The sequence below is a fragment of the Sphingomonas sp. JUb134 genome, assembly GCF_004341505.2.
Taxonomy (GTDB): domain Bacteria; phylum Pseudomonadota; class Alphaproteobacteria; order Sphingomonadales; family Sphingomonadaceae; genus Sphingomonas.
Genome location: NZ_SLYP02000001.1, coordinates 57672 through 147500 on the forward strand (window position 1 = coordinate 57672; position 89829 = coordinate 147500).

Annotated in this window: 74 protein-coding genes, 1 tRNA gene, 2 rRNA genes and 4 pseudogenes (2 of these 81 running past the window's edge); 37 read left to right on the plus strand and 44 right to left on the minus strand. The window is 68.1% G+C overall.

Annotated elements, in window-relative coordinates; translation table 11 throughout:
- The 3 genes in view from EDF69_RS00240 to EDF69_RS00250 are tightly spaced (each overlapping or abutting the next) and all read right to left on the minus strand, a layout consistent with a single transcriptional unit that may run on beyond the window.
- A protein-coding gene (locus EDF69_RS00240) for a general secretion pathway protein GspK (protein WP_132883453.1) crosses the window boundary here: on the minus strand, nucleotides 1–748 show its 5' portion. Its footprint begins 140 nt before the window's first position; 748 of the gene's 888 nt are visible here — the first part of the coding sequence; it begins with the start codon at nucleotides 746–748; the stop codon falls past the left edge of the window.
- A complete protein-coding gene (locus tag EDF69_RS00245) occupies nucleotides 745–1290 on the minus strand; it encodes a type II secretion system protein GspJ (RefSeq protein ID WP_339537417.1) in 546 nt (181 codons plus the stop codon). The genes EDF69_RS00240 and EDF69_RS00245 overlap by 4 nt, the downstream gene beginning before the upstream one ends.
- Nucleotides 1287–2231: an ABC transporter substrate-binding protein gene (locus EDF69_RS00250; RefSeq protein WP_339537419.1), complete on the minus strand. Its 945-nt coding sequence runs from the start codon at nucleotides 2229–2231 to the stop codon at nucleotides 1287–1289. The genes EDF69_RS00245 and EDF69_RS00250 overlap by 4 nt, the downstream gene beginning before the upstream one ends.
- Nucleotides 2232–2416: 185 nt before the next feature.
- Here EDF69_RS00250 and gspN point away from each other — a divergent pair, with 185 nt between their 5' ends.
- On the plus strand, nucleotides 2417–3049 hold the full coding sequence (gene gspN, locus EDF69_RS00255) for a type II secretion system protein N (protein ID WP_132883451.1): 633 nt from the start codon (nucleotides 2417–2419) through the stop codon (nucleotides 3047–3049).
- A 9-nt stretch (nucleotides 3050–3058) separates the two neighbouring features.
- Here the strand turns inward: gspN and EDF69_RS00260 are convergent, their stop codons facing one another.
- On the minus strand, nucleotides 3059–4285 hold the full coding sequence (locus tag EDF69_RS00260) for a type II secretion system F family protein (protein WP_125960688.1): 1227 nt from the start codon (nucleotides 4283–4285) through the stop codon (nucleotides 3059–3061).
- A 223-nt stretch (nucleotides 4286–4508) separates the two neighbouring features.
- Here EDF69_RS00260 and EDF69_RS00265 point away from each other — a divergent pair, with 223 nt between their 5' ends.
- The gene (locus EDF69_RS00265; RefSeq protein ID WP_132883450.1) at nucleotides 4509–5525 is read left to right on the plus strand and encodes a glycoside hydrolase family 43 protein; all 1017 of its coding nucleotides are present in this window, start codon (nucleotides 4509–4511) and stop codon (nucleotides 5523–5525) included.
- A 177-nt stretch (nucleotides 5526–5702) separates the two neighbouring features.
- On the opposite strand, the gene gspE is transcribed toward EDF69_RS00265, so the two are convergent.
- From gspE to gspL, 3 genes are read right to left on the minus strand one after another with little or no spacing between them, the layout of a single operon-like run.
- Nucleotides 5703–7196, minus strand: coding sequence for a type II secretion system ATPase GspE (gspE, locus tag EDF69_RS00270; RefSeq protein ID WP_132883449.1), 1494 nt, complete (start codon nucleotides 7194–7196; stop codon nucleotides 5703–5705).
- Nucleotides 7193–7690, minus strand: coding sequence for a type II secretion system protein GspM (gene gspM, locus EDF69_RS00275; RefSeq protein WP_132883448.1), 498 nt, complete (start codon nucleotides 7688–7690; stop codon nucleotides 7193–7195). Before gspM ends, gspE begins: the two co-directional genes overlap by 4 nt.
- Nucleotides 7687–8754, minus strand: a complete 1068-nt coding sequence (gspL, locus tag EDF69_RS00280) for a type II secretion system protein GspL (protein ID WP_239555194.1) — start codon at nucleotides 8752–8754, stop codon at nucleotides 7687–7689. Before gspL ends, gspM begins: the two co-directional genes overlap by 4 nt.
- A gap of 33 nt (nucleotides 8755–8787) precedes the next feature.
- On the opposite strand from gspL, the gene gspG reads away from it, so the two are divergent.
- From gspG to gspD, 5 genes are read left to right on the plus strand one after another with little or no spacing between them, the layout of a single operon-like run.
- A complete protein-coding gene (gspG, locus tag EDF69_RS00285) occupies nucleotides 8788–9297 on the plus strand; it encodes a type II secretion system major pseudopilin GspG (protein WP_132883447.1) in 510 nt (169 codons plus the stop codon).
- A 1-nt stretch (nucleotide 9298) separates the two neighbouring features.
- Nucleotides 9299–9865: a prepilin-type N-terminal cleavage/methylation domain-containing protein gene (locus EDF69_RS00290; RefSeq protein WP_239555196.1), complete on the plus strand. Its 567-nt coding sequence runs from the start codon at nucleotides 9299–9301 to the stop codon at nucleotides 9863–9865.
- The gene (gene gspI, locus EDF69_RS00295; protein ID WP_132883445.1) at nucleotides 9862–10227 is read left to right on the plus strand and encodes a type II secretion system minor pseudopilin GspI; all 366 of its coding nucleotides are present in this window, start codon (nucleotides 9862–9864) and stop codon (nucleotides 10225–10227) included. The genes EDF69_RS00290 and gspI overlap by 4 nt, the downstream gene beginning before the upstream one ends.
- Entirely contained in the window at nucleotides 10224–11027 is an 804-nt protein-coding gene (locus EDF69_RS00300; protein ID WP_239555198.1) for a type II secretion system protein N, read from the plus strand. The genes gspI and EDF69_RS00300 overlap by 4 nt, the downstream gene beginning before the upstream one ends.
- Before the next feature lie 11 nt (nucleotides 11028–11038).
- A complete protein-coding gene (gspD, locus tag EDF69_RS00305; RefSeq protein ID WP_339537423.1) occupies nucleotides 11039–13099 on the plus strand; it encodes a type II secretion system secretin GspD in 2061 nt (686 codons plus the stop codon).
- Here gspD and EDF69_RS00310 read toward each other — a convergent pair.
- The 7 genes from EDF69_RS00310 to EDF69_RS00340 all read right to left on the minus strand — a co-directional run bounded on the left by EDF69_RS00310 (nucleotide 13093) and on the right by EDF69_RS00340 (nucleotide 18665).
- Nucleotides 13093–13512 (minus strand): hypothetical protein, encoded by a 420-nt coding sequence (locus EDF69_RS00310; protein WP_132883444.1) that lies wholly within the window; start codon nucleotides 13510–13512, stop codon nucleotides 13093–13095. The two genes, gspD and EDF69_RS00310, sit on opposite strands and share 7 nt — an antisense overlap.
- Nucleotides 13500–13967 (minus strand): hypothetical protein, encoded by a 468-nt coding sequence (locus tag EDF69_RS00315; RefSeq protein ID WP_132883443.1) that lies wholly within the window; start codon nucleotides 13965–13967, stop codon nucleotides 13500–13502. The genes EDF69_RS00310 and EDF69_RS00315 overlap by 13 nt, the downstream gene beginning before the upstream one ends.
- A complete protein-coding gene (locus tag EDF69_RS00320) occupies nucleotides 13964–14440 on the minus strand; it encodes a hypothetical protein (RefSeq protein WP_132883442.1) in 477 nt (158 codons plus the stop codon). The genes EDF69_RS00315 and EDF69_RS00320 overlap by 4 nt, the downstream gene beginning before the upstream one ends.
- A 172-nt stretch (nucleotides 14441–14612) precedes the next feature.
- Nucleotides 14613–14951, minus strand: coding sequence for a hypothetical protein (locus EDF69_RS00325; RefSeq protein WP_132883441.1), 339 nt, complete (start codon nucleotides 14949–14951; stop codon nucleotides 14613–14615).
- A gap of 89 nt (nucleotides 14952–15040) precedes the next feature.
- Nucleotides 15041–16354, minus strand: a complete 1314-nt coding sequence (locus EDF69_RS00330) for an amidohydrolase family protein (protein ID WP_132883440.1) — start codon at nucleotides 16352–16354, stop codon at nucleotides 15041–15043.
- The gene (locus tag EDF69_RS00335; RefSeq protein WP_132883507.1) at nucleotides 16351–17772 is read right to left on the minus strand and encodes an amidohydrolase; all 1422 of its coding nucleotides are present in this window, start codon (nucleotides 17770–17772) and stop codon (nucleotides 16351–16353) included. Before EDF69_RS00335 ends, EDF69_RS00330 begins: the two co-directional genes overlap by 4 nt.
- A gap of 50 nt (nucleotides 17773–17822) precedes the next feature.
- Nucleotides 17823–18665 (minus strand): hypothetical protein, encoded by an 843-nt coding sequence (locus EDF69_RS00340; protein WP_132883439.1) that lies wholly within the window; start codon nucleotides 18663–18665, stop codon nucleotides 17823–17825.
- Nucleotides 18666–18755: 90 nt separating this feature from the next.
- On the opposite strand from EDF69_RS00340, the gene EDF69_RS00345 reads away from it, so the two are divergent.
- The 10 genes from EDF69_RS00345 (at nucleotide 18756) to tal (ending at nucleotide 28994) form a co-directional block, all read left to right on the plus strand.
- Nucleotides 18756–19418 (plus strand): DUF4129 domain-containing protein, encoded by a 663-nt coding sequence (locus tag EDF69_RS00345; RefSeq protein WP_239555200.1) that lies wholly within the window; start codon nucleotides 18756–18758, stop codon nucleotides 19416–19418.
- Nucleotides 19415–20647 carry a hypothetical protein gene (locus EDF69_RS00350; RefSeq protein ID WP_132883438.1) on the plus strand — a complete coding sequence of 411 codons (1233 nt, stop codon included), beginning with the start codon at nucleotides 19415–19417 and terminating at the stop codon, nucleotides 20645–20647. Before EDF69_RS00345 ends, EDF69_RS00350 begins: the two co-directional genes overlap by 4 nt.
- Nucleotides 20644–21600: an AAA family ATPase gene (locus EDF69_RS00355; RefSeq protein WP_132883437.1), complete on the plus strand. Its 957-nt coding sequence runs from the start codon at nucleotides 20644–20646 to the stop codon at nucleotides 21598–21600. The genes EDF69_RS00350 and EDF69_RS00355 overlap by 4 nt, the downstream gene beginning before the upstream one ends.
- Nucleotides 21597–22868, plus strand: coding sequence for a DUF58 domain-containing protein (locus EDF69_RS00360; RefSeq protein ID WP_132883436.1), 1272 nt, complete (start codon nucleotides 21597–21599; stop codon nucleotides 22866–22868). Before EDF69_RS00355 ends, EDF69_RS00360 begins: the two co-directional genes overlap by 4 nt.
- Nucleotides 22865–23860: a stage II sporulation protein M gene (locus EDF69_RS00365; RefSeq protein WP_132883435.1), complete on the plus strand. Its 996-nt coding sequence runs from the start codon at nucleotides 22865–22867 to the stop codon at nucleotides 23858–23860. The genes EDF69_RS00360 and EDF69_RS00365 overlap by 4 nt, the downstream gene beginning before the upstream one ends.
- Nucleotides 23853–24734 carry an RDD family protein gene (locus EDF69_RS00370; RefSeq protein ID WP_132883434.1) on the plus strand — a complete coding sequence of 294 codons (882 nt, stop codon included), beginning with the start codon at nucleotides 23853–23855 and terminating at the stop codon, nucleotides 24732–24734. The genes EDF69_RS00365 and EDF69_RS00370 overlap by 8 nt, the downstream gene beginning before the upstream one ends.
- A 14-nt stretch (nucleotides 24735–24748) precedes the next feature.
- Nucleotides 24749–25309: a GNAT family N-acetyltransferase gene (locus EDF69_RS00375; RefSeq protein ID WP_132883433.1), complete on the plus strand. Its 561-nt coding sequence runs from the start codon at nucleotides 24749–24751 to the stop codon at nucleotides 25307–25309.
- Between the two features lie 209 nt (nucleotides 25310–25518).
- Complete coding sequence (gene dinB, locus EDF69_RS00380) at nucleotides 25519–26598, plus strand: DNA polymerase IV (RefSeq protein ID WP_132883432.1); 1080 nt, start codon at nucleotides 25519–25521, stop codon at nucleotides 26596–26598.
- Nucleotides 26595–27794, plus strand: coding sequence for an FAD-dependent oxidoreductase (locus EDF69_RS00385; RefSeq protein ID WP_132883431.1), 1200 nt, complete (start codon nucleotides 26595–26597; stop codon nucleotides 27792–27794). Before dinB ends, EDF69_RS00385 begins: the two co-directional genes overlap by 4 nt.
- 78 nt (nucleotides 27795–27872) lie before the next feature.
- A complete protein-coding gene (gene tal, locus EDF69_RS00390; protein WP_132883505.1) occupies nucleotides 27873–28994 on the plus strand; it encodes a transaldolase in 1122 nt (373 codons plus the stop codon).
- 95 nt (nucleotides 28995–29089) lie between these two features.
- Here tal and EDF69_RS00395 read toward each other — a convergent pair whose 3' ends face one another.
- From EDF69_RS00395 to EDF69_RS00410, 4 genes are all read right to left on the minus strand, one after another.
- Nucleotides 29090–30511, minus strand: coding sequence for an amino acid permease (locus tag EDF69_RS00395; RefSeq protein WP_132883430.1), 1422 nt, complete (start codon nucleotides 30509–30511; stop codon nucleotides 29090–29092).
- A 26-nt stretch (nucleotides 30512–30537) separates the two neighbouring features.
- Nucleotides 30538–31194, minus strand: a complete 657-nt coding sequence (locus EDF69_RS00400) for a GntR family transcriptional regulator (RefSeq protein ID WP_125960666.1) — start codon at nucleotides 31192–31194, stop codon at nucleotides 30538–30540.
- Nucleotides 31195–31255: 61 nt separating this feature from the next.
- Nucleotides 31256–32254 (minus strand): 4-hydroxyproline epimerase, encoded by a 999-nt coding sequence (locus tag EDF69_RS00405; RefSeq protein ID WP_132883429.1) that lies wholly within the window; start codon nucleotides 32252–32254, stop codon nucleotides 31256–31258.
- Nucleotides 32255–32266: 12 nt separating this feature from the next.
- The gene (locus tag EDF69_RS00410) at nucleotides 32267–33181 is read right to left on the minus strand and encodes a dihydrodipicolinate synthase family protein (RefSeq protein ID WP_132883504.1); all 915 of its coding nucleotides are present in this window, start codon (nucleotides 33179–33181) and stop codon (nucleotides 32267–32269) included.
- 75 nt (nucleotides 33182–33256) lie between these two features.
- Between EDF69_RS00410 and EDF69_RS00415 the strand changes: the two genes are divergently transcribed.
- Entirely contained in the window at nucleotides 33257–34474 is a 1218-nt protein-coding gene (locus EDF69_RS00415; protein ID WP_132883428.1) for an FAD-dependent oxidoreductase, read from the plus strand.
- Nucleotides 34475–34490: 16 nt separating this feature from the next.
- Nucleotides 34491–35687, plus strand: a complete 1197-nt coding sequence (locus EDF69_RS00420) for a M24 family metallopeptidase (protein WP_132883427.1) — start codon at nucleotides 34491–34493, stop codon at nucleotides 35685–35687.
- 161 nt (nucleotides 35688–35848) lie between these two features.
- Here EDF69_RS00420 and EDF69_RS00425 read toward each other — a convergent pair whose 3' ends face one another.
- Together EDF69_RS00425 and EDF69_RS00430 are read right to left on the minus strand one after the other, a co-directional pair.
- Nucleotides 35849–37141 carry a homoserine dehydrogenase gene (locus EDF69_RS00425; protein WP_125960662.1) on the minus strand — a complete coding sequence of 431 codons (1293 nt, stop codon included), beginning with the start codon at nucleotides 37139–37141 and terminating at the stop codon, nucleotides 35849–35851.
- Between the two features lie 176 nt (nucleotides 37142–37317).
- Entirely contained in the window at nucleotides 37318–38265 is a 948-nt protein-coding gene (locus EDF69_RS00430) for an isopenicillin N synthase family dioxygenase (RefSeq protein WP_125960661.1), read from the minus strand.
- A 211-nt stretch (nucleotides 38266–38476) separates the two neighbouring features.
- On the opposite strand from EDF69_RS00430, the gene EDF69_RS00435 reads away from it, so the two are divergent.
- Nucleotides 38477–38812, plus strand: a complete 336-nt coding sequence (locus tag EDF69_RS00435; RefSeq protein ID WP_132883503.1) for a DNA primase — start codon at nucleotides 38477–38479, stop codon at nucleotides 38810–38812.
- Entirely contained in the window at nucleotides 38809–39675 is an 867-nt protein-coding gene (locus tag EDF69_RS19850; protein ID WP_132883426.1) for an MliC family protein, read from the plus strand. Before EDF69_RS00435 ends, EDF69_RS19850 begins: the two co-directional genes overlap by 4 nt.
- 71 nt (nucleotides 39676–39746) lie before the next feature.
- Here EDF69_RS19850 and EDF69_RS00445 read toward each other — a convergent pair whose 3' ends face one another.
- From EDF69_RS00445 to EDF69_RS00485, 9 genes are all read right to left on the minus strand, one after another.
- Nucleotides 39747–42572, minus strand: a complete 2826-nt coding sequence (locus EDF69_RS00445; RefSeq protein ID WP_132883425.1) for a TonB-dependent receptor — start codon at nucleotides 42570–42572, stop codon at nucleotides 39747–39749.
- 218 nt (nucleotides 42573–42790) lie between these two features.
- On the minus strand, nucleotides 42791–44236 hold the full coding sequence (locus tag EDF69_RS00450) for a family 43 glycosylhydrolase (protein ID WP_132883424.1): 1446 nt from the start codon (nucleotides 44234–44236) through the stop codon (nucleotides 42791–42793).
- A 29-nt stretch (nucleotides 44237–44265) separates the two neighbouring features.
- Nucleotides 44266–45279, minus strand: coding sequence for an arabinan endo-1,5-alpha-L-arabinosidase (locus EDF69_RS00455; protein ID WP_132883423.1), 1014 nt, complete (start codon nucleotides 45277–45279; stop codon nucleotides 44266–44268).
- Between the two features lie 103 nt (nucleotides 45280–45382).
- Nucleotides 45383–46975: an alpha-N-arabinofuranosidase gene (locus tag EDF69_RS00460; RefSeq protein WP_132883422.1), complete on the minus strand. Its 1593-nt coding sequence runs from the start codon at nucleotides 46973–46975 to the stop codon at nucleotides 45383–45385.
- A gap of 214 nt (nucleotides 46976–47189) precedes the next feature.
- Entirely contained in the window at nucleotides 47190–47615 is a 426-nt protein-coding gene (locus EDF69_RS00465; RefSeq protein ID WP_132883421.1) for an organic hydroperoxide resistance protein, read from the minus strand.
- 150 nt (nucleotides 47616–47765) lie between these two features.
- The gene (locus tag EDF69_RS00470; RefSeq protein WP_132883420.1) at nucleotides 47766–49319 is read right to left on the minus strand and encodes a family 43 glycosylhydrolase; all 1554 of its coding nucleotides are present in this window, start codon (nucleotides 49317–49319) and stop codon (nucleotides 47766–47768) included.
- A 1-nt stretch (nucleotide 49320) separates the two neighbouring features.
- Entirely contained in the window at nucleotides 49321–51105 is a 1785-nt protein-coding gene (locus EDF69_RS00475; protein WP_425336567.1) for a DUF885 domain-containing protein, read from the minus strand.
- A gap of 2 nt (nucleotides 51106–51107) precedes the next feature.
- Entirely contained in the window at nucleotides 51108–52115 is a 1008-nt protein-coding gene (locus EDF69_RS00480; RefSeq protein ID WP_132883501.1) for an Ldh family oxidoreductase, read from the minus strand.
- Nucleotides 52116–52144: 29 nt separating this feature from the next.
- Nucleotides 52145–54454, minus strand: a complete 2310-nt coding sequence (locus EDF69_RS00485) for a beta-L-arabinofuranosidase domain-containing protein (protein ID WP_132883419.1) — start codon at nucleotides 54452–54454, stop codon at nucleotides 52145–52147.
- A gap of 261 nt (nucleotides 54455–54715) precedes the next feature.
- Between EDF69_RS00485 and EDF69_RS00490 the strand changes: the two genes are divergently transcribed.
- Complete coding sequence (locus EDF69_RS00490) at nucleotides 54716–57460, plus strand: DUF5695 domain-containing protein (protein WP_132883418.1); 2745 nt, start codon at nucleotides 54716–54718, stop codon at nucleotides 57458–57460.
- Nucleotides 57461–57500: 40 nt separating this feature from the next.
- Here the strand turns inward: EDF69_RS00490 and EDF69_RS00495 are convergent, their stop codons facing one another.
- The 3 genes from EDF69_RS00495 to treF form a co-directional block, all read right to left on the minus strand.
- Complete coding sequence (locus EDF69_RS00495; protein WP_132883417.1) at nucleotides 57501–58376, minus strand: manganese catalase family protein; 876 nt, start codon at nucleotides 58374–58376, stop codon at nucleotides 57501–57503.
- A gap of 143 nt (nucleotides 58377–58519) precedes the next feature.
- Nucleotides 58520–58984, minus strand: coding sequence for a MaoC family dehydratase (locus EDF69_RS00500; RefSeq protein WP_132883416.1), 465 nt, complete (start codon nucleotides 58982–58984; stop codon nucleotides 58520–58522).
- A 10-nt stretch (nucleotides 58985–58994) separates the two neighbouring features.
- Nucleotides 58995–60572: an alpha,alpha-trehalase TreF gene (gene treF, locus EDF69_RS00505; RefSeq protein ID WP_132883415.1), complete on the minus strand. Its 1578-nt coding sequence runs from the start codon at nucleotides 60570–60572 to the stop codon at nucleotides 58995–58997.
- A 379-nt stretch (nucleotides 60573–60951) separates the two neighbouring features.
- On the opposite strand from treF, the gene EDF69_RS00510 reads away from it, so the two are divergent.
- A complete protein-coding gene (locus EDF69_RS00510; RefSeq protein ID WP_204991277.1) occupies nucleotides 60952–63405 on the plus strand; it encodes a TonB-dependent receptor in 2454 nt (817 codons plus the stop codon).
- 242 nt (nucleotides 63406–63647) lie between these two features.
- Nucleotides 63648–65549: a glycoside hydrolase domain-containing protein gene (locus EDF69_RS00515; RefSeq protein ID WP_132883413.1), complete on the plus strand. Its 1902-nt coding sequence runs from the start codon at nucleotides 63648–63650 to the stop codon at nucleotides 65547–65549.
- Between the two features lie 97 nt (nucleotides 65550–65646).
- Here the strand turns inward: EDF69_RS00515 and EDF69_RS00520 are convergent, their stop codons facing one another.
- Complete coding sequence (locus tag EDF69_RS00520; protein WP_132883412.1) at nucleotides 65647–65958, minus strand: hypothetical protein; 312 nt, start codon at nucleotides 65956–65958, stop codon at nucleotides 65647–65649.
- A gap of 59 nt (nucleotides 65959–66017) precedes the next feature.
- Nucleotides 66018–66169: pseudogene (locus tag EDF69_RS00525) on the minus strand (transposase domain-containing protein); the annotation flags it as partial.
- 341 nt (nucleotides 66170–66510) lie between these two features.
- On the opposite strand from EDF69_RS00525, the gene EDF69_RS00530 reads away from it, so the two are divergent.
- The 3 genes from EDF69_RS00530 to EDF69_RS00540 all read left to right on the plus strand — a co-directional run bounded on the left by EDF69_RS00530 (nucleotide 66511) and on the right by EDF69_RS00540 (nucleotide 69237).
- The gene (locus EDF69_RS00530; RefSeq protein ID WP_132883411.1) at nucleotides 66511–66798 is read left to right on the plus strand and encodes a hypothetical protein; all 288 of its coding nucleotides are present in this window, start codon (nucleotides 66511–66513) and stop codon (nucleotides 66796–66798) included.
- 247 nt (nucleotides 66799–67045) lie between these two features.
- Nucleotides 67046–67234, plus strand: coding sequence for a hypothetical protein (locus tag EDF69_RS00535; RefSeq protein WP_239555203.1), 189 nt, complete (start codon nucleotides 67046–67048; stop codon nucleotides 67232–67234).
- A gap of 899 nt (nucleotides 67235–68133) precedes the next feature.
- Nucleotides 68134–69237, plus strand: coding sequence for an IS630 family transposase (locus EDF69_RS00540; protein ID WP_132884640.1), 1104 nt, complete (start codon nucleotides 68134–68136; stop codon nucleotides 69235–69237).
- Nucleotides 69238–69267: 30 nt separating this feature from the next.
- On the opposite strand, the pseudogene EDF69_RS00545 reads toward EDF69_RS00540, so the two are convergent.
- Nucleotides 69268–69723 (minus strand): annotated as a pseudogene (locus tag EDF69_RS00545) (IS5 family transposase); the annotation flags it as partial.
- Nucleotides 69724–69773: 50 nt separating this feature from the next.
- On the opposite strand from EDF69_RS00545, the gene EDF69_RS00550 reads away from it, so the two are divergent.
- Complete coding sequence (locus EDF69_RS00550; protein WP_132884636.1) at nucleotides 69774–70799, plus strand: IS110 family transposase; 1026 nt, start codon at nucleotides 69774–69776, stop codon at nucleotides 70797–70799.
- Nucleotides 70800–71039: 240 nt separating this feature from the next.
- Here EDF69_RS00550 and EDF69_RS00555 read toward each other — a convergent pair.
- Nucleotides 71040–71378: pseudogene (locus EDF69_RS00555) on the minus strand (transposase); the annotation flags it as partial.
- 384 nt (nucleotides 71379–71762) lie between these two features.
- On the opposite strand from EDF69_RS00555, the gene EDF69_RS00560 reads away from it, so the two are divergent.
- From EDF69_RS00560 to EDF69_RS00575, 4 genes are all read left to right on the plus strand, one after another.
- Nucleotides 71763–71978: a hypothetical protein gene (locus tag EDF69_RS00560; RefSeq protein ID WP_204991278.1), complete on the plus strand. Its 216-nt coding sequence runs from the start codon at nucleotides 71763–71765 to the stop codon at nucleotides 71976–71978.
- A gap of 127 nt (nucleotides 71979–72105) precedes the next feature.
- The gene (locus EDF69_RS00565; RefSeq protein ID WP_425336568.1) at nucleotides 72106–74568 is read left to right on the plus strand and encodes a membrane-bound PQQ-dependent dehydrogenase, glucose/quinate/shikimate family; all 2463 of its coding nucleotides are present in this window, start codon (nucleotides 72106–72108) and stop codon (nucleotides 74566–74568) included.
- A 191-nt stretch (nucleotides 74569–74759) separates the two neighbouring features.
- A complete protein-coding gene (locus EDF69_RS00570) occupies nucleotides 74760–75197 on the plus strand; it encodes a hypothetical protein (protein ID WP_125960852.1) in 438 nt (145 codons plus the stop codon).
- Nucleotides 75194–76150: a cation transporter gene (locus EDF69_RS00575; protein ID WP_204991279.1), complete on the plus strand. Its 957-nt coding sequence runs from the start codon at nucleotides 75194–75196 to the stop codon at nucleotides 76148–76150. The genes EDF69_RS00570 and EDF69_RS00575 overlap by 4 nt, the downstream gene beginning before the upstream one ends.
- Nucleotides 76151–76189: 39 nt before the next feature.
- On the opposite strand, the gene EDF69_RS00580 is transcribed toward EDF69_RS00575, so the two are convergent.
- From EDF69_RS00580 to EDF69_RS00595, 4 genes are all read right to left on the minus strand, one after another.
- Nucleotides 76190–77128: an NADP-dependent oxidoreductase gene (locus tag EDF69_RS00580; protein ID WP_125960850.1), complete on the minus strand. Its 939-nt coding sequence runs from the start codon at nucleotides 77126–77128 to the stop codon at nucleotides 76190–76192.
- 45 nt (nucleotides 77129–77173) lie between these two features.
- Nucleotides 77174–79165 (minus strand): protein-L-isoaspartate(D-aspartate) O-methyltransferase, encoded by a 1992-nt coding sequence (locus EDF69_RS00585; RefSeq protein WP_204991280.1) that lies wholly within the window; start codon nucleotides 79163–79165, stop codon nucleotides 77174–77176.
- 3 nt (nucleotides 79166–79168) lie between these two features.
- The gene (locus EDF69_RS00590) at nucleotides 79169–79357 is read right to left on the minus strand and encodes a DUF3008 family protein (protein ID WP_125960848.1); all 189 of its coding nucleotides are present in this window, start codon (nucleotides 79355–79357) and stop codon (nucleotides 79169–79171) included.
- Nucleotides 79358–79435: 78 nt separating this feature from the next.
- Nucleotides 79436–81244: an AsmA family protein gene (locus EDF69_RS00595; RefSeq protein ID WP_239555205.1), complete on the minus strand. Its 1809-nt coding sequence runs from the start codon at nucleotides 81242–81244 to the stop codon at nucleotides 79436–79438.
- A 187-nt stretch (nucleotides 81245–81431) separates the two neighbouring features.
- Between EDF69_RS00595 and EDF69_RS00600 the strand changes: the two genes are divergently transcribed.
- A complete protein-coding gene (locus EDF69_RS00600; protein ID WP_132884613.1) occupies nucleotides 81432–82463 on the plus strand; it encodes a sodium:calcium antiporter in 1032 nt (343 codons plus the stop codon).
- 529 nt (nucleotides 82464–82992) lie between these two features.
- Here EDF69_RS00600 and EDF69_RS00605 read toward each other — a convergent pair.
- The gene (locus EDF69_RS00605) at nucleotides 82993–83382 is read right to left on the minus strand and encodes a four-helix bundle copper-binding protein (RefSeq protein WP_132884612.1); all 390 of its coding nucleotides are present in this window, start codon (nucleotides 83380–83382) and stop codon (nucleotides 82993–82995) included.
- A gap of 239 nt (nucleotides 83383–83621) precedes the next feature.
- Between EDF69_RS00605 and EDF69_RS00610 the strand changes: the two genes are divergently transcribed.
- The 4 genes and pseudogenes from EDF69_RS00610 (at nucleotide 83622) to istB (ending at nucleotide 87765) form a co-directional block, all read left to right on the plus strand.
- Complete coding sequence (locus EDF69_RS00610) at nucleotides 83622–84740, plus strand: NAD(P)-dependent alcohol dehydrogenase (protein ID WP_125960844.1); 1119 nt, start codon at nucleotides 83622–83624, stop codon at nucleotides 84738–84740.
- Between the two features lie 155 nt (nucleotides 84741–84895).
- Nucleotides 84896–85320 (plus strand): annotated as a pseudogene (locus tag EDF69_RS00615) (transposase); the annotation flags it as partial.
- A 109-nt stretch (nucleotides 85321–85429) separates the two neighbouring features.
- Nucleotides 85430–86917 (plus strand): IS21 family transposase, encoded by a 1488-nt coding sequence (istA, locus tag EDF69_RS00620; RefSeq protein WP_132884630.1) that lies wholly within the window; start codon nucleotides 85430–85432, stop codon nucleotides 86915–86917.
- A 14-nt stretch (nucleotides 86918–86931) separates the two neighbouring features.
- Nucleotides 86932–87765: an IS21-like element helper ATPase IstB gene (istB, locus tag EDF69_RS00625; protein WP_204991410.1), complete on the plus strand. Its 834-nt coding sequence runs from the start codon at nucleotides 86932–86934 to the stop codon at nucleotides 87763–87765.
- A gap of 632 nt (nucleotides 87766–88397) precedes the next feature.
- Here the strand turns inward: istB and EDF69_RS00630 are convergent.
- The 3 genes from EDF69_RS00630 to EDF69_RS00640 form a co-directional block, all read right to left on the minus strand.
- Nucleotides 88398–88474 (minus strand) — tRNA-Met (locus EDF69_RS00630).
- Nucleotides 88475–88522: 48 nt separating this feature from the next.
- Nucleotides 88523–88637, minus strand: a 5S ribosomal RNA gene (gene rrf, locus EDF69_RS00635).
- 97 nt (nucleotides 88638–88734) lie between these two features.
- Nucleotides 88735–89829, minus strand: a 23S ribosomal RNA gene (locus tag EDF69_RS00640); it runs 1699 nt beyond the window's last position.

Here is an 89829-nt window from a genome sequence, read left to right on the forward strand (position 1 = left end):
TGCCGCCCACCGTGGCACGGGTTCGCACCCAGAAGGTGTTGGAGCGAAGGCTGGCGCCCGGCGGCATGGTCACGCCTTCGTCGGCCAAGTCCTGGAGCGACAGGAAGCCCTGGCGGGTGCGGGTCGCCACCAGCCGCTCGGCCACGACGGGATCGTCGAACAGCACCGTCATCAGTTCGGGCGAGGCGGCGTTCAAATTTATCGTCGTGCTGCCCGGCAATGCCGTCGCCAGCCGCTCGAGCCGGTCGGCGAGTTCGGACGGTACCCCGGAGTAGCGCAGGGGACGCAGGTCGCTGATCGGGCCGTATTCGCGGATCAACCCGACCGCGACGGCGAGCTGGTTGTCGTCGAAGCCGGCCGCGCGGCCGATCTTTGCGAACAGCAGCTGGGCGGAGAGGTCATCCTTGCGCACGGCGTTGACGTTGAAGCGCCCTTCGGCATCCGCGATCGCGAGGTCGAAGCGGCCGCCCTCGATCGGCACGTCGCTATCGGCGATCGCCCCCCAGGGCTCGCTCGCATAGTCTGCATCCGGCGCGTCGCGCGCATCCCGGCGGAGCGCCACCAGCGCCGAAGTCTCGCCGCCGCGCACGATCGCGAGCGCGCGCGCGGCTTCCCGGGAGCGGATCGCGCGATCGAGCGCGATTTCCTCCCGGCTGATGAGCAGCAGCACGATGCCGCTGGCGATGGCCACGAACATGAGCACGTTGACGAGGATCATGCCCTCGTCGCCAGGGGTGCGTCGGCTCATTTCGGCTCGGCCGCGGGAATCGGCAGCGTGACGACGCGGCGGACCGTGCCTGCCATGCCGCTGGGGGCGGAGACTGCAAGCTCCACGGCCACGGCACGCGGCCAGGCGTCGACCCGCTCCTCGTCGGGAGGCCAGGAGTCGAGCCAGCCGCCGTCGAAATAGCGCCAGCGGGCCGACTGGACGCCGCCGAGCACCCGCTGCGCCCGGCCGTCCACCGTGCGGACGAACACGCCGTTGGCGAGGGTGTAGGTAACGGCGAGCGCAGGGCCGCCAAAGCCGCCGGCGGCACGCGAGAAGGCGACCCGGCCGCCGTCCCCCTGCACGCGCCCGCGCGCGAGCTGGTCGAAGTCGCTAGCAACGACGAACATCGCGCGCTGAACCTCGGCAATACGGTCGAGCCGCTTCTCGGTGCGGCCCTGGACCGAGAGGATGCTGTCGACCAGCGTGACGCCCGCGACCGCGATCAGCGCGAACAGGCCGAGCGAGATCATCAGCTCGATGAGGGTGAAGCCGCCCTCCCCGTGCCGGACGGGCTGAGTCACGCGCCCTGGCTCACCGCCACCTTGGAGTAGCCGTCGCGCCCGGCGAGCAGGATCGCGAAGCTGCGCGCGCAGCTGCCATCGGTGCGGAAGCGGACGGCGCCCGTCGCGCACTGGAAGCCGCTTTCGGCGAGCAGCCCCTCGCGGTTGAGGCTGTTGGCGGCGCGCAGCTGGCGAGCGATGCCGGCCGCGTCATAGGCGAGCGCGGCGATGGTCCCCGGGCGGCCGCCGTTGCGCGCCGCATAGGCCCCGGCAAAGCCCTCGAACGCCTCCGGATCGGGGCTGGCGATCCACGCGCCTTCGAGCGCGGTGAGCGCTTCGGGGCGATAGTCCACGCCCTGGAAGGTCGCGAGCAGCTGCACGCTGGCATCGCGCAACGCGCGGGCCGCGGCGAGGAGCGTCGCACCGCCACCCGGCACTAAGACGGCATCGGGCGCATCGCCGACCGCAGGCAGGGGCGTGCCGGGAGCGACCGTCACCGTCCGGACGGTCATGCCGAGCTCCGCCTCCATCGCCTTGGCCGCATCGACCGAGGCGACGGACCAGGCGCCGCCGTCGCCGATCACCAGCACCGTCCGCACGCCACGGGAGCGGGCATATCGCAGGATCGCCTGGGTGCTCTGCGACGCGGTGATGCCGAACAGGAAGGCGCCGCTGTTGCGCAGCGCCAAGTCGTTGGAAAAGGCGAGCACCGGCACCTTGCCGCCGGCCGCCTGCACCACCGCCGGCACCTCGGCCGCGGTGAGCGGCCCGAGCAGCATGCCGGCCTTCGCCTTCAACGCCAGCCGGACGGCAGCGGCAGCCCCCGCCGGGGTGCCCGCGGTGTCGAACACGCGCAGCATTCCCGTTTCGGCGGGTGCGCCGGATTGCGGAAGCATCGCCGCCTGCTGCATGCTAAGGCCCAGCGCCGCATGGCTGCCGGTCAACGGCACCAGCAGCGCCACGGGCCGGGTTTCCTTCCGCGCCGCCAGCAAGGGAGCAGCGGCCCATGCCGCAGACGATAGCACTAGGGTCGACCGCAGCAGGCGAAGCGTCTGCCGCCGCGATACTTCCGGAAGGGGCGCGAGCTCAGGCACGGCGGCGCTCTATCGCGTTCGCGGGGTTGGGCATAGCCTCGTTCGCCGTCGCCATGATCGCAACGCTGCCGGCCAGCGCAGTGCTGTCCGACCGTCCGTGGCGCAGCGGCGTCGCGGGCACGATCTGGAACGGCGAAGTGGGCGTCGCCGGCGGCAGCAAGGTCGAATGGCAGTGGGCGCCGCTGCGCTCGCTCACCTCGTTGGGCTTTGCCGTCGACTGGCGGGCGACGGGGCCCGACACCGATCTTGGCGGCCAGGCGCTGTTTCGCCTGGGGGGCACCGTGCGCCTAGACCGGGTGAGCGGGTCCGCCGACGCGAGCCTGCTCCAGGCGGTGGCGCCGGACCTGCCCTTCACCTGCGACATGACCATGCAGGTCGAGCTTCCGCGACTGGTGGCCGGCGGCAGCGACCAGCAGGCGCAGGCGACGATCCTGTCCGACGCCGGCAGCTGCATGGCAAAGCCGGCGGGCGCCGGAAGCACGGTGCCGGCGATGATCCTGACCGCCGAGCACGTCGGCAGCGAGACGCGCGTCCGCCTGGCGCCGCAGACCCAGCGCCGCCAGACGCTGGTGGAGGCCGTGCTGGCCGAAGACGGCGCATACCGGGTGACGCTCACCAGCGACGGCGCGGCGGTGCTGCCGTTCACCGGCTTGCCACCGGGCGTGACGATCGAGAGCCGGCTGTAGGGCGGCGCATCAGATCGTCACCAGATTGTTGAGGTTGATGATCGGCAGCAGGATCGCGAGCACCATCAACAGCACCAGCCCGCCCATCAGCAGCAGCACCAGCGGCTCGACCAGGGCGACCAGCGTGGCGGTGAGTGCGTCGAGTTCACGCTCCAGCTCGGTCGCGGCGCGGTCGAGTGCCGGGGCAAGCCGGCCGCTCGATTCGCCGGAGGCGACGATCGCGACCAGCATCGACGGGAACGCCTCCGCCTCCGCCATGGCGGCGCGCAGGCTGAGTCCTTCGCGGACGCGGTGGGCGACGCCGAGCGCCTTGTCGCGCACCCAGCGGTTGGGCGTGACGGCGGCGGCGGCGTGGAGCGCCTCCACCAGCGGCACCGCGCTGCCGACCAGGGTCGCGAGGCTGCCGGCGAAGCGTGCGGCATTGTGCTGGCGGCTGAAGCGGCGGAAGGGCCGCCGTTCGGACAGGAAACGATCGACGCGAAGCCGGTTGGCGGGCACCTTTGCCCAGCGGCCGGCGACGAGCCCCAGTACCAGGGCCGCGACGGCGACATAGAGGCCGTAGTTCTGGATGAAGGCGGACAGTGCGATGAGCGCGCGCGTCAGGAACGGCAGCTCGGCGCCGCGCGACACGAACACGCGCACGATGTCCGGCACGACATAGACCATCAGCAGCACCATCATCCCGAAGGAGACGGCGGCGAGCAGCGCGGGATAGAGCAGCGCGAGCTGGAGCTTCTGCCCGTTGGCGTGGCGCGTCTCGACGAAGGCGGCGAGGTGGTTGAGCACGTCCGTCAACCGTCCGGACTGTTCGCCGGCCGCGACGGAAGCGGTGTAGAAACCGGGAAAGGCGCGCGGGTGCTTGGAGAGAGCCGCGGCGAAGCTGCGGCCGTCGAGGATCGCCGAGCGCACGTCGAGCAACAGCGCGCTCACCGCCGCCTGTTCGGCCTGCCCGGCTACCAGGCGCAGCGACTCCTCGATCGAGACATCGGAGCCGACCAGGGTCGCGATCTGGCGGGTGATGGTGGCGAGCTGGCGCGGGGTAATGCCGCGCCGACGGAGCGAGGGCAGCCGCAGCGTTCCGAGCGAGGCGCGCTTCTCCCCCGCGACCTCCACCGACAGCGGCAACAGGGACTGGTCGCGCAGCATCGCGCGGGCCGCAGCGGGGCTCGACGCCTCGATGATCCCCTTGCGGGTGGCGCCGCCACGATCGGCGGCGCGATAGGCATAGGCAGTCATGCGAGGCCTTCGGGAGCGCGGAAGTTGAGGAAGTTGAGGCTCAAACGCACTTCTGCCTCAACCATGTCAGTACCGTGACACAAGGCGTGGACCAGCAAGGCGGCAAAGCGAGACATCGCCGACGACGAAAGCACAAGCGCGCCGCGTAGGACAGGGGCAAGCCGGCCTCTTGAGCATCGAGCCAGAGTGACGTCATATAGCAGATAAATAAGAGGAGAGGTTGATGCGCGCTTCACGGTGGATCCTGCCCGCCTTGGCTTCGGCCACCCTGGTGCCGGAAGCGGGGGTGGTTCGCGCCACGGCAGGCGGCGTCGCGGCGCAGGTCGCCACGAACCCGCTGCTCCCGGGGGGACCGGACCCCTGGATCGTCCGGCAGGGCGACACCTATTACTATATGGCGACGCTGGGCGACCGGCTGGCGATCCGGGCGACGCGCGACCTTTCCCGGCTGGCTGAGGCGAAGGAAACGGTGGTGTGGCGGCCGCCGGTTTCGGGGCCGAATGCGCGGTCGATCTGGGCGCCCGAACTGCACCGCATCGATGGCAAATGGTACATCTATTATACCGCAGCAGCAGCCGGGCATGACGACGATGCGCATCGCGGCGTGTTCGTGCTGGAGAATGCGAGTGCCGACCCGCTGACGGGCACGTGGATCGACCGCGGCCGCGTCGCGACCGCGCGGCCGGGGATCGACGGCACCACCTTCGAGCACCGCGGCAAGCGCTACTTCGTCTATTCGCCTTATGTCGGGAGCGAGAGCGACCTGGCGATCGTCGCCATGACGAACCCGTGGACGGTGACAGGGCCGGAGACGATCCTCGCGCGGCCGGATCGGGATTGGGAGCGCCAGGGCGGGCGGCAGATCCTGGAGGGGCCGGCGTTCGTGAAGGGGCCGAAGGGCGACCTGTTCCTGAGCTATTCGGGCAGCGCCTGCTGGTCGGACGGCTATGCGGTGGGGCTGCTGCGTGCGGCTGCGGGTGCGGATCCGCTGAAGGCGTCGTCCTGGATCAAGGCACCGGAGCCGATCCTGAAGACCACGCCCCCGGCCGGGGTGTACGCGCCCGGGCACAACGGCTTCTTCACGGGCAAGGATGGGTCGACCTGGATGGTCTACCACGCCAACACCGCTGCCGAGATGGGCTGCACCGGCAAGCGTGCACCGCACATCCAGCGGGTGACGTTCGATGCGCGCGGCGTGCCGACGCTGCCGAAGCTGGAGCGGGAGGCGGTGGTGCCGTGACGCAGGACGATTTGGAACCGATACCGTTCGTGCTGAGTAGGGGCTGAGCCTGCCGAAGAACCGTATCGAAGCACCGCCGACGGTCCTTCGATACGCCATTTCGACTTCGCTCAATGGCTACTCAGGACGAACGGGTCCGGCGCACCCTCTGGGACACCGCTCCTCAGCGGGAGCGGCTCACCCCTCGTCGCGGACGACGCGGGCGACTTCCTCGACCGTGGTGATGCCGGCGCGGACCTTGGCGGCGCCGTCGTCGAGCATGGAGGGGTTGTCGCGGCGGGCGGCGCGCTCGAGTTCGGCCTCCGATGCACCGTCGTGGATCAGCGCCTGGAAGGCGTCGTCCACCGCGACCACTTCGTAGAGGCCGGCGCGGCCGGTGTAGCCGTCGCCGTGACAGGCGTCGCAGCCGTTCGCGCGCCACAGCGGCTCGCCCGCCTGGATTGCACCGCCCATCAGCAGCACGTCGCCCTCTCCCGCCACGTCCTCGCGCCGACACTCGGGACAGAGCTTGCGGACGAGCCGCTGCGCGACCAGGCCCACGACCATCGGCGCCAGCAGATAGCGCTCAACCCCCATGTCGATCAGGCGCGTCACCGAGCCGACCGCGGAGTTGGTGTGCAGCGTCGACAGCACGAAGTGGCCGGTCATCGACGAGCGCACGGCCACCTGGGCGGTCTCCTGGTCGCGGATCTCGCCGACCATGATAACGTCGGGATCCTGGCGCAGGATGGCGCGCAGGCCGCGCGCAAAGGTCAGGTCGGTGCGCGGATTGACCTGGGTCTGGCCGATGCCGGGCAGCTCATATTCGATCGGATCCTCGACCGTCATGATGTTGCGGCGGCGGTCGTTGAGGCGGGTGAGCGCGGTGTAGAGCGTGGTCGTCTTGCCCGAGCCGGTCGGGCCGGTGACGAGCAGCATGCCGTGCGGGCGCTCCAGCAGGCGGGTGAAGACGGTGACGTCGCGGTCCGACATGCCGAGGCTCGGCAGGTCGAGCCGCAGGCCGCCGCGTTCGAGCAGGCGCAGCACCACGCGCTCGCCGTGCTGGGTGGGGATAGTCGAGACGCGGGCGTCGACGTCGTGGCCGCCGATGCGCAGCGTCACGCGGCCGTCCTGCGGCACGCGCTTCTCGGCGATGTCGAGCTTGGCCATCACCTTGATGCGGCTGACCAGCAGCGGGGCGAGCGCGCGTTGCGGCTCGACGATGTCACGCAGCACGCCGTCGATGCGGAAGCGGACAACGAGGCGCTTTTCCTGCGTCTCGACATGCACGTCCGACGCGCGTTCCTTCACCGCCTCCAGCAGCAGCGCGTTGATGAGGCGGATGACCGGCGAATCGTCGCGGCTGTCGAGGAGGTCGTCGACCGAGGCGGCGCTGTCGGCGAGGGCGGCCAGGTCCTGCTCCGCAAGCTCGATGTCGGCCGCGGTCGTGGCACTGCTGCCGCCATAGGCCTGGGCGAGCGCGGTCTCGAACGCGTCGTCGGCGACGGGCACGAACGGGACGCCGGGGGCGATGCGCTGGACCTCCAGCAGCGCATCGAGCGGCGCGCTGGTGCGGTGGAGGCATTCGACGCCCGTGCTTCCCGGCCGCAGCAGCACCCCGGCGCGGCGGGCATAGCCATAGGGGAGCCGCTCGGCAGGCGCGTCGTCGATCAGGAGCAGCGTGTCGGTCATGCGCCGAACTCCACGGTGGCCGAGACATGGCCGGGGGCGGTGCCGCGCACGATCGACACCTGGCGAATGCCGAGCGTGGTGGTGCGGGCGACCTCGTCGATCCAGCGGATCACGCCGTCATAGGCGCCGTCGGCGACGGTGACGCGATAGCCGCCGGTGACCATCGGCACCGTCTGGACGGTGAGCCCGGCGCGACCGGCGGCGGCGGCGATCGCGGCATCGGGCGGGCCGGCGGCGAGCGGCTGCACCGGCGGCAGCGTGCCGGCCGCATGGATGCGGGCGTTCAGCGTCTCGAACTGGCGGATGTCGGCGCGGGCATCGGCGCGCGCAGCCTGGATCGGCTTCACCACGCCATAGACGGCGACGAGCAGCACCAGCAGCGCGGCGAGGCTGCCGACCAGCTTCCGTTCCCGCTGACTGAGGTTGCTCCACCACGCGTCGAAGCGGGCAAGCCCCGCCTCCAGTCGCGAGCGTCCGGGCAGCCGCACGATCATGCGCCGGCCGCCGTCACGCGGATGCCGCCCGCGGGATCGGGGGTGACCGTCGCGTCGATCCGGGCACCGCTGAGCGCCGCACGAAGCCGGTCGGCGGCGCCCACCTCGCCCGCGTCGAGATCCACCACCAGCTGGTTGCCGCTCCACTGCATCGAGCGCACGACGATGGCGGGCCCCATGGGGGCGAGCGCGGCCGAGACTCGGGCGAGTGCGGGAACGAATCGGTTGTCGCCGGTGGCGCGCGGGAGCCGATCGGTGATGCTGCCGGGCAGGTCCTCCGCCTGGGCGAGATCGGGTGCGGCGGTGGCGAGCAGGGTCCGCGTCTCCGCCTCGCGCCGGTCGGCGATCGCGCGGAGCATCAGCGTGTCGGCGGCGGCGATGACGCCGTGCGCGACCAGCGCGGCGAGCCCGACCATCGCGAGCTTGCGCACGAACGCCGATCCGGTGCGGCGACGTGCGTAGCGGCCCTGGCGCAGATCGAGGGCGGGCACCGCGAGCGTCATGCCGAGCGGCTGCGGCACCGCCGCCTGCGCGACGATCGGCTGGGCGAGCGGATCGCGGAACGTGGTGACCTCGGGCCGGGCGGCGGCTTGCCAGGCGGCGGGCAGCAGCGCGGCGGGCACCGCAAAGCCGGTGCCGTCCCCTGCCCGCACGACCGCGCGGCCTTCGCGCTGCGCGACGTTCCACGCGCCCTCGACCGGGCGCGGCAGCGACAGCGCATCGGGCACCAGCGCCGCATCGCCGAGGCCGTTCACGTCCGCCAGCGTGACCCACTCGGCCATGACGCTGTGCCGCACGACCGCGACCAGATAGCGCTGCGGCGCCAGCATCTCCCCGATTGCCAGGTGCACCGAATCGAGCGGGTCGGCGATGCGATCCTCGACCGCGAAGGGCAGTGCTTCCAACCGCTGGGCGCGCGTGGCGAGCGGCAGGTCGACGGCGAGCAGCAGCAGACGCTCGGAAGGCACCAGCAAGGTTGCGGGCCCCTCCGCATCGGCTATGATCGGGCGTTCGCCCTCAAGCGTCCACACGCCGGCAGCGGGGCCGGCCGGAGGGACAGTCATATTTGAGTCATCAGGCGAACGCATGGGGCCGGGATGCGCATCTTTTCACAACAGTTTCATGACAGCGTGACGGGCACCGTGGCAGCCCGGACGAAAAGCCGCAAGCCGCGCGTGCGCGCCGTGCCCGCGTCGCAGGCGGGCCTGACGCTGGTCGAAATGATCGTGGTGCTAGCGATCATCGCGATCGTCGCCGCCCTGATCGTCCCCAACGTCATCAGCCGCCCGGACCAGGCGCGTGTCACCACCGCCAATACCGACATCAAGAGCATCTCCGCGGCGCTCAAGATGTATCGGCTCGACAATGGCGACTATCCGACGACGCAGCAGGGGCTGAAGGCGCTGGTCGAGCGGCCGAGCACCCCGCCCGTCCCGAGCAGCTGGGCGCCGGGCGGCTATCTCTCCGACATGCCGGTGGATCCGTGGGGCAACCCCTATGCCTATAGCTCGGCCGGCAACGGCAGCTTCGAGCTGAAGTCGCTCGGCAAGGACGGAAAGCCCGGCGGCGAGGATCTGGACGCCGACATCGACGGCAAGCGTCCCTGACATGATGCCGCCCGCCCGGGTTGCGGGCACCATTCCGGCCGTCCCATCGCGCGGATGCGCGCGGAATCCTGCGCCTGCGCAGGCAGGCAAGCGGCGCGCGGGCGAGGCTGGCATGACGCTGGTCGAGATGCTGGTGGTGCTCGCGATCCTGGGGGTGGCGGCGGGCGCCGTCACGCTCGGCATCGGGGCTGCCACGCGTGCGCCCACCGTCGAGACCGAAGCGCGGCGCCTGGCGACGCAGCTGCAGGCGGCGGCCGACGACGCGATGCTGGGGGATCGTGCGATCGCCTTCACCGCAGGCGAGCATGGCTATGGCTTTGCGACCCTGAACGCGAAGGGTGGTTGGACGCCGCGCGCGGGCGCCGGCATGGCATTCCATCCGCTGCCGGGCGGCATGGTAATGGCGCTGTCGGCGCGGCCGCCGGTGCTGCTGGGCGTCGACGGCACCGGCCAGCCGCTGACCGCCGAGATCAGCGCGGGCGGGGATCGCTGGATCGTCACCTATGACGGGATGACGGCAGAGGCCGTGCACGCGCCCGCCCACCCCGAAAAGGCGGCGGCAGCATGACGGCGCACCCGGCCGAGGCAGGATTTTCGCTGATCGAGGCGCTCGTCGCGCTCGCGGTGCTCGCGATCGCGACCGTCGGGCTGATCGGCGCCGTCGAACAGCACATCGATTCGACCCGCGGCATTGAGCGGCGCACCATCGCCATGCTGATCGCCGAGAACCGGCTGGCGGAGCTGGAGGTCGGCGCGCCCGAGGCGGATGCGCGCGACGTGGAGATGCTGGGCCGCCGCTGGCAGGTGGCAGTCGCGCGGCGCGGCACCGACGATCCCGCGCTCGACCGGGTGCGCATCGCCGTCTCGGCAGCGGACGAGGAAAGGCCGCTTGCGCAGCTCGACGGCTTCCTGGAAGGACGCGGATCATGAGGATGCCGCCCGCGCTGACGCCGCGCCAGAAACGCCGGACGCTCGACCTGGCGATCGCGCTGGCGATCATATCCGTGGCGTTCGCGCTGGCCGGCCTGGTGTGGCGCATGGCAGGGCATGCTGGCACCGGCGCGGTGACGGTGCCGAGCGAAGGGCGCGCGCGCCCGGCCGCCGTCAGCGACCTCGGGCCGCTGCTCGGCTGGGCTCCGTTCGGCCAGGCGACGGTGGGCGAGCCCACGCAGAAGACGGGCATCCAGGCCGAGCTGAAGGGGCTGATTTTCACCGTCCCGGCCGAGCAGGCGGTGGCGTTCGTGGCCACCGGCTCCGAGCCGGCACGCGCCTATCACGTCGGCGACACGCTGGCGGGCTTGAGGATCGAGGGCATCCAGCGCGATCGCATCCTGCTGAACAACGGCGGCCGCATCGAATATCTGGGCTTCCCCGATCCTTCGGTGCTGACGGGTGCGGCTGCGCAACCGGGCGGCGGCACCGCCGCTGCCGCTCCCGGCTCCGCGCCAATGTCCGCAGCGCCGCAGGCCGCGCCTCCCGCGGCGCCGCTGCCCGCAGCCTCCGCGCTGATCGACCGGCTGGGCGCGACCCAGGTCCCCGGCGGCTATGCGATTGGCGCGAACGCGCCGCCGGGCATGCGGGCGGGCGACGTCGTGCAGTCGATCAACGGCGTCGCGCTCAGCGACCCGGCAGCGGCCGACGCCGCGCTTGCCGGTGCCGGCACCGGCCCGGCCCAGGTTACCATCCTTCGCGACGGCAAGCCGATTACCGTCACCATACCGATCCGTTAGGTCAAAGCATCGTGCCGCATCCGATCCGCATTCCTCTCCTTGCGCTCTGCCTCGCCGCGACCGCGCTCCAACCGCTCGCCGCGCAGACTGCGCCCGCGGGCGACATCGTCGTCAACATGCGCGGCGTGGAAATCGCCGACGTCGCCGAGCAGATCAGCCGGCTGACCGGGCGCACGCTGATCCTAGACCCGACCGTGAAGGGCCAGGTCACCGTCACGTCGGCGGAGCCGCTGTCCCCGGCGGGCGTGTGGGAGCTGTTCCAGTCGGTGCTGCGCGCCAACGGCTTTGCCGCGGTGCGATCGGGCGGCGCGTGGCGGATCGTACCGGCGGCCAATGCGGTGCGCGACGGCGGGGTGCGCGGCGGCGGCGGCCAGGCGCTGGTGACGCGCATGGTCCGGCTGGCGAACGTTCCGTCGGCGGACGCCGCCCGCATCGTCCGTCCGCTGGTCGCGAGCTTCGGCAGCGTGGAGCCGCTGTCGGCGCCGAATGCGATCGTCGTCACCGACTATGCCGACAATGTCGCGCGGATCGAGGCGCTGGCACGCTCGCTGGACGGCGGCGGCGGTTCGAGCTTTGCGACCATCCCCTTGCAGAACGGCAATGCCAGCGATGTCGCGCAGGCGATGCAGGGCGTGCTGGGCGATGCCGCCGGCGGCACCGGCGCGCGTGTGGCGGCCGATCCGCGGAGCAACACCATCGTGGTGCGCGGCACCCCGGCGGCCGTGGCGGAGGCGCGGCGGATCGCACAGGCGCTCGATGCACCGGGCGGCGCCACGCCGGTCACGCGCGTCTTCCGGCTGAACCACGCCGATGCCGAGGCGGTGACCGAGGTGCTGCGCGGCATCCTTGGCCAGGAAGCCAGCGCGTCCAATCCGGTCGCGCGCAGCCTCTCCTCCCGCCCGCGCGCCGGCAGCGGTGCGCAGAGCCCAACGGCGGCGCTGTCGAGCCTGATCAGCGGCAACGCCGCCGCACAGGCAGCAGCGGCAGGGAGCACCACGGCCGGCCTGTCCGGCGGCAGCAGCGGCGGCGCGATGGGTGAGCAGGCGCCGACCCCGCAGGGCTTTTCGACACCCGACCTGACGGTGCAGCCGGCCCCGGACATCAACGCGCTGGTGGTGCGCGGCACGCCGACGGCGGTGGCGCAGATCGACCGGCTGATCCCCGACCTGGACGTGCGGCGGCCTCAGGTGCTGATCGAGGCGGCGATCGCCGAGATCGTCGGCGATGACGCCGAACGTCTGGCGGTCCAGTTGGGCACCAGCGGCGCGGCGCTGACGTCGGTGACGGGCGCCGGCACGTCCTTCAGCACGCCCACGGGCGTGACGCCGCTCTCGGCGATCCTGCAGACGCTGGGCGTGCCGGCCGGAAAGCTGCTGGGCGAGGGCCTGACGGCCAACATTGGCATCGGCAACGACTTCTCGATCCTGGTGCAAGCGCTGGGCACGTCGTCCAAGGCGAACCTGCTCTCCACCCCGCAGATTACCACGCTCGACAACAAGATGGGCGAGATCGTGGTGGCGCAGGAAGTGCCGTTCATCACCGGATCAATCCTGACGGACACGACCAACGCCAACCCCTATACGTCGATCGAGCGCCGCGACGTGGGTATCACGCTGCGGGTGCTGCCGCGGATCAATGCCGGCGACACGATCCGGCTGGAGGTGGCGCAGGAAGCCTCCTCGATCTCGCCCACGCAGCTGCAGGCCGCGTCCGACATCATCACCAACAAGCGCATGATCAACACGACCGTGCTGGCGGAGAATGGCCAGACCATCGTGCTGGGGGGTCTGACCGCCGACGACTACAACCGGCTGAAGAGCCAGGTGCCGATCCTGGGCGACATCCCGGTGTTGGGCGAGCTGTTCAAGAGCCGCCAGGAACAGCGCACCAAGCGCACGCTGTTCATCTTCCTGAAACCGACGATCCTGCGCGATGGCGCGACGGCGGCGGCGGAGACGCAGGCGCGCTACGACCGGCTGCGCGGCGACGAGGCGCAGCTGGGCGAGAAGCGCAGCCTGTTGCTCGATCCGCCGCGGCCGCGGCTGTCGGTGGAGATCGACGGGATCTACTGAGGCGGGTCTTCGCCCGGCATCGGCACCCGCGCGCGCTGGCCGCCGCGGGTGAAATAGGCGGCGTCCGCGGCGAGCGATTCGAGCCGCCAGCCGTCGACGCTCTCGCCCGGCGCGAGCGTGCGCGTGCTGCCGTCGGCGGTGCGGACGAGCGCGACCGCGTCGTGCATCAACCGCCCGACCACGCCCACGAGTGCGGGCGCATCCTCGGCAGCCGGCGCCTCTAGCCCGCCGGCCGCGAACAGCGGGCGGGTGAAGGCGGCGGCGAGCGGCGGCGCTTCCGGCGGCGCAGCAAGCGGCGTCAAGGCGCCCGGCTGCGCCTCCGATGCGCGGGGCGGCGTCAGCAGCAGCGCCGGCATCGCGCCGGCAAGCAGCGCGGCCGGCAGCAGCAGCCAGCGGGGGCTCAGCCGCGCCATGGCATCATCAATTGGGCGTCGAGACGGATGCTGCCGCCCTCCCCGGCCTCCACGCGCCAGCGGGCGAAGCGGGCGAGCGGACGGCCGCGTTCGGCGCGGTCGGCAAAGGCGAGTACCGCTTTCTCCGGGCCCGAGAGGCGCAGGTCGAGCAGGACCAGGCCGGGCGGCGGGGCAGCGGCAGGGGCGATCCCCTCGACCAGCAGGCCGGCGGCGGTGGCAGCGGCGCGCAGCTGGCCGGCGGCGCGACGCGTGGCGGTCGCACGATCGGACGCGGCGAGCGCCAACTCGGGCGCGATCGGCGCCGGGGGCGGCGGTGCGTGGAGCGCGACGGCCAAGCGGCTGCGGGTCTCTCGCGCATCCGCCAGGCGATCGAGCGTCGCCGCCATCGGGATGCAGAACGCCGCCGCCATCAGGAGCCCTGCCACGACCGCCGCTGCCCAGAGCCGCGTGGTCATTGCGGACGCCCCCGCAGGGTCACGCGCATGACCGCCTCGTCGCGCTGCTGCCCTGCCTCCCGCAGTTGCGCCAGCACCGGCTCCCGGCGCAGGGCGTCGCGAAGCGCGTCGGGATCGGCGGTGAGGATCGCGACCTCCAGCGTACCGTCGGGGTCGCTGGATACCCGTGCCAGGCGGTCCTCGGCAGGAAGCGTCGTTGCCAGACGCTCCAGGGTGCTGCCCAGCGCCGGCCGGTCGAGCAGTGGCGCCCAGGCGGCGCGAGTCCCGGCAGCGGCGCGGGCGCGCGCGAGCAACGGCTCGGCGGCGGGTGCGAGCGCTGCGACATCGGCGCGGGCGCGGTGTTCCAGGACGACGGCACAGGCCCAGGTCAGCGCGGGGCCGAGCGCCAGCAGCAGCGCCAGGGCACCCGGCCAGCGAAGATCCTTGGCAACGACGCCATCCGAGGATGCGGGCCCCGTGGCCCGGGACCGCACACGCGGGGCTTCGGCAGCGGGAGGGGGCTCGCGGCGGGGCGCAGTCGCCTTCGCCCGCGCTGCCGAGAGCGCCCGCGCCATGAGACTCGGCGGATTTCCGGGACGAGAGGGCGGCGCGGCCATGGGATCGCCCCTAGCCGCGCCGCACCGGTAAGTCACCCGTTGGGCACGCTCACTTGCGCGTCATGCTGGTGACCTTGGCCATCCCGTCGGGGGTGAAGGCGATGATGTGCTTGGAGCCGTCGGTGCAGGTGGCGGTCCAGGTCGCCTGTGCATCGCCGGAGCGTTCGGAGGCGGTGACGCCCTGGCACGGCAGCCCTGCGTCACGGATCGCGCGGATGAACACGCCGTTGCGCTGCCCTTCCGAAAGCGCGGCGACCTTGGCGTCCAGCTGCTGGGTGGCCTCGGCCGTAGCGCCATTGTCGGCAGCGGTCGGCTGAGGCTCGCTGTTGCCGCCGCATGCGGCGAGCGCCAGGGCGAGCGCGGGAACGATCAGGGTCGGAAAGCGCATCGGAATAGACCTCCTCTGGTGCCGCGGGCGGCGGCTCTCCTGACAAAGCGCGTGCCGCCCGCGCGGTTCCCGCGGGCGGCACGAAGCGATCAGTATTGATAGGCCTTGGGCAACGCGCCCTCGGTCGGATCGAGGTAGCGGTCCCGCAACCGCTGCTGGCGGTGGACGAGCGGTTGCTCGACCCCGTCGACGAACACCTGGGTCGGCATCGAGCCGATCTCCAGCGGATCGCCATCCCAGATCACCACGTCGCCGCGGCGGCCGGGTTGGAGCGAGCCGAACTCGCCGCCCATGCCGAGCGCCTCGGCAGGACGCGAGCTGATCGCCGCAAAGGCGCTGCCCCAGTCGAGCCCGGCGGCACCGGGAATGCGGCTGAGCGCCACGAGGTTGCCGGCGTACTGCTTCACCAGCCGCGCCTGGCGCGCCTCGTCGTTGTTGATCATGCCGATCGCGACGGGGACGCCCGCCGCCTTCAGCCGGCCGATGTTCGACTGGGTGGCGGCGAGCTGCTCGAACGAGGACGGCAGGTCGGCGAGCGCGCTGGCGATCACCGGCACGCCGGCCGCCGCGATGTCGGCGGCGACGGTCCAGCCTTCGGTGGCGCCGACCAGCACGAGCTTGACGGTGCCGAGCTCGCGCTTGAGGTCGAGCAGTGCGCGGATGTCCGACGCGCGCTCGACATGGGCGAGCAGCGGCATGCGCCCTTCGATCACCGGCACCAGCGCCTGCGCGTCGAGGCGGGTGAGCAGCGCGTCCTTGCCGCGATCGGCGAAGCTCGCGGGGCTGCGGGCATATTCGCGCGCCTCGAACAGCGCGTTGCGCAGCATCGCGAAGGCGGCCGGACGGCTGCCGCCGGCGGCACGCGCGCCGCTTTCGCCCCACTCCATGAACTGGAAGGCGCGCGGGCGGGTGACCGCGTCCATGTCCGCGGCGAGATCGATGACGGCGCCCTGGCCGGCAAAGATCGAGCCGCCATTCTCGGGCGCGACGACGGCGCGGGTGACGCCCTCAGCCCGGTTGAGGGCGATGGCGGAGGTGCGCGGGTTCACGGCAGGGGCGATGTCGAGCGCGGCGTTGAACACCGTCTCGTCGGCGCTGGCATCGTTGGTGCCGCGCACCGCATCGACCTCGACGATGCCCATGCGCGTGAAGCCGGCGAAGATGCCGGGCGTCACCCATTTGCCGCCAGCATCGACGGTGCGCATGCCGGCGGGCACCGCCACGCCGGGACCGGCAGCGACGACGCGGCCGTCGCGCACCACCACCGTGCCGCCGTCGACCGGGCCTGCGCCGGTGCCGACCACCAGCTTGGCGTTGGTGATCGCGACGGTCTGCGCGGAGGCGGGCAGCGCCGCGGCTGTGCCGAGCAGCGCGGCCGCCGTGGAAAGGATCAGGCGCTTCACTTCACATCCCCCTCGCCCGGCTGGCCGAGCTCGAAATCGGAAACTGGCCGCAGCCGCTTGTCATTGGCGTCGAACAGCAGCGCGCCATCGACCCACACCTTTTCGGGGCGGGTGTAGACGCTGAACGGATCGCCGTTCCACAGCACGACGTCGGCCATCTTGCCGGGCTTCAAGCTGCCGGTGACCTGGTCGATGCCGAGCGCGCGCGCAGGCGCGATGGCGAGCCAGGTCCAGGCATGTTCGGGGGTGACCGCGATGCCGGCGCGGCGCGCCGAGCCCATCACCTTGGCGACTTCCTGGTTGAGCCGCTGGATGCCGTTCTCGTCGTCCGAATGGATCATCGCGCAGGCACCGGCGCGGTCGAGGATGGCGAGGTTCTCGCCGACCGCGTCATAGGCTTCCATCTTGAAGCCCCACCAGTCGGCCCAGACCGCCGCACAGGTGCCGTTTGCCTTCAGCAGATCGGCGATCTTGTAGGCCTCCACCGCGTGGTGGAAGGCGGTGACCTTGTAGCCGAACTCCTTGGCCATATCGAGGACGACGGCCATTTCGTCGGCGCGGTAGCAGTGGTTGTGGACGAGAATCTCGCCGTCCAGGACGCCGCGCAGCGTGTCCATGGCGAGGTCGCGATCGGGCGCGTCGCCGCCGTCCTCCTCATACTTGTCCCACTTGCGATCATAGGCGCGGGCCTTCGCCCAGGTGGCGCGATCGACCGCGACATTGCCCATGCGGGTCGTCGGCATCCGGCCCTTGCTGCCATAGACGCGCTTGGGGTTTTCTCCGCAGGCCATCTTGAGGCCATAGGGAGCGCCAGGGAACTTCATCCCCTGCATGGTGCGCGCGTAGACGTTCTTCACCGTCACCGAGCGGCCGCCGAACAGGTTGGCGGAGCCAGGCAGGATCTGCAGCGTGGTGACCCCGCCGTTCGCGAGCGCGCGGCCGAAGCCGGGGTCCTGCGGCCAGACGCTGTGCTCGGCCCAGACCTCTGCGGTCACCGGCGCCGACATCTCGTTGCCGTCGGACAGCGCCTCGACGCCGGGCGAGGGATAGTCGCCGAGGTGGCTGTGGACGTCGATCACGCCCGGCGTCACCCACTTGCCGGTGCCGTCGATCACGGTCACGCCCGCAGCAGGCGCGATCGACTGGGCGACTTCGACGATCTTGCCGTCGCGGAACAGCACGGCGCCGCCGTCGATGCGGCCACCCTCGCCATCATAGATGGTAACGTTGGTGAGGAGCGTCGGCCGGCCGGGATAGGCGCGGTAGGTGGAGGGATAGGGATCGTGGTTATACCCCTTGCCCGCGCCGGGCGCCTCGTCGCCCTTGTCCTTCTTGGCGCTGGCCGAACGATCGCCGGCGGTATGCGCCCGCGTCCCATCGGCCGCGCAGGCGGCGAGCCCGCCGGCCGCGGCGAGCATCAGCAACGTTCGTAGCAAGCCTGTTCTCCGTTCCTGTCGATGTCGGGCGGTCATGCGAACACCGCCTCCAGATCCTCGCCCACCAGCCCTTCGCGTTCGGACTTGAGCTGGTGGTAGATGGTCGAAAGTCCGGCCGCGCCCATCGCGCCGGTAAGCGTGGCGACCAGCGTCTGGATGACGATGCTGCCGATCCGGGCGCTGCTGGTCTGGCTGGCGAGCGCGAAGCCCTGGCCCATGCCGCCGAACAGCGACCAGGCCACGAACACGATCGCGAAGAGCAGCAGCAGCCGCCAGCGGGCGCCGCGCAGGAGCTCCCCGCTGCGCGCGAAGCTGGCAAAGATGCCGGGACGCTCGGCGACCAGGACCGGGAGCACGATCGCCCAGGTCAGCATCAGCACCAGTCCCGGGATGATGAAGAGCATCAACCCAAGGGCGACGCCCACCCACAGCAGCAGCCGGACGAGAATGGCGGGCAGCAGCAGCCGCAGTCCCTGCGCCAGCGCCGGCCCGAACTGCACCGGCCGCCCGGCAAGCACGTCGAGCGCGATCGCGATCATCACGACTTCGCCCAGCGTGCCCACCAGCAGGCTGACCAGCCAGCCGATGCCGAGGGCGGTCAGCACCTGCTCGTCCGGCATGGTGAACATCCGGGCCGTCGCGTCGAACCCGAGTGCCGTCTGGAGGGCGGTGGCTGGCAGCGCGATCGTCACCAGGCTGGTCGCCAGCATCGGCAGGCGCGCACGGCCGATCGTCGAGAAGCTCTGCGAGACCACGTCGGTGATGCGGAAGCGCCAGGGATGTCGTCGCGCCTCGGTACGCGCCGCGAAGATCAGGGCGGCGATGAACAGGAACGGCAGCGCAAGCAGCACCACCAACATCAATATGACTGCCATGGATCCCCGCCCCCCGCCGGTTCGCCAAGCCTAGGCGAAAAGCGTTGCGTGTAAATCGGCGATTTGCTCCAACGGCGCGCAGGGGGACGAATGACGGCACGCGCATCCATGGAAGCCGCATCGGCGGCAGCGCCGCCCGACCCCGCGCGTGTGGCGGAGGCGCATCGCGCGATTCTGGCCGACAAGAGCATCCAGTTCGACTTGCCGATGCGGCACATCGAGGCGCGCGAGACGCCCGAGTGGCTGAAGGCGCTGGGCAGAGCGATCGCGCGCTTCGTCGCCTGGGTCGGAGACGGTTGGACCGTGATCGGCTGGATCGCGGCGGCGGTGGTGGTCGCGGTGTTGCTGTTCGCGCTGGTGCCGGGACTGCGCGAGTGGGTGCTCTCGCTCGCCCGCCGCGGCCGCGGTGCTGCGCCCGAGGCGCCGCACTGGGCGCCGACCGAAGGCCAGGCACGCGCGCTGCTGGAAGAGGCGGACGCGCTGGCGGCTGGCGGCCGCTATGACGAGGCGGTGCACCTGATCCTGTTCCGCAGCATCGACGACATTGCCGCCTGGCGTGGCGAGCTGGTGCGTCCCTCCTCCACCAGCCGCGACATCGCGCGGGCCGAGGGGCTGCCGGGGGAAGCGCGCGGGGTGTTCGCGCGGATCGTGGCCGCGGTGGAGCGCAGCTGGTTCGGCGGGCGTGCGCTGGAGGCGGGCGACTGGGAAGCGGCCCGTGCGGATTACGCTCGGTTCGCACTGAAGACCGCATGAGCGCGACACCCGAGCCCTTTGCGCGGCGCACCGCGATCGTGCTGGTGGTGGTCGGCACGCTGCTGGCGCTGGCGGCGATCCTGCTCAACGGCTTTTCGGACGTGCTGTCGCGCCAGCTGGGCTCGCTTCCGGCGGCCGACGAGAAGCATGGCGCCGGCTATTACGCGCTGCGCCAGCTGGTCGATCGTACCGGCGGTGGCGGCTCGCTGGTGGTCGATCCGGACGATCTGGCCGCGATGCCCGAATTGGCGGTGCTGACGCCGGCGATCGACACCCAGCCCGAGCAGGTGGCCAGGCTGGTGCACGCGCGCGAGGCACATGCGGCCGCGGCGGAGGAGGAAGACGCAGAGGAGAGCGGCGACTTTCCGACGCTGATCGTGCTGCCCAAGTGGCACGTGGCGGCGCTGCCGTTGCAGCCCAATCGGGTGCAGCGCGTGGGGCTGCTGAGTTCCGAGAAGGTCGCAGCGCTGGTGCCCGCCAAGGCTGTCGACACGACCTATGGCGCGACGCAGGAGATGCGCAGCGCCCCGGGCTGGAAGCTCCGCCCCTTCCTGGCGCCCCGGTATCTGAGCGCCGTAACAGGCAAGACACTGGTCCCGGTCCTGCGGGACCAGGACGGGGCGGCGGTGCTGGCGCGAATCGGGCGGACGAACACCTATGTGCTCTCCGACCCGGACCTCCTCAACAATGCCGCGCTCAAGCACCCGCAGAATGCGCAGGCGGCGATCGCGCTGCTCGCGGCCCTCGACCCGAAATATCCGGGTGCGGCCGTGTTCGACGCCTCGCTGCATTATGGCCCAGGCGATCGCAACCTGGTGAAGCTGCTGTTCACGCCGCCGTTCCTGGCCGCGACCCTGGCGATGATCGCGGCCGCGGTGTTGGCCGGCCTCGCGACCGCAGTGCGGTTCGGCCCCGTGCTGCGCGAGCGGCGAGCGGTGGCGCTGGGCAAGGCGGCGCTGATTGACAACATCGCCGCCCTCACCCGCTTGTCCGGCAGAACGCTCTCGGCCGGGGCGCGCTACGCCGACATCACGCGCGAGGGGCTGGTTCGCACCATGGACCTGCCGCGCGACCTGGACGAGGCGGGCGTGCTGGAGCGCCTCGACCGGCTGGGCGACCGCCCCGCCCCCTATTCGCAAATCGACCATCGCTTGCGCACCGCCCGCACAGAAGCGGAGCTGGTGGCGGCGGCCCGACAACTGCACGCATGGAAGGACGCATTGGCATGACGCTCGAAGAGGTCCGGTCGCTCGGACAGGCGATCGACCGCGAGATCGCAAAGGCCGTGGTGGACCAGGGACCGGTGGTGCGCTTCCTGGCGATCGCGCTGTTTTCCGCTGGCCATGTGCTGCTGGAGGGGCCACCGGGCACCGCCAAGACGCTGCTGGCGCAGAGCTTCGCGCGCTCGCTGAGCCTCGACTTCGGCCGCATCCAGTTCACGCCCGACCTGATGCCGGGCGACATCATCGGCGCGAACCTGTTCAACTTCCAGACGTCTAGCTTCGCGCTCACCAAGGGGCCGGTGTTCTGCGAGCTTCTGCTGGCCGACGAGATCAACCGCACTCCGCCGAAGACCCAGGCGGCCTTGCTGGAGGCGATGCAGGAGCGCGCGATCACCACCGACGGGCGCACCGAGCGGCTGTCGGACCGCTTCACCGTGGTCGCAACCCAGAACCCGATCGAGCAGCAGGGCGTCTATCCGCTGCCCGAGGCGCAGCTCGACCGCTTCTTGTTCAAGCTGTCGATCGGCTGGCCGTCCGAGGAATCGGAGCGCGCGATCGTCGCGCAGTACGGCAACCGCACCGGTACGCCGCGCCCCGAGGATTCGGGCGTGCAGCCGGTCGCGGGTGCCGCGGAGATTGCAGCCGCCATTGCTGCGGTGTCGGAGGTACGACTGGTCGATCCGGTGATCGACTATATCGTGCGGCTGGTGCGGGCGACCCGCGAGCACCCCGACATCGCGAGCGGCGCCTCCCCGCGCGCCGCATCGGCCATGGCCGCGGCAGCGCGGGCCGCAGCGGCGCTGGAGGGGCGTGACTATGTCATCCCCGATGACGTGAAGCTGCTTGCCCCGGCGCTGCTGCGCCACCGGCTGATCCTGTCGCCTGCGGCCGAGATCGACGGGCGGCGGATCGACGATGTCGTGACCGGCCTGATCGACGCGACCGAGGCGCCGCGTTGATCTATCCCACCCAGCGCGCGGTGTGGCTGGTCGCCGCGGCGGCCCCGGTGGCGCTCGCCGTCGGCATCGTCGCGCCCGGCGCCTGGGTGGCAGCCCTCGCCTGGGTGGTCTTGATGGTGGTGCTGGTCGTCGTCGATGCGCTGCTGGCGCCGCCGCTCGGCAGCGCCCGGCTGTCGATCGCGACCCCGGCGGCGATCCATGTCGGCGAGACGTTCGACCTGGCACCCCGACTGGAGCAGGACACGCGCGTGCTGCCTGCCGCCTTCGCCGCGGAGATTTCCGGCCCGCTGGAGCGCGAGGGGCCGCGCACCAGCACGCGATTTCGTGCCGTCCGGCGCGGGCGCGCGGTGGTCGAGGCGCTGTGGGCGCGCCATGCCGGGCCGATGGGGCTCGCCTGGCGGCAGACGCGTCGGCCGGGCGGTCAGGCGATCGCCGTCATGCCCGACATCCGTCCCGTCCGCGACGAGGGGATGCGGCAGTATCTCAACAGCCAGCACACCGGCCTGCGCATGCGGCGCGACAGCGGCGAGGGGCAGGAATTCCAGGTACTCACCGATTTCCAGCCCGGCATGGAACGGCGCACCATCGACTGGAAGGCGTCGGCCAAGCACGCATCGCTGCTTGCCCGTGAATATCAGACCGAGCGCGACAATGCGGTGGTGTTCGCGGTCGATGCCGGGCGCGCGATGAGCGACCCGGTCGGCGGCGTGCCGCGGGTCGACCGCGCGGTTTCGGCAGCGCTGCTCGCGGCATTCGTGGCGCTGAAATCGGGCGACCGGGTGCGGCTCTATTCCTTTGCCGCCCGGCCTCAGGTGGATTCGGGCACGCTGTCGGGCACGCGCGGCTTTGCGCGGCTGCACCACGCCGCCGCCGACATCGACTATGGCACCGACGAGAGCAACTACACCCTGTCGCTGGTGACGCTGGACGGCCGTCTGGAGCGGCGATCGCTGGTGGTGCTGTTCACCGAGTTCACCGATCCCACCAGCGCGGAACTGATGCTCGCCGCCGCCCAGCGCATGCTCAAGCGCCACCGGCTGCTGTTCGTGCTGTTCCGCGACGACGAGCTGGAGGGGATCCAGGATGCCGAGCCGAAGGACGCCGACGATGTGGTGCGCGCGACCGTCGCCCATGCGCTGCTGCGCGAGCGGCGGATCGTCATCGAACGGCTGCGACGGATGGGCGTGGACGTGATCGAGGCGCCGGCCGAGGCGATGGCGCTCCGGCTGGTCGAGCGGTATCTCCGCCACCGGGAGCGGGTGGCATGAACGCGCCGCTGTTCGCCAGCCGCCACTTCCGTGCCGAACGCGAGGCCGACTGGGCGCGGCTGGAGGCGCTGCTCGACGTCGTCGAGAGCAAGAGCCCGCGCCGCCTGTCCGAAGAGGATCTGTTCGAGCTGCCGCGGCTGTACCGCGCGACCTTGTCGGCGCTGTCGGTGGCGCGCGAGACGTCGCTGGATGCGTCGCTGGTCGACTATCTCGAGCGGCTGTCGACCCGCGCCTATTTCGTGCTCTACGGCTGCCGCGCGCCGTGGGGGCGGCAGATCGTCGATTTCTTCGGGCGCGGGCTGCCGCAGGCGGTGCGCACGCTCTGGCCCGAGATCCTGGTCGCGACGCTGCTCACCATCTTGAGCGCCGTTGCCGCCTATGCCTTGATCCGCGCCGAACCCGCGTGGTTCGGCGCGATCATGCCTCCCGAGATGGCGAGCGGACGCGACATGAGCGCCTCCACCGAGTTCCTGCGCAAGTCGCTCTACGACAAGCCCGAGGACGGCGGGCTGGAGGTGTTCGCGGCGTTTCTGTTCACGCACAATGCGCAGGTCTCGTTCCTGTGCTTTGCGCTGGGCTTTGCGCTCGGCATTCCGACGCTGATCCTGCTGGTGCAGAACGGCGCAATGCTGGGTGCGATCTTCGCGGTCTATACGCCGCATGGCCTCGCGCCCGGGCTGTTCGGCTGGCTGATGATCCACGGATCGACCGAGCTGAGCGCGATCGTCCTGGCGGCCGCCGCAGGGCTGCGGATCGGACGCACCATCGCCTTTCCGGGCGAGCGCGGACGCGTCGCTGCCGCAGGGGCGGCCGGCAGGACCGCCGCCACCGTGATGCTGGGCGTCATCCTGATGCTGCTGGTGGCCGGCCTGCTGGAGGGGTTCGCGCGCCAGCTGGTGACCAGCGACAGCGCACGGTACGCCATCGCCGGCGCAATGTTCGCCCTGTGGGTGGGCTATTTCGGTCTCGCCGGACGACCTCGCCGTGGCTAGGCGCCCGCGCAAGCCGCGCCCGCCGCTGTCGCTCGACCGCGCGCTGGTGACGCCCGAGGGAGTGACCCTTCACGTGCGCCTGGGCAGCGGTGGCGCGCGCGCGGGCGCGCTGGTGCTGGACCTGCTGGTCATGCTGGCCATCCTGATCGGCTTCACCCTGCTGGTGGTGCTGCTCGCCCAAGCGGGAGGAACCGCGACCGGCCCGCTGCTGATGGTCGTCTGGCTGCTCGGCTTCTTCCTGCTGCGCAACTTCTACTTCGTGGCGTTCGAGGCGGGCGGGCGCGCGGCGACGCCGGGCAAGCGGATGCAGAAGCTGCGGGTGGTGGCGCGCGACGGGGGGCGGCTGACCCCGACGGCCGTGCTGGCGCGCAACCTGATGAGGGAGGTCGAGCTGTTCCTGCCGCTGAGCTTCCTCCCCTTTGCCTTTGCGGAAGGGACGATCGACGGCTGGGTCGGCTTCCTGGCGCTCGGCTGGGCGTGCCTGTTTCTGTTCTTCCTGCTGTTCAACCGCGACCGGATGCGCGCAGGCGACCTGGTGGCGGGCACCTGGGTGGTGGAGAACGAGCGCGGGCAGATCGGCGCGGAACTGCTCGATCCGGCCGCGCTGGAGGGCGACCGCTATCGCTTCGCGCCGCACGAACTCGCCGCCTATGGCGCGTTCGAGTTGCACAAGCTGGAGGACGTGCTGCGCCGGAACGACCGGCACGACCAGTTCATGGTGGCGCGCACCATCCGCACCAAGCTCGGCCGCAACCCCGACGAGGGCTATGACCGCGAGTTCCTGGAGGCCTATTACGCAGCGCTGCGGCTGGAGCTCGAACGCAAGCTGCTGTTCGGGAAGCGCAAGAAGGACAAGCACGACCAGCAGGGTTGAGGGGAGACGGTTCGATGGAAGGCACCCACGCGCGCGGCGAACCGGTACTCGAGACCGAGCGCCTGACCCTTGCCCGCCCTACGCTCGCGGACCTGGACGAGAGCCACGCGATGCTGAGCGATGCGGGCGTGATGGCCTTCATCGGCGGGCAGCCGATCCGCCGCGAGGATGCGTGGAACAAGCTGCTGCGCAACATCGGCCACTGGACGGCCTTTGGCTATGGCATCTTCACCGTGCGCGAGAAGGACGGCGGGCGCTTCCTGGGCGAAGTCGGAATCGCCCATTTCGCGCGCGGGTTCGGCGCCGCCTTTGATCCCTTTCCGGAAGCCGCATGGATCCTGGCGGCGCAAGGCCATGGCAAGGGCTATGCCACGGAAGCGGTGCAGGCAGCGCATGGGTGGATGGCCGAGGTGCAGGGCGCCGAACGCACGGTGTGCCTCATCCACCCCGACAATCAGCCGTCGCGGCGGGTGGCGGAGAAGCTCGGCTACCGGCGCTTCGGCGAGGTCCGCTATCGCGACGCGCCGGGCATTCTGTTCGACCGGGGCGGGCTCGGCGCTGAGGTGACACCGTAGCAAGAGCTTATCCGTACCCCGGCGGAGGCCGGGGTCCAGTTGCGGTGCAATCGCGATGTGCCACGCGCCTCAACCGTCCCCCAGCTGGGCCCCGGCCTTCGCCGGGGTACGGGCTCACCGCGGCTCTGATGCCGGCACCGTGATAGCGAAGAGCCACCAAGGTTGGCGGGTGACAGCGAGGACGTTTGTTCCTATCCTGTTCGCGTGCCATGACCCGCAAGATCATCCATGTCGACATGGACGCCTTTTTCGCGTCGGTGGAGCAGCGCGACGCGCCGGAGCTGCGCGGGCGGCCCGTGGCGGTGGGCGGCTCGAGCGGGCGCGGGGTAGTCGCGGCGGCGAGCTACGAGGCGCGGCGCTTCGGGGTACGCTCGGCGATGCCCTCGGCGCGGGCCATCCGGCAGTGCCCGGAACTGGTGTTCGTGCGGCCGCGCTTCGATGTCTATCGGGCGGTGTCGCAGCAGATCCGGGCGATCTTCCACAGCTATACGCCGCTGGTCGAGCCGCTGTCGCTGGACGAGGCGTACCTCGACGTGACCGAAAACCTCGCCGGGCTGCCGTCCGCGACCGAGACCGCGCTGGAGATCCGGCGCCGCATCCGCGAGGAAACCGGCCTCACCGCGTCGGCCGGCATCTCCTACAACAAGTTCCTGGCGAAGCTCGCCTCCGACGCCAACAAGCCCGACGGGCAGTGCGTCATCCCGCCGGGTGCGGGCGAGGCGTTCGTTGCCAAGCTGGAGGTGGGGCGCTTTCACGGTATCGGCCCGCGCACGGTCGAGAAGATGGCCGGGCTCGGCATCCACACCGGCGCCGACTTGCGCGCAAAGGAGCTGCCATGGCTGCGCGCGCACTTCGGCAAGTCGGGCGAATGGTATCACCGCGTCGCCCGTGGCGAGGACCACCGCGCCGTGACGCCGGACCGGGTGCGCAAGTCGTCCGGATCGGAAACCACCTACGCCACCAACCTCACCACGCCCGATGCGGTGGAGGACGGCATCCGCGCCATGGCCGATGATGTCTGGGCATGGTGCGAACGCATGCGCAGTTCCGGTCGCACCGTGACGACCAAGATCCGCTTCGCCGACTTCCGCACCCTGACGCGCAGCCGCAGCCTGGCCGAGCCGGTCGGCGACCGGGAAACGCTGCACGCGATCGCGGTGGAGCTGGTGCGCGGACTGTACCCGCTGCCGATGGGGGTGCGGCTGCTGGGCGTCACCCTCTCCAACCTCGGCCCCCTGCCCGATCCGGCGACACCGGGCGTGCAGATGGCGCTGGACCTGGCGCGATGACGGCGCGGACGATCGCGGTAGCGGGCTGCGGCCCAGCCGGCTTGGCAGCTGCGCTGCTGCTCGCGAGGGATGGCCACCGCGTCACCTTGTTCGAGCGGTTCGCGACGCCGCAGCCGATCGGGTCGGGGCTGATGCTGCAGCCAACCGGGCTTGCCGTGATGCGGGAGCTCGAACTGACGGACGCGGTATTGGCGCAGGGTGCGCGGGTCGACCGCCTGCTCGGGTGCACGGCGGAAGGCAGCGTCGTGCTGGACGTCGCCTATCGGGCTCTCAAGGGCGAGCGCTTCGGGCTCGGCATTCACCGGGCGAGCCTGTTCGCGGTGTTGTTCGATGCTGCGGTCGCAGCCGCTATCCCGATCGAGACGGGTCGGACGGTGATCGGCAGCGAGCCGGTGAGCGACGACGGTCGCCGCCTGCTCTTCGAAGGCGGCACCCGCAGCGTGCGGTTCGACCTGGTGGTCGACGCGCTGGGCAGCCGCACGCCGCTGGCACCGCCCACGGGCCGCGAACTCGCCTATGGCGCGCTGTGGACGAGCCTCGCCTGGCCCGAAGAGAGCGCGCTGTCGCCGAGTACGCTGGAGCAGCGCTATCACCGGGCGAGCCAAATGGTCGGCGTGCTGCCGACGGGCAAGCGCGCCGGTGGCGGTGGCGCCGAAGCCTCGCTGTTCTGGTCGCTGCGGCTCGACCGGCTGGAAGCGTGGCGGGCGGCCGGGCTGGCGGCGTGGAAGGCAGAGGTGCTGGCGCTGTGGCCGGCAACCGAGCCGCTGCTCGCCCGGATCGATCATCCCGACCAGCTCGTTGCCGCGCGTTATGCGCATCGCACGCTCTCGAAGCCGGCCGCCGCGGGCCTGATCCACATCGGCGACGCCTGGCATTCCGCGAGCCCGCAGCTGGGCCAGGGGGCGAACATGGCGCTCCTGGATGCCTATGCGCTGCGGCAGGGGCTGCGCGGTGCCGCGACGATGGAGGCAGGGTTGGCGCGCACGGTGGCGCTGCGGCGGCGGCACGTCGCGCTGTACCAGGCACTGACGGCGCTGCTGACGCCGGTCTATCAGTCCGACAGCCGGGTCATTCCGGCACTGCGGGACCGGCTGGTGGCGCCGCTCTCTCGCCTGCCGCTGGTGGAGCGGATCCAGGCCGCGCTGGTGGCCGGGCTGGTCGGGCGGCCACTCGCGAGATTGGGACTGCACGCGTGAGTCGATTTTTGCTGCGGCTGGCGGCATAGCGCTCCCAAAGCCGGGTTTTGGGTCCGGCGCATGCTGAAAGGACTGGAAATGGGGCTGCTCAACGATCTCGGCGCCAAGGGCACCGCACCGTGGCTCGACTTCGTCGACCGCAAGTTCCTGGAAGCGGGCGGGCTGGAAAAGCTCGTCGCCGAGGACGGGCTGACCGGCGTCACCTCCAACCCCGCCATCTTCGAGAAGGCGATGGGCTATGGCGACGCCTATGACGCGACGCTGGCCGCCTATGATGCCGCCCATCCGGGTGCGGCGACGATCGACCGCTACGAGCATCTGGCGATTCAGGACATCAAGGCCGCGGCCGACACGCTGCGCCCGGTCTATGACCGTACCGATGCGAAGGACGGCTATGTCAGCCTGGAAGTGTCGCCGTATATCGCCGACGACACCGACGCGACCATTGCCGAGGCGCAGAAGCTGTGGGCCGCGGTCGACCGCCCGAACCTGATGATCAAGATCCCGGGTACGCCGGCAGGTGCGCCCGCGATCGCGGCGACGGTTGCGGCCGGCATCAACGTCAACGTGACGCTGCTGTTCTCGCTGGAGGCGTACCAGCGCGTCGCCGAGGCGCATGTCGCGGGTCTCGAGCAGCGCGCCGCACAGGGCCTGCCGATCGACCGCATCGCCGGCGTCGCGAGCTTCTTCGTCAGCCGCATCGACGCGGTGATGGACAAGGCGATCGACACCCGCGTTGCCGAGGGGGATCCCGAGGCGGAGGCGCTGAAGGCCCTGCGCGGCAAGGTCGCCATCGCCAACGCCAAGGCAGCCTATGCCTGGTACCAGGACTTCATCGCGAGCGATCGTTGGCAGGCACTCGCCGCCAAGGGCGCGCAGCCGCAGCGGCTGTTGTGGGCGTCGACCGGGACCAAGGACCCGGCGTACCCGGATACGCTCTACGTCGACGCGCTGATCGGCGCGGACACGGTCAACACCATGCCGCCCAAGACCATGGACGCGTTCCGCGAGCGCGGCGTCGTCGCCGACACGCTGACCGCAGACCTGGACGGCGCGCGCCACGTGCTGGCGGAAGCCGAGCGGCTGGGCCTGGACCTGGACGGCGTCACCCAGCAGCTGGTGGAAGAGGGTGTCGCCCAGTTCGTGAAGGCGTTCGACGACCTGCTGGGTGCCATCGCCAAGAAGCATCCCGGCGCCTGAAACGACAAACGGGAGGTGCGGCATCCCCGCACCTCCCGCATTATCCCGGTGCCGACGCCGGAGACCTGGGCGCGGCGCCGGAGCGCCGCGCCGGTTCAGGCGGCGGCGACCGGCTTCGGTTCGCGCGCGTCGCTGTGGCGACGGCCATAGGCGAAGTAGATCACAAGGCCGATGACGTTCCACAGCGCGAAGCGAGTGATGGTGGAGCTCGGCAGGCTGATGAACAGATAGATGCAGCCGAGGATCGCGAGCGTCCCGACCACATAGGGCGCGGGGCAACGGAACAGCCGCGGCAGTTCCGGGAAGCGGCGACGCAGGATCATCAGGCACGCGCCGACCGCGATGAAGGCGACCAGCGTGCCGGCGTTGGCGAGCTCCGCGATTTCGTCGAGGCGGAAGAAGCCGGCAACTGCGGCGACCGAGATCCCCGTCACCAGCGTGATCAGCGTCGGGGCGCCCGTGCGCGGGCTGACCTTGGCAAGGCGACGGGGCAGCAGGCCGTCGCGCGCCATCACGAAGAAGATGCGGCTCTGGCCGTACATCATCACCAGGATCACCGACGGCAGCGCGACGACGGCGGCAAGCGCGATCAGGTGCGCGGCGACCGGCTGCTGCAGCGAGCGCAGCACCAGCGCGAGCGGCTCCGGCGAGTTGGCGAGTGCGGTGTAGGGGAGCGCGCCGACAGCTGCGACCGCGACCGCCATGTAGATGATCGTGCACACCAGCATCGAACCGACGATGCCGATGGTGAGGTCACGCCCCGGGTTCTTGGCTTCCTCGGCCGAGGTCGCCACCGCGTCGAAGCCGTAGAAGGCGAAGAACACGATCGCCGCCGCCGCCATGACGCCGCGCTTTTCGCCCATCACCTCGGTGCTGCCGAAGCCATAGGGCATGAACGGCTGGAGGTTGTCGGCCTGGAAGGCGGGGAGCGCAAAGGCGACGAAGACGCTGAGCGCCACCAGCTTGATGATGACCAGGATGATGTTGAGCGTTGCGCTTTCGCGCGTGCCGGCGATCAGCATGCCCATGACGGACAGCGCAACCAGCACGGCCGGCAGGTTGATGATGCCGCCGTCGTGCGGCCCCACCAGCAGCGCCTGCGGCAGCGTGACGCCTGCCGCCTGGATCCAGCCGACGAGATAGCCGGACCAGCCGACCGCGACGGTCGAGCAGGCGAGCGAATATTCGAGAATCAGGCTCCAGCCGACGATCCAGGCGATCCCCTCGCCCATCGCGGTGTAGCTGAAGGTATAGGCGCTGCCGGCGGCCGGGATCAGCGTCGCCATCTCGGCATAAGCGAGCGCGGCGCAGGCGCAGACCGCGCCGGCGATGGCAAAGGCGAGGATGACCGCCGGCCCGGCGCGCTCGGCACCGACACCGGTGAGCGTGTAGATGCCGGTACCGACGATGGCGCCGACCCCCAGCGCGATCAGGTGCGGCCAGCTCAGCGTCTTGGCGAGACGGTGCCCCTCTTGTTGACTGCCCATCGTGTGGATCGATTTACGCGGCCCGAACATCGGCTCTCCCCCCTGGTTTTTTCGTCTTAGCCGGACAATTCCGAGCCGAATTCGGCGCGAAGATCGTCCAGCGTTGCCTGGATGTGTGCGCTCAGCAGCCTTTCCACCGTTGGCCCGTCGCCGGCGAGCCAGGCGTCGAGCAGGTCGCGATGCTCCAGGTGCGCGCGATCCTCGCGTCCGGCGGGCTGGAGGTGCGCGATGACATAGCGTTCGGACAACACCGTCAGCCGCTCGACCAGCTGGGTGGTGAGCAACCGCCCGCTCGGCCGCACCAGCGCGGTGTGGAAGCTGCGGTTGCAGCTGGCGACGCTGGCGAGATTGTTGCTGGCGGCGCTGTCCAGCGCCTCGAACGCTGCGATGGTGGCCGCACGGTCTGCGTCATCGGCGCGCTCCGCCGCGCGGGCAGCGGCCGGCGGCTCCAGCACCAGCCGCAGCTCGAAGATTTCCTCCGCCTCCGCGGCCGACATGGGGCGCACGAAATAGCCGCGGTTCGCCTGGCTGGTGAGCAGCCCCTCCTGCTCCAGCCGCGCCAGCGCCTCGCGCAGGGGGATCTTGCTCACCCCCAGTTCGTTGGCGAGCGCATCCTGACGGATCGGCACCTCCCGCGGAAGGACGCCGGTGATGATCCGCTCGCGGATGATTTCGAATACCTGTTCAGAGAGCGTGCGGACGACGATGCTCATCTGCGAAAAACCTCCGGAGGGCCGCGACGGACCCGCCGACAATCGACTTCGGCCGCCAGGGTCACTTGACCTGGAAACCCTTCCAGAAAGGATCGGCGCGATCAATCCAGATCGTGTTGAAGCCGGTAGCGACCGCCGATCCCTCGATCGATGGGATGATCGCCGGCTGGTCGCCGATCGCAGTCTCCGCCTCCACCCGGCCGATGAAGCGGCTGCCGATGTAGCTTTCGTGGACGAAGCGGTCGCCGGTCTTCAGCTGCCCCTTGGCGGCGAGATGCGCCAAGCGCGCCGAGGTGCCGGTGCCGCACGGGCTGCGGTCGATCGCCCGGTCGCCGTAGAAGACGGCGTTGCGGCCGTCGGCGCCGTCGCCGCGCGGCTTGTCGGCCCACAGGATATGGCTGACGCCGCGGATGGTGGGATCGAGCGGGTGGACCGGCTCGAACTTCTCGCGGATGGCTTCGCGCAGGCGGGCGCTCAATTCGACCAGCCGCGAGGCGCCGAGATCATCGAGCCCGGTATAGGCACCCTGCGGCTCGACGATCGCGTAATAGTTGCCGCCATAGGAGACATCGACGCTGAGCGGCCCCAGCCCCTCCAGATCGACCTGGATGCCGGTCGCCGCGACATAGGCCGGGACGTTGGTGATGCGCACCGCCGTCACCTTGTCGCCCTCGGTCTCATAGTCGACGTCGATCACCCCGGCCGGCACCTCGATGCGCAGCTTGCCCGGTGTGGCGGGCTGGATGAGGCCGTGCTCCAGGCCGAAGGTCACCATGCCGATGGTGCCGTGCCCGCACATCGGCAGGCAGCCGGAGGTCTCGATGAACAGGATGCCGATGTCGGCGTCGGCCTGGGTCGGCGGGTAGAGGAACCCGCCCGACATCATGTCGTGCCCGCGCGGTTCGAAGCACAGGCCCGTGCGAATCCAGTCGAAGCGGGCCAGGAAGTCCTGGCGCCGCTCCGACATGGATGCCCCCTTCAAGAGCGGCGCGCCGCCTGCGACCAGGCGGACCGGATTGCCGGCGGTGTGGCCGTCGATACAGAAGAAGGTGTGCCGCATGGGGGTCTCGTGTCAGGCTGCCTTGGCGATGTCGAGGGTCGGGCGGGTCGCCGCAGCCTTTTCCACCATGGCGATCACCGCTGCACGGCGTTCGCCGGTCAGCACCTGGCGCGGCGGAAGCACGCGCTCCGACCCGCGGCCCATGACCTGCTCGGCGAGCTTGATCGTCTGCACCAGGTCATGCTCGGCATCGAGGTGAAGCAGCGGCATGAACCAGCGATAGATTTCCAGCGCCTTGGCATGATCGCCGCGCTCGAACGCGCGCACCAGCTCGACCGATTCGCGCGGGAAGGCGTTGGTGAGGCCCGAGACCCAGCCCTTGGCGCCCAGGAACAGCCCTTCCAGCGCGACGTCGTCGAGCCCTGCGAACAGCACGAAGCGGTCGCCGAACTCGTTGCGGAAATCGGTGAAGCGACGGGTGTCGGGTGCCGATTCCTTGACCGCGACGATGTTCTTCACGTCATGGAGCGCCGCCAGCACGCCGCGATCGATTACGGTGCGGTAGGCCGGCGGGTTGTTGTAGAGCATGATCGGCAGGCTCACCGCCTCCGCCACGCCGCGGAAGTGCGCGACCAGTTCCTCGGCCTTGGGCACATAGACCATCGGCGGGAGCAGCATCAGGCCATCGGCGCCGATCTTCTCGGCCGCCTGGGCATAGCGGGTGGCGCGGCGCTGATCATATTCGGAAACGCCGGTGAGCACCGGTACGCGGCCGGCGACCACTTCCACGATCGCGGAGAGGACCTGCTGCTTTTCCTCGAACATCAGCGAGTTGTTCTCACCCACGGTGCCGAGCGCGATCACGCCGGTCACCCCGTCGCGGATCAGGTCGTCCACCACCCGCTGGGTTTCACCCAAGTCGATCGTCAGATCCTCACGGAGCTGCGTCGTCACGGCGGGGAACACGCCCTTCCATTCGACCATCATCGGAACCATTCTCTTCTCGTTGCGGACATATACCGTATACGATAGGGATTGCTGTGCCGCAACAGGAGAACGGGCGTGGGTGCGACAAATGTGGTCGGGGGGGGCGTTGTCGGACTGGCAAGCGCATTGGCGCTGGCGCGTGCCGGCCATTCCGTGACGCTGCTGGAGCCGGACTCCGCCCGCACGGCTGCCTCCTGGGGAAATGCCGGCCACATCGCGACGGAGCAGGTGGCGCCGCTCGCCTCGCCGGCGGCCATCCGATCCGCGCCGCGGCGGCTGTTCGTGCGCGGCGGGGCGCTCGACCTGCCGCTCGGTCAGCTCGCGAACTGGCTGCCGTTCGCGCTGCGGCTGGTCGGTCGATCGACCCCGAGCCGCTTTGCCGCGGGCAGCGCCGCGCTCGGCAGCCTGTTGCAGGAGGCGATGCCCGCCTGGGAGCGGCTGGCGGCGACGATCGACGCCCCCGAGTTGCTGACCCAGGACGGGCATCTGGTGCTGTGGGAATCGCCGGAGACCGCGCGCGCCGGGCGCGCCGCGTGGACGGCGGCCGACACCGGCACGGCGACGTTCCGCGTTGCCGACGCTGCCGAGCTCACCGCGATCGCCAGGGTGACCCAGGCCCCGGTGGCAGGCGCCATTCGCTTCGCCGGCAGCGGGCAGATCCGCGATCTATCGGTGCTGGCAGGCGCGCTGGAGGAGGCGTTCCTTCGTGCGGGGGGCCGCATCGTCCGCGCCCGCGCGCAGTTGCGCATCATCGACGGGGTGGCGCTGGTCCCCGGGCATCCGGCCGAGCTGGTACTGGTGGCGGCCGGCATCGGCTCGCGCGCGCTGATGGAGGCAACCGGCCACGCCGCCCCGATGATCGCCGAGCGCGGCTATCACATCCGCGCCGCCGCCGATCGCTGGCCGGCGGACCTGCCGCCGCTGGTGTTCGAGGACCGGTCGATGATCGTCACCCGCTATGGCGATCGCGTACAGGCCGCGAGCTTCGTCGAGCTGAGCAGCCCCGACGCGCCGCCCGATCCGCGCAAGTGGGAGCGGCTGGAAGCGCACGTCCGTGCCCTCGGCCTCCCCATCACGGGACCTTTCCGCCGGTGGATGGGATCGCGCCCCACCCTCCCCGACTATCTGCCCGCGATCGGCCGCTCGCCTCGCGCGAACAACCTGCTCTATGCATTCGGACACCAGCATCTGGGGCTGACGCTGGCGCCGATCACGGCCGAGCTCGTCGCGGCGCTGGTCACAGGCGAGCGGCCGCCGGTCGACCTGGCGCCCTTCGACCTCGCACGGTTTTGAACAAGGAAGAACAGGCATGACCATCGGCGGATCGAGCGCAGAGGCCGAACTCGCGGCCATCACCCCTTGGGCGGATAGCGCCGATCCCATCGGTGCGGCAGAGCGGCAGGCGCGGCTCGAGCGTGCCCGCGCGCTGGCGGATGCGGGCGGTGCGGACGGGCTGCTGCTCAACGTGGGTGCGACGCTGCGCTATTTCGCGGGTGTGCCCTGGGGCCCGAGCGAGCGGCTGGTGGCGATGCTGCTACCGGCGCGCGGCCGCCCGGTGCTGCTGTGCCCGGCGTTCGAACTCGGCACGCTGGAAGCCGATCTCGCGATCGACGCGGACATCCGGCTGTGGGAGGAGGATGAGGACCCGATCGCGCTGCTCGCCGATACGCTGGCGGCCACCGGGATCACGAAACTAGCCGTCGACCCGCTGTTTCCGTTCCAATGGGCCGAGCGGCTGCGGGCCAAGGCGGGCGGAGTCCGGCTGCTCGACGGCGCGCCCGCGATCGACGGCTGCCGGATGGTGAAGTCCCCGGCCGAGCTGGCGCTGCTTGCCCAGGCCAAGGCGATGACGCTGGAGGTGCATCGCCGCACCGCGCGCATCCTGCGCCCGGGCATCGCCGCAAGCGAGGTGGTGCGCTTCATCGACGCTGCGCACCGCGCGATCGGGGCGGCGGGATCGAGCTTCTGCATCGTCCAGTTCGGCCGCGCGACGGCGTTCCCGCACGGGCTGCCGGGCGAACAACATCTGCAGGAGGGCGAGCTGGTGCTGGTCGACACCGGCTGCTTGGTCGAGGGCTATCACTCGGACATCACGCGTACCTATGCGTTCGGGGCGGTTCCGGACGAAGTGCGCAGCATCTGGTCGCTGGAAAAGGAAGCACAGCAGGCGGCGTTCGACGCGGTGGTGCCGGGCGCACCCTGCGAGAGCGTCGATGCGGCGGCGCGGCGCGTGCTGGAGGCGGCAGGGCTCGGCCCGGACTATCGCCTTCCGGGGCTACCCCACCGCACCGGGCATGGCATCGGCCTGTCGATCCATGAGCCGGCCTATCTGGTGCGCGGCGACAAGACGCCGCTTGCGCCCGGCATGTGCTTTTCCAACGAGCCGATGATCGTGGTGCCGGATCGCTTCGGGGTGCGGCTGGAGGATCATTTCCACGTCACCGAGACGGGAGCGGCGTGGTTCACCCAGCCGCAGCATGCCATCGACCAGCCGTTCGCGGTGTGACAGAGGGCACATCGCTCCCGCGAGACAAGCCGCACCCCGGCGAAGGCCGGGGTCCAGGACCAAGCAGCGCAACGACTGGCAGTGTTTGGAACCCTGGGCTCCTGCCTTCGCAGGAGCACGGATAAGCGCGCGCCGGCCCGCGCCGGGCGTCGGAGGCGCGCTCAGCTCTCCAGGATGTGCATCCACATCGGCTCGCCCACCAGGCTGGGGGAGCCGCGCAGGCGTTCGAGTGAGGCGGCGACGGCGCGCTCGGGGCCTTCGTGGGTGACGATCGCCACCAGCACGCTGCCGTCGGCATTGGCGCCGCGCTGCATCAGCCGCTCGATGGACACGCCGGCGTCGCGCATCGCCGCCGCGATTTCCGCCAGCACGCCCACCTTGTCGGCGACCATCAGCCGCAGATAGGCGCGGCCGCGGCGTTCGCCAGTGGGCGCGGCGGGCTGTTCGGCGAGCGCCTCGGCCGGTTCCGCATAGGGCGGCCCGAACTCGCCGCGGGCGATGTCGATCAGGTCCGCCACCACCGCGCTGGCAGTCGGGCCGTCGCCGGCGCCGCGGCCCTGGAAGAACAGCCGGCCGACGAAATTGCCCTCGGCCACCACGGCGTTCAGCGAGCCGGTGACATGCGCGAGCGGATGATCGAGCGGGACCAGGTGCGGGTGGACGCGCTGGAACAGGCCGTTCTTGCCAGCCTCCGCCACGCCCACCAGCCGCACGCGATAGCCGAGCGTCGCCGCCTCGGCGATGTCGGCCGCGAGCACGTGGCGCACGCCGGTGATCGCGACATCCGAAAAGGCCGGGCGGGTACCGAAGGCGAAGCTCGCCAGGATCGACAGCTTGTGCGCGGCATCGACGCCATCGATGTCGAAGCTGGGATCCGCTTCGGCAAAGCCGAGCCGCTGCGCCTCGTCCAGCACCTCGGCGAAGTCGCGGCCCTCGGCCTCCATCTTTGACAGGATGAAATTGCAGGTGCCGTTGAGGATGCCATAGACATGGCCGATCTCGTTGGCCGCTGCGCCCTCGCGCAGCCCCTTGATGACGGGCACGCCGCCTGCGACCGCAGCCTCGAACTTGAGCGCGACGCCGCGCCCTTCCGCCGCGCGGGCGAGTTCGAGGCCATGGTGCGCGATCATCGCCTTGTTGGCGGTGACGACGCTCTTGCCATTGGCAAGCGCCGCACGGGTGAGCGTCAGCGCGGGACCGTCCGCCCCGCCGACGAGTTCCACCACCACATCCGCCCGCGGGTCGGCCGCGAGCGAGGCGGTGTCGTCCACCCAGTCGAAGCGCGACAGATCGACGCCGCGATCCTTGGCGCGATCCCGCGCTGACACCGCCACGATCTCGATCGGGCGACCGGCGCGGCGGGCAATCAACGCCCCGTTCGCGTCGAGCAGACGAATGACGCCCGCGCCGACCGTACCAAGTCCTGCGATCGCGACGCGTAGCGGTTCCGTCATGCCTGCCTCTTCCATTTCGCCGCCGGGCACGTCCCGGCGGAGCGGCAGGCGTTAGCGGAGGGGCCGTGGTATAAACAACCCCAACACGACCAGAAGGCTTTGCAAAAGTTACCGGGCCGCTTTTGCCGCCCGGAGGCGGATCGCGCGCCCGTTCCGGGAAACGGGCGCGCGTCGCATCACTTCTTCAGAAGGCCGATTTCGACCAGCCGCTGGTGCAGATAGTCGTGGGCGGTGATCGGCTCCGGGTAGCGGTTGCCCTCCCCCACGCAGCTCGGCAGCGTCTCGATCAGGAAATCGGGCGCCGGGTGGAGGAAGAAAGGCATGGAGTAGCGCGAGTTGCCGCGCCGCTCGGGCGCCGGGTTCACCACGCGGTGGGTGGTCGACGGCAACACGTGGTTGGTCAGCCGCTGCAGCATGTCGCCGACGTTCACGACCATCGCGCCCACCGGGGGCTTCACCGCGAGCCAGTCGCCGTCCTTGTCGAGCAGTTCCAGCCCGGCTTCCTCGGCGCCCAGCAGCAGCGTGATGAGGTTGATGTCCTCATGCGCCTCTGCACGGACGCCCGGCGCATCGGCGGGGATCGGCGGATAGTGGAGCAGGCGCAGCACCGAATTGCCGTCCTGGACCGCGTGCTCGAACCAGTTGGGATCGAGCTTCAGGTAGCGCGCGATCGCCGAAAGCAGCTTGAGCCCGGCGGTGTCGAAGGCGGCGAACAGCTCAAGGAAGGTCTCCTTGAAGCCCGCGGGCGCCGACGGCCAGATGTTGTCCGGCATCACGTCGCGAAAGCGGTGGCCGGCCGGCAATTCCCGGCCGATGTGCCAGAACTCCTTGAGATCGGTGACCTTCGCGTTCTTCGCGATCTCGGTGCGGAAGGGCGTGTAGCCGCGCGCGCCGCCGCCGCCCGGCGTGTGATAGGCACGCTTCTCCTCCTCGGGCAGGCGGAAGAACTCTTCGGTCAGCGCCCAGGCACGGTCGATCAGCGCCGGGTCGATGCCGTGGTCCGCGACCATGGCGAAGCCGAAGCGTTCGAACGAGCCGCCGAACGCCTGTGCGAAACCCTCCGGGTCGTTCTGCTGGTCGGCCAGCGAGACGAGCGGCACCTGGGTCATGGGAACGTCGAGCATGGGGAATCCTGTAGGGGTATGAATAGCGGCGTGAATACGCCTGCAACCCGCTCGGGAACAGCCCCTTGGAAGGGCCGGCCAAGAGTATACCGCAGGCACGCCCCCGCCCGTCCGCCGCCCGGATCGTCCTGCGGCTCGGGAACACGCGGGCTCGCCCGCCGTTCGCGCTCTGACGGCCCCGCTGCTGGTGGGCCAGACGAAGGAGCGAACCATGGGTGGTCACCAGGTACCGGGGCTGGGCTCCGGCGACAGCTTTGACGAAGAAGGCTATGACGAGAGCCAGCGCGCCGAAATCCTGGAGGTAACCAGCGACGGCCCCTCGGACGGCACCCTGCTGACGGACATCGAGCCCGACCTCGGCGATGACGAGGATGAGGACGACCTCCTCATGGAAGACGATGAGCTCGACAGCGAGGATGACGATGATGACATCGTTGTCGACCCCGAGGACCAGGAGGAAGACGAGCTTCAGGAAGATTTCGACGAGGATGACCTCGCCGAGGACGACGATCTCGAGGATACCGACAGGGCCGCGCTGGAACCGTGACCCGCACCACGACCGCTGCCGCACTGGCGTTGTTGCTCGCCGGTTGCGGCGGTGGCGTGTCGGAGAGGGACGAAAATACCCCGGAGGCGGCAGCAGATACCGCGGCGCCGGCCGAGAAGTCGGCCGGCCCGGTCCCGAGTCCCACCTCCGTGGCGGCTCCAGCGCCGTCGCCGCGGTCGAGCCCGACGCCCCCTGTGGCTTCGGCCGCCGACGACCCGGATGAAGAGACCGCCGAGGCGGCGCGCGCGGTGGTACAGCGCTATTACGCGCTGCTTGCCCGCGGCGACTATGCAGCGGCGCGGGCGCTGTGGCGCCGGGGTAGCGAAGGCTCCGGCAGGGACGCGCGGGCCTTTGCGCGCAGCTTCGTCCGCTATGCGAGCTACGGCGCGCGCGTGGGCGCGCCCGGACCGGTCGATGCCGGTGCCGGTCAGCGATACGTCACCGTTCCCGTCACCGTGCGCGGGACGCTGAAGGACGGAGGCGTGCCCTTCACCCAAGCCGGCGAGGTCACCCTGCACCGCACCGGCGACATCGATGGGGCGACCGCCGAGCAGCGGTCCTGGCGAATCGAGAAAATCGAGTTGTCCCCCATTGAGGCGCCAGCAGGCGACCTGCCGCCCCGCGTGACGGCGCGGTATCAGTGCGAGGACGGCACCCTGTTGATCGCCACCTTCGACAATCGGGCAGACACGGTGACGCTGCGTGCGCTTGGCAGGACGCTGGGCGTGCTGAAGGGCCAGCGACCGGCGTCGGGGATCTGGTATGCCGGCGACGGCATGACCCTGCGGGGCAAGGGCCGCGACGCGAGTTTCGAAGCCGACGGGCAGGCCCCCGTCCACTGCGTCGCGAGCGACGCGCGCTGACGAAAAAAGGGGCCGGCGGTGCCGACCCCTTGAGAGACTTGGCGCATCCGGCGGGGTTCCCCGCCAGCGGCTTACATCGAGAAGCGCAGGCCCACCGCGAAGGTGCGGCTCAGCAGCGTCGTGCCGAGGTTGTCCGTGTCCTGACCGCCGGCGCTGCCGAAGCGGTAGTAGGACTGCTGCTTCTGGTTGGTCAGGTTCACCGCGTCGAAGGTGAGGCCGATCTGGTCGTTGACCTTGTAGCTCAGCTGGAAGTCCAGGCTGCTCTCCGGACGATACCAGACGCCGATCGGATTGGCGAACAGGCGTGCCTCGTTGTTGTGCAGGAATTCCTTGCGCCAGACGTACGACAGGCGGGCACCGACCGGGCCGTTGTCGTAGGCAAGCGTCGCGTTGTACGAGAAGTCCGACACGTTGAAGAACGACGAGGTCGCCTCGCCAGTGATGTTGCCGGCGGAGTCGGTCTGCGGAATGTTCTGCTTGGAATCCAGCACGGTCAGGCTGCCGACGAAGCCGAGGCCGTCGAGGAAGCTCGGCAGGTACTTCGGGAAGTAGGTCAGGCCCACTTCGACACCCTTCAGCACGCCGTCCGAGGCATTCGCCGGACGGGTGATGGCGAAGTTGTTCGTGGCGCCCGCGACGATCCCGTTGTTGGGGATATACTCCATGACGGTGAGCGGAACGACCAGACCCTCGATCTCGCGACGGAAGCCGGTCACGTAGATCGCGCTGTCGCGATCGAAGTACCACTCGACCGCGAGGTCGTAGTTCTTCGAATGGGTGGGCTGCAGGTCCGCGGTGCCCGCCGTGCCGCTGCCGTAGCCGACGTTGGTGAGGTCACCCGTCAGCGAGTAGTTCGGGTTGATGTCGCCGAAGTTCGGACGGCGCAGCGTTTCACCATAGTTGAAGCGCACGCGCAGCGTCGGCGTGACTTCGTAGCGCGCGGTGAAGCTTGGCAGCCAGCGATGCGAACCGCTGGAGACCGAAGTCTGGGCGCCGTTGTTGTAGCGATCGAAGAAGTCATAGTCGGTGTCGACATCCACATAGCGGATGCCGCCCTGGATCTTCAGCGGACGCCCGAACACCGAGATTTCGCCATCAGCCAGCAGGTAGGCCGACATGGTCACTTCTTCGATGTTGAAGGTCTTGACCATGCGCAGCTGGTCCGAGGTCGGGAGGCCATAGAGGCCGCGAACCGTGTCTGCGTTGTCATAGAGCCAGCTGCCCTTCGGCAGCACCCAGCTGGTCGGCACGTCGGCGCGACCATCGAAGAAGTCGGAGTTGGTGAACAGCGCGTCTTCGCCGAGCGTCGTCAGGCTGCGACCGAGCACGCCGGCGTCCTGGGTGCGGACGTAGCTCGACGCCTTGCGGTCGTCGACGCGGATGCCTGCCTTGATCTGGCGCAGGAAGCCCTCGTCCCAGGTATAATAGCCGTCCAGGGTGCCGGTCAGCGCGCTACCCTTGTCGCGACCACCGTTGTCGTAGAGCTGCGCGATGTTCCAGGACGCGGGATCGGTCAGCAGCGAATCGTCGCTGAAGTGGTAGGAGGGGATGCCACCGCCTGCGTTGAAGTCGACCGTGATCTGATCCGCCACCCGCTCGGTGCGCATCGCGATGAACGAGGTCTGGTACTTGCTAGTCTGATAGGCGAGGTCGGCGGTGATCTTGCCGCGCTGACCCAGGTCCCATTGCCCGTTCAGTGCGTAGACGAAGCTGTCGGTCTTGCTGCGGGTGTAATCCGCGCTGTTGAAGCCGTACACGTCGTTCGCGACGCGCGACTTGACGATGTTGGTGCCCTCATAGAGCTCGACCGGCTGCGGATTCGCCCAGAAATCCACGAAGCTGAACATCATGCTGTTGGAGGTCTCTCCGCGGAAGCCCGCGTAGAAGACTTCGGCCGTGTAGACCGAGCTGCTGTTCGGGGCCCACTGCAGCGCCGCGTTGAACGACGGGCGCTCACGCTTGCCATAGAGATCCGAGCTGAAGACCGCGTCGCGCGAGAGGTAATAGGGCGTGTCGACGCCGTTGATGTCGAGCGTCGAGCCCGGTGCGGTCGGAAGCCCGGCATCGAGGCCCGGCTGCCAGTTGACGTTGCCCTCACCCGGGAAGATGCGCTCGAGCGGCGCGAGGCCGGAGCCTGCGGGCGGCGTCTCGGTCGCGAACGGAACCAGCGCACCGGCCGTCACCGACATGTTGCGATACTTGGTGCGGCTGTAGCTGCCGTTCACCAGCAGGCCGATGTCGCCGATGCCGGTTTCCCAGCGATCCGACACGAGGAGCGCGATGTTGGGGTTAAAGCTGTCCGCCTGCTCGTTGTAGATGCCGCGCGCGAGGCCGGAGATGGTGAAGCCGTCGAAGTCGAGCGGACGGCGCGTCTTCACGTCGATCTGGCCCGCCAGACCGGTCTCGATCTGGTCGGCCGAGCGGGTCTTGTAGACGTCGACCTGCTTGACGAGGTTCGCCGAGACGTCCTGCAGCGAGAACGACTGGCCGGCAGCGGTGAAGATGTTGCGGCCGTTGAGCGTGGTCAGCGGGTCGCTGAGGCCGCGGATGGTGATGGTGGCCGCTTCGCCGCCGGTGCGGTCGGTGACCTGGACACCGGTGACGCGCTGGAGCGCTTCCACGACGTTATTGTCGGGCAATTTGCCGACATCTTCGGCCACGATCGAGTCGACGATCTGCGTGGCTTCGCGGCGCACGTTGAGCGCGCCGACGATGCTGCCGCGCACGCCGGTGACGATGATGTCGCCGCTGGTGGCTTCATCCGGAGTGGAATTGACGGGCTCTGCGGCCTCAGTGGTCTGCGTCGCGTCGTCCGCAGTGGTCTGCGCAAAGGCCGGCGGCGCCAGCACCAGGGCAACAACGGACGCGGTACGCAAGAAAATCGGCTTGAAAGCCATGTGCCTCTCCCCTCGCCGGGCTTGGCGCCCGGGCGTAATTGATCGAAACTTTACTCCTACAAAATTACGGCAACAGCTGGGCAACGGCAAGCGCATTCGGAAGGGCGCTGCACAGCAAGCGGGCAGCGTTGCCCGAAAGTCACGCAGCACTGGCCCCGCAGCGGCAGAGCCGTGCGGGGCCAGCAGGTTCAGGAGGGAAAAGCGGGCGAGACTTCGCGTCAGCTGACGCGGAAGACGCTGTTCTGGGCGGTGCCGCGCGTGGCGCGCGCCACGAGCCGGAGCTCGCCGCCGACGTGGGCCAGTACCATATTGGGACGACCGGCAAGCGCGAACCGCACCGTATCGCGGTCGACCGCCTCCCGCACGAAGCTGCTGCGGAGCACGAACTGGCGATCGCGCAGCGGCTGGGCCAGGCGGACGCTGCCGTCGGGAGCGGCGAACAGGACCCGGTCGGCCACGTCGATGGGGGCCAGCGAGATGGCGCCGGAACCGGCCATGCTCTCGACGCTGCGGAACTGGCTCGGCGGGATCGAACCCTGTCCAACAACTACGCGATCGCCGTCATGGCGCACGAACTCCTTCGGCGCACTGGCGGGCGAGAAGCGGTCCGGCACCGGGCCGTTGCCGACCGGGATGCCGAAGTCGGGGGTGCCGTCCTCGCGATAATAGATGCGCTGGACGCGGGTGTGGCGGTTCGGGTCGAACAGCGGATCGCCCTTGATCGCCTTGTAATCGCGGCCGTGGTAGACGAGCACGTCACGGCCTTGCTCGTCGACGGTGAAGCTGTTGTGGCCGGGGCCGTAGACGCTGGTCACCTCCGAACTCACGAACACCGGCTGGGGCGACTTGACCCAGCTCTTGGGGTCCATGATGTCCGCATCGTCGCGCGCGGTCAGCATGCCCAGGCTGTAGCGATCGTCGGTCGCGCTCGCCGAATAGGTCATGAATAGGCGGCCGTTGCGTGCGAGCACTGCTGGTGCCTCGGCGACCTTGAACCCGCGGATCTCCCAGTCGAGCGTCGGCACGGTCAGGCGCACGGCCTTGGCGCCGAGCGTCAGCGGGGTTTTGAGCGGGGCCAGATAGAGGTTGGAGTTGGTCTCGATCCCCGGCTCGCGCTCTGCCCAGCAGAAGTAGGAGACGCCGCGATGCTCGAAGATGGTGGAGTCGAGGTTGAAGCCGTCGAACGGCGACTCGAACTTGCCGAGCACCTTCCAGTTGCCGGTCATCGGATCGGGGCCGTCGCACACGATCGCATAGGTGCGGATGCGGAACACGTCCTCGCCGCCGCCGCTGGGGCCGGCTGCGAAATACATGACCCACTTGCCCTGGAAGAGGTGCAGCTCGGGCGCCCAGAGGAAGCCGGACATCGGGCCGGTGGCCTCGTGGCGCCACAGCACGCGCTCCTCAGCGGTGGCGAGGCCGGCCAGGGTGCGCGAGCGGCGCAGCACCAGCCGGTCATACTCCGGCACCGAGCCGGTGAGGTAATAATAGCCGTCGGTGTGGCGGAACACCTGCGCGTCCGCGCGTTGCTTGACGAGCGGGTTCACCGGCACGGGGGCCGCGGCGGCGGCACCGGGTGCGCGCATGCCGGCGACTGCTGCCTGGGCGGCAGCGACGCTGCCGGCGGCGCCGGCGAGGAAGAGGCGGCGGTCGAGATGAAGCATGTCGGCTCCCTGGATTCGGCGAGAGGAGGTCATTGGGCGGCGACGGGCCAGCCGTCCGCGCCCCAGGTGACGGGAGCGATGCGCAGCGTGGGCGCGCCGTTCTTCTCCCGATCATAGGCGTGGTAGACCACGTAATCGCGGCCATCCTTGTCGTGCAGCCAGCCGGGGTGTCCGGGGCCGCGGAAGCGCTGCTTCTCTTCGAGATCGGCGCGCAGGAAAATCGTGCCCTGCCCCTGCATCAAGGAACTGCCGTCCTTGCCGAGATAGGGCCCGGTGATCTCCTTCGAGCGACCGACCACGGTGTAATAGGTGCTGTTCACGCCCTTGCAGCAATAGTCATAGGACACGAGCAGATAATAATAGTCGCCATGCGGCACGATGAACGGCGCTTCCACCGGTGCCGCCGCGCCCGCGGGCGCCATGCGGCGCGCGATCGAGAAGCGCTTTTCCTTCGGGTGGAGGAGCTTGCCGGTCTTCTTGTCGAGCTCGAACAGCTTGATGCCGCTCCAGAAGCTGCCGAGCGACAGCCAGTGGCGGCCCTGCCGGTCGACGACGAAGTTCGGGTCGATGGCGTTGAAATCGTCGCTGGGCATCGACTGCACCACCAGCCCTTCGTCGCGCCAGGCGAACTTGGGCGACTTCGGATCCAGCGTTGCGTTGGTCGCCATGCCGATCGCCGAGCGGTTCGAGCCGAACGTCGACACGGAGTAATAGAGCCGCCAGCGGCCGTTCACGAAGGCGATGTCGGGTGCCCACATGCCGTTGGTGCCGGGCACCGCCTTGGGCGCCCAATCCGGCAGCTTCGTGAACACGGGCGCACCCGCGGTCCAGTGGATCAGGTCCGGCGAGCTCTTGGTCTCGACCAGGCGATCGCCGTGGCCGGTGCCGAAGACGTAATAGGTACCGCCCTCGCGCGCGATCACGGGATCGTGGGTGGGGATGAGGTCACCGGTCAGCCGCTCGTTGAGGCTGGGCGTCTGCTGTGCCGGAGCAGCAGCAGCGCCGAGCGCGAGTGCGGCTCCCAGTAGAAGCGACCGTATCATCCTCATCCTCTCCTCCACCGGTGCTCCTGCGACAGCAGGAGCCCGGGGTTTCCATGCATTCCGCTTGTGGCCCTGGGCCCCTGCCTGCGCAGGGGCACAAGGTTTACTGAAGTTCCAGCACCACCACCGACTTGGCGGGCAGCGTCACCGTGAGGGTGCCGCCGTTCACCTGCGCGCCGTTGAAGGCGGCGGGCTTCACCACTTCGGGCGCGTCGAAGGTGTTGTGCGCGTTGATCGCGGGCGCGGTCAGCACCCGGCCGGTCACCGAGCCGGCGGTGATGCCGTCCAGGTTCACGGTGACGGTGTTCGCCTGGTTCGGATCCAGGTTGGACAGGCCGATGTGGACCTTGCCATCCTTGCCGCGCACCGCCGAGCCGCTCACCGCACGCATGGTGAACTGGTTCTTGTTGTACCAGGGCGCGTTGATCGTGATCGGCAGCACGGTCGCGTCCTGCCAGGGCTTGTACATCTCGAACACGTGATAGGTCGGCGTCAGCACCATCTTGCCGCCATCCGTCAGGATCATCGCCTGCAGCACGTTCACCATCTGCGCGATGGCGGTCATGCGGACGCGGTCGGCATGCTTGGCGAAGATGTCGAGGTGGATCGAGGCGATCAGCGCGTCGCGCAGCGTGTTCTGCTGGCGCAGAAAGCCCGGGTGCGTGCCCGCATCCTGGGCATACCAGGCACCCCATTCGTCGACCGCCAGGAAGATGCGCTTCTGCGGATCATATTTGTCCATGATCGCGCTGTGCTTGGTGATCAGCTCGTCCATGCGCCACGCGCCGGCGAGCGCATCGGCCCAGCCGTTCTCGTCGAAGTCGACCGCAGGCGCACGCGGCGGCCAGCCGCCGGCGGGGTGGACGTAGTAATGAAGCGACACGCCGTCGAGCTGCGGTGCCGCCACGCGCATCATCGTCTCGGTCCAGTTATAGTCCTCGACGTTCGCACCGGCGGCGATCTTCATGATCTTGGTGCCGGCCGGCGCCTTGATGAAGGTCGCGTAGCGGCGGGTCTCGTCGGCCGCGAACTCCGGCCGCATGTTGCCGCCGCAGCCCCACAGCTCGTTGCCGACGCCGAAGAACGGCACCGCCCAGGGCGCCTTGTGGCCGTTCCTGGCGCGCTCATCGGCGAGGCTGCCGGCGGGCGAGGTCATGTATTCGACCCACTCGGCCATTTCGCGCGGGGAGCCGTTGCCGACGTTGCCGGCGACATAGGCTTCGGCACCGACCTGGCGCAGCAGCTCGAAGAACTCGTGCGTGCCGACGGTGTTCGGCTCGGTCACGCCGCCCCAATGGGTGTTGATCTTGACCGGGCGCTTGTTCTGCGGGCCGATGCCCTCGCGCCAGTTGTATTCGTCGGCAAAGCACCCGCCCGGCCAGCGGATCACCGGCACCTTCAGGTTACGGAGCGCCGCGACCACGTCGTTGCGGAAGCCGTTGGTGTTCGGGATCTTGGAGTTCTTGCCGACCCACAGCCCCTCGTAGATGCCGTGGCCCAGATGCTCGGCGAACTGGGTGAAGATGCGGCGATCATAGACCGGGCCGGGCTGGTTGCCCTGGATCGCAACGGTGGCGGTGCCGGCGGCGGGCGGCTGGCTGGGCGCACCCTGACCAGGAGCGGTCTGGGCGCCTGCGGCGAGCGGGGCCGCCGAAAGCATCAGCGCGAGCGCTGCGCGACGGAGGGTCCGGATCATGAGTCGTCTCTCCCTTTGCTGCCGCAGCCGGAGCTACAGCCTGGTTCCCACCCTCTCATGGGGTGCACGACGGCCGGCGAAACGCGCGTCCGTATTACTCGGACATATTGCAACGACCGCTTTTACGCAATCGCGGAGGGGCAGCAGCAATGGAACGTAAAACGGGCGGGGTGTCGCCACCCCGCCCGCTGGGAGACTTCGCTGGAAAGCGCCTTCAGGCGACGCGGAGGCCGACGTCCACGTTGTTGCGGGTGGCGTTCGAATAGGGGCAGATCTGGTGCGCGGCTTCTACGACCTTCTGCGCCTCGGCACGATCTACGCCGGGTAGCGTCACTTCCAGGTCGGCGGTGATGCCGAAGCCGCCTTCGGAACGCGGGCCAATGCCGACGGTCGCGGTGATGCTGGTTTCCGCCGGGACCCGCACCTTCAGCTGCTGGCCCGCCACCTTCAGCGCACCCAGGAAGCACGCGGCATAGCCGGCTGCGAACAGCTGCTCGGGATTGGTACCCTCGCCACCGGCGCCACCGAGCTCCTTGGGCGTCGCCAGCTGGACTTCCAGGCGGCCATCCTCGCTACGGGCGCGACCATCGCGGCCCCCGGTGGCGGTGGCGGAGGTGCGATACTTCACGTCGATGGACATATGCTGACTCCTGTAGTTCCTTATTGCGATAAGCAATATGGGGCGCGTGCCGTCGCTTGTCCAGCGATTTTCATTATCGCGATAAGGTTCTTCTTGCGGGTCGGCGCGCAGTAGCAGCTGCGCATCGCTCTCACCTGCTCCGGCCAGGCACTACCGGAGAGGATCGCAGGGTGGGGCCGGCTCGGTGGACGGCGCGACCGGTGTTGGCCGGCGGGTGAGCACCTCCCATTCCTGGACCGCCATGGCCGTGTTCGTGCCGCTGGCACGCGCGGACTGGAAGATTGCACGCAGGCACCGGGTTCTGACGGGGGCGAAGCGGGTCTGCTGGAAGGCACCGACGCCGGTGCCGTAGCGGTCTGCGCGCGGGACCGGCCTCCAGCTGCCGTTCCAATATTCGATGCGCCAGGCCGCGGGAGCCGCGATGCCGGCAGCGTCGTCGGCAACGAACCAGATGCGAGATTCACTGACGGTAACCGGCTTTTGCCAGCGATATTCGATCCACTGCTGCGGCGGATTCGCAGCCGTGGCGCTGCCCCACATCTCGGGCGGCAGGGGTGACGCGCGGGTGGCGCTGTCGTTGAGCGCGCGCAGCCAGTAGCGCACCGGGATCGGCTCGTTGGAGGCGGCGGGCGTCGCGGCAGGGGCGATGTTGCGGCTGGGCGGCGGCACCGGCTGCGGGCTGCGGGTCGGCACGACCGGGCGGATCGCGGGCGGGCTGACGCTGTCGTCCCACTCCAGCCGGTCGATGGCGACGCTGCGGCGGAAGTGCCCGCCGCCCGCGCCATCGGCAGTGTGGTAGGCGAGATACCATTGCCCGCGATACTCGACCGCACCCGGATGCGACGTCGTCGAGGACACCGGTTTCAGCACGGTGCCGCGATAGGTCCAGGGGCCCAGCGGGGTCGGCGCCGTCCCATAGGCGATGCAGGCGTGGTAGAGCGTCGGCGTGCAGGGCGAGTCCGGCCCGGCATTGTTGCCCGCATAGAGCATGTAATAGACGCCCTTGCGCTTCATCAGCCACGGCGCCTCGAAGAAGCCGGTCAGCCCCGTCACTGCGATCTGGCGGCCCCTGGGCGTCACCATGTCGCGCTCCAGCTCGATGCCGCGCAGCTTCCCGAACGTCCCCCAATAAAGATAGACGCGGCCATCATCGTCGACGAGCACGGTCGGGTCGATATTCTGGATGGTGTTGGGCTCGGGCGCCCGCTGCGACACGATCGGGCCTGTGGGATGCGCGTCCGCCCAAGGACCGGTCGGGTGGTCCGCCACGGCGACGCCGATGGCAAAGCCGTCCTTGGCGTCGGTGTTCGCCTCCAGCACCGGGGCATAGAGATAGAGCCGGCCGTCCGCGCCCTTCACGATTTGCCCGGCATAGGCGCGGCCGGGCTCGGCCCAGCGGAAGATGCCTTCGGGCGTCGCGACCGCGGGATAATGGGTCCAGGCGCCTGCCGCCGGGTCCCGCGTGGCAAGCAGCTGCCACTCGTTCATGATGAAGTCGTTGACGTCGGGCGGCGCCTCGTCGCGGCCGGCGAGGATGTAGAGCGTGTCGTCGATCACCACCGGCGCGGGATCGGTCGAATAGAAGCGCCCGTCCGCCAAAATCGGGTTGCCGGCGCTCTGCACCGGCACGCCCCGCTGGGCGGCGGCGGCCGGCCACGCGGCTGCGAGCAGCGCCGCGAACGCGACCGGCCGCCCCGCCCGCATCCTATTGTTCGTCCGGGTACGGCCCCTTGCCGCCTTCCGCGATCAGCTGGTCGACCCGTGCCGAAACTACCGGCAGCGGCACCGATCCGAGCTCGAGCACCGCGTCGTGGAAGTTGCGGATGTTGAACTTGGGGCCGAGCGCCTTTTCGGCCTTGCCGCGCGCTTCCTGGATCGCGAGCTCTCCGAGGTAATAGGACAGCGCCTGTCCCGGCCAGGCGATGTAGCGATCCACCTCGGTCGTGATCTCGTGATCGGCCATGGCGGTGTTGTCGTGCAGGTACTTCTGGGCCTGCTCACGGCTCCACCCCTTGGTGTGGATGCCGGTGTCGACCACCAGCCGGGCGGCGCGCCACATCTGGTAGCTGAGCATGCCGAACACATCATAGGGCGTGTCGTACATCCCCATCTCTTCGCCCAGCGCCTCGCAATACAGCGCCCAGCCCTCGCCATAGGCGGAGATATAGCTGTCGCGGCGGAACGCCGGCAGGCTGGTGTTCTCCGCCGCCAGCGGCATCTGGAAGGCGTGGCCCGGCGCGCTTTCGTGCAGGGTCAGCGCCGGGATCGAATAGAGCGGACGCGCCGGCAGGTTGTAGGTGTTGACGAGGTAGATGCCCGGCCCGCCGCGCCCGCCGGTGTAGAAGGGCGCGACCTCGTCCGGCACCGGCTTGATCGCGAAGCGACTGCGCGGCAGCCGGCCGAAATACTGACTGGCCTTGCCGTCAAAGGTCTTGGCCACCCAGGCGGCGCGATCGAGCAGCGCCTGTGGAGTCTTGGCGTAGAAACGTGGATCGGTGCGCAGGAAGGTCAGGAACGCCGGCAGGTCACCCTGGAAGCCGACCTGCCGCATCACCTCCAGCATCCGCGCGCGGATCTTGGCGACTTCGGACAGGCCGATCGCGTGGATCTCGTCCGGCGTCTTATCGAGCGTCGTGAACTCGCGGATCTTGGACTGGTAGTACGCCTTGCCGTCGGGAAGGTGATAGGCGTCCAGCTCCTTGCGGGCGCCGGGAATATATTCGGTGCGCAGGAACGTGAGCAGCCTGGCGTGGGCGGGCACCACCGCCTCGCGGATCGCCGCCTCTCCCTCCTTGCGCAGTGCCGCCTGGGTCGCCGCCGGGATGGTCGAGGGCATCTTGCGGAACGGCGCGTAGAACGCCTGGTCGTCCAGCGACTTGGCCTCGGCGACCTGTGCGACGCCGAGGTCGCGGCCCTTCAGCGTGATCGCGGACGGGGTGAAGCCGCGCTTGAGGCCGGCGCGCATGTTCGCGATCTGCTGGTCATAATAGCGCGGTACCTCCCGCAGCATCGCGATGTAATTGCGATAGGCGGTCTCGTTCTCGAGCGGCTCGCGCGCCCAGCCGGCGATGTCACCCCAGAAGCTGGTGTCGGCGTTGAGCGGCTTTTCATATTCGCGGTAGCGCTGCTCGGCCAAGAGCGCGTCGATCTGCCCCTTGTAGACCGCATAGTTGACGCGGTTGGCAGGCGACAGCGTGGCGGGGTCGATGGCGGCGAGCGCGCGTTCGGTCGCTTCCCAGCGCTGGAGCTTTTCGGCCTGCACCTTGGGGCCGACGTCCGGCAGGCGCTTGGCCGCGCCCGCAGGGCTGTCCTCGTTGGGGGCGGACTGCTGCGTGCGCCATTCCCATTCGGCCGTGTAGATCGCCTCGAACCGCTGGTCGGCGGTCTGGGCAGGCGCGGCCTGTGCCGGGGCCGCGGCGACCGCCGCCTCCACCACCGCCAGCTGCCCCATCATCAACGCTGCCCCAAGCAGAAACCGTGCCTTGCGCATGTCTAAGCCTTGCCCCCCTGTGCCAGCGCCATCAGATCGGCGTGGAGAGACGCGGGCACCCGCACGCCTTCCACCAGGCTGCGCCGCCGCGCGGCATAGCGCCGCGACCCCGGCAGGCGCGCACCCTGCGTTTCGATTGCTTCGAACATCGCTTCGGCGCGCGCGAGATGCTCGGCGACGCCCGCACCCAGGAAGCCCGCCGGGTCGATCGCGAGCACCAGCTCGCCGCCCAACGGCGATCCGCCCGCGCCGTCGTCGGCCGCCATCGATTCCTTGCTGGTCATGTCGCCGATCAGCGGCCCGGCGATCAGCTCGACCATCGCCGCGAGCGCCGATCCCTTGTGCCCGCCGAAGGTCCGCATCGCACCTGCGAGCACGGCCGCGGCGTCGGTGGTGGGATTGCCGTCGGCGTCATAGCCCCAGCTGTCGGGCACGGGCTTGCCCGCGCGACGGTGGAGCTCGATCTCGCCGCGCGCGACCGCACTGGTGGCAAAGTCGAACACGAACGGCTCGCGGCCCGGCCGTGGCCAGCCGAAGGCGATCGGGTTGGTGCCGAACACCGGCTCCGTCCCGCCCGCCGGCGCGACCCAGGCGTGGCTGGGGGTGAAGGCGAGCGCGACCAGCCCCTGTTCGGTCAGCGCCTCGACCTCCGGCCAGAGCGCGGCGAAGTGGACCACATTGTTCAGCGCCAGTGCGGCGATGCCGAACTTGCGCGCCTTTTCCACCAGCAGCGGCTTGCCGCGCTCGAAGGCGAGTTGGGCAAAGCCGCCGCCGCCATCGACCCGCACCAGCGCCTGCGCCGGCTCGCTGACCACCGGCACCGCGTCCTTCGACACGCGGCCGGTGGCGATGCTGCGGGTCGCGACCAGCAGTCGGTAGACGCCGTGCGATCCGCAGCCGTCTCGCTCGCCGGACACCAGCGTCTCGGCAACCGCCGCGGCATGGTCCGCGGAAAGACCCGCGCCGGACAGCACGCTGCGCGACAGCGTGCGGACCTCGTCCAGCGTCATCGGCACCGTGTCGGGTGCAGTCGCCTCGCTCACGCGGTCGCGCCGGGCTTCGCGGTGAACAGGCGGACGCCGAACACCGGGCCGGCGCTGCTGCGGTCATGCGGCACGAACTTCACCTTCACGCTCTGCTTGCCCTTGGTGAGTGCCTCGGGAAGCGGATATTCGACGTCGAAGAACTTGCCCGGCTGGTCGTTCTCCAGATGCTGGGTGGCGAGCTTCACATTGTCGACGAGGATGTCGAAGTCGCGCGCGCGCTCGCTGCCCCAATAGCTGGCCTGCAGGACGAGCGGGCCCGGCTTCACCTTCATCGAGAATTCGAAATAGCCGCCCGAGCGCGCATCGCGCCCGTTCCGACCGCGGTAGGAAACCGGATAGGAGATTTCGGAGGTGAGGTTGTGGTCGCGCTCCGGCTGCATCTCGCCCAGGTGCATGACGTCGACCGAGCGGGCAGCGATGTCCTTCACGCGCGCCTGTTCGGCGAGGAACGCGACCTGCTCGTTCTTCCAGCCGGCCTCGCTGAAGCGCTTGAAGTAGACGGCGCTGCGCCGCTCATACTGCGAGTAGAAGGGCACGAAGGTCAGGTCGGCCGGGCGCAGCAGCCCCTTGGTGGCGTAGGTCGCGCGGCCCTGCGCCGGGGTGAAGGCGGCAAGCGGCTGTTCGCCGACCATCGCAGGATCCGCGCCCTGCCATTCGCCCTCGCCCGCGCCGAGATCGGCTGCCAGCACCATCGGCCCGCGCACCACCGCGACCGTGTTTGGGTCGCCCGGCGCCGATTCCAGCCGCAGTTCCAGCGGGAAGGTGATCGCGACCACGTCGCCCGCCTTCCAACGGCGGTCGACCACGGCATAGCCGTTGCCGATCGCAGGGGTGACGGGCTGGTCGTTGACGGTGACCTGCACCGCGTTGCCCGCCCAGCCAGGCACGCGCAGCGCGATCGGAAAGCGTCCGCGCTTCTGCAGCGCGGCGAGCGTCAGGCGCGCACCGGGCTCGAATGGATAGCTGGTCTCTAGCGCGATCTGCGCGCCGCGCGTCTGCCACTGCGCCTCGGCCGGGATGTAGAGGTTGACGATCAGGCCGCCCTCACCCTCCCAGAAGATCGCCTCGCCATGCTTGGCGTGGCTTTCCATGCCGGAGCCGACGCAGCACCAGAAGGGGTCGTCGTTGGGTTCCGAATAGCCCCGCTTCGTGCCCGTCATCAGCGGCGTCATGTAGGTGAAGCCCCCGGTCTTGGGGTTCTGCGCCGACATGACGTGGTTGAGGTGCGCGCGTTCGTAATAGTCGAACAGCGCGCCGTCGGGCTGCCAATGGTAGAGCTGCTGCGTCAGCTTGAGCATGTTGTACGTGTTGCAATGCTCGCACGTCTGCTCGGTGATGTGGTTGGCGATGCTGTCGGGTTCCGAGAAATACTCGCGGTCCGCATTGCCGCCGATCACATAGCTGTGATGCTGCGTCACCGTCTTCCAGAAGAAGGTGGCGGCGTTGCGCTGCTCGGGTTTGCCGGTGAGGTCGTGGAGCCGCGCCAGGCCGATGAGCTTGGGCACCTGGGTGTTGGCGTGGAAGTTGGCGAGCTTGTCCTCGCCCGCGACCAGCGGGTCGAGCACGCGATGGTCGTAGATCCGCTCCGCGACCGCGAGCCAGCGCCTGTCGTTGGTGCGGGCGTAGAGCTCGGCATAGCTTTCGTTGAGGCCGCCGTATTCGCAGCCCAGCAGCTTCTCCATCTGCGCGTCGTCGAGGGCCGCGAACACCCGCTCGAAATAGCCGCCCAGGCCGGTGACGACCTGCAGCGCCTTGGGATTGCCCCAGGCGCCGTGGATGTCGAGCAGGCCGGCGAACAGCTTATGCACGGTGTAAAGCGGCGACCAGCTGCCGTTGAGATCGAAGCCGCCGGACCGGATCTCGCCCTTCATCACCTCGGGGAAGATCTCCTCCCCGTCGACGATCGTGCCGTCCTTCCGCTTGCGACCGAGCGCGCCGACATAGCCGGTGCCGCGCTTCGCCTGCGCCTCGGCGAGTTCGTCGACGATATAGTCGGCGCGGCGGCGGCATTCGGGATCGCCGGTCTGCTGCCACGTCAGCACCAGCGCGGTCATGTAGTGGCCGAGCGTGTGGCCCGCGATCGTGTCGTTCTCCCAGCCGCCATAGATCGGCGCCTTGGGCTCGAGCCCGGCATATTTGCGGAAATTGTGGAGGAAGCGATCGGGATCGAGCCGGTGCAGATAGCCGCGGTTGACCTCGACCGCGGTCGCATAGTCGGACGGCTTGAGCCGCACGGCCGCAAGCGGTAGCGGCTTGGGCTTGGCGGGCAGCAGCGACGCGCCGGGATTCGCCACCCGCGCCATAGCGCGCGCGCCTTGCGCTGCGAAGACCAACGTGGCTGCCCCTACCAGCAGTTCCCTACGGCTGCTCTCGATCACATGCCTCTCCCCTGAAATACGGTATACGATTACGGTGCGCTTCCCGCGCCGTCAACCGCTGCCATTCCTCATGGTAGTTCAAACATCGTATAATGTATTTGACCTACGGAGACTCGGCTGGTTTCATGCCGGTGAAGATACTGCCGTTGCTGCACCCTTGCCGCCGCAGACTAGGAGCCCCGCCGAATGCACGTCCTGCGCACCCTGCCCCTCGTCGCTCTGCTAGCAGCCGTGCCGCTGGTCCCGGTCCTGCAACCCGCCTGGTCGCAGGAGAAGCCGGTCAAGAAGGCGGCGAAGCCGATCCCGCGCACCGCGTATCAGACGGCGGTCTTCCGCATGGAGCTGCGCAGCGACACGGGGACGCTCGCGCGTCTCTCCCCCAACGCCGAGCCTGCTTTCGACTTCGTGCCGGGGGCGCGTGCGGCGGAGCGGGCCGAGGACGGCTATGTCCATCTGGGCGACCTCAACCTGCGGCTGCGCACGCCCGGCGGCGCCTGGCAGGACTTCGCCTCGTCCAAGAAGCGTGCGCCGCTCCACAAGCTCGCCGCGCGGCCGGGGACGCTCGCGGCCGCCGATATTACCGCCAGCATGGGCGCGGGCTTTCCGCTGAAGGTGGAGCGGCGCTGGGCGATCGAGGGCAAGGCGGTGGCGCTGCGCTTCACCCTCACCAACCCGGGCAGCACGCCGATCGAGATCGGCGGCCTCGGCATGCCGATGGTGTTCGACAACATCATCACCGACCGCGAACTGGAGACGGCGCACGCGCAGGCGAGCTTCGTCGACCCCTATATCGGCCGCGACGCCGGCTACCTGCAGGTGACGCGCCTGAACGGCAAGGGCCCGGCCCTGCTGGTGATCCCCGAGCGCGGCACCCCGCTGGAGGCCTATCGCCCGATCGCGGAGGCCCGCCACGCCAAGCCCGGCGACATCTTCACCGACCGCAGCCCGCGGGGCCAGACCTCGGAAGGCTTCTACGACTGGACGGTGGCCAGCAAGGGCTTTGCCGACAAGGAATGGAAGAACGCCGGCGAGCAGTGGAACACGCCGACCAGCATCACCCTGGCACCCGGCGAAACCCGCACCATCGGCGTGCGGCTGGTGCAGGCACCGTCCATCCGCGGCATCGAGAACACGCTGGTGCAGCAGGCGCGGCCCGTCGCCGTCGGCATCCCCGGCTATGTCGTGCCGACCGACATGGATGCATCGCTGTTCCTCAAGAGCAGCCAGCCGGTCATCAAGGTCGAGAGCGAGCCCGCCGGCGCGCTTACCGCGACTCCGGCGGCGCCGGTCAACGGCTGGGCTCGCTATGCGGTGCGCGCGAGCGGCTGGGGCCGGGCGCGCCTGACGATCACCTATGCCGACAACAGCGTCCAGACGGTGAGCTATTTCATCACCAAGCCGCTCGAACAGGCGGTGGCCGACCTCGGCCGCTTCTCGACGACCCGGCAATGGTATGACGACAAGGCCGACCCGTTCCGGCGCGGCCCCTCCGTCATGTCCTATGATCGCGAGGCGAACCGCATCGTGACGCAGGATGCCCGCGTCTGGATCGCCGGCCTGAGCGACGAGGGCGGTGCCGGCGCCTGGGTCGCCGCGATGATGAAGCAGCTCGACAATCCGGTGCCGGAGGAAGTCGCCAAGCTCGAGCGGATGGTGAACGAGACGGTGGTCGGCAAGCTGCAGGTGGCGAGCGGCCCGCAGGCGGGCGCCGTCAAGAAGAGCCTGTTCTACTATGAGCCCGGGCAGCACCCGGGCTATTACGAAGAGAGCCTGAACTGGAAGAACTGGACGGCGTGGACGAAGAAGCAGTCCGACGACCTCGGCCGCTCGTACAATTATCCACACGTCGCGGCCGGCCATTGGGTGCTCTACCGGCTCGCCCGCAACCACACTGGCCTGGTAAAGACCCATGACTGGCGCTGGTATCTGGAGCGTGCCTATCAGACCACGGTCGCGATGATGCGCGATGCGCCGCACTATGCGCAGTTCGGCCAGATGGAGGGCGACGTGTTCGTCGACATCCTCAAGGACCTGAAGCGCGAAGGGATGGCGCCCGAGGCGGCGGAGATGGAGCGGCTGATGAAGGGCCGCGCCGACCATTGGAAGACCCTGCCCTATCCGTTCGGCAGCGAGATGGCGTGGGACTCGACCGGCCAGCCCGAGGTCTATGCCTGGATGCGCTACTTCGGCCACCAGCCGCAGGCCGACGAAACGCGCGAGGTAATCCTGGCCTATGATCCGGCGGTCCCGCACTGGGGCTATAACGGCAATGCGCGCCGCTATTGGGACTTCCTCTATGGCGGCAAGGTCCCGCGGATCGAGCGGCAGATCCACCATTATGGCTCGACCCTCAACGCGGTGCCGCTGTTCGACGCCTTCCGCGCGAACCCCAAGGACACCCACCTGCTGCGCGTCGCCTATGGCGGGTTGATGGGCGGCATCACCAACATCGACCGGGAAGGCTTCTCCAGCGCCGCCTTCCATTCGTATCCCGACATGATGCAGTGGGACGCCTATACCGGCGACTATGGCATGGGCTTCTTCGGCCACGCCTATGCGACGGCGACCTATCTGGTGAACGACCCGACCTTCGGCTGGCTCGCCTATGGCGGCAACCTGAAGCAGCAGGGCGGCACGCTGCACGTCGAGCCCAAGGACAGCGCGCGTACGCGTCTGTTCGTGGCACCCGCCGGGCTGTGGCTGACGCTGGAAGCGGGCAAGATCGACGCGGCGGACTATGATCCGGCAAGCGGCCAGGTGACGCTGACGCTGTCGAGCAAGGAGCGCTTCACCCCTGCCGCGCGCCTGCTGGTGGAGACCACGGTGGCGGGGGCACGCTCCTATGCGATCGACGGCGCAACGGTGGAGCGCGGGGCCTATACGATCCCGCTGGCAGGCAGCGGTACGCGCGTGACCCTCACGCCCCGATAGGCGGAAGTGGGAGCGGCGGAGGACCGCCGCTCCCGTTCCTTCAGGATGCAGCCGGCGGGGTCGGCACCTTCTGGGTGCCGTAGAGGCGCGGGTCCGTCGGCCCGAGCTCCAGCGGCGGGCCCATGGCCGGTGGCTCGGCGATGAATTCGAACTCGCCCTTGCCGTCCATCGACGGGCCCGATGCCCAGCGGCCGGTGGCGCTTTCGCCACCGCGCGAGTGCTGGAGATATTTGTACGCGAATTCCTCGCGCTGCAGTTCCTGGGGGAAGGTGATCGGGTTCGGCGTCTCGTCCAGCCCTTCGGCCTCCAGTTCCGCGATCGCGGCCAGCCACTGGTTCTGGTGCATGGTGTCGCGCGCGATCAGGTAGCTCAGCATGTCCTTCACGCCGGGATCGTCCGTCATGTTGTAGAGACGCGCGGCCTGGAGGCGGCCCTGGCTCTCGGCCGTCACGTTGAAGCGGAAGTCGGCCAGCAGGTTGCCGCTCGCGACGATATAATCGGCGGTCCAGCGGTTGCCCTGCGAGTCCACCGGCATGGCGCCGCCGCCGCTGACGATCGCGTGCTGCGGGCTCATCGCGGCGAACACCACGTCGTCCACGCGTGCGCCGCCCATCACCGCGCCCACGATCGAATCCTTGGCGGCATGTTCCTGCGCTTCCACCGGAGACTGTTCGAGCAGCCGGGCAACCATCGTCGCCAGCATCTCGACGTGACCGATCTCCTCCGTGCCGATGTCGAAGGTCATGTCGCGATACTTGATCGGGCCGCGGCTGTTCCAGGCCTGGAACATATAGCCCAGCATCACGCTGATCTCGCCCCATTGACCGCCGATCAGCTCCTGGAGCTTCTTGGCATACAGGGGATCAGGGCGCTCGGGCGTGCAGTTGTAGGCCGCCTCCTTGATGTGGATGAACATGCGAAACTCCTCCGATTGCGGTGACGCCTGAGGAAACCTGCCGGCCTCTGGCATCCCGCAAGCGCTTCGGGGGAATTGAAGGTTCGTATCGTTGCGACGGAAGGTGCCGCGCAGCGGACGTTACGCGCATGGATTCTACTAGGTTAACTTTCACCCTCGGGCGTTGGGCGCGCGAAGATCTGCACGAGATTCGTGTAGCGCATCGCGGTGCGGCCATGCTGATTGCGGACGGTGACGCCGATGCGCACCACGCCCCGGTCGGGCTTGGTTCGCGACCTGTTGACCTCCAGGACCTCGCGGCGTGCGCGCAGGACGTCGCCTGGCCGCACCGCCTCCTCCCAGCGAAGCTCGTCCAGCTGGAGCCCCAGCAGCGGCATGTCGCCGAACGGGCTGGTCTCCACCGTATCGCGCATCACCAGCGCGGCTACATGCCAGCCGCTCGCGATGATGCCGCCGAAACGCCCCTGCGCCGCCGCCACCGGATCGACGTGCATCGGCTGCGGATCATAGACGCTGGCAAAGGCGATCACCGCATCCTCGGTGATCGGGATCGGTCTCCCTTCCCAGCTTTCGCCGACGGACAGGTCTTCGAGGTAACGAGCAGACATGGAAGCCCTTTCAGCGGGTGCGGACCGGCGCGCCGATATCCGGGTAGCGCTCCAGGATCGCGCTCGCCACGCCGTTGGTCCAGCCGAAGCCGTCCTGCGTCGGATATTCGCCGCCGCCGCCAGGCTTGCGCTCCTCGACATCGTATTTCTCGAGCATCTTGCCGGTCTCGGCATAAGCGGTGGCGACCGTATCGATCCAGCGACGGGCGATCTCGCGCGCGAGTTCCGGCTGGCCGGAGCGTTCCAGGCCAGCGATCGCGATCCACTGGAGCGGCGCCCAGCCGTTTGGTGAATCCCACTGCTGGCCGGTCCGCAGCGGCGTGGTCCGCAGGCCGCCGGTCGCCAGCAACGTCCGGCGCACCGTCGTGGCGACGGCGGCAGCCTGGCTGGGAGACGCGGCACCCGCGAACAGCGGATACAGCATCGCGGCGGACGGGCGCGGCGTGGCGGCGCGCGCGACGCGGTCCCAATCCGCATAGCGCCCCTCCTTCGCCACCCAGAAATAGCGGTCGAGCGCAGCGCGGCGGCGGGTCGCAAGGTCGCGGAACTGAACCGCGCAGCCCTGGTCGCCCGCGGCCGCACACCGGCGTGCGATCGATTGCTCCAGGATCAGCATCAGGCTGTTGAGGTCGACGGGCACGATGTCGGTGGTGCGGATCGAGGCCAGGCGCCGCGGATCGGCGAGCCACCGGCTGCTATAGTCCCAGCCGCTCTCCGCCCCTGCGCGCAGGTGCCGGTAGAGGGTTTCCGCCGGGCGCGACGGGTCTTCCTTAGCGGTGGCGACATCCTCGGCATAGGATTCGTCGCGCGGAAGCGGGCGATCGTCCCAATAGCGGTTGAGCAACGTCCCGTCCGGCATGCGCACCACGCGCGCACAGGCCCCGGACGCATCCAGGCACGCGGCGCCCTGCATCCAATAGCCATGCTCGCGCTTCAACGCCGCCAGCCGACGCGCAGCGAGTGCGGGATCGGCATCCTTCGATAGATCGAGCATCAACGCGAAGAATGGGGGCTGCGAGCGGCCGAGATAGTAGGTTCGCATGCCGTTGGGGATGTGGCCGTAGCGTTCGATCGTGTCGGTGAAGTCCGCGAGCATCGATTCCACCAGCGGCTGCTGCCCGTCGACGGTCAGCCCCAGCATCGTGAAATAGCTGTCCCAGTAATAAATTTCGCGGAAGCGCCCGCCTGGCACCACGTACGGCGCCTGCATCGGCAGTGCCGAGCTGCCCGCCGGCACCGGCTCGGGCTGGCGCACCAGCGTCGGCCAGAGCGTGCGGATGTGGCGGCGCAGGTCCGCGGCCTCACGATCGTTGACCCCCGGCACGACGAAGTTCTGGAGCACGAAGGCGCGCAACGCCTCCGGCGTGGTGGGCGCAGCGCGGCGATACTCCGCCAGGATGGCGTCCGGCGCGCGCTTCGGCACCGCATCGACGAAGGTCTTGCCGTCCGGGAAGATGCGCCCGGTCTGCACCGCGCTGAAGAGCGGGCCGTAGATGTCGGCAGGCGATTGCTGCTGCGCGCGAAGCGGACTCGCGACCAGTACCGAGAGCCCAAGCAAGCTGCCGATCAGCGAACGCGAAAGCTTCATGTCTTGTCCTCTCGTCAGCACGGGCGCGCCGTTCGTGCCCAGATGCCGGTCCAATAAGGCTGCGGCAAGCGACGGGCCTCATCAAGGTCCGAGCGAGCGAGCCCCCTTTTGCCCCCACACAGCCCTCCCGCGACAGCTATTCCTGCCGAAAACCCCATCCGCAAGATCAGCACTCCAGAAGCCGTCCTCGTACGTCGATCCTCTGTGGCAAGAAAGCAGCAGTGAAACGGCCTTGTACCGTACACCTATCGCAGCAACTGAAATGAAGTACTATACCAGCTCTTGGGATGAAGATTCCACATCAAGAACCGGCCAAGTTAGAGCCGGGTCGTACAAGTGTAGGGGATGAGACATGCTTGCCATATCCATTCGTCGACTGATGATCGGTACCGCTACCGGAGCGCTGATGACGGCACTCCCTGCACTCGCGCAAACGACCACGGACGGGGCGCAGACGACCGACAGCGCCCAGCGCGCCGCGCCTGAGGAGGGGCTGGTCGATACGAGCCAGCCGAATGGCGAGGAGATCATCGTCGTCGGCACGGCCGGCGGCGGCACGCGCCGGCAGGACGCGGCGTTCGCGGTAACAGCGCTTTCCAACGACGCCATCGAACGCGCGGCGCCGAACAGCACGGCCGACATCCTGCGCGCGGTGCCCGGGGTGATGGCGGAAAGCTCCGGGGGCCAGAACGGCGCCAACATCTTCGTCCGCGGCTATCCGTCGGGCGGCGATGCGCAGTTCGTCTCCTTCCAATATGCCGGCGCGCCGGTGTTCGCGCCGCCCACCCTGTCGTTCCTGGAGAATTCGCAGCTGATCCGGCTGGACGAGACGGTGCAGCGGATCGAGGCGGTGCGTGGCGGCACGGGATCGCTGTTCTCGCTCGGCCAGCCCGGACTTACCGTCAACGTCGTTCCGCGGATCGGCGGCAGCGAGTTCCACGGCTTGGCCAAGCTCTCCTATACCGATTACGACGAGATCCGCGGCGATGCCTGGGTCTCCGGTCCGCTCGACGAGGATACCGGCTTCATGGTCGGCGGCTTCTACGCCCAGGGCAATGGCATCCGCGACCCCCGCTTCCGCGCCGAAAAGGGCGGGCAGATCACGGCCAATGTCCATCATGATTTCGGCGGCCGCGGATCCGTGGAGGTCTATGCGCGCTACTTGAACGATCGCGGCGCCTGGTTGCTGCCCATCCCGGTGATCTCCGACAGCGACGGCGACATTCGCGCCTATCCTGGCTTCGATCCCGGCACCGGCACGCTGCTGGGGCCGGACACGCGGATCACGACCAACGTGGTCGGCCGCACCCTCGACCTGCGCGAGGGCCGCGGCGCCAAGATCGTCAACACCGGCATCAACTTCGAATACGAGGTCGCCGAGGGGCTGCGGCTGCGCGAGCGCACCAGCTTCCTTGGCGGCAATGCGGATACGCTCGGGCTCGTGCCGGTCGAGGCCCCGGTCGCAGCGTCCGCCATGGCAGTGACGCTGGGCGGCGCCGGCTCCACCGTCGGCGCGCTCACCTATGCGAGCGGCGGCGGCGCGGTCGAGGGCGGTGCCGACGCTCGGGTGATGCGCGCCGGCATCTGGGAAGTGCGCAAGAAGATCTCGTCCTTCGTGTCGGACACGGCGGCCGAATGGAGCACGGGCAAGAACAAGCTGACCGCCGGCTTCTTCTACACCAACTATACGTCGCGCGATTCCTGGGTGCTGGGCAACCAGGTGCTGCTTGCGGCAGAGCCGAATGCGCGCCGCCTGAACCTGACGCTGAACGGGGGCCGCGCGGCGACGCTCGACGGCTTTACGAGCGGCCCCGCATTCCAGGTTCGCGCGAACTACGAGGGCGAGGACTATGCCCTCTACGCCGTCGACGAACTGCAACTGACTCCGCAGCTGCGCATCGACGGCGGCATCCGCTGGCAGCGCCATGCCGTCGATGCGACGCTGCGTACGCCGATCGCGGGCGGCAACGTCAATCTCGATGGGGATCCGCTGACGCTGTACGACAATTCCGTCACCGTGCTCGGCGGCCCCCGCACGATCCGCTATCGCAACGACGCCTGGTCCTGGACGGCGGGCGCCAACTACGACTTCACCGACGAGATCGGCGTCTTCGCCCGCTACAGCCGCGGCAACAGCTTCCCGCAGTTCGACAATCTGCGCGAGGCCACGGCCGAGAACATCGCCAACGATACCGGACTGGCGGCCACCGCGGAGGTCGATACCTATGAGGGGGGCGTGAAGATCTCGACCGGGATCGCCAACCTCTATGCCACCGTGTTCCACAACAAGTTCGATGGCCTGGCGACCACTTCGCTGATCGACAATGTGCCGGTCAGTTCGAACGGCGGCGCCAAGGCGACCGGCGTCGAAGTGGAGGGTGCCGTGCGCCCGACGTCCTGGTTCAGCATCACGGCGGCCGGCACCTATCTCGACGCCACCTATCGTGACTTCTTCACCGGCAACGGCACCATCGACAACACCGGCAACCAGGTGCAACGCCAGCCCAAATGGATGTGGCGGGTGACGCCCGCGGTCGACGTGGATGTCGGCAACCTGCGCCCGTCGATCTTCGCCACGCTGCAATATACCGGCGACCGCTTCTCCGATCCGGAAAACCTGCAGGTGCTGCCGCACTTCTACCAGCTCGACGCGGGCGTCTCCCTGGAGGTGTCGCAGCGCATCCGGCTGCAGGTGACGGGCAACAACCTGACCGACGAGATCGGCCTGACCGAGGGCAACCCGCGGATCATCGGCGGCCAGGGCACGGGTCCGATCCTTGCCCGTCCGATCCTCGGTCGCTCGTTCCGGTTCAGCGCGGCGTTCGAGTTCTGACCGTGCGGTGAAGCGGCGGGAGGTCCTGAAGGGCGCGCACGGATCGGCGGAACGGCGGTAGAGGGCTTGCCCGCTCTGGACACCGGGAGGTGGCCGGGCAAAGGAGCGGCAAGCTGCTCGCCTGCTGGAGGGAATGAATGCCGATATCGCCGAGCGCCGGCGCCGGGGGATTTCCCGCGCCGCGCGATCCGAAGGGACGTGGCATGCCGTTCCCCATCGCCGCTCCTCGCTCAGCTGGGCCAATGAAGCGCGCCCTGATCGCCGCCGGTGCGGCACTGGCGTTCACGGCGCCTGCAATCGCGCGCGAGAAGCCGGTCGACCTCGTCGATCCCTTCGTCGGCACTCTCGCCGATTTCGGGCAGCTCTCCCCCGCCGCCGTGGCGCCCTATGGCATGGTGCAGCTGGGACCGGACACCAATCCTGCCAACCACGCCGGGTACGACTATGCGGCCCGCAGCCTGCGCGGCTTCTCGCACACGCGTGCGGTGGGCGTGGGCTGCGGGGGCGGCGGCGGCGACCTGCTGGTCTCGCTGCTGCCGGAGGGCGCTGGAGCGCTCGTGCCGCTCGACAAGGCAAGCGAGCGCGCAGGCGCCGGGCGCTACCGGGTCATTTATGCCAACGGCATCACCGCCGACATGACCGCGACCCGCGGCGCCGGCCTGCTGCGCTTCACCGTCGCCCAAACGGGCCGCTACATGCTCCGCTTCGATGCCGCGCACGCCTACACCCGGCGCCATGCCGCCCGGCTCACCGCCGAAGGCACCGACCTGCAGGCGACCCTGACCGCCGGCACCGTCTGCGACGAGGGTGCCTATACGATCCACAGCGCGAGCCGGATCACGGTGGACGGAACGCCGCGCGCTGCCACAGGGACGATCACCGGCAACCAGGCATCGCTTGCCCTCGATCTGCGCCGCGGCGCCGTCGTGGAAGTGCGCACGGGTCTCTCGACCGTCGATGCCGCGGCGGCAGCAGGGGTGCGCGACACGGAGCTCGGCACCCGATCGTTCGCGACGGTGCTCGCGGGCACGCGTGCGCGCTGGCAGCGGGAACTGTCCCGCGTCCGCATCGACGCCTCGCGCGAGCAGCGCGCGCTGTTCTACACGTCGCTTTTCCGGGTGATGCAGACGCCGGTCGCGATTGACGATCCCGACGGCCGACACCGTGGCAGCGACGGCCAGGTGCACCGGTCTGCACCCGGTACCACCCGCTATGCCAGCTGGGCGCTGTGGGACAATTACCGGACCCAGATGCCGCTGATCGCGATCCTCGACCCCGATCGCGCCGCCGACATCGCACGCTCGCTGGTGGCGCTGTATGGCGAGGGCAAGCAGCGCTGGTCTACCCGGACCGAGCCGTTCCTGACGGTGCGCACGGAGCATGCCGGCGTCGCGCTGCTCGATTTCTACCGACGCGGCATCCGCGGCTTTGATGCGCGTGCTGCCCTCGCCGGCATGGTACGCGAAAGCGAGACGCTGCAACGCGACACCCCGGACCAGCAGATTGAAGCGGCCTATGATGACTGGGCGGTCGCCGAACTCGCCGGCGAACTGGGGGAGCAGGCGATCACGGAGCGCTTCCGCGCCAAGGCGCTCTCCTATCGGAAGATGTGGCGCTCGGTGTTCGAGAACCTCGGGCCTGATGCCGACGTCGTCAAGGCGCGGGGCCTCTATCAGGGAACGCTGTGGCAGTACCGCTGGGCGCCGGTGTTCGACCTCGACTGGATGGTGGCGACGCTCGGCAAGGAGCGCTTCCTGCGGGAGCTGGATCGCTTCTTTGCGGACGGGCTCTACAACATGACCAACCAGCCCGACATCCATGCGCCCTGGCTCTACGCGGCGCTCGGTCGTCCGGATAAGACGCGCGACCTGGTGCACCGCTACCTCACCGAGCCGGTGGACCACCCCTATACCAACGCCGGCAAGCGCCCCGTCCCCTTCCGCGGCCACAGCTTCGCGCTGGCACCGCAGGGCTATGCCGACGGGATGGACGACGACGCGGGTGCGATGTCGGCCTGGTACGTCTTCGGCGCACTCGGCTTCTACCCGCTGGTGCCGGGCAAGCCGGACCTGGTCACCACCGCACCGTTGGGGAAACACGCTGACATCGCGGCGAAGAACCCGCGCGGAACAAGCCGGAACTAGTCCGGGGAACAGAGCGGCGGAACCGCAGAGCCCACGTAAGCGTCTGCTCAGGACCGTCGACTGGGAAGAAGTGATGAGCTGCGGAGGGCTGGCAAGATCACCTCGTCATGCCGATCCACATGATCTCGACGAAGGCCATTGCCGTAAGAGCAATGACGGCTGCAATCCGGGGACGTGACATCGCGGCCGATGCGAAGCTCGCGATGACGAAGATCGCGGCGAAAGCAAACTCAGCCGTCGGAAAGGCGAAGAACGGCCTTGAGGCATGACGAAAATCGTCCTGAGCTTCGAACCAGCCTTGCATGCGCTTTGTTTCAAGCATCGTCCAGAACAGCCATATGGCGCTAATGATGGGCAGCACATAGCGCGCTACGTGGTCGCCGGCGGTCTTGATGCGGGATGGCGTCATGTGCCGATTGTAGATGAAGGGGTGCGGCAAGCCATCGCTTTCGTCTCTTGGATGGAACGCTACGTGGTCCAGTTCCGCGGTACGAGTTCGCCTATGCGGTTGACGGGGTACCCGTCGGCGATGCGCGTAAGCACGTCGCGCAGCCAGGCTTGGGGGTCGACAAAGTTGAGCTTGGCGGTCTGGAGAGGGTGTAGATCGCCGCTGCCCGCTCGCTGTAGGTCCGCCGGCGCTCCGTCCGGGTAATGACCTCCATCTGCCCCATCTCCTGACCTCCTTCTGGACTCCAGGAGGAGACCACAGGTCCGGACATTGACGCCTACGCCGCCCCCGGCAACACGCGGCTCACCGGACGCTTACGGCGAGCGTGCTGTTTGGCGCCAGTTCGGCTGAGGAGGCGGGCACGGCACACCGCGACCGTTTCCACGCGGGTAGGCTATCTCCAGGTCCTGAACGCGTATACCCCGGACGCAACAAAGCCCGCGAGGTCGTTAGACCAAGCGGGCTTTGGTGTTTGGTTGCGGGGACATGCAGCCACCTTGATTTGCTGACTCGTTGCCGGTGCTGATGCCCGGATCGGGGCGATCACAGTCCACGACCGCTACCGACCCAATTTCCGCCACTGAAATCGCCCGCGCGGTTCCCGAAAACGGACGTTTGTCCGCCGGACCTGCAACGACCGCTCTCGCCAGAATTGTACTTACACTGGCCGAAGGGACACATGTCTCGGTGTGGATCACGCGCCCGATTGCGGGTGCCGCCCGCTTCATGTTGATCGGCTTCTCGCACCGCACGATGTGCCCGAAGCGCGGCGGATTGCTGACGCATTGTGACCGCTGGTGAATACGAAGGCACCCAGCAACCCGCGCCGCGAAGGTCCGCCTGTATTCACTGCCCGTCTCCCGATTGCACTACATCCCGAACCGGTGGCAGCAAAGAAGGTTTCGCGACCTTCCGAATACAGCGGACGAGTGCCCAAGGCGCCGGTGATGATCGGGCCAGGCGACCAGATGGGTCAGCCACGCGCCGGAGATACAAACATCTTTACGTATGTTAAAGCGTTCTAGCGAAATGTCGAGGAAAAGGAGGCATGATGCCAGAGAGTCAACCTGCACCAGAGCCGCTCTATTGGTCCCACCGGGCAGAACAGGAACTGGAGAATGCCCAGCGCGCAAAGCACCCGGCCGCGGTCAAAGCGCATTATCTGCTTGCAGGTTATTATCTCGACCGCCTTTACGGACCGGACAGCGATGCGAATGGCACCGACAGCAAAGGTTGAAGCAGGTTGGGCGGCCCGCTCGCCCGGGCGGGCGGGCGGGCCGGCTAAGGGAAGAGAGTGGTCATTTCTAAGTGCCTTGCTTCTTAAGCACCAGCGAGGTGATACGAACGGGCTTTCCTCGCGCCGCGCAAATTAAGCCTCTTGTGTGGCTCGAAACCTGAATGATCTGACGGGCGACGACGCCGGGGTCGCCGGTTTGAATCCGTAGGTCTCCTGAATGCGGCTCGCGGTCACGTACATCGTACCGGCAGGTCCTTCCAACAGGATGTCCGGCCCCTGGACAACCATATCCGAATTGCCGCCGTTCCAACAAGTAACCGAGTTGTCGCGCGGAGAAGTGATGAACAGCGCTTTCTGCTGCTCATCCACAGGCCAAACACCGTGACCACGCCGAAGGCGATCAGCGCCTCGACAAGAATTTACGCACCGTTCCGTCCCATCCTGTGGCTCCTGACCGCTTTGCTCGCCTGCCAAGTCTGAACTGCCCGCCTGGCGTGCCGTTCCAGGTTCCAGACGATTCAGTCGCTCGCGAATGTACGGGGCAGAAGGTTCTGGAAGGCCTCGCGCTTGACGGATGCCTGCTGTATCGGGGTGCCGCGGCTCGCCTTCGCCCGCTGGCCTCTCGCCCGTCGTGATCCCGCCATTTGCAAGGCGGCGAGCGCGAAGCAGGACGGCACCCGCTTCCCGTCAATCAGTACGGTGCAGGCACTGCACTGGCCCCGGCCACAGCCCTTTGGTGCGCGTATGGCCGACATGTTTGCCACTGCGCGGGCAGAACCACCGGCGGCGTCGGCCGAGAGCAGGTGATTCGGCAAATCCAGCCACGACCCCCCGATGCTAGTCACCTGGAACTGAAGTAAGTCGCATTGTATGCTGGCTCCGCTGATGAGGAGCTTGGCATGGCGAACGCGGGCGGCCGACCGACGATGCCTCTGGTGTTGGAGGCGGAGGAGCGGGACTATCTGGAGCGGCAGGTTCGCCGGCGGCGGGTGTCTCGCTCGATGTCGGAGCGGTGCCGTATTATCCTTCGCTGTGCGGACGGTATTCAGAGCAAGGTTGTCGCTGCTGAGTTGGGCGTGCACGAGCACACAGTCGGTAAGTGGCGACGGCGCTTCCTGAAGGACCGAGTTGAGGGACTGATGGACGAGGCTCGGCCCGGACGACCGAGAACGATCGACGATGATCAGGTTGCTGCCGTGATCGAGCGCACACTCCGCTCCACGCCAACTGACGCGACCCACTGGTCGATACGCTCGATGGCGGGTGCGACCGGCTTCTCCCACACGACGATCCGGCGCATCTGGTCGGCCTTTGGGCTGCAACCGCATCGGTCGGAGACGTTCAAGCTGTCGAGCGATCCCCTGTTCGTGGAAAAGGTCCGCGACATTGTCGGGCTCTATCTCTCCCCGCCTAACCGCGCGTTGGTGCTCAGCGTCGACGAGAAGAGCCAGATCCAGGCGCTCGATCGAGAGCAGCCGGTCCTGCCGATGATGCCAGGAGTACCCGAGCGGCGCACTCACAGTTACGTCCGTCACGGCACGACCTCGCTGTTCGCAGCGCTCGACATCGCTTCGGGGTTCGTGATCGGCAAATGCTACAAGCGTCATCGCGCCGCCGAGTTTCTGGACTTCCTTAAGCAGATCGACGCCCAGGTGCCGCCCGATCTCGATGTCCACATCATCATGGACAATTACGCGACCCACAAAACCGCGCTCGTCCGGGCCTGGCTCGCCCGCAGGCCGCACTATCATGTGCATTTCACGCCGACTTCGGCTTCGTGGATCAACCAGGTCGAGCGCTGGTTTGCCGAACTTACCCGCAAGCAACTGCGCCGCGGCGTCCATACCTCCACCAATCAGCTCGAGCAGGACATCCGTGCCTTCATCGAGCGCCACAACGAGAACCCGAAGCCCTACCGATGGACCAAGTCCGCCGACGAGATACTCGCCTCCGTAAAGCGCTTCTGCCAAGCCGCAGACCGTACGTTATGCGGCGAACTTTAGATTCAGGTGACTAGGGTCAGGACTCGTTGATTACAGCCAGAAGATGACGGTGGCAGCGAGGGCGATGGCGGAGAAGAAGGCGGTCGGGCAGCGGTCGTAGCGGGTTGCGACGCGTCGCCAGTCCTTGAGGCGGCCGAACATGATCTCGATGCGGCTGCGGCGTCGATAGCGGCGCTTGTCGTACCTGACCGGCTCGTTGCGGGACCGCCGCCCTGGGATGCAGGGTTGGATGCCCTTGGCCTGGAGCGCATCCCTGAACCAGTCGGCGTCGTAGCCGCGGTCACCTAGCAGCCACTGAGCCTTCGGCAGGTCGTCCAGCAACGCGGCCGCCCCGGTGTAATCGCTGACCTGCCCGGCGGTCATAAAGAAGCTCAAGGGGCGTCCGTTCGCATCGGCTACGGCATGGAGCTTGGTGTTCATGCCGCCCTTGGTGCGTCCGATCAGGCGGCCAAGGCCCCCCTTTATGGATGGCTCGCCCCTTATCTGAACCGTTGTTGCTTCACGACAGCGGGTCGTTTGCGGAAGGAGCGAAGGTCATGGACATTTCTGTGCTCGGGATCGATCTTGGCAAGAACAGCTGCAGCGTGGTTGGGCTGGACGCAATTGGCAAGGTTGTCGTCCGCCGACGAATGCGGCGCGAGACAGTCATCACCTACGCGGCGACCTTGCCGGCCTGCGTTGTGGCGATGGAGGCCTGCTGCGGTGCGCATCACATGGGACGTGCCTTGGCGCGACAAGGCCATGCGGTACGATTGATGTCGCCGGAATACGTCCGCCCTTACGTCAAGGCGCAGAAAAACGATGATCGTGATGCCGAGGCGATCGCCGAGGCGGCGACACGGCCGACTATGCGGTTTGTCGAGCTAAAGACCGAGGAGCAACTCGACATGCAGACGCTCCATCGTATCCGTGACCAGCTTGTCGGAGACCGCACCTCCCTGATGAACCAGATCAGGAGCCTCCTCCTCGAACGCGGTTACATCGTCCCACAGGGGCGTGCAAAGCTTGCCCTTCGGCTGGGTGAGATGCTGGATGGTGACGAACCGGTACTCGGCTCCCGCATTCACCGGCTGGTGAGCGACATGCGCCTGCGCTGGAGCGCGCTCGACGAACGGATCGCAGATCTCGATGCCGAGTTCACCGATGCGGCTCGGGCGGATGAACGGACACGGCGATTGCTGACCATTCCCGGCATCGGTGCGCTTAATGCCACTGCGCTGGTGGCAGCGATCGGGGATGCCCGGACCTTCGGGCGCGGGCGCGACCTTGCCGCATGGCTGGGCTTGGTGCCGCGGCAGGCAACGACCGGAGGCAAGCCGCGGTTGCTCGGTATCACCAAACGTGGGAGCCGTTACCTGCGCAAGAACCTGATCCAAGGTGCGCGTGCGTCCCTGCCGGTCATGAGCAAGAGCGATACGCGACTTGGCGCCTGGCTGCGCGGTCTCCTCTCACGTTCTCATCACAACACCGTCGTGGTGGCATTGGCCGCCAAGATGGCGCGTATCGTGTGGGCGCTGCTGCGACACGAGCGCACCTACGATCCGGTTGCACAAGCAGCCTGAACAAGCTCGGCCGGCGCGCCTTGCGCCAGCTAAATGATGTCTGCGGGAGGTGAGTGAAAGATGGCCTGACAGTCGACCGGTGTCCCGGAACCCTATGGCTAAAAATGGCACTCGATGCCGGCCCCTTTATGAGGACCAGGACGCGCGGATCTCCATCTTGGCCAACAACCTCGTGTTGGAAGGCCGGATACGTTTTCGCAGACTGCTCAGAACATCAGACACAAACCGCTTGCCGACGGGGCGAGCCATACGTTTTACCCGCAGGCTCGATGCCGTGCGGTGCGCCTTCAGGTAGGTGGCGTCGATCATAACCGTCTTCGGCTCGGCGCCTGCCGCCGCCAACCCTTCCATCATCCGCGTGAACACGCCTGCCTCACCCCAGCGCTTCCATCGGTTGTAGAGCGTCTTGTGTGGCCCATAGGCGCTGGGCGCATCTCGCCAGCGCAGCCCATTGCGGTTGACGAAGACGATGCCGCTCAGAACCCGTCGGTCATCCACCCGCGGCCGGCCGTGGCTCTTGGGAAAGAACGGCCGCAGCCGCTCAATCTGCTCATCCGTCAGCCAAAACAGGTCACTCATTCCGGTCTCCTCGCGGAGCCTGAATCAGATCGCGACGATCACATCAATGGGTCCTGACCCTAGGGCTGTTCAGAAGGCCAGCCGCAAAATGACCCTCTCCGATTTGCGTTAGAAGAGGCGACCTGGGCTCCTACCGCGGCTCGGATGGCTTCATACCGTCGCGGCCTGCCAGGCCCGGCAGGGGGATTGCCTGAACCGACGCGTCATGCCGGAGTAAGCAGATGGCTCTTCGCAGAGCAGCGCGTCTGCTATAGCATACCCACCGGCTGCCGTTCGAATGTGCCTGAGCGCCTGTCAGCAGCACCCAAATACTTTGCCGGTCAAAAGCCATTCATGGAACGGATGCATGCTCCGTCCATTCACGCGTTCGAGAGGAGCGCGAGCATGACCACGACCAAGCACGGCAAGTTCGAAGGCGAAGGCCCGTTCACCAGCGACTTGGAGGATGATCCCGGCATCGGCCAGTCGCCTGGGCTGCTGCGCACCGGTGCAGATCCGGACGCGCTCGAAGCAGACAACACGCAGGAAGGCGACGTCGAGAACGACGCCGGCGTCCAAGGCGAAGCACGCGAGGGCGATCTCGGCCGATCCAACCCATAGCTGATCCGAAGGCACCGGCCCCAGGTCCGTTGCAGCAACTCAGACTTCGATCCGACCGGAAAGGGCGCTGCGCACTGGTGAAGCAGCATAGCTTGCGCGGCAACGGTCGTCGTGAAGGAGCCCCGTCGTGACCGACTCCAGAACCTCTTCCTTCGGCAGTCCCCCTTCGCAAGTGCAGGCGGGTCCAGAGACACGCCGGTGGGGTAGCTGGGGTTCGATCGTCGTCGGCGCCGTGATCGCGCTGATCGGACTGATCCTGGCGGCAGGAGGCGCATGGCTCGCCATGCTGGGCGGGTCCCTTTATTATCTGGTCGTCGGCGTCGCGATGGCGGTGGCAGGCGCTCTGCTCATCAAGGGGCGGCTTGCCGGCGGCTGGCTGTATCTCGGCATCGTTGCTGTCACCTTCATATGGGCATGGTGGGAATCGGGTCCGGATGCCTGGGCGCTGGTGCCGCGGATCGTCGCGCCCGTCGTGCTGCTGGTCGCCGTGCTGCTCGTGATGCCGACGCTGAGCTGGCGGCGTAACCGCTGGCAGCTGGCGCTGGGCGGCGTGGCGGCGGCGGTGCTGGTCACCGGGGTGAACCTGTGGGTGGCGGACGCCAATGCGCCCAATCCGATCTGGAGCCAGCTGCCCGCACCCGGCACCGCCGGGATGGCAGATCCGTCCGGTCAGCAGGTCGGCGCCGACTGGCCGGCCTATGGCGGCACGTACAGCGCCCGGCGCTACTCGCCGCTGGCGCAGATCAATCCGGCAAACGTCGGCAAGCTGGAGCGAGCGTGGTTGATCCACACCGGCGACCTGCCGAAGTCGGAGAAAATCCGGAACACCTATGGCGCGGAGACGACGCCGCTGAAGATCGGCGACACGCTCTATCTGTGCACCCCCAAGAATATCATGATTGCGCTGGAGGCGGCGACCGGCCGGGAGCGCTGGCGCTACGATCCCAAGGTGCCGGACGAGGCAATTCCCTATACCGCCGCGTGCCGCGGCGTCGTCTATTATGCGGTTCCGGGCATGGCAGCCGACCAGGTTTGTGCGACCCGGATCATCGAAGGCACGCTCGACGCGCGCCTGATCGCCGTGGATGCACGCAGCGGCCGGCTCTGCCCGGACTTCGGCACCAACGGCCAGACGGACGCGAAGGTCGGCATGGGAGAGGTGCCGCCGGGCTTCGTCTCGATCAATTCGCCGCCGACGCTGGTGCGCGGGGTGCTGGTGACCGGGCATCAGGTGCTCGATGGACAGGACCGCTGGGCGCCCTCTGGCGTGATCCAGGGCTTCGACGCGCGCACCGGTCAGCTGCGCTGGGCGTGGGACATGATGAACCCGCAGTGGAGCGGCTATCCGCCCGAGGGCCAGACCTGGGCACGCGGCACCCCCAACATGTGGACGATCGCTTCGGGCGACGAGCAGCTGGGTCTGGTCTATCTTCCGATGGGCAATGCGGCGGTGGATTATTACTCCAGCCTGCGCCGGCCGGAGGAGAAGCGGTTCGCAACCTCGCTGGTCGCGATCGACGTGACCACGGGCAAGCCCCGCTGGCGCTTCCAGGCGGTGCGCAACGACGTATGGGACTATGACTTCGGCGCACAGGCGACGCTCGTCGATTTCAAGGGCACTCCGGCGCTGGTGCTGCCGTCGAAGCAAGGCGACATCTATGTGCTCGACCGCCGCAACGGTCGTGCGCTGACGCCGGTGGGCGCGATCCGCGCCCCCTCGGGCGGCGTCGAGCCGGAGCAGCGCGCCGCCACCCAGCCGGTGTCGCTGTGGCACACGCTGCGCAAGCCCGACCTGGCCGAGCGCGACATGTGGGGCATGTCGCCCATCGACCAGATGATCTGCCGCATCCAGTACCGTAAGGCGAGCTACAAGGGCTTCTTCACGCCGCCCGAGGCCGGGCGTCACTCGATCGAATACCCCGGCTATAACGGCGGCACCGATTGGGGCGGCATCGCGGTCGATCCACAGCGCGGGGTGATCGTCGCCAATTACAACGACATGCCCAACTACGTCACGCTGGTGCCCCGCGCCGAGGCGAACAAGCGGGGCTGGGCGCCGCGCGATCAGGCGCGCGGCGACATCGGCGGCGCGGAGGGTGCCGGCGATCCGCAGGCGAACACGCCCTATGCGGTCGACGTGAATGCCGGCTGGCGCAACAAGTTCTGGCCGTTCTCGAAGAACGGCACCGGCATGCTGTGCAAGGAGCCTCCCTATGGCGGCATCCGGGCGATCAACATGGCCGACGGCAAGATCATCTGGGATCGTGCGTTCGGGACCGCACGCACCAACGGGCCGTTCGGTATTCCCTCGATGCTGCCCTTCACCATCGGCACGCCCAACAACGGTGGCGCGGTGGTGACCGCCGGCGGACTGGTGTTCATCGCCGCGGCCACCGACAATCTGATCCGGGCGATCGACCTGCGCACCGGCAAGACGATCTGGCAGGATGTGCTGCCGGGCGGCGGCCAGGCGACGCCGATGACCTATGAAGCGAACGGCAAGCAGTATCTGGTGATCATGGCGGGCGGACACCACTTCATGGAAACGCCGGTCAGCGACGCGCTGATCGCCTATGCGCTGCCCGATTGAGGCGGGTGCCCGGGAGCAGGTCGCGAAGGCGCACCCTGCTCCCGGCGACGGGCGGCTGGTGCCCGGGGCAGGTATCACGGTCGACAGAATGCAAGCCTGGCGGCGTATCGTTCCGCCCTTTTCCGAGGACCGCAGCCAGCTCGGCTTCCGCCTGATTCGGTAATCGGGCGAAATCCGATATGGGGTGGCGCATGCGAGCCCTGTTCCCCCTCTTCTTCTTTCTGTTGGCCAGCTGCGGGGACATCCCGCGCGATCCGGACGGCAGCCTGAAACGCATCCGGCGAGAACGGGTCCTGCACGTCGGAATGGTCGAGGGCGCCGATCTCCAGAGCATCCGCCGTGCCGACGCCCTGATCGCGGCCTTGGCGAAGGACACCGGGGCGAACCCGGCCGTGACCCGCGACGGGCAAGAGGCGCTGCTGCTGCGACTGGAAGCCGGCGACCTCGACATCGTGGTCGGCGGGCGTTTCGCCGAAGACACACCTTGGAAGACCCGCGTCACGCTTGGTCCCCCGCTCGCGTCCGAGACGGCAGCGGCAAGCACGCTGAACGACCATGCGGTGACACGCAACGGCGAGAATGCATGGATCATGCTGGTGCAACGAGAGGCAAGGAAGGTGGCACGATGAGCAACGCCCTGCCCGAAGCGCTCGTGCCGCTGATGCGCCGCGCCGAGCGGCTGGAATGGTGGTCGATCGCCTGGACGATCAGCGTGATCGCCGTGATGGGCGCGGCAATGGGATCCAGCCAGACGATGAAGACGGCCTGGATCGAGGATTGCCTGAGCCTGATCCCGCCGATCGTGTTCCTGGTCGCCGTCCGGGTTGAGCGCTGGGCGCCGACAAACCGGTTTCCGAACGGCTTCCAGCGCGCGCCCAGCCTCGCCTTCGCCATCGCGGCGGCAGCGCTGACGGCGCTCGGTGGAAGCTTGCTGGTGAACTCCGCGATGAGCCTGTTCGCGCAGGAACATGCCACCATCGGTGCCATCGACGTCTTTGGTCACGAATTATGGCTCGGCTGGGTCATGGTCGCAGCCCAGATCTATTCGATCGTGGTGCCGCTGGTGCTCGGCCGGCTGAAGCTGCCGCTGGCCAGGGCACTCAACGACAAGACGCTGTTTACCGACGCGCAGACCCAGAAGGCGAACTGGATGACCGGCATCGCCGGGATCGGTGGCGTGATCGGGATCGGGCTCGGCTATTGGTGGGCCGATGCCGTAGCGGCCGGCATCATTGCTCTGGACATCCTCAACGACGGATTGCGCGCCCTTCGTGCGGCAACGGCCGAGCTGGTGGACGGAACGCCGCGGGCTCTCGACAGTCCGAAGATCGCCGAAGATGCCGCCGCCATAGACCAGCTACTCAGAGCCCGCTTCCCGGGCGCGGAGGTCCGGTTGCGCGAAACCGGCCGGATCATCCACGCGCAAGTGATCGGCGCGACGCCTCCTGCACAAAAGGTGTATCCCGCAACCTATTGGACTGGGGATCCGGAACGATCCTGGCGCCTGGGCCAGATCAGCTTCGTGGCACCCGAGCCGGCTGAGCAGGAGCCCGCGGCATCCGCATCGAAGGGGAACGGCTGAGTCCTATGCCGGTGCTGACCGACCGCCCGCGCCGCTGATTTAGAAGGTCAGCACGATCTTTCCGCGGACATGGCCCTTCTCCAGCCGCTCGTATGCAGAGGGCGCGTCTTCGACGGGAAACACCGCGGCAACCTCGACCTTCACCTTGCCCGCGTCGATCAGCGCCGCGATTTCGCCGAGCTGCTTCGTGTTGACCTGTGCCAGCCAGCGTTCCGGCACGCGGATGTTGCGGTCCCTGCCCTTGTCGGGTTCGGCGACATCGAGCGTGGAGACGAGCGTGCCACCGTCGCGCAGCACGGCAAAGGACCGGGTCTGCGTCTCGCCGCCGACCAGGTCGAGCACGAGGTCGATGTCGGTCGCGACGTCCTCGAACCGCTGGTTCTTGTAGTCGATCGCCGTATCCGCGCCGATCGAGCGGACATAGTCGAGATCGCCCGTCCCCGCGGTCACGAACACCGTCGCGCCCTTTGCCTTTGCGAACTGGACGGCGAGGTGTCCCACGCCACCGGCACCGCCATGGATCAGCACGCGTTGCCCCGCCTGCAAGCCGCCGTGGTCGAACAGCCCCTGCCACGCCGTCATGCCCGCCAGCGGCACCGCGGCCGCATGCACGAGATCGATCGAGGCTGGCGCGGCGGCAAGCTCCAGCGCCTTCACCACCACATATTCGCTCTGCCCGCCGCGATCGAATCCGATGAAGGCGAACACGGGGTCGCCCTTGCGGAGCATATAGTGCGCACGCGTGCCGACCGCCTCGATCGTCCCGGCAAGGTCGCGGCCCAGGATGGCGGGCAGCGCGTCCTCGCCGACCGGCGGGAACTCGCCCTCGCGCGTCTTGTAGTCGACAGGATTCAGGCTGGCGGCGGCGACCCGGACCAGCACCTCGTCATCCTTGGCCTGGGGGATCGGGACCGGTTCGACCCGCAGCACCTCCGGCCCACCAAATGCGTGCACCCGTACCGATTTGCTCTCGTGCATCTGTGCCTCCTGAAACTTGGGCAGGCCCTTCTCGTGGGCCGATCGTCACTCGCCGAACGGATAGGTCTCGGGCATGCCGCGATGGTGCTCCGGACCCAGCGGCGTCACGGCGCGGGTCGTGTCGAACCACACATAGGCGTCGAACTGCTCGGGCAGGACCGCGTCGCTATAGTGGCTCCAGCGCTCCGTGTCGGGGCGATAGATGACGCCGATGAAGCGCTCCAGCCGCGGTTCCGCCAACGCGCGCCGCAGCGCCTCGTGCCGTCCGGGCGCAAGATCGAGCAGAAACCGCTCGGTGCCGCTGTCGTGGCATAGCCGCTCATAGCTGTCGCGACGGGAGGGATTGACGCGCTTCACCTCCATGTCGCCGTCCCAGTCAGTCGCTGCGGCCACGGTGCCGCTATGGGTGCCGAAGCCGATAGACGCGACCGCATCGCCCCACTCCTCGCGGCAGAGCTGCCCGATGTTCAGCTCGTCCCGCACCTGCCCCATGTCGGTCGCACGCGCGTCGCCGATGTGGCTGTTGTGCGCCCAGACGATCGCCTTGGCGTCCGGCCCCTTGGCATCCAGCAGATGGCGCAGGGTCTCGAACATGTGCGTGTCGCGCAGGTTCCAGCTCTCCGCGCCGCCATAGTACATGATCCGGTAGTAGCGCTCGGCCGACGCGACCAGCCGCGCGTTCTGCGCCGCATCCAGGAAATCGTCGCCGTCCTCCGCCGCATAGTCGAGCTGCTTCTGGAGCAAGGCCTGGCACTGCTCGATCACGGCCCGCTCGCACTCGGCATAGCCCCGGCTGAGCGCCGCGCGGCCATAGGTCGCCGGGTTCTTCTGCCAGGGCGTGAGGCATCCGTACCGCTCGCGCGCCGCGGCACCGGCTTCGGGATCGATCCGGTCCAGATAGTCGAGCACCGCGCCAATCGACCCGGACATGTTGTAGATGTCGAGCCCGTAGAAGCCGGCACGGTCGTGCATCGGCCTGTCGGCATTGTGCGCGTGCATCCAGCGGATCAGCGCCTGGACGTCGGTGTTGCGCCACATCCAGGTGGGGAAGCGCTGGAACGGCGTTTCCGCGCCGGGCCGCGGCTCGCGATGGCGGACGAAGCGGTCAACGGTGGCGGCATCCGGCCAATCCGCCTCGACCGCGACGATGGTGAAGCCGTGGTGCTCGACGAGGTGCCGAGTGATGGCGGCACGCGCCTGGTAGAATTCGCTGGTGCCGTGGCTCGCCTCCCCCAGCAGCAGCACCCGGCGATCCGCGAACCGATCGAACAGGCGGCCGAATGCCGGATCGTCGAACGCGGGCAGCGGCTCTGCCGCTTCGGCGATCATCTCCGGCAGCGTCTGCTTGCGCGAGGCGCCGGGGGTGTGATTGCTCGCCGAGCGGCTGCCATCCTCCGGCCAGCCATGGGCGCCGATCAGCGGCACGAACGTGACGGCGCCGAGATTCTGCTCCTCGAAGCGATCCTCGGTGAGGCGCGTCACCTTGCAGAGCTTCTGGTCGCCCGGTTCCCCCACCGGCACGATCAGGTGCCCGCCGACCGCCAGCTGCTGCTTCAGCGCATGGGGTATGTCCGGCCCGCCGGCGGACACCAGGATCGCGTCGAACGGCGCTTCGGCCGGAAGTCCACCGCTGCCGTCGCCACTCACGATCCGGACGTTGTCGTAGCCGAGCGCCTCGATCTGCGCCGCCGCGGCGGTGCCGAGCTGCGCATGTCGTTCGACGGCGAATACCCGTCCCGCGACCTGGCCGAGAACGGCAGCGGCGTAGCCGGATCCGGCCCCCACCTCCAGCACCCGATGCTGTCGCCCGATCTCGGCCGCCTCGATCATGGCCGCCACGATGAACGGCTGGGAGATCGTCTGTTCCGCCCCGATCGGCAGGGGCGTGTCCTCATACGCAAACTCGGCGAGCGCCTCCGACACGAAGCGCTCGCGCGGCACCGTGCGCATCGCGGCGAGCACTGCCGCGTCGCGGATGCCCCGGCGCGCGATCTGCACGTCCACCATCCTGGCGCGGGCGGCAGCGAAGTCGGTCATGGTTCAGCTCTTGCTGTCGTGCTCGGGCTTTCCCTTGCGCTTGGTGTGCGCCAACTCCTCCAGCTGCTTCTCGCTCATGGAGTCCTCCATGCTCTTGGAGGCACCTTTCAGCTTCGACTTCGGGGTGTCGCCGCGCTTGGCGCTGAGTGCGGCACCGGCGGCCTTCTGCTGGGCGGCGGACTTTGCGGGCATCTTCACTCTCCTTCTGACCGGTCAACGCCCTGGGTCAGCCATGGTGCCTCACCCAAGGCCGAAGTTGCGTCCGGCCGTTCAGCGCAACGCCTGTGCCGAAAGCGACGTGCAATCGGCGTCGGTGGCGAGCGCGCCCTGCCGGCCGGTGATCGTACGACCAACCGCCTTGAGGATGTTGCCCACGGACTTGGTCTCGTGCGGAATGGTAAGCCGGGGTGCGCTCAACGAGCCGGTGAGACGGGCCTCGCCCGGCAGGCGCAGCAGGCTCTTCTGCTTGGGGGCGCCCGTCAGGCGGATGGCGATCTGCTCGCGCGGGAACTGGATCGAGCCGCTGCCAACGAGTTGGCTCACGCTCGTATCGAGGACCAGCGAATTCACCCTTCCCTCGCCGCCGCTGACCGGCAGTTGCAGGACCAGGCAGCGCAGGGTCGCTCGCGCGTCCTTGTCGGCCGTCAACGCACCGACCGCATCGAAGCCGAGCGCTTCCGCATAGCGCGCGGGCAGCGCGCCGTCCCGGACGACCAGTCCCACCCGGCCGCTCGAGCGACCAACCGCCTGGCGGATGGTATCGCCGCGACCCGTCAGCCGCGCACGCGCTTGCATGCGGCCCGTGACGGGGCCGGCATCGGCAAACATCCTAAATTGGCTGCCCTCCGCCTTCAGATCGAGCGCGAGCGTCGGATGCGCGGCGCCTTCACGCTGGTCGACCGTCGCGCGTCCCGCCGCCTCGCCCCCGGAGAAGCCGAGCGTGAGCGGATCGATTTGCAGCCGCTGATGGTCCAGCACCAGTTTGCCGCTCAGCCAAGTCAGGGCAGGATCGCCGTTCCGGCTCGTCACCCGATCGATCCGGACGGTGAGCGTCCCGTCGAGCGCGTCGACATTGGCGAGGTTGATCCGGGTGTCGGGAATGACGCGCGGGCCGATCCTCTGCCGGCGCACCCGTCGCTCGGCCAGCCCCTGATCGGACGAAAGATCGTCGAAGTCGAACCGGCGGGAGGTGATCTCCCCGTCGAGCTTGGTGCGGTTGTCGCGTTTCTTCACCACGACCCGGCCGGCGATGTCGGAGCGGCCGATCGTCCCCATCAGCTTCGTGATCGTCCAGTCCCGCCCGTCATGGCGGACATGCGCCTTGAGCGCGACAGGCTGGGTGCGGAAAAGCCCCGCTTCGATCACGGCGTCGACCAGCTTGAGGTCGGCGGCGCGCGTGTCGAGATCGAGCGTCATGTGGCTCGTGTCGAGCGGGCGGTCCATCGTCCCGCGCGCGTGCATCGTCAGCGCCTCTCCATCGATCCGCGCCTGGAACGGCCAGTTATCCTGGCGAGACCGGACGATCGGCGCACCGGTCACTGCGATGCGAACGGGCGCACCGCGGATCGTGCCGTTGCCGACCACGCGAAAACCTTGCGCGTTCGATGCGAGGCCGAGGGTCGCGCGCCGATCCTGCTCGGCATCCTGGTAGCGGATGACGCTATTGCGCACGGTCACCGCCTTCAGGCCGATCCTGTCGCCGCTCCCGCTCCCCTCTTCTTCGCGCGACCAGTTGGTACGTCCGTCCTTTGTTCGGACCAACGCCAGCCGGAGACCGCTGATCTCGATGTCGCGTGGTTGCACCGCGCCGGTCAGCAGCGCCCAGACCGGAAAGGTTACCCGCGCCTCGTCCAATCTCAGAAAGTCGCCAGAACCGGCCCAGTCTGCCTGTGGAATACGGACATCGCGAAGTGCCACGGTCGGCGTGAAGCCGATGTGGTCGATCCGCTTCAGGCTGCCGATGACGACAGGACGTTCGAAATGCTTGCTCAGCCGGTCCGCCAGTACCCCTCGCAGGAGTCCCCAGGGAAAGAGCGCGATCACGAGCAGTGCAAGGACCAGCACGGCCGAGGCGCTCAAGATCCATCGACGAACCGTGCCCGCGCCCCCATCTGCCATCAAGCACGGACGTGCGGCAGTCCAAGATGTTCCCTGATCATCGGCGCGTCGGAACTCGGCTGGGTGCCGAGGCGTCGACGCGCAACATTGCGGATTGCTGCGGGTTGTTGGGGCGAAGCGAAGTAGCCTGGCTGGAGCGAAGTTCCTCATGACCGAACTTGTTGCCGGGCTGCCGCTCGCCGCGCTTGTTGCTTTCTTTGCGGCCGCCGCAGCCGTCGTCTGGTGGGCAGGGACGCACCTGACGAAACAGGTCGACCAGGTCGCCCAACGCTTTGATCTGGGTCAGGCGTTTGCGGGCATGGTGCTGTTGGGCGGCATCACCTCGCTGCCGGAACTGGCAGCGGTCAGCACTGCGTCCATCAGCGGCGACGCCACGCTGGCGGTCAACAATTTGCTCGGCAGTGCGGCGGTGAACATCCTGCTTCTGGTGATCGCGGACATCGTGTTCGGTCGAGACGCGCTGACCCGCGTCGCGGCACAGCCGGGCACGTTGATGCAGGGCGTGCTGGGCATGATGCTGATGGGCGCGGTCGCCAGCCTAGTACTGTGGGGGGACCTGTCCGTGGGCGGCGTAGGGCTAGGCGCGGTCGGCGTCGCGGTGGCGTGCGTGCTCGCGATGCGGATTTCCTCCCGCTACGAGCGGCGCGACGTCTGGCGGCGCACCGACGACGACCAAGAAAGCGCGCCCGCCAACGAGAAGTCCGATCCGCGCTCCACCGGTCGCATGTTGGCGAACCTGGCACTGCTTGGCGTCGCCATCCTGGCGGCTGGGGCGCTGCTGTCGCTCTCCGCCGACGGCATCGCGACGCAGACGGGGCTGTCCAGCGGAATGGTCGGCTTCCTGCTGGTCGCGTTCGCGACCTCCCTTCCGGAACTGAGTTCGGTGACCGCCGCCGTGCGGGCCGGCCGCTACGAGCTGGCGGTCGGAGACATCTTCGGAACCAACCTGTTCAACCTGGCACTGCTTCTGATAGCCGACCTCCTCAGCAGTGGCGAGCCGGTCCTGGCGGCGGCGGGCCCGTTCGAGGCGCTCGGCGCGCTGGTGGCGCTGCTGATGACGGGCGCCTTCGTCATAGGACTGCTGGAGCGAGGCAATCGTACGCTGCTGCGGATGGGCTATGATGCCATCGCAGCGTTCGCGATCTTTGTCCTCGGTGTTGCCGCGATGTCCACCCTCTAAGGGTTGGATCCAGGGTTTGGCGGCGCAGTCCTTTCGTTGGAACGAAAGGATGCTGCATGGGGCAGGTTTCTTGATCGCCATGCCCCCTGCGCCGCTTGAACAGCAATACAGCAACCGCAAGCTCCACTTGCGAGCGAATCAGTCAGCTCGATGACAGGCATCTCCGGCATGCGGAGCGCGAACAATACCACGGGTTCATCGCGACCGCTCGGTGCCGCGGCCATGCGCGCTGCTCGACGCGAGCTTCCCGCATCCCCCACGACCCGGATGAAGCCGAGACCTTCGTACAGCTGATGCGCGCGCTGGAACGAAGCGGAGCCGGATCCGACGAACCGCGAGCCCGAGCCAAGGTGAAAGCAATTAAGACGCTGTCGCTGGCTACCCTCTCGATCAGGGTGCCGAGAGTGGCGTGAACCCGCCCCGCCCCCGGGTGGCCAGAGCGTTCCGAAGAGGTTCGTCGAACCCTCGGGCCTCTCGAATGCTCGATTGCGCAATAAGTACCGTGGAGTTCACGAGAGCGTCGATCGGCTCACGAAATCTTCTGTAACGCTTTTCGACAGTCCTCAGCGCATTCGCGGCACATGTCTGCACAAAGCCGGCAGTGATCGTGATCATGTTTGGCGCACTCTTCGGCACAGATCTCACACGTGCGGATGCAGGTTTCCAGCATTGCGCGTAGCACCGCTTCGTTGCTGCCGGTGCGTCGGGTTGCGACCTTCATCGTGGCCTCGCAGACGTCGGCGCAGTCCATGCACGTGCGGATGCACTGCCGCATGTCCATCTCCTCGCCCGAGCAAGCGTCAGCGCACGACGTGCAGATCACCGAACAGAACATCGCGTGACGAACCGCTTTCGCCAGATCCTCGTTCAGGTTGCCCGCGACATCGGGGTGAGCGGCAATCATCTTGTGAATGGACATGGCCTTCTCCTTTGAAAAACCAGAACGGAGTTCAGCAGGCGCTGTTCCTCGGCATATCCTGTTCACGGGTGAAGGAGCGCCGCTGGAGGCGACCTGCCTAACCTATGTTCCTCAAAAGAGTTTTCTTGTTCGGCTCGGAACGCCCCGCCCGACCATCTGTTCTCGCTGAACTCGCGCCATCGGGCAGTAGATCCCGAAAACGGGCGAACACGCGCTACTCTGCTGGAGGCTGATCCACGATGCGCATCAAGGCGGCGGTCATGCAGAAGGCGGATGGAATGCTGACGCGGCGCCGGATCGAGCTGGAAGAAGTCGAGCTCGACTCGCCTTATGACGACGAGGTCCTGATCCGCATCACCGCATGCGGCGTTTGCGGAACGGACAAAGGGGCGATCCACGGCCTTGAGCCCTACCCCACGCCCGGCGTTCTCGGCCACGAGGGGGCCGGCATCGTCGAGGCGGTCGGGCGCGACGTGAAGAGCGTGAAGCCCGGCGACCGGGTAATGATCGGCTTTCCTTTCTGCGGCGAGTGCCGCACCTGTCGTCGCGGCGAAATGCGATATTGCGAGAAGGGGCAGGCGCTCAGTTTCAGCGGCTATCGTCTCGACGGCTCCAGCGGAATGAAGCGGCTGAACGGCGAGCCGCTCGCCGGGCGCTTCTTCCAGCAATCATCCTGGTCGACCCACACACTGGCCCTCGAACGCCAGCTGGCCAAGGTGCCGGACGGCATCGATCTCGACCTGTGCGGCCCCTACGGTTGCAGCATCTCGACGGGCGCGGGCACGATCCTCAACGAGCTGAAGCCCCTCCCCGGCAGTGCAATCGCCATCTTCGGGGCGGGCAATGTGGGGCTCGCCGCCGTCATGGCTGCCAGACTGACCGGCGCTACCCGCATCATAGCGATCGACAAGGTGCCTGAGCGGCTGGCGCTCGCACGCGAAATCGGCGCGACGCACAGTCTTGAACATGGAGCGGATACCATCGCCGAACTGAAGGAGCTGGTCGGCGGTCATCTCGACTACAGTGTCGAGGCGACAGATGGTTCGAACCTTGTCGGAGAGGCGATCAGCGCTTTGGGCCCGCGCGGAACCTGCGCGATGGTCGGCGGCGCCAAGATGACCGCCACGGTCAAATATAACCACCCCGACGTGCTCATGAACGGCAAGCATATCATCGGCGTGATGGGCGGGGGCGGGCAGACGCCGACGTTTCTCCAGAGCCTGATGGAGCTGCAGCGCCAAGGGCGCTTCCCGCTCGAGAAGCTCGTGCGCTTCTACGACCTCGCGGACGTGAATCAGGCTGTCGACGACAGCGATGCAGGCACGACCATCAAGCCCATCCTCCGCATGCCGCACTGATCAGGAGAGACAACATGGCCGACCACAAGAAGAAGGGCGACTTCCACAAGAACGGCAAGGACGACGAAGGCGGGAACAAGAAGCAGGACAACTGAGCTGCCCCCTTCTGAGTGGTCCATCGACTATGACAGTCTGGATCAAGGAAGGGACGACGAATGCCTTCGAAGAAGCACAAGCCCGAGGAGATTATCGGGAAGCTGCGTGAGGTTGAGATCATGCTGGGCCAGGGCGGGACGACGGCTGAGGCGTGCCGGCGGATCGCGGTCAGCGAGCAGACCTATTACCGCTGGCGCAAGGAATATGGTGGCCTGAAGACGGATCAGGCTCGGCGGATGAAGGATCTGGAGAAGGAGAACGCCCGGCTTCGGCGTGCGATTTCGGATCTGACGCTCGACAAGCTGATCTTGCAGGAGGCGGCAAAGGGAAACTTCTGAGCCCCGCACGGCGCCGGCGCTGCATCGATCATGTCCGGGACGTGCTGGATGTATCCGAGCGGCGGGTGTGCCGCGTGCTCGGCCAGCACCGGTCGACGCAGCGCAAGGTGCCGTGCGGGGCAGATGACGAAGAGGCGCTGACCGAGGTGTGAAGGGCGGTGACAAACCAGGCCACAGGACCGCCGGCGCAGTGCCGTCGGGGGCGGAGTAAAATCCGGCCAGTTGGTAAGCTGCTCCCTTTGCGGAGCGGCGGGGATGTTTGTCGTGGAGAGCTACGCAGCGGTCAGACGGTTTGTATTTGTCGAGGGGCATAGTCGCCGGGAAGCGGCGGAGGTGTTCGGGCTGAACCGGGATACGGTACGCAAGATGTGCCTGTATTCGGCGCCTCCTGGATACCGCCGGACGAAACCTCCGACCAAGCCGAAGCTCGGGACGCTGCTACCGGTTATCGACGCAATCCTGGCAGCCGACCGCGAGGCGCCGGGCAAGCAGCAGCACACGGCCAAGCGGATCTTTGAGCGGCTGCGCGACGAGCATGGCTATACGGGCGGCTACACGATGGTGAAGGACCATGTGCGGCTGTGCAGGGCCCGCGGGCGCGAGACCTTCGTGCCGCTGGCGCACCCGCCGGGGCATGCACAGGTCGACTTTGGCGAGGCGGTCGCGGTCGTCGGCGGGGAGCGGATGAAGATCCACTATTTCTGCATGTCGCTGCCGCAGTCGGATGCCTGCTTCTTCAAGGCGTATCCGCGCGAGACGACCGAGGCGTTTCTTGACGGGCACGTGTCGGCATTCGCGTTCTTCGGGGGCGTGCCGCTGTCCATCCTCTACGACAACACAACCATCGCCGTGGCAAAGATCTGCGGCGATGGAACGCGCGAGCGCACACGCGCCTTCACCGAGTTGGTCAGCCACTACCTGTTTCAGGACCGTTTTGCGCGTCCAGCGCGAGGCAACGACAAAGGCAAGGTCGAGGGGCTGGTGAAGTTTGCGCGCAACAACTTCATGGTGCCCGTGCCGGTCGCTGCCAATTTCGATGTCCTGAACGCCAGGTTCGAGGAGTCCTGCCGTACGCGCCAGGGCGAGCATGCCGGTCAGCACGCGCAGACCATTGCCGAGCGGCTGGCGGCAGACGTATCGGCATTGCGCACGCTGCCGTCCGTACCACTGGAGCCATGCGAGAAACGCGCGGCGCGCGTGTCGTCGACCGCGATGGTGCGCTACCGGACCAACGACTATTCGGTGCCGACCGCGTACGGCTACCGCGACGTGATGGTGAAGGGGTTCGTCGACGAGGTCGTCATCATATGCGCGGGCGAAGAGATTGCCCGGCACGCGCGTTGCTACGACGAAGGCGTATTCGTCTCCAACCCACTGCACTATCTCGCGCTCATCGAGACCAAGCCCGGTGCGCTCGACCAGGCGGCAGCCCTTCAGGACTGGAACCTGCCGGACATCTTCCAGCATCTGCGCCACCTGCTCGAGGCCCGGATGGGCAACAAGGGTAAACGCGAGTTCATCCAGGTGCTGCGGCTGCTCGAGGCGATGCCGCTTCCCATCGTCACGGATGCCGTGACCGAGGCAGTCCAGTTGGGCGCACCTGGTTTTGACGCGGTAAAACTCATCGCGCTGGCGCGTATCGAGCGCCGTCCGCCGCGCCTGGATTTAGCGGCGTATCCGCACGTGCCCAAGATGGACGTCAAAACGACGTGCGCGGCCGACTATGCGGTGCTGGCAGCATGACGGACAAGGACGCCATGCCGGTGGGCACGACCGCAGGTACGCCACAGGTGCTGCTCGCCCATCATCTCAAACAACTCAAACTGCCAACCGTTCTGCGCGAGTACGAAAAGGTCGCGCGCGAATGCGCGCAAGGCGGGGTCGACCACACGCGCTACCTGTTGCGGCTTATCGAGTTGGAGCTCATCGACCGCGAGCGCCGGACCATCGAGCGACGGATCCGCGCAGCCCGTTTCCCGGCTGTGAAGAGCTTCGACACCTTCGAGTTCACCGCCATCCCCAGCCTGAACAAGATGATGGTGGTCGAGCTCGCACGGTGCGAATATATCCTGCGCCGCGAGAACGTCATTGCGCTCGGCAACAGCGGGACAGGCAAGACGCATGTAGCCCTCGCGCTCGGCCTGGCGGCTTGCCAGAAGGGCTTCACAGTCGCCTTCACTACCGCGGCCTCGCTGGTGAACCAGTTGATGGAGGCGCGAGACGAGCGACGGCTGCTCAAGCTCCAACGCGAGATGGCGGCCGTGAAGCTGCTCGTCGTCGATGAACTCGGCTACGTCCCGTTGTCCCCGACCGGCGCCGAACTGCTCTTCGAGGTGCTGTCGCAGCGCTACGAGCGCGGCTCGACCATCATCACCTCCAACCTGCCGTTCGAGGACTGGACGCAGGTGCTCGCCTCCGAGCGGCTGACCGGCGCACTGCTCGACCGGCTCACCCACCATGCCACCATCCTGACCATGAACGGCGACAGCTATCGCCTCAAGCAGTCCACCGGACGCAAACGTCGCGGGGCGGAGCAAAACCAGGCCAGTGCCCTGTCCGACCCGGACACCGGTGAGATATTATCTTCCTGACCATCAGGCCGAGGACGGCAACGATATGAAAAGGGCCCCGATCGGGGCCCTTTTCATATCGTCAGCGCGCGCCTCAAGTGGCCTGCTTTTACTCCGCCCCGCTGGCCTGGTTTTGCTCCGCCGTTGACAGCTGCAGGCGTTCCTGGAAGAGTACGAGGCGGAGACTCGGCGACTGCAAGCCGCGAGTGTCGTTGTCCGCCCCGCGCGCGAGGTCGACTTGGCCGAAGTGAACGGCCAACTAGCGACCATCAAGGCGGCCATCCTCAAGGGCGTCGACGCCGCAATGTTCGTGGATGAGTTGAAGCAGCTTGGCGAGCGTCAGAAGCAATTGAGCGCCGAGCTTGAGATGAGCGCGTCCCGCGAGGACGTCCCCGCGCTGCTCCACCCCGATCTCGGCCCGCTCTATCGCGACCGAGTAGCGCGTCTCACGCAGGCGTTTGAGGATGAGGCACTCAAGGCACAGGCTTTCGAACGCATCCGCGCCCTTATCGAGGCAGTGGTGCTGACGCCGGAAGACGGCACGCTCGCGGTCGAGCTGCGCGGCGAGCTGGCGTCGATGCTGGAGCTATGCGCTTGCGCAGAAATGCAAAACGCCCCGGAAGCGGTTGCTTCCGAGGCGTTGCAAATCAAGATGGTTGCGGGGACAGGATTTGAACCTGTGACCTTCAGGTTATGAGCCTGACGAGCTACCGGGCTGCTCCACCCCGCGCCAGGGTGAATTGCATTGTGAATGGGTTGTGTGTGCACGAGCTTCAATGCCTGGCGACGACCTACTCTTCCATCGCTTGAGCGATAGTACCATTGGCGCGGTCTGGTTTCACGGCCGAGTTCGGGATGGGATCGGGTGGGTCACAGACGCTATAGCCACCAAGCAATGAAGCCGGTGCACACAAGTTTTTCAAATCGATGTTAAGGCTGAGGGTACATCCACATCTTGGACAACCAGGGTTGTCGTTGATGGTGGGACTCTTCAAGCGCGAATAGGACAATTAGTATCGGTTAGCTACACGCGTTACCGCGCTTCCACATCCGATCTATCAAGGTCGTGGTCTCCGACCGTCCTAAGAAATCTTATCTCGAGGGAGGCTTCCCGCTTAGATGCTTTCAGCGGTTATCCCGTCCGTACATAGCTACCCTGCTGCGCCGTTGGCACGACGACAGGTACACCAGAGGTACGTTCAACCCGGTCCTCTCGTACTAGGGTCAACTCCTCTCAAATTTCGACGCCCACGGCAGATAGGGACCAAACTGTCTCGCGACGTTCTGAACCCAGCTCACGTACCACTTTAATTGGCGAACAGCCAAACCCTTGGGACCTGCTCCAGCCCCAGGATGTGATGAGCCGACATCGAGGTGCCAAACAACCCCGTCGATATGAGCTCTTGGGGGTTATCAGCCTGTTATCCCCGGCGTACCTTTTATCCGTTGAGCGATGGCCCTTCCACGAGGGACCACCGGATCACTATGACCGACTTTCGTCTCTGCTCGACTTGTCAGTCTCGCAGTCAGGCTGGCTTATGCCATTGCACTCTAACAGTCGGTTTCCAACCGACCTGAGCCAACCTTCGCGCGCCTCCGTTACTCTTTAGGAGGCGACCGCCCCAGTCAAACTACCCGCCACAGAGGGTCCCTGAACCAGTTTCATGGTTCGAGGTTAGACAGTAAACAACAACAGGGTGGTATTTCACTTGATGGCTCCACACCAGCTGGCGCCGGTGCTTCAAAGCCTCCCACCTATTCTACACAGTTCTTGTCCACTGCCACTCTGAAGCTGCAGTAAAGGTGCACGGGGTCTTTCCGTCTAACCGCGGGTACTCCGCATCTTCACGGAGAATTCAATTTCGCTGAGCATGTCCTGGAGACAGTGGGGAAGTCGTTACGCCATTCGTGCAGGTCGGAACTTACCCGACAAGGAATTTCGCTACCTTAGGACCGTTATAGTTACGGCCGCCGTTTACCTGGGCTTCATTTCGGAGCTTGCACCCCTCCACTTAACCTTCAGGCACCGGGCAGGCGTCAGACCCTATACGTCGTCTTGAAGCCGACTTAGCAGAGCCCTGTGTT

Bases quoted from the DNA above. Each gene is read 5' to 3' on its own strand.
- gspN (WP_132883451.1), top strand. From the start codon at position 2,417: ATGATCGCAACGCTGCCGGCCAGCGCAGTGCTGTCCGACCGTCCGTGG.
- EDF69_RS00260 (WP_125960688.1), bottom strand. From the start codon at position 4,285: ATGACTGCCTATGCCTATCGCGCCGCCGATCGTGGCGGCGCCACCCGC.
- EDF69_RS00265 (WP_132883450.1), top strand. From the start codon at position 4,509: ATGCGCGCTTCACGGTGGATCCTGCCCGCCTTGGCTTCGGCCACCCTG.
- gspE (WP_132883449.1), bottom strand. From the start codon at position 7,196: ATGACCGACACGCTGCTCCTGATCGACGACGCGCCTGCCGAGCGGCTC.
- gspM (WP_132883448.1), bottom strand. From the start codon at position 7,690: ATGATCGTGCGGCTGCCCGGACGCTCGCGACTGGAGGCGGGGCTTGCC.
- gspL (WP_239555194.1), bottom strand. From the start codon at position 8,754: ATGACTGTCCCTCCGGCCGGCCCCGCTGCCGGCGTGTGGACGCTTGAG.
- gspG (WP_132883447.1), top strand. From the start codon at position 8,788: ATGCGCATCTTTTCACAACAGTTTCATGACAGCGTGACGGGCACCGTG.
- EDF69_RS00290 (WP_239555196.1), top strand. From the start codon at position 9,299: ATGATGCCGCCCGCCCGGGTTGCGGGCACCATTCCGGCCGTCCCATCG.
- gspI (WP_132883445.1), top strand. From the start codon at position 9,862: ATGACGGCGCACCCGGCCGAGGCAGGATTTTCGCTGATCGAGGCGCTC.
- EDF69_RS00300 (WP_239555198.1), top strand. From the start codon at position 10,224: ATGAGGATGCCGCCCGCGCTGACGCCGCGCCAGAAACGCCGGACGCTC.
- EDF69_RS00310 (WP_132883444.1), bottom strand. From the start codon at position 13,512: ATGGCGCGGCTGAGCCCCCGCTGGCTGCTGCTGCCGGCCGCGCTGCTT.
- EDF69_RS00315 (WP_132883443.1), bottom strand. From the start codon at position 13,967: ATGACCACGCGGCTCTGGGCAGCGGCGGTCGTGGCAGGGCTCCTGATG.
- EDF69_RS00325 (WP_132883441.1), bottom strand. From the start codon at position 14,951: ATGCGCTTTCCGACCCTGATCGTTCCCGCGCTCGCCCTGGCGCTCGCC.
- EDF69_RS00335 (WP_132883507.1), bottom strand. From the start codon at position 17,772: ATGCTCGCCGCGGCCGGCGGGCTCGCCGCCTGCGCGGCCGATGGGACG.
- EDF69_RS00340 (WP_132883439.1), bottom strand. From the start codon at position 18,665: ATGGCAGTCATATTGATGTTGGTGGTGCTGCTTGCGCTGCCGTTCCTG.
- EDF69_RS00345 (WP_239555200.1), top strand. From the start codon at position 18,756: ATGACGGCACGCGCATCCATGGAAGCCGCATCGGCGGCAGCGCCGCCC.
- EDF69_RS00350 (WP_132883438.1), top strand. From the start codon at position 19,415: ATGAGCGCGACACCCGAGCCCTTTGCGCGGCGCACCGCGATCGTGCTG.
- EDF69_RS00355 (WP_132883437.1), top strand. From the start codon at position 20,644: ATGACGCTCGAAGAGGTCCGGTCGCTCGGACAGGCGATCGACCGCGAG.
- EDF69_RS00365 (WP_132883435.1), top strand. From the start codon at position 22,865: ATGAACGCGCCGCTGTTCGCCAGCCGCCACTTCCGTGCCGAACGCGAG.
- EDF69_RS00375 (WP_132883433.1), top strand. From the start codon at position 24,749: ATGGAAGGCACCCACGCGCGCGGCGAACCGGTACTCGAGACCGAGCGC.
- dinB (WP_132883432.1), top strand. From the start codon at position 25,519: ATGACCCGCAAGATCATCCATGTCGACATGGACGCCTTTTTCGCGTCG.
- EDF69_RS00385 (WP_132883431.1), top strand. From the start codon at position 26,595: ATGACGGCGCGGACGATCGCGGTAGCGGGCTGCGGCCCAGCCGGCTTG.
- tal (WP_132883505.1), top strand. From the start codon at position 27,873: ATGGGGCTGCTCAACGATCTCGGCGCCAAGGGCACCGCACCGTGGCTC.
- EDF69_RS00395 (WP_132883430.1), bottom strand. From the start codon at position 30,511: ATGTTCGGGCCGCGTAAATCGATCCACACGATGGGCAGTCAACAAGAG.
- EDF69_RS00400 (WP_125960666.1), bottom strand. From the start codon at position 31,194: ATGAGCATCGTCGTCCGCACGCTCTCTGAACAGGTATTCGAAATCATC.
- EDF69_RS00405 (WP_132883429.1), bottom strand. From the start codon at position 32,254: ATGCGGCACACCTTCTTCTGTATCGACGGCCACACCGCCGGCAATCCG.
- EDF69_RS00410 (WP_132883504.1), bottom strand. From the start codon at position 33,181: ATGATGGTCGAATGGAAGGGCGTGTTCCCCGCCGTGACGACGCAGCTC.
- EDF69_RS00420 (WP_132883427.1), top strand. From the start codon at position 34,491: ATGACCATCGGCGGATCGAGCGCAGAGGCCGAACTCGCGGCCATCACC.
- EDF69_RS00425 (WP_125960662.1), bottom strand. From the start codon at position 37,141: ATGACGGAACCGCTACGCGTCGCGATCGCAGGACTTGGTACGGTCGGC.
- EDF69_RS00430 (WP_125960661.1), bottom strand. From the start codon at position 38,265: ATGCTCGACGTTCCCATGACCCAGGTGCCGCTCGTCTCGCTGGCCGAC.
- EDF69_RS00435 (WP_132883503.1), top strand. From the start codon at position 38,477: ATGGGTGGTCACCAGGTACCGGGGCTGGGCTCCGGCGACAGCTTTGAC.
- EDF69_RS00445 (WP_132883425.1), bottom strand. From the start codon at position 42,572: ATGGCTTTCAAGCCGATTTTCTTGCGTACCGCGTCCGTTGTTGCCCTG.
- EDF69_RS00450 (WP_132883424.1), bottom strand. From the start codon at position 44,236: ATGCTTCATCTCGACCGCCGCCTCTTCCTCGCCGGCGCCGCCGGCAGC.
- EDF69_RS00455 (WP_132883423.1), bottom strand. From the start codon at position 45,279: ATGATACGGTCGCTTCTACTGGGAGCCGCACTCGCGCTCGGCGCTGCT.
- EDF69_RS00460 (WP_132883422.1), bottom strand. From the start codon at position 46,975: ATGATCCGGACCCTCCGTCGCGCAGCGCTCGCGCTGATGCTTTCGGCG.
- EDF69_RS00465 (WP_132883421.1), bottom strand. From the start codon at position 47,615: ATGTCCATCGACGTGAAGTATCGCACCTCCGCCACCGCCACCGGGGGC.
- EDF69_RS00470 (WP_132883420.1), bottom strand. From the start codon at position 49,319: ATGCGGGCGGGGCGGCCGGTCGCGTTCGCGGCGCTGCTCGCAGCCGCG.
- EDF69_RS00475 (WP_425336567.1), bottom strand. From the start codon at position 51,105: ATGCGCAAGGCACGGTTTCTGCTTGGGGCAGCGTTGATGATGGGGCAG.
- EDF69_RS00480 (WP_132883501.1), bottom strand. From the start codon at position 52,115: ATGACGCTGGACGAGGTCCGCACGCTGTCGCGCAGCGTGCTGTCCGGC.
- EDF69_RS00485 (WP_132883419.1), bottom strand. From the start codon at position 54,454: ATGGCGCGGGTGGCGAATCCCGGCGCGTCGCTGCTGCCCGCCAAGCCC.
- EDF69_RS00490 (WP_132883418.1), top strand. From the start codon at position 54,716: ATGCACGTCCTGCGCACCCTGCCCCTCGTCGCTCTGCTAGCAGCCGTG.
- EDF69_RS00495 (WP_132883417.1), bottom strand. From the start codon at position 58,376: ATGTTCATCCACATCAAGGAGGCGGCCTACAACTGCACGCCCGAGCGC.
- EDF69_RS00500 (WP_132883416.1), bottom strand. From the start codon at position 58,984: ATGTCTGCTCGTTACCTCGAAGACCTGTCCGTCGGCGAAAGCTGGGAA.
- treF (WP_132883415.1), bottom strand. From the start codon at position 60,572: ATGAAGCTTTCGCGTTCGCTGATCGGCAGCTTGCTTGGGCTCTCGGTA.
- EDF69_RS00510 (WP_204991277.1), top strand. From the start codon at position 60,952: ATGATCGGTACCGCTACCGGAGCGCTGATGACGGCACTCCCTGCACTC.
- EDF69_RS00515 (WP_132883413.1), top strand. From the start codon at position 63,648: ATGAAGCGCGCCCTGATCGCCGCCGGTGCGGCACTGGCGTTCACGGCG.
- EDF69_RS00520 (WP_132883412.1), bottom strand. From the start codon at position 65,958: ATGACGCCATCCCGCATCAAGACCGCCGGCGACCACGTAGCGCGCTAT.
- EDF69_RS00535 (WP_239555203.1), top strand. From the start codon at position 67,046: ATGATGCCAGAGAGTCAACCTGCACCAGAGCCGCTCTATTGGTCCCAC.
- EDF69_RS00540 (WP_132884640.1), top strand. From the start codon at position 68,134: ATGGCGAACGCGGGCGGCCGACCGACGATGCCTCTGGTGTTGGAGGCG.
- EDF69_RS00550 (WP_132884636.1), top strand. From the start codon at position 69,774: ATGGACATTTCTGTGCTCGGGATCGATCTTGGCAAGAACAGCTGCAGC.
- EDF69_RS00560 (WP_204991278.1), top strand. From the start codon at position 71,763: ATGACCACGACCAAGCACGGCAAGTTCGAAGGCGAAGGCCCGTTCACC.
- EDF69_RS00570 (WP_125960852.1), top strand. From the start codon at position 74,760: ATGCGAGCCCTGTTCCCCCTCTTCTTCTTTCTGTTGGCCAGCTGCGGG.
- EDF69_RS00575 (WP_204991279.1), top strand. From the start codon at position 75,194: ATGAGCAACGCCCTGCCCGAAGCGCTCGTGCCGCTGATGCGCCGCGCC.
- EDF69_RS00580 (WP_125960850.1), bottom strand. From the start codon at position 77,128: ATGCACGAGAGCAAATCGGTACGGGTGCACGCATTTGGTGGGCCGGAG.
- EDF69_RS00585 (WP_204991280.1), bottom strand. From the start codon at position 79,165: ATGACCGACTTCGCTGCCGCCCGCGCCAGGATGGTGGACGTGCAGATC.
- EDF69_RS00590 (WP_125960848.1), bottom strand. From the start codon at position 79,357: ATGCCCGCAAAGTCCGCCGCCCAGCAGAAGGCCGCCGGTGCCGCACTC.
- EDF69_RS00600 (WP_132884613.1), top strand. From the start codon at position 81,432: ATGACCGAACTTGTTGCCGGGCTGCCGCTCGCCGCGCTTGTTGCTTTC.
- EDF69_RS00605 (WP_132884612.1), bottom strand. From the start codon at position 83,382: ATGTCCATTCACAAGATGATTGCCGCTCACCCCGATGTCGCGGGCAAC.
- EDF69_RS00610 (WP_125960844.1), top strand. From the start codon at position 83,622: ATGCGCATCAAGGCGGCGGTCATGCAGAAGGCGGATGGAATGCTGACG.
- istA (WP_132884630.1), top strand. From the start codon at position 85,430: ATGTTTGTCGTGGAGAGCTACGCAGCGGTCAGACGGTTTGTATTTGTC.
- istB (WP_204991410.1), top strand. From the start codon at position 86,932: ATGCCGGTGGGCACGACCGCAGGTACGCCACAGGTGCTGCTCGCCCAT.